The organism is Serratia myotis (assembly GCF_027474885.1).
Classification (GTDB): Bacteria; Pseudomonadota; Gammaproteobacteria; order Enterobacterales; family Enterobacteriaceae; genus Serratia; species Serratia proteamaculans.
The window spans coordinates 4,595,825-4,711,167 of sequence record NZ_CP099707.1 but is presented as its reverse complement, the minus strand read 5'-3'; the positions used below and the strand labels follow the sequence as shown (position 1 = coordinate 4,711,167).

104 protein-coding genes, 1 tRNA gene and 1 pseudogene (2 of these 106 running past the window's edge) are annotated in these 115,343 nt (G+C 55.5%); 61 read left to right on the top strand and 45 right to left on the bottom strand.

Annotation, left to right across the window (positions count from 1 at the left end):
- The 6 genes in view from NHG65_RS22190 to NHG65_RS22165 are tightly spaced (at most 46 nt apart) and all read left to right on the top strand, a layout consistent with a single transcriptional unit that may run on beyond the window.
- Positions 1-352: the 3' end of a DUF2169 family type VI secretion system accessory protein gene (locus NHG65_RS22190; protein WP_499182689.1), read on the top strand. It extends 2,183 nt beyond the left edge of the window; 352 of the gene's 2,535 nt are visible here — the last part of the coding sequence; its start codon lies beyond the left edge, outside the window; it ends in the stop codon at positions 350-352.
- A complete protein-coding gene (locus NHG65_RS22185) occupies positions 349-1,419 on the top strand; it encodes a pentapeptide repeat-containing protein (RefSeq protein ID WP_499182688.1) in 1,071 nt (356 codons plus the stop codon). Before NHG65_RS22190 ends, NHG65_RS22185 begins: the two co-directional genes overlap by 4 nt.
- Positions 1,420-1,428: 9 nt before the next feature.
- Positions 1,429-2,034 carry a DUF3540 domain-containing protein gene (locus tag NHG65_RS22180; RefSeq protein ID WP_207977501.1) on the top strand — a complete coding sequence of 202 codons (606 nt, stop codon included), beginning with the start codon at positions 1,429-1,431 and terminating at the stop codon, positions 2,032-2,034.
- A gap of 10 nt (positions 2,035-2,044) precedes the next feature.
- Entirely contained in the window at positions 2,045-2,437 is a 393-nt protein-coding gene (locus NHG65_RS22175) for a DUF4150 domain-containing protein (protein WP_499182687.1), read from the top strand.
- 46 nt (positions 2,438-2,483) lie between these two features.
- Entirely contained in the window at positions 2,484-4,793 is a 2,310-nt protein-coding gene (locus NHG65_RS22170; RefSeq protein WP_499182686.1) for a type VI secretion system Vgr family protein, read from the top strand.
- A gap of 11 nt (positions 4,794-4,804) precedes the next feature.
- Positions 4,805-5,134 (top strand): hypothetical protein, encoded by a 330-nt coding sequence (locus NHG65_RS22165; protein WP_099063344.1) that lies wholly within the window; start codon positions 4,805-4,807, stop codon positions 5,132-5,134.
- Between the two features lie 59 nt (positions 5,135-5,193).
- On the opposite strand, the gene NHG65_RS22160 is transcribed toward NHG65_RS22165, so the two are convergent.
- The 4 genes from NHG65_RS22160 to NHG65_RS22145 all read right to left on the bottom strand — a co-directional run bounded on the left by NHG65_RS22160 (position 5,194) and on the right by NHG65_RS22145 (position 8,153).
- Complete coding sequence (locus NHG65_RS22160) at positions 5,194-6,102, bottom strand: alpha/beta hydrolase (RefSeq protein ID WP_499182685.1); 909 nt, start codon at positions 6,100-6,102, stop codon at positions 5,194-5,196.
- 152 nt (positions 6,103-6,254) lie between these two features.
- On the bottom strand, positions 6,255-6,746 hold the full coding sequence (locus NHG65_RS22155; protein WP_499182684.1) for a fimbrial protein: 492 nt from the start codon (positions 6,744-6,746) through the stop codon (positions 6,255-6,257).
- Between the two features lie 16 nt (positions 6,747-6,762).
- Positions 6,763-7,626 carry a fimbrial protein gene (locus NHG65_RS22150; RefSeq protein WP_232519075.1) on the bottom strand — a complete coding sequence of 288 codons (864 nt, stop codon included), beginning with the start codon at positions 7,624-7,626 and terminating at the stop codon, positions 6,763-6,765.
- A 233-nt stretch (positions 7,627-7,859) separates the two neighbouring features.
- Positions 7,860-8,153 (bottom strand): hypothetical protein, encoded by a 294-nt coding sequence (locus tag NHG65_RS22145; protein WP_099063348.1) that lies wholly within the window; start codon positions 8,151-8,153, stop codon positions 7,860-7,862.
- A gap of 660 nt (positions 8,154-8,813) precedes the next feature.
- On the opposite strand from NHG65_RS22145, the gene NHG65_RS22140 reads away from it, so the two are divergent.
- The 10 genes from NHG65_RS22140 (at position 8,814) to NHG65_RS22095 (ending at position 18,989) form a co-directional block, all read left to right on the top strand.
- A complete protein-coding gene (locus NHG65_RS22140) occupies positions 8,814-9,335 on the top strand; it encodes a fimbrial protein (RefSeq protein WP_174354653.1) in 522 nt (173 codons plus the stop codon).
- Between the two features lie 78 nt (positions 9,336-9,413).
- Positions 9,414-9,959 carry a fimbrial protein gene (locus tag NHG65_RS22135; RefSeq protein ID WP_499182683.1) on the top strand — a complete coding sequence of 182 codons (546 nt, stop codon included), beginning with the start codon at positions 9,414-9,416 and terminating at the stop codon, positions 9,957-9,959.
- Positions 9,960-10,005: 46 nt separating this feature from the next.
- The gene (locus tag NHG65_RS22130; protein WP_413502765.1) at positions 10,006-12,576 is read left to right on the top strand and encodes an outer membrane usher protein; all 2,571 of its coding nucleotides are present in this window, start codon (positions 10,006-10,008) and stop codon (positions 12,574-12,576) included.
- An 85-nt stretch (positions 12,577-12,661) separates the two neighbouring features.
- On the top strand, positions 12,662-13,429 hold the full coding sequence (locus tag NHG65_RS22125) for a fimbria/pilus periplasmic chaperone (RefSeq protein WP_232519076.1): 768 nt from the start codon (positions 12,662-12,664) through the stop codon (positions 13,427-13,429).
- Positions 13,430-13,516: 87 nt separating this feature from the next.
- A complete protein-coding gene (locus tag NHG65_RS22120; RefSeq protein ID WP_099063352.1) occupies positions 13,517-14,155 on the top strand; it encodes a fimbrial protein in 639 nt (212 codons plus the stop codon).
- A 59-nt stretch (positions 14,156-14,214) separates the two neighbouring features.
- Positions 14,215-14,769: a fimbrial protein gene (locus NHG65_RS22115; protein ID WP_499182682.1), complete on the top strand. Its 555-nt coding sequence runs from the start codon at positions 14,215-14,217 to the stop codon at positions 14,767-14,769.
- 42 nt (positions 14,770-14,811) lie between these two features.
- Positions 14,812-16,539, top strand: a complete 1,728-nt coding sequence (locus NHG65_RS22110; RefSeq protein WP_499182681.1) for a PglL family O-oligosaccharyltransferase — start codon at positions 14,812-14,814, stop codon at positions 16,537-16,539.
- Between the two features lie 58 nt (positions 16,540-16,597).
- The gene (locus tag NHG65_RS22105; protein ID WP_099063355.1) at positions 16,598-17,020 is read left to right on the top strand and encodes a YuaE family lipoprotein; all 423 of its coding nucleotides are present in this window, start codon (positions 16,598-16,600) and stop codon (positions 17,018-17,020) included.
- Positions 17,020-18,330: an FKBP-type peptidyl-prolyl cis-trans isomerase N-terminal domain-containing protein gene (locus tag NHG65_RS22100; protein ID WP_499183504.1), complete on the top strand. Its 1,311-nt coding sequence runs from the start codon at positions 17,020-17,022 to the stop codon at positions 18,328-18,330. The genes NHG65_RS22105 and NHG65_RS22100 overlap by 1 nt, the downstream gene beginning before the upstream one ends.
- Before the next feature lie 47 nt (positions 18,331-18,377).
- Positions 18,378-18,989: a response regulator transcription factor gene (locus tag NHG65_RS22095; protein WP_499182680.1), complete on the top strand. Its 612-nt coding sequence runs from the start codon at positions 18,378-18,380 to the stop codon at positions 18,987-18,989.
- Between the two features lie 230 nt (positions 18,990-19,219).
- Here NHG65_RS22095 and NHG65_RS22090 read toward each other — a convergent pair.
- Positions 19,220-19,295: transfer RNA gene (locus tag NHG65_RS22090), tRNA-Phe, on the bottom strand.
- Positions 19,296-19,999: 704 nt separating this feature from the next.
- Between NHG65_RS22090 and speF the strand changes: the two genes are divergently transcribed.
- Together speF and NHG65_RS22080 are read left to right on the top strand one after the other, a co-directional pair.
- A complete protein-coding gene (gene speF / locus NHG65_RS22085; protein WP_207977520.1) occupies positions 20,000-22,162 on the top strand; it encodes an ornithine decarboxylase SpeF in 2,163 nt (720 codons plus the stop codon).
- A gap of 104 nt (positions 22,163-22,266) precedes the next feature.
- Positions 22,267-23,382 (top strand): GGDEF domain-containing protein, encoded by a 1,116-nt coding sequence (locus tag NHG65_RS22080; protein WP_261428059.1) that lies wholly within the window; start codon positions 22,267-22,269, stop codon positions 23,380-23,382.
- A gap of 44 nt (positions 23,383-23,426) precedes the next feature.
- On the opposite strand, the gene mltC is transcribed toward NHG65_RS22080, so the two are convergent.
- Genes mltC through mutY form a run of 3 tightly spaced genes read right to left on the bottom strand, consistent with a single transcriptional unit; the run spans position 23,427 to position 25,976 of the window.
- Positions 23,427-24,503: a membrane-bound lytic murein transglycosylase MltC gene (gene mltC, locus NHG65_RS22075; protein WP_099063360.1), complete on the bottom strand. Its 1,077-nt coding sequence runs from the start codon at positions 24,501-24,503 to the stop codon at positions 23,427-23,429.
- Between the two features lie 55 nt (positions 24,504-24,558).
- Positions 24,559-24,831 carry an oxidative damage protection protein gene (locus NHG65_RS22070; RefSeq protein ID WP_020828614.1) on the bottom strand — a complete coding sequence of 91 codons (273 nt, stop codon included), beginning with the start codon at positions 24,829-24,831 and terminating at the stop codon, positions 24,559-24,561.
- Entirely contained in the window at positions 24,828-25,976 is a 1,149-nt protein-coding gene (mutY, locus tag NHG65_RS22065; RefSeq protein WP_099063361.1) for an A/G-specific adenine glycosylase, read from the bottom strand. Before mutY ends, NHG65_RS22070 begins: the two co-directional genes overlap by 4 nt.
- Positions 25,977-26,108: 132 nt before the next feature.
- On the opposite strand from mutY, the gene trmB reads away from it, so the two are divergent.
- From trmB to NHG65_RS22040, 5 genes are all read left to right on the top strand, one after another.
- Positions 26,109-26,828 (top strand): tRNA (guanosine(46)-N7)-methyltransferase TrmB, encoded by a 720-nt coding sequence (gene trmB, locus NHG65_RS22060; protein ID WP_085118934.1) that lies wholly within the window; start codon positions 26,109-26,111, stop codon positions 26,826-26,828.
- On the top strand, positions 26,828-27,154 hold the full coding sequence (locus NHG65_RS22055; RefSeq protein ID WP_020828611.1) for a YggL family protein: 327 nt from the start codon (positions 26,828-26,830) through the stop codon (positions 27,152-27,154). Before trmB ends, NHG65_RS22055 begins: the two co-directional genes overlap by 1 nt.
- 96 nt (positions 27,155-27,250) lie before the next feature.
- Positions 27,251-28,174, top strand: coding sequence for a glutaminase B (gene glsB, locus NHG65_RS22050; RefSeq protein WP_099063405.1), 924 nt, complete (start codon positions 27,251-27,253; stop codon positions 28,172-28,174).
- A 30-nt stretch (positions 28,175-28,204) separates the two neighbouring features.
- Positions 28,205-28,921 carry a YggN family protein gene (locus NHG65_RS22045; protein WP_099063362.1) on the top strand — a complete coding sequence of 239 codons (717 nt, stop codon included), beginning with the start codon at positions 28,205-28,207 and terminating at the stop codon, positions 28,919-28,921.
- A gap of 31 nt (positions 28,922-28,952) precedes the next feature.
- On the top strand, positions 28,953-29,201 hold the full coding sequence (locus NHG65_RS22040; protein WP_219016946.1) for a DUF2442 domain-containing protein: 249 nt from the start codon (positions 28,953-28,955) through the stop codon (positions 29,199-29,201).
- A gap of 50 nt (positions 29,202-29,251) precedes the next feature.
- Here the strand turns inward: NHG65_RS22040 and hemW are convergent, their stop codons facing one another.
- Genes hemW through NHG65_RS22010 form a run of 6 tightly spaced genes read right to left on the bottom strand, consistent with a single transcriptional unit; the run spans position 29,252 to position 33,417 of the window.
- Positions 29,252-30,391, bottom strand: coding sequence for a radical SAM family heme chaperone HemW (hemW, locus tag NHG65_RS22035; protein WP_413477317.1), 1,140 nt, complete (start codon positions 30,389-30,391; stop codon positions 29,252-29,254).
- Complete coding sequence (locus NHG65_RS22030; RefSeq protein ID WP_099063365.1) at positions 30,384-30,977, bottom strand: XTP/dITP diphosphatase; 594 nt, start codon at positions 30,975-30,977, stop codon at positions 30,384-30,386. The genes hemW and NHG65_RS22030 overlap by 8 nt, the downstream gene beginning before the upstream one ends.
- 17 nt (positions 30,978-30,994) lie before the next feature.
- Positions 30,995-31,285: a DUF167 family protein YggU gene (gene yggU / locus NHG65_RS22025; RefSeq protein ID WP_020828604.1), complete on the bottom strand. Its 291-nt coding sequence runs from the start codon at positions 31,283-31,285 to the stop codon at positions 30,995-30,997.
- Positions 31,282-31,836: a YggT family protein gene (locus NHG65_RS22020; protein ID WP_085118923.1), complete on the bottom strand. Its 555-nt coding sequence runs from the start codon at positions 31,834-31,836 to the stop codon at positions 31,282-31,284. Before NHG65_RS22020 ends, yggU begins: the two co-directional genes overlap by 4 nt.
- 31 nt (positions 31,837-31,867) lie before the next feature.
- Entirely contained in the window at positions 31,868-32,689 is an 822-nt protein-coding gene (proC, locus tag NHG65_RS22015) for a pyrroline-5-carboxylate reductase (RefSeq protein ID WP_499182679.1), read from the bottom strand.
- 20 nt (positions 32,690-32,709) lie between these two features.
- Positions 32,710-33,417 (bottom strand): YggS family pyridoxal phosphate-dependent enzyme, encoded by a 708-nt coding sequence (locus NHG65_RS22010; RefSeq protein ID WP_099063367.1) that lies wholly within the window; start codon positions 33,415-33,417, stop codon positions 32,710-32,712.
- Positions 33,418-33,437: 20 nt separating this feature from the next.
- Between NHG65_RS22010 and NHG65_RS22005 the strand changes: the two genes are divergently transcribed.
- The 5 genes from NHG65_RS22005 (at position 33,438) to NHG65_RS21985 (ending at position 41,611) form a co-directional block, all read left to right on the top strand.
- Positions 33,438-34,430 carry a type IV pilus twitching motility protein PilT gene (locus NHG65_RS22005; protein ID WP_207977531.1) on the top strand — a complete coding sequence of 331 codons (993 nt, stop codon included), beginning with the start codon at positions 33,438-33,440 and terminating at the stop codon, positions 34,428-34,430.
- Positions 34,431-34,586: 156 nt separating this feature from the next.
- The gene (locus tag NHG65_RS22000) at positions 34,587-35,219 is read left to right on the top strand and encodes a response regulator (protein WP_499182678.1); all 633 of its coding nucleotides are present in this window, start codon (positions 34,587-34,589) and stop codon (positions 35,217-35,219) included.
- Positions 35,209-38,787 carry an ATP-binding protein gene (locus tag NHG65_RS21995; RefSeq protein WP_499182677.1) on the top strand — a complete coding sequence of 1,193 codons (3,579 nt, stop codon included), beginning with the start codon at positions 35,209-35,211 and terminating at the stop codon, positions 38,785-38,787. The genes NHG65_RS22000 and NHG65_RS21995 overlap by 11 nt, the downstream gene beginning before the upstream one ends.
- 123 nt (positions 38,788-38,910) lie before the next feature.
- Positions 38,911-39,354, top strand: a complete 444-nt coding sequence (locus NHG65_RS21990) for a DUF1090 domain-containing protein (RefSeq protein WP_261416312.1) — start codon at positions 38,911-38,913, stop codon at positions 39,352-39,354.
- 73 nt (positions 39,355-39,427) lie between these two features.
- Positions 39,428-41,611: a fimbria/pilus outer membrane usher protein gene (locus NHG65_RS21985; RefSeq protein WP_499182676.1), complete on the top strand. Its 2,184-nt coding sequence runs from the start codon at positions 39,428-39,430 to the stop codon at positions 41,609-41,611.
- Here NHG65_RS21985 and ruvX read toward each other — a convergent pair.
- From ruvX to NHG65_RS21955, 6 genes are all read right to left on the bottom strand, one after another.
- Positions 41,574-41,996 (bottom strand): Holliday junction resolvase RuvX, encoded by a 423-nt coding sequence (gene ruvX / locus NHG65_RS21980; RefSeq protein WP_499182675.1) that lies wholly within the window; start codon positions 41,994-41,996, stop codon positions 41,574-41,576. The two genes, NHG65_RS21985 and ruvX, sit on opposite strands and share 38 nt — an antisense overlap.
- On the bottom strand, positions 41,996-42,559 hold the full coding sequence (locus NHG65_RS21975) for a YqgE/AlgH family protein (RefSeq protein WP_099063374.1): 564 nt from the start codon (positions 42,557-42,559) through the stop codon (positions 41,996-41,998). Before NHG65_RS21975 ends, ruvX begins: the two co-directional genes overlap by 1 nt.
- 146 nt (positions 42,560-42,705) lie before the next feature.
- Positions 42,706-43,656, bottom strand: coding sequence for a glutathione synthase (gshB, locus tag NHG65_RS21970; RefSeq protein ID WP_099063375.1), 951 nt, complete (start codon positions 43,654-43,656; stop codon positions 42,706-42,708).
- A gap of 10 nt (positions 43,657-43,666) precedes the next feature.
- A complete protein-coding gene (rsmE, locus tag NHG65_RS21965) occupies positions 43,667-44,398 on the bottom strand; it encodes a 16S rRNA (uracil(1498)-N(3))-methyltransferase (protein WP_413502855.1) in 732 nt (243 codons plus the stop codon).
- A gap of 186 nt (positions 44,399-44,584) precedes the next feature.
- Positions 44,585-45,280: a deoxyribonuclease I gene (gene endA / locus NHG65_RS21960; RefSeq protein ID WP_413502856.1), complete on the bottom strand. Its 696-nt coding sequence runs from the start codon at positions 45,278-45,280 to the stop codon at positions 44,585-44,587.
- Positions 45,281-45,381: 101 nt separating this feature from the next.
- Complete coding sequence (locus NHG65_RS21955; RefSeq protein ID WP_099063378.1) at positions 45,382-45,894, bottom strand: SprT family zinc-dependent metalloprotease; 513 nt, start codon at positions 45,892-45,894, stop codon at positions 45,382-45,384.
- Positions 45,895-46,265: 371 nt separating this feature from the next.
- Here NHG65_RS21955 and fumA point away from each other — a divergent pair, with 371 nt between their 5' ends.
- Positions 46,266-47,912, top strand: coding sequence for a class I fumarate hydratase FumA (fumA, locus tag NHG65_RS21950; protein WP_261258788.1), 1,647 nt, complete (start codon positions 46,266-46,268; stop codon positions 47,910-47,912).
- A gap of 169 nt (positions 47,913-48,081) precedes the next feature.
- Positions 48,082-48,948 (top strand): helix-turn-helix domain-containing protein, encoded by an 867-nt coding sequence (locus tag NHG65_RS21945; RefSeq protein ID WP_207977545.1) that lies wholly within the window; start codon positions 48,082-48,084, stop codon positions 48,946-48,948.
- On the opposite strand, the gene NHG65_RS21940 is transcribed toward NHG65_RS21945, so the two are convergent.
- Complete coding sequence (locus NHG65_RS21940; RefSeq protein WP_099063381.1) at positions 48,872-49,924, bottom strand: XdhC family protein; 1,053 nt, start codon at positions 49,922-49,924, stop codon at positions 48,872-48,874. The genes NHG65_RS21945 and NHG65_RS21940 overlap by 77 nt on opposite strands.
- Positions 49,925-49,931: 7 nt before the next feature.
- Positions 49,932-50,516: a nucleotidyltransferase family protein gene (locus NHG65_RS21935; RefSeq protein WP_207977547.1), complete on the bottom strand. Its 585-nt coding sequence runs from the start codon at positions 50,514-50,516 to the stop codon at positions 49,932-49,934.
- Positions 50,517-50,720: 204 nt separating this feature from the next.
- On the opposite strand from NHG65_RS21935, the gene NHG65_RS21930 reads away from it, so the two are divergent.
- From NHG65_RS21930 to NHG65_RS21920, 3 genes are read left to right on the top strand one after another with little or no spacing between them, the layout of a single operon-like run.
- A complete protein-coding gene (locus tag NHG65_RS21930) occupies positions 50,721-53,510 on the top strand; it encodes a xanthine dehydrogenase family protein molybdopterin-binding subunit (RefSeq protein ID WP_413502858.1) in 2,790 nt (929 codons plus the stop codon).
- A complete protein-coding gene (locus NHG65_RS21925) occupies positions 53,507-54,061 on the top strand; it encodes a (2Fe-2S)-binding protein (RefSeq protein WP_085118899.1) in 555 nt (184 codons plus the stop codon). The genes NHG65_RS21930 and NHG65_RS21925 overlap by 4 nt, the downstream gene beginning before the upstream one ends.
- Complete coding sequence (locus tag NHG65_RS21920; protein ID WP_413502859.1) at positions 54,058-55,293, top strand: c-type cytochrome; 1,236 nt, start codon at positions 54,058-54,060, stop codon at positions 55,291-55,293. Before NHG65_RS21925 ends, NHG65_RS21920 begins: the two co-directional genes overlap by 4 nt.
- A 43-nt stretch (positions 55,294-55,336) precedes the next feature.
- Here the strand turns inward: NHG65_RS21920 and NHG65_RS21915 are convergent, their stop codons facing one another.
- The 3 genes from NHG65_RS21915 to NHG65_RS21905 form a co-directional block, all read right to left on the bottom strand.
- Positions 55,337-56,287: a glycoside hydrolase family 43 protein gene (locus NHG65_RS21915; RefSeq protein WP_262262238.1), complete on the bottom strand. Its 951-nt coding sequence runs from the start codon at positions 56,285-56,287 to the stop codon at positions 55,337-55,339.
- Between the two features lie 10 nt (positions 56,288-56,297).
- Positions 56,298-57,698 (bottom strand): glycoside-pentoside-hexuronide (GPH):cation symporter, encoded by a 1,401-nt coding sequence (locus NHG65_RS21910; protein ID WP_176979607.1) that lies wholly within the window; start codon positions 57,696-57,698, stop codon positions 56,298-56,300.
- 192 nt (positions 57,699-57,890) lie between these two features.
- Positions 57,891-59,273, bottom strand: coding sequence for an amino acid permease (locus tag NHG65_RS21905; protein WP_207977555.1), 1,383 nt, complete (start codon positions 59,271-59,273; stop codon positions 57,891-57,893).
- 633 nt (positions 59,274-59,906) lie between these two features.
- Between NHG65_RS21905 and pdhR the strand changes: the two genes are divergently transcribed.
- From pdhR to yacL, 6 genes are all read left to right on the top strand, one after another.
- Entirely contained in the window at positions 59,907-60,671 is a 765-nt protein-coding gene (pdhR, locus tag NHG65_RS21900; protein WP_012146714.1) for a pyruvate dehydrogenase complex transcriptional repressor PdhR, read from the top strand.
- A gap of 170 nt (positions 60,672-60,841) precedes the next feature.
- A complete protein-coding gene (aceE, locus tag NHG65_RS21895) occupies positions 60,842-63,505 on the top strand; it encodes a pyruvate dehydrogenase (acetyl-transferring), homodimeric type (RefSeq protein ID WP_099063388.1) in 2,664 nt (887 codons plus the stop codon).
- A gap of 13 nt (positions 63,506-63,518) precedes the next feature.
- Positions 63,519-65,402, top strand: coding sequence for a pyruvate dehydrogenase complex dihydrolipoyllysine-residue acetyltransferase (aceF, locus tag NHG65_RS21890; RefSeq protein ID WP_499182674.1), 1,884 nt, complete (start codon positions 63,519-63,521; stop codon positions 65,400-65,402).
- 234 nt (positions 65,403-65,636) lie between these two features.
- A complete protein-coding gene (gene lpdA, locus NHG65_RS21885) occupies positions 65,637-67,061 on the top strand; it encodes a dihydrolipoyl dehydrogenase (RefSeq protein ID WP_012146711.1) in 1,425 nt (474 codons plus the stop codon).
- A gap of 679 nt (positions 67,062-67,740) precedes the next feature.
- A complete protein-coding gene (gene acnB, locus NHG65_RS21880; RefSeq protein ID WP_099063391.1) occupies positions 67,741-70,338 on the top strand; it encodes a bifunctional aconitate hydratase 2/2-methylisocitrate dehydratase in 2,598 nt (865 codons plus the stop codon).
- Positions 70,339-70,477: 139 nt separating this feature from the next.
- The gene (gene yacL, locus NHG65_RS21875; protein WP_099063392.1) at positions 70,478-70,840 is read left to right on the top strand and encodes a protein YacL; all 363 of its coding nucleotides are present in this window, start codon (positions 70,478-70,480) and stop codon (positions 70,838-70,840) included.
- Positions 70,841-70,890: 50 nt separating this feature from the next.
- On the opposite strand, the gene NHG65_RS21870 is transcribed toward yacL, so the two are convergent.
- From NHG65_RS21870 to NHG65_RS21830, 9 genes are all read right to left on the bottom strand, one after another.
- On the bottom strand, positions 70,891-72,174 hold the full coding sequence (locus tag NHG65_RS21870; protein ID WP_219016932.1) for a YhfT family protein: 1,284 nt from the start codon (positions 72,172-72,174) through the stop codon (positions 70,891-70,893).
- A 78-nt stretch (positions 72,175-72,252) separates the two neighbouring features.
- Entirely contained in the window at positions 72,253-72,615 is a 363-nt protein-coding gene (locus NHG65_RS21865) for a DUF2620 domain-containing protein (protein ID WP_099063394.1), read from the bottom strand.
- 15 nt (positions 72,616-72,630) lie between these two features.
- Positions 72,631-73,887, bottom strand: coding sequence for a phosphopentomutase (locus tag NHG65_RS21860; protein ID WP_099063395.1), 1,257 nt, complete (start codon positions 73,885-73,887; stop codon positions 72,631-72,633).
- Entirely contained in the window at positions 73,880-75,046 is a 1,167-nt protein-coding gene (locus NHG65_RS21855; RefSeq protein WP_099063396.1) for a YhfX family PLP-dependent enzyme, read from the bottom strand. The genes NHG65_RS21860 and NHG65_RS21855 overlap by 8 nt, the downstream gene beginning before the upstream one ends.
- A gap of 60 nt (positions 75,047-75,106) precedes the next feature.
- The gene (locus tag NHG65_RS21850) at positions 75,107-75,475 is read right to left on the bottom strand and encodes a PRD domain-containing protein (protein WP_099063397.1); all 369 of its coding nucleotides are present in this window, start codon (positions 75,473-75,475) and stop codon (positions 75,107-75,109) included.
- A gap of 15 nt (positions 75,476-75,490) precedes the next feature.
- Positions 75,491-76,390 (bottom strand): GntR family transcriptional regulator YhfZ, encoded by a 900-nt coding sequence (gene yhfZ / locus NHG65_RS21845; RefSeq protein ID WP_099063398.1) that lies wholly within the window; start codon positions 76,388-76,390, stop codon positions 75,491-75,493.
- Between the two features lie 189 nt (positions 76,391-76,579).
- Complete coding sequence (speD, locus tag NHG65_RS21840; RefSeq protein ID WP_099065289.1) at positions 76,580-77,374, bottom strand: adenosylmethionine decarboxylase; 795 nt, start codon at positions 77,372-77,374, stop codon at positions 76,580-76,582.
- 27 nt (positions 77,375-77,401) lie between these two features.
- Positions 77,402-78,265, bottom strand: a complete 864-nt coding sequence (gene speE / locus NHG65_RS21835) for a polyamine aminopropyltransferase (RefSeq protein ID WP_099065295.1) — start codon at positions 78,263-78,265, stop codon at positions 77,402-77,404.
- Between the two features lie 109 nt (positions 78,266-78,374).
- Positions 78,375-78,722: a YacC family pilotin-like protein gene (locus tag NHG65_RS21830; RefSeq protein ID WP_099065294.1), complete on the bottom strand. Its 348-nt coding sequence runs from the start codon at positions 78,720-78,722 to the stop codon at positions 78,375-78,377.
- A 236-nt stretch (positions 78,723-78,958) separates the two neighbouring features.
- On the opposite strand from NHG65_RS21830, the gene cueO reads away from it, so the two are divergent.
- A complete protein-coding gene (gene cueO, locus NHG65_RS21825) occupies positions 78,959-80,578 on the top strand; it encodes a multicopper oxidase CueO (protein ID WP_262262228.1) in 1,620 nt (539 codons plus the stop codon).
- Positions 80,579-80,676: 98 nt separating this feature from the next.
- A complete protein-coding gene (gene hpt / locus NHG65_RS21820) occupies positions 80,677-81,213 on the top strand; it encodes a hypoxanthine phosphoribosyltransferase (protein WP_012146700.1) in 537 nt (178 codons plus the stop codon).
- 37 nt (positions 81,214-81,250) lie between these two features.
- Here hpt and can read toward each other — a convergent pair whose 3' ends face one another.
- Positions 81,251-81,907, bottom strand: a complete 657-nt coding sequence (gene can / locus NHG65_RS21815) for a carbonate dehydratase (protein WP_061807929.1) — start codon at positions 81,905-81,907, stop codon at positions 81,251-81,253.
- Between the two features lie 236 nt (positions 81,908-82,143).
- On the opposite strand from can, the gene NHG65_RS21810 reads away from it, so the two are divergent.
- The 3 genes from NHG65_RS21810 to NHG65_RS21800 all read left to right on the top strand — a co-directional run bounded on the left by NHG65_RS21810 (position 82,144) and on the right by NHG65_RS21800 (position 85,337).
- A complete protein-coding gene (locus NHG65_RS21810) occupies positions 82,144-83,067 on the top strand; it encodes an ABC transporter ATP-binding protein (RefSeq protein WP_085118881.1) in 924 nt (307 codons plus the stop codon).
- Positions 83,064-83,834, top strand: a complete 771-nt coding sequence (locus NHG65_RS21805) for an ABC transporter permease (protein ID WP_099065287.1) — start codon at positions 83,064-83,066, stop codon at positions 83,832-83,834. The genes NHG65_RS21810 and NHG65_RS21805 overlap by 4 nt, the downstream gene beginning before the upstream one ends.
- A 222-nt stretch (positions 83,835-84,056) precedes the next feature.
- On the top strand, positions 84,057-85,337 hold the full coding sequence (locus tag NHG65_RS21800; RefSeq protein ID WP_099065286.1) for a polysaccharide deacetylase family protein: 1,281 nt from the start codon (positions 84,057-84,059) through the stop codon (positions 85,335-85,337).
- Positions 85,338-85,375: 38 nt separating this feature from the next.
- Here NHG65_RS21800 and panD read toward each other — a convergent pair whose 3' ends face one another.
- Entirely contained in the window at positions 85,376-85,756 is a 381-nt protein-coding gene (panD, locus tag NHG65_RS21795) for an aspartate 1-decarboxylase (protein ID WP_024484346.1), read from the bottom strand.
- Positions 85,757-85,863: 107 nt separating this feature from the next.
- On the opposite strand from panD, the gene NHG65_RS21790 reads away from it, so the two are divergent.
- Entirely contained in the window at positions 85,864-86,982 is a 1,119-nt protein-coding gene (locus NHG65_RS21790) for an RNA-guided endonuclease InsQ/TnpB family protein (protein ID WP_219016990.1), read from the top strand.
- A gap of 198 nt (positions 86,983-87,180) precedes the next feature.
- On the opposite strand, the gene panC is transcribed toward NHG65_RS21790, so the two are convergent.
- Together panC and panB are read right to left on the bottom strand one after the other, a co-directional pair.
- The gene (gene panC, locus NHG65_RS21785) at positions 87,181-88,035 is read right to left on the bottom strand and encodes a pantoate--beta-alanine ligase (RefSeq protein WP_099065285.1); all 855 of its coding nucleotides are present in this window, start codon (positions 88,033-88,035) and stop codon (positions 87,181-87,183) included.
- 24 nt (positions 88,036-88,059) lie between these two features.
- Positions 88,060-88,854: a 3-methyl-2-oxobutanoate hydroxymethyltransferase gene (gene panB, locus NHG65_RS21780; protein WP_129936150.1), complete on the bottom strand. Its 795-nt coding sequence runs from the start codon at positions 88,852-88,854 to the stop codon at positions 88,060-88,062.
- Positions 88,855-89,023: 169 nt separating this feature from the next.
- On the opposite strand from panB, the gene qseB reads away from it, so the two are divergent.
- Complete coding sequence (gene qseB, locus NHG65_RS21775) at positions 89,024-89,686, top strand: quorum sensing response regulator transcription factor QseB (protein WP_207977560.1); 663 nt, start codon at positions 89,024-89,026, stop codon at positions 89,684-89,686.
- Positions 89,683-91,041, top strand: coding sequence for a quorum sensing histidine kinase QseC (qseC, locus tag NHG65_RS21770; RefSeq protein ID WP_219016926.1), 1,359 nt, complete (start codon positions 89,683-89,685; stop codon positions 91,039-91,041). Before qseB ends, qseC begins: the two co-directional genes overlap by 4 nt.
- A 22-nt stretch (positions 91,042-91,063) precedes the next feature.
- Here qseC and folK read toward each other — a convergent pair whose 3' ends face one another.
- The 6 genes from folK to thpR all read right to left on the bottom strand — a co-directional run bounded on the left by folK (position 91,064) and on the right by thpR (position 96,044).
- The gene (gene folK, locus NHG65_RS21765; RefSeq protein ID WP_099065281.1) at positions 91,064-91,564 is read right to left on the bottom strand and encodes a 2-amino-4-hydroxy-6-hydroxymethyldihydropteridine diphosphokinase; all 501 of its coding nucleotides are present in this window, start codon (positions 91,562-91,564) and stop codon (positions 91,064-91,066) included.
- Positions 91,564-93,114 (bottom strand): polynucleotide adenylyltransferase PcnB, encoded by a 1,551-nt coding sequence (gene pcnB / locus NHG65_RS21760; RefSeq protein ID WP_099065280.1) that lies wholly within the window; start codon positions 93,112-93,114, stop codon positions 91,564-91,566. The genes folK and pcnB overlap by 1 nt, the downstream gene beginning before the upstream one ends.
- Before the next feature lie 61 nt (positions 93,115-93,175).
- Complete coding sequence (gene gluQRS / locus NHG65_RS21755; RefSeq protein ID WP_413502862.1) at positions 93,176-94,087, bottom strand: tRNA glutamyl-Q(34) synthetase GluQRS; 912 nt, start codon at positions 94,085-94,087, stop codon at positions 93,176-93,178.
- A 71-nt stretch (positions 94,088-94,158) separates the two neighbouring features.
- Positions 94,159-94,614, bottom strand: a complete 456-nt coding sequence (gene dksA / locus NHG65_RS21750; protein WP_085119044.1) for an RNA polymerase-binding protein DksA — start codon at positions 94,612-94,614, stop codon at positions 94,159-94,161.
- A gap of 183 nt (positions 94,615-94,797) precedes the next feature.
- Positions 94,798-95,505: a DNA/RNA nuclease SfsA gene (gene sfsA, locus NHG65_RS21745; RefSeq protein ID WP_099065278.1), complete on the bottom strand. Its 708-nt coding sequence runs from the start codon at positions 95,503-95,505 to the stop codon at positions 94,798-94,800.
- Positions 95,502-96,044, bottom strand: coding sequence for an RNA 2',3'-cyclic phosphodiesterase (thpR, locus tag NHG65_RS21740; protein WP_207977563.1), 543 nt, complete (start codon positions 96,042-96,044; stop codon positions 95,502-95,504). The genes sfsA and thpR overlap by 4 nt, the downstream gene beginning before the upstream one ends.
- Before the next feature lie 87 nt (positions 96,045-96,131).
- Between thpR and hrpB the strand changes: the two genes are divergently transcribed.
- The 8 genes and pseudogenes from hrpB (at position 96,132) to nadS (ending at position 108,239) form a co-directional block, all read left to right on the top strand.
- The gene (gene hrpB, locus NHG65_RS21735) at positions 96,132-98,570 is read left to right on the top strand and encodes an ATP-dependent helicase HrpB (RefSeq protein WP_499182673.1); all 2,439 of its coding nucleotides are present in this window, start codon (positions 96,132-96,134) and stop codon (positions 98,568-98,570) included.
- 99 nt (positions 98,571-98,669) lie between these two features.
- Entirely contained in the window at positions 98,670-101,165 is a 2,496-nt protein-coding gene (gene mrcB / locus NHG65_RS21730) for a bifunctional glycosyl transferase/transpeptidase (RefSeq protein WP_499182672.1), read from the top strand.
- Positions 101,166-101,419: 254 nt separating this feature from the next.
- Positions 101,420-103,603: a ferrichrome porin FhuA gene (gene fhuA, locus NHG65_RS21725; RefSeq protein ID WP_499182671.1), complete on the top strand. Its 2,184-nt coding sequence runs from the start codon at positions 101,420-101,422 to the stop codon at positions 103,601-103,603.
- A 47-nt stretch (positions 103,604-103,650) separates the two neighbouring features.
- A complete protein-coding gene (fhuC, locus tag NHG65_RS21720) occupies positions 103,651-104,448 on the top strand; it encodes a Fe3+-hydroxamate ABC transporter ATP-binding protein FhuC (RefSeq protein ID WP_099065274.1) in 798 nt (265 codons plus the stop codon).
- Positions 104,448-105,356: a Fe(3+)-hydroxamate ABC transporter substrate-binding protein FhuD gene (gene fhuD, locus NHG65_RS21715; protein WP_499182670.1), complete on the top strand. Its 909-nt coding sequence runs from the start codon at positions 104,448-104,450 to the stop codon at positions 105,354-105,356. The genes fhuC and fhuD overlap by 1 nt, the downstream gene beginning before the upstream one ends.
- Entirely contained in the window at positions 105,353-107,341 is a 1,989-nt protein-coding gene (gene fhuB / locus NHG65_RS21710; RefSeq protein ID WP_499182669.1) for a Fe(3+)-hydroxamate ABC transporter permease FhuB, read from the top strand. Before fhuD ends, fhuB begins: the two co-directional genes overlap by 4 nt.
- A 279-nt stretch (positions 107,342-107,620) precedes the next feature.
- Positions 107,621-107,953 (top strand): annotated as a pseudogene (locus tag NHG65_RS21705) (type II toxin-antitoxin system RelE/ParE family toxin).
- A 1-nt stretch (position 107,954) separates the two neighbouring features.
- The gene (nadS, locus tag NHG65_RS21700; protein ID WP_261428037.1) at positions 107,955-108,239 is read left to right on the top strand and encodes a NadS family protein; all 285 of its coding nucleotides are present in this window, start codon (positions 107,955-107,957) and stop codon (positions 108,237-108,239) included.
- Between the two features lie 118 nt (positions 108,240-108,357).
- On the opposite strand, the gene metK is transcribed toward nadS, so the two are convergent.
- On the bottom strand, positions 108,358-109,512 hold the full coding sequence (metK, locus tag NHG65_RS21695; RefSeq protein WP_085119028.1) for a methionine adenosyltransferase: 1,155 nt from the start codon (positions 109,510-109,512) through the stop codon (positions 108,358-108,360).
- Between the two features lie 517 nt (positions 109,513-110,029).
- Between metK and yqgG the strand changes: the two genes are divergently transcribed.
- The 6 genes from yqgG to msrA form a co-directional block, all read left to right on the top strand.
- Positions 110,030-110,173 carry a small protein YqgG gene (gene yqgG / locus NHG65_RS21690; RefSeq protein WP_488175597.1) on the top strand — a complete coding sequence of 48 codons (144 nt, stop codon included), beginning with the start codon at positions 110,030-110,032 and terminating at the stop codon, positions 110,171-110,173.
- Between the two features lie 98 nt (positions 110,174-110,271).
- On the top strand, positions 110,272-110,415 hold the full coding sequence (locus tag NHG65_RS21685) for a virulence promoting factor (protein ID WP_112347340.1): 144 nt from the start codon (positions 110,272-110,274) through the stop codon (positions 110,413-110,415).
- Positions 110,408-112,384: a biosynthetic arginine decarboxylase gene (gene speA / locus NHG65_RS21680; protein WP_099065269.1), complete on the top strand. Its 1,977-nt coding sequence runs from the start codon at positions 110,408-110,410 to the stop codon at positions 112,382-112,384. Before NHG65_RS21685 ends, speA begins: the two co-directional genes overlap by 8 nt.
- Before the next feature lie 187 nt (positions 112,385-112,571).
- Positions 112,572-113,069 carry a peptide-methionine (R)-S-oxide reductase MsrB gene (gene msrB / locus NHG65_RS21675; protein ID WP_219016989.1) on the top strand — a complete coding sequence of 166 codons (498 nt, stop codon included), beginning with the start codon at positions 112,572-112,574 and terminating at the stop codon, positions 113,067-113,069.
- 13 nt (positions 113,070-113,082) lie between these two features.
- Positions 113,083-114,822 carry a cytochrome c biogenesis protein DipZ gene (locus NHG65_RS21670; RefSeq protein WP_283603849.1) on the top strand — a complete coding sequence of 580 codons (1,740 nt, stop codon included), beginning with the start codon at positions 113,083-113,085 and terminating at the stop codon, positions 114,820-114,822.
- Positions 114,823-114,838: 16 nt separating this feature from the next.
- Positions 114,839-115,343: the 5' portion of a peptide-methionine (S)-S-oxide reductase MsrA gene (gene msrA / locus NHG65_RS21665; protein WP_099065267.1), read on the top strand. 221 nt of this gene lie beyond the right edge of the window; 505 of the gene's 726 nt are visible here — the first part of the coding sequence; its start codon is at positions 114,839-114,841; the stop codon falls past the right edge of the window.

Sequence of the window (115,343 nt, the reverse complement as noted above, 5' to 3'; positions counted from 1 at the left end):
GCTGAAGGAGAGCAACCTGCGCCAGGCTTTACTGACGCAGGCCAACTTTAGGTTGGCCAAGCTGGAGAACAGCGATCTCAGCGAGGCGGATTGCCAGAGGGCGGATTTCACCCGCGCCAACCTGATGGGAAGCCTGTTGATCCGCACCGATTTCCGTCAGGTCAATTTCACCGGTGCTAACCTTATGGGGGCACTGTTGCAGAAAGCCCAACTGGGCGGCGCGGACTTTACCGGCGCCAACCTGTTCCGCGCCGATTTGTCACAATCTTTTATCAATATGGAGACACGGCTGGACAATGCCTATACCAGCCGGGTGAAAACGCTGCCGAAGCGTGATGAGGAACTGTTATGACGACGCTGAGCGCGGCAGAGCTACAGCAGAAAATTAAAAATGGCGAGATGATTAACGCGTGCAACCTGGATGGCCTGGATCTGCAAGGGTGCGACCTGTCCGGCGGTATCTTTCAGGATGTCTCACTGAATGGGGCGAACCTCCAGACGGCTAATTTACATGAGACGGTGTTCAATGAGTGTCCGTTGAATGGGGCAAGGCTGAGCGGTGCAAACATGCAGCAGAGCGTGTTTAACGACTGTGAGATGACGGCCATCAGCGCCAGCGACACGCAAATGACGCAGTGCATCTTTAATCATTGTGATCTTGGCAACAGCGATTTTTCCCACAGCAGATTTGACGCTACCCAATTTATGCGCAGCCCGCTTTCCGGCAGCAGCTTCAACCAGTCCACGCTGGAACGTACCACCTTCTTCGAAAGCTCGTTGGATGAAGCGCAACTGGAGCAGTGCCAGTGCCTGCTGACGACCTTTTTCAATCTCGACTTGCGCACTACCCGTCTGGGCAACAGCCAATTCGACCGGGCGGTGTTTTTCAACTGCGATCAACGCGGAAAAAACTATGCCCGGCAGCGCTTTAGTGGCTGTCAGTTTACTGATAATCAGCTCGATGCGGCGGATTTCAGCGGGGCGCAGCTGACGCAATGCAATTTCAAAGGCGCTTCGCTAAAAAATGCCCAACTCACGAAGGTGAACGCCAGCCAGGCGCTGTTTATGAGTGCGGATCTCACCGGCGCCGCTTGCCAGGGCAGTTTGTTTGATCAGGCGCTGTTCATCGGTGCCACGTTACACCAGGCCGATTTTAGTCACAGCCGCCTGTTCCAGAGCATTTTGCAGCAGGTGAAGGCTGAAGGCAGCCGCTTTGCCATGAGCGACCTGACTTACAGCGATTTCACCGGTGCCGATCTGAGCGGGGCCGATTTCCGCAGTGCCACATTTTCCCGTACCCGGTTTCACCGGGCGCGGCAGGAGGGGGCCCATTTTTCCGATCGTCGGGGCATCCTTGAATATGATGAAGAGTTACTGGCCGCTGAGGCCTGGAGCCTCCAGCATCAGAGCCGTCGTTAAGGAGAGAAGATGAACAATATCAATCACAGGCTGGCACAGGCAGTGGTACCGCCGTTACAGAGCGCGGGGATTGTTACCCACTGTTTTTCCAACGGTAGCCTGAGCGTGGAGAGTGAAGGGCGCGGTTGGCACTGTCAGCGTGCCGCCAGCTGCGTTATTGCCCCGCAGACCGGGGATCTGGTGCTCATCACCAGCGTGGATAATCAGGTGTGGCTACTGGCGGTGCTGGAACGTGCCAACCCGGAAATGGCCGAACTGAGCGTACCGGGCGATTTGCATATCCGCAGCCGCGGCGAAATCAGCCTCAGCAGTGAGGCGCTGCGCGTCAGCGCCAGGCAAGGCGACTGCCATATCAGCGAAATGCAGTACAGCGGCGACAAATTTTCCGCCTGGGTAAGTCTTTCGCGCATGGTGGGCAAGCATGCGGAGTCAGTCTGGCAAACCGTGACTCAGGTGAGCCATAACCTGCTGCGTACTACGCGTCAGACAGAGCAAGTGCGTGCCGGGCAACTGGACATGCAGGCCGAAGATTATGCGCGTCTGCATGCGCAAAATACCGTTATTACCTCGAAGGCAATCACCAAAGTGGATGCCGAACAGATCCATATGGGCTGAGGAGGCCGCGATGTTTGCCAACTGTCAACTGATGGGCACCGATTTGGCCTTTCCCGATGTCTGCTTGACGCCGATGCCGACGCCAACCCCGATACCTTATCCGGATATCGCTCTTGGGCCAACGGCGGTCCCCAATGCGCTGAATATTCTGTTTATGGGCATGCCTGCCCATAACATGGCAACGGTGACGCCGCTGACCAACGGGGATAACCCCGGCGTCGCTACCGGCGTGGCGTCAGGCACCGTGATGGGGCCGTCGCGTCATCTCACCGGCTCCTTTACCGTGCTGCTGAAAGGCACGCCGGCGACTCGCCTGACCAGCGTCAGCCTGCAGAATTCAACCAATGCCGTGGGGATACGCGCGGTACCCAGTCAATTCAAAGTCCTGATGCTGGCTCCATGAGTGGCAGAGCGGCATAACGCTGTCTTAGTTATAGGGGTAAGAAGCTATGTTTGACCGTATCACGGCAACAACGCCTGCGGGCGAGGGAACGCTGAAGTTCTGGAAACTTAACGGTGAGGAAGTCGTTTCTCGTTCATTTGAATTGAACGTGACGTTACTCAGCACCCATGCCCGCCTCGACCGCAGGGCCATGCTGGGTCAGCCGATTACCCTGACTATCCCTACTCAGGGGCTGCTCGCCGCACCACGCTATCTCAACGGTAAAATCACCCGGGTCAACGTGCATAGCGCGGATGTAAATGGTGAACGTTATGTGGTTTACACGCTGACCATGGAGTCGGACCTGTGGCCGCTGAAACGGGATCGCAACCAGCGAATATTCCAGAACCAGCGCGTGCCGGATATCATCAAAACGGTACTTGATGAGTACGGCGTGCAGATGGAGAACCAGCTCACCGGTAATTACCGCAATTGGGAATATTGCGTGCAGTACCAGGAGAGCAGCTACGACTTTATTTCGCGCCTGATGGAGCTTGAGGGGATCTATTTCTTTTTCCGCCATGAGGCGGATAAACATACGATGGTACTGTACGACGCCCCTCAGCAGCATCAGCCGTTTAGCGGCTATGAAGCCATTCCTTACCACGCCACGCCTTCCGGTGGCAGCACCGGCGAAGAGGGGATCGGCCAGTGGGCGATATCCGAGCGGGTGACGCCGGGGATCTACAGCATCGACGACTACGACTTCCGCAAGCCCAACGCATGGCTGTTCCAGGCACGACAGAACCCAACCTCACCTTCACCGGGCCAGATTGACTACTACGACTGGCCGGGGCACTTCGTGGAACACAGCCACGGCGAAACCTACGCCCGCGTGCGTCAGGAGGAGTGGCAGGCGGAGCATCAGCGCATCGACGCAACGGCTACCGCGCTGGGTATTGTGCCGGGTTGTACCTTTGCCCTGCTCAATCCGCCATTTGCCAGCGACGGCGGAGAGTATCTGGTACTGAGCGCGCGTTACGATCTTGAAGAGAACAGCTACGCCAGCGGGGGGGAAGAGGCGGTACATCGCACTGATTTTGTGGTGATCCCGGTTAGCACGCCATTCCGCTCCGCACAGCGTACCCCGTGGCCGCGTACCCATGGCCCGCAAACAGCACGGGTAGTGGGGCCACAAGGGGAATCAATCTGGACCGATAAATACGGCCGGGTGAAGGTGAAGTTCCACTGGGATCGTCTGGCGAAAGGGGATGAAAGCAGTTCCTGCTGGGTACGAGTTTCCAGCGCCTGGGCGGGACAGGGCTTCGGCGGTGTGCAAATCCCACGAGTGGGGGATGAGGTGGTGATTGATTTTATCAATGGCGATCCGGACCGCCCGATGGTCACCGGCCGAGTGTATAACGAAGCCTGTATGCCACCGTGGACGCTGCCCGCCGGCGCTACCATGATGGGCTTTATGACGCGCTCTAAAGACGGCCACAGTGATAATTCCAGCCATCTGTTCTTTGAAGATAAAGCGGGCTCGGAGATGGTGCAGCTGCATGCCGAAAAAGATATGAATATTTCGGTAGAGAACGATAAAACGGTGGCCGTAGACGGTAACCGCACCACGACCATCCAAAAAGACCAGAAGGATGAGGTGTTCGGCAACGCTATCTTCCAATTCCACGGCACACGTACCACGACGGTCGACAAACCGGAAACCAAAACCTTTAAAGACGGCGAAAAGGTCACGATCACCAATGGCCGGACGTCGGATATTACCAGCGGCGGGGAAACGCTAACCATTAAAGGAAAGCGGAGCGTCGACACCGATGGCATAGAAGATCAACATGTTACCGGTAAGGTGACCCGCACCTATGACGACGGCATGGACTCCTTCCTGAAGGGGGATCGCTATGACAAAGTCACGGGGAAACGCCATAATATCGTCACCCAGGACGTCACGGACGAGATCTTGGGGGGACGGGTACAGACCATCACCAAGGATGCCAAGACGGACATCCTGGGAAGCTGGACGCAGACGGTACAAGGGGGGGTATCCATCACCTCACCGAAAATGATCACCATCGACAGTGCGGAAAAGGTGAGCATCAAGACGCCACATGCTTTTGAATACAAAGATCATAAAGAGTCTGCCTCCATGTTTTCTTTTGATTTCACGGCGCTGAAAGTGGTTACCGAAGGGTCTTCTTTCAGCGTTACCGGGGCCACTAAGGTTGGGATGACCAATATGAAATTTGATAAGACGCTTTTTGATCTTGCGACCAGCGAGGGGCGAGCATCCTTTGCTGGTGCGTTGGCGCAGTATGGCCAAATGATGGCCTCGGTTTACGGTATGACAATGTTTATGTGAGGGACGCGTCAATGAAGTTTGCGATTATTATTTCCGTAATTATCATTGTGGGCAGCATTGCCTATATTGCCTATCTTTTTAACCGCGACCATAAAATTCGGGAGCAGGGGCGAGATATTCAGGCTCTGGTGGAGGAAGTCCATTACATCAGTTCAAATGAGAACGGGACCACCAACATAAAATACCGCCTTTCATGGCATGAAGGTGATGTGACCAAACAGGTTGAAGGCAAGGAGACTATTCCTGCCTTCTATTCATCGAAGGTCCAGCAAGGCTGTGAGGTTGAGATCAAGTATCTGGACGATGACCATATTATGTTTGTTTTCGACAAAAGCAGATAACAGGGCTCTGCCGTAAACAGCAACCCGGGTTTAGGGTCAGATTAACGGCATCCAGTTATTCAGTTGTCTGTTGCGATCTCATTCAATGCCGGCTCGATGGCGGCACTGAACATACCCCCGTGATCCAGACCCGGCCATTCACGAAAATCCACGGCAAGCCCGTTTAGCGTCGCCAGCCGTTCGGCCAGGCGCTGAGCCGCGTCGGTGGGTAGCGGTTGCTGCTTGATATTGGGCGGTGCACTGCGCATTTTCTCGGCACCGCCGGTCCACAGCCACAGATGGGCGGAGATGGCCGGATGCTGATCAATAACCCGTTGAGCTTCCTGCAGGATAAAGCCATTGCCCCACCACAGGGAAGGTTCGACGGCGACATAATTTTGGAATGCGGCGGGTTGGGTTAACAGGGTGTGCAGAACGAACAGGCCACCATAAGAGTGCCCCCACAGTGTTTGCTGTTGCGGATCGACAGTAACCCTGGCCGCCACTGCCGGTTTAACCTGGCCTTCGATCAGTTTCAGGAAGGCATCAGCCCCGCCATTGGCCCGCATCTCGCCGGTCTGCCGGGGAGCCGGCGTGTAATCGTAGCTGCGACCGTTGGCATCAATACGTAAATCGTTGTCGTAACTGAGCAGCACCAATACCGCCGGCTGTTTTTGCGCCGCAAGCTGAGCCAGTAATTTGGCATTCAACTCCATCAGCACCGCATTGCCATCCAGAAAGTAGACCACCGGATAGCCGGTTGGCGGCGGGGCAATGCGCGGTTGCGCTATACGGATGCGGTAATGGCGTTGGCCATCGGCTGAATTAAACCGCAAATCGCTGAACTGGTAATCAGGTGATTGGCTATCGGCGACGGTTACGCCAATTTTACGCTCCAGATCGGGCCTGGCCTGTGCCAGCATAGGCGAGCCCACGCCAAGAACCAGCGTAAGAACAAGGGTAAGACAGCGACGATAAGAAGATGGCATGCAGAGCCTATTCACCTGAAAAACGTCGATATTAACATCTCATCGGCAATTAGGTGGCATGACTATCGGGATCGGAAGGCGAGTTTTTGTTCCTGGGGGCAGGGGGCACTCGTTGAATGCCACCCTGTAAATATTCCCCCGTGGTTAAAAGCTTAAAAGTAGTCGACCAACATCGTGGCACCACTGGTAAAGTCGCCGTCCTTCAAGGCAAGCGCGGAGCTTTTAACCGGTACGGCGTCCAGGGTTGGGGGATTGGTGTAATCAATGCTCAACGGCGTATTGATATTGAATGCCTTACCATCCGCCAGCAGTTTTATGCCCAATCCGTTAATGTTGCTGTTTAACACATTGGCATCAAAAGCCGCCCCACTGCCCATAATTTTCATCTTGAGTTGTCTGGTGTTGTCCAGAAACTCGCAGTTGATGCTGTAGTCCACTCGTTGCATATAGCGAGTGCCGTCAATTCTGTTCACCCCGACCTTACCGAAGTCGACATCGATAGTCCGCCCCTCGTTGATCACACAAGGGGGAGGGGCTACCACGGTCGCCGTGATGTTTACCCTGGTACCCTGATCTGCGGCCGATGCCGCGAAGCTGATAATCGACAGGGCTAAAATAAGGCGATAAAGGTGCCTTTTTTTCATGGTGATCATATCTGCCTCAAGGTGCGCTGAAAATAAGCGTGGCTGAACCTGATAATGGCCCGGTGGCAATACTGTTATAAGGGACATTGTTTTTCACCGGAACAAAGGTGATGGTGTCGCTTCCCATGCCATTAACGATGCGCGTTCTAAAGCTGTTGTTGGGTTTCACCACCGCATTTTTATAAACCATGGCAACACCGACGTTTGGGTTGCTGGTTTTAATAAAATCGCTAGAAAATCCGGTGGCGTCGCTGACCATACGAATCAGAATATCTTGGGTGGCGCTTTGGTCATCACATTGATAAGTCAGAGCCTTGTCCTGTTTTATTTGTGCGTCGCTGACGTTTTGCGTCAGGTAATCCTGCCTGATTTGATCAAAAGCGACGTTAATTTGTTGCCCATTGTTGATGGTGCAACTGGTCGTCACAAAATAGGCGTCGTTGTCGGCAATCAACCGCCAGCGATAAGGGCCGCATTGTGGACAGCCTGATTGGTCGTTCGTCTGACGAAAGTTGATTTGACCGATGACGTCACCTTTATTGACCTTGATATCTGGCGTAGGGAAACGGTTCAATACGATAAACACCCTGATAGCGACACTGCTGGTCTGCAGGCCAGTCAAATTCAATACGCTGATATTAGAAGACACCGGGGAGTTATAATCCGCCCCATTAATAGTCATACCGCTGCCAATGGCCCCAAAAATGCCGGTATTCATTGTCAGTGCCGGAGCATCGGTTTTTAAGTAATCCCACCAGCTGGCAACGTCGTTTTTACAGGTTACCTGACTCACGTTAACAATTTCATTTTTCCCGTAAGACAGCTGCGGGCCGATTCGCACCCTGACATCAACCGGTGTGTTGGAGCCTCCCGGAGGGATTATTCCGCCATCTGAGGTTCTGCAGGTAAATGCGTTGGCATTGCCGACCAGTAAAAAGAAGGAGGCGGCCAAACAGCAACGTAATAATAAAACGGATGTCTTTCTCACTATAATATTCCAATAATCGATGGCTAACGATTTTGCTAAACGCTTGATGTTCTATAGATGAAAATAGCCCGCCCGCTACGGAATGTTTTATTTTTCATTTTTATAAACATAAGGTTAGCGGCGATTTAAACCGTGACACCATGGCCGGAGAAAATGGCCGCCGGGTACCATCTAAGGGAGTTTTTTATCGAGCCAGAGGAGACCACAACTTCACCTTTAGCGACCATTTCCAGCAGTAGGTTTCTGGCCCGATAAACCCCGACATCGATGATGTCTGCCAGTTGCCTGGTTGACAGCCATTCGTGCTGAGGCGGTACCCCTTTGAAAGGGCTGGGTTGAGGGGACTGCGTTAATAATGCTTGTAGCAGCGCTTGCTGCAGCTGCCGGACTTCCTTTTGTTTCGGGGATAACGCTTCCATAGCACTTCCTCTGTATTTCTATTGCTGTTTACTTTGAAAAAACAAACTTTCTCTATTCGTAGACCTGCTTTAATTCCTATAGAAAGCAAACGCCTATCTGTTTTTTTAGGCTGAAAAATAGATTGCTTGCTATCCATTTTTCGCCGGGCGGTATAACGGGGTGATGTCATACTTAAACCCAATAATTTGGTTTATTATATTCATAAAAAGCCAGTTTGCGATCTCATTGGTTGGCAGATTATAAAAAACAGGATTTTATTCCAAGAAAGAATATTTTACGATCTATGAGGCTAAAAATAACAATAAATTAACCTGATACAGGGAATAAATGGCGAATATTAAAGGTGCTCAAGAAAATCCTTTGTTTAATGGGAGGCTTTTGCAAGAATATTAATCGCCAACCAAGAGAGGGAGTTTAGGGTGTTGCGGTTTTAATATTCAATGCGTTTGCTTATTTGTTATATTTTAATTCATTGGTTTTTTTAAACCCCATCACCTGGCTAGAGCCGGTGATTATATTGCTGTTCGCCCCTGAGTACGGTGGCTTAATTACTCTCAAGATGCTAAAGAATTAGAGCGTTAAATTTGCGCGTGTTCGGCACGTGGATGCTCTGTTCTTTATTGGGATATGCATTTTTTCTTATAAGGAATATAGGTTCTATGAAACTTAACAAAATCATGATGGCTGCAGTGATTGCATTTGGCGCAACTTCTTTTGCACACGCAGCCGATCAGGGACACGGTAAAGTTACTTTCACGGGTTCAATCATTGATGCGCCATGCTCGATTGCCCCTGAGTCCATTGACCAGACTGTAGACCTGGGTCAGGTTTCCAACGTGGCACTGAATGGCGGCGGTAAATCTAACCCTCGTCCATTCGAAATTAAGCTGGAGCAGTGCGATATCACTACTCTGAAAACGGTCAAGACCACTTTCAGCGGCGTAGCTTCTGCAACCAACAAAGATCTGTTGGGTATCGCAGGGACGGCCAGCGGCGCGGGTGTAGCCATTTCTTATGGTGGTCAGCCAATCAAGTTGGGTGAAGCAACAACGGCTCAAACTCTGAACGCGGGCAACAACACCCTGCACTTTGCTGCTTATCTCCAGGGTGAAGGGGCTTCTGCCGCTGTCGTCCCAGGTGATTTTACTTCTGTAGCCGATTTCACCCTGGCTTATCAGTAAGTAACTCCGCAGGTTTAATAAACCAGGCATGTGAGTCATCGCATGCCTGGTTTATCCCCCTGTCAAAGGAATGTCGCGATGTTTTCACAAGGGAATCAGGCCGGTTTAATACTGTTGATATTACTGTCTGGATTGGCCGCCGGATCCAGTTATGCATCCCAAACCCTGCAGGGATGGGGCCGGGTCAATATGCACGGCGCTATTATTGATACCGCCTGCGCCATTGCGGCCGGCAGTCGGGACCAAACCATAGATATGGAAACTATTCCTTTAGGACAAATCATCCGTGATGGTCAGGGGATGACTAAACCTTTCAGTATCGAATTGGTGAACTGCATCCTGGAACGACCGGGGAATAAATCAGACTGGAAATTTTTTCAGGTTACTTTTGACGGTTCTGCAGAAGGAAAACTGTTTGGCGTACAAGGCGATGCCCGCGGTGTTGCACTGAAAATTAATGACAGCAACGGGAATGCTGTTATTCCTGGCGAGCCATTGCCCATGGAAGAAATAATTCCTGGAAATAGAACGCTGAATTACTCCATGACGCTGATAGCCAATCATCAGCCGTTGAAAGCGGGAGCGTATTTTTCCACAGTGCGTTTTAAGCTGGATTATTTTTGAATTATCTCGTGCTGACGGTTAATTCGTTTTTGAAAGGACTTTTATTATGCTTTCACCGGCAGGGAAGTTATTTCGTCTTCAGGTACTGGGACTCTGTGTAGCGCTTTCGCTGGGCAACCCAGTCGCGTTGGTTTACGCCGCCGCCGAAATCCAGTTCAACACGGATGTATTAGATATTAACGATCGTAAGAATATCGATCTGAGTCAGTTTACGCGTAGCGGCTACATTATGCCGGGCGTCTATACCATGGTGGTGCACGTCAATAAAAACGATCTGCCGGAGCAGACGGTGACCTTTTTAGCCCCACCCAAGGATCCTAAAGGCAGCGAAGCCTGCCTGTCGCCGGCATTGGTCAAGCAATTAGGGTTCAAAGAAAAACTGCAAAACTCCCTGAGCTGGACGCATGACGGCCAATGTCTTGATCTGCAGCGTCTGGCGGGAATGGAAGCGCGTGGCGATCTGAGCACTTCATCCCTGTATCTCAATATTCCTCAGGCCTATCTCGAATACAGCTCAGAAAGCTGGGACCCCCCTTCACGTTGGGATGAAGGTATTCCGGGCTTGCTGTTCGATTACAACGTCAACGCCCAAACGCAAAAGAATCTGAAAGGGGGCGGCAGCAGCTACAACCTGAGCGGTAATGGCACCAGCGGAGCCAATCTGGGTGCCTGGCGCCTGCGTGCTGACTGGCAAGCCAATCTCAACCACCAGACAGGGGCTGATCAGCCGACCGATAAACAGTTCGATTGGAGCCGCTATTACGCTTACCGGGCTATTCCGGCTCTGCGCTCCCGGCTGACGATGGGCGAAGACTATTTGAATTCCGATATCTTCGACAGCCTGCGTTTCTCCGGCGCCAGCCTGCGCTCGGATGACAGCATGCTGCCGCCTAACCTGCGCGGTTATGCGCCTGAAGTGAGCGGCGTGGCAAAAACCAACGCCAAGGTGGTGGTCAGTCAGCAGGGGCGGGTGCTGTATGAAACCCAGGTTGCTGCCGGGCCATTCCGTATTCAGGACATCAACGATGCGGTGTCTGGCGAGCTTGATGTGCGCGTTGAAGAGCAGGATGGCAGCGTGCAGGAGTTCAAGATGAACACCGCCAGCATTCCTTACCTGACACGTCCAGGCACCGTTCGCTACAAGCTGGCAGCGGGCAAACCGTCCGAATGGGGCCACCACCTGCGCGGGCCATTGTTTGGTACCGGGGAGTTTTCATGGGGTATCAGTAATGGTTGGTCACTGTATGGCGGCGCCATCAGCGGCGGTGACTACAACGCACTCTCGGTGGGGTTGGGGCGTGATCTGTTGGCGCTTGGCGCGTTGTCGTTCGATGCCACGCAGTCACGCGCAAAATTGCCGGAAGACGGCGTAATGACCGGCGGTTCCTACCGTTTGAGTTATTCGAAAAACTTTGACGACTATGACAGCCAGGTCACCTTCGCGGGTTATCGCTTCTCCCAGGAAGATTTTATGAGCATGGGTGAATACCTCGATTCGCGTTATGAGGGCGGACGCAGCGGCAAGAGCAAGGAGATGTACACCATCACCTTCAACAAACAGTTCCGTGAACTGGGGTTGAGCACTTATCTCAACTACAGCCACCAAACCTACTGGGATCGCGCTGCCAACGATCGCTACAACCTGATGGTATCGCGTTATTTCGATATCGGTACCTTCAAGAATGTCAGCGCGTCGCTGTCTGCTTATCGCAACCGTTACAACGAGCGTAACGACGACGGGATGTACCTGTCCTTGTCGATCCCCTGGGGCAACACGGGGACGCTTAGCTACAACATGACGGTCAATCGTGATGATAACGCGCACCGCGTGGGTTACTACGACCGGATTGATGAACACAACAACTATCAGATCACTGCGGGTGCCGCTCGCAGCGGCGCGACAACCAGTGGCTATTACAGCCATGAAGGCGATATGGCCCAGATTAACGCCAACGCCAGCTACCAGTCTGGCCGTTACAGCGCCATTGGCTTGGGGGCACAAGGTGGGGTGACCTTGGCACAGGAAGGCGTGGTGCTGCACCGGATCAATACGCCGGGCGGAACCCGATTGTTGCTTGATACCGACGGCGTTGCCGATGTGCCAGTACGGGGTTACGGCAGCACGGTGCTGACCAACCGATATGGCAAGGCGGTGGTAACCGATGTGAACAGCTACTACCGCAACAAGGCCAGCATCGATCTCAACCGCCTTGGGGATAACGTTGAGGCGACCCGTTCGGTGGTGCAAGCAACCTTGACGGAAGGGGCGATTGGTTATCGCAAGTTTGATGTGATTGCCGGTGAGAAAGCGATGGCGATCATCAAACTGGCCGGCGGCAGTGAGCCGCCGTTTGGCGCGACGGTAATGAACCGACGCAAGCAGGACACGGGGATCGTCAATGACGGTGGCAGTGTCTACTTGTCGGGGATTAATCCGGGTGAAGTGATGACGGTGCATTGGAACAGCGGTCCGCAATGCGAGATCCAGCTACCGACATTGCTGCCTGATGAGGTGTTGATGAACACGTTGTTGCTGCCTTGTCACCCTTTGGGCACCCGTAAACCGCCTTCGTCACCTGAAGGCATTAAGGCTGCGCAGGTTACGCCTGTTACCTGACCACATTCAGGGTGAGGCCCGCCTCACCGTTTAACCGCCGGTCAGCCAGCTGCACTGAGGCTGGCTGATAATTGCGAAGAAAATGATGAATCAGATGATGACCAAACAAAAAATCTCACTTTTGAGCACGTTCGCCACCGTTGCCGTTCTGTCAGCCGGCACGGTTGTCATGCCCGCTGATGCGGCCATTGCCCTGGATCGCACTCGTGTGATCTTTGACGGTGATCTTAAGACCATGAGCCTCAACATCAGCAACCAGAACAAGCAATTGCCTTATCTGGCGCAGGGCTGGATTGAGGATGAACAGGGCAACAAGATCCAAAGTCCGTTCACCGTGCTGCCACCGGTACAGCGACTGGAACCCGGTAAACCGAGCCAGGTGAAAATCCAGGCCTTGCCTGCCGCGCGCCAGCTGCCGCAGGACCGGGAAACGCTTTATTACTTCAACCTGCGTGAAATACCGCCGCGTAGCGATAAGCCAAACACCTTGCAGATAGCGTTACAGACACGCATCAAGATGTTTTATCGGCCGGGCTCAATAGCACCGCAAAAGAATCAGGCCCCCTGGCAGGAAAAACTGACGTTGACCCGACAGGGTGACAAGTACGCGGTGAATAACCCGACGCCTTATTACGTCACGATTGTTGAGGCCAATGCCCGTAAGGATGGAAAGGGGATCGCCGCTTTTGAGCCAATGATGGTGGCGCCGAAAGCCAGCGCATCGTTGAACCTGTCTACCGCGGTGTTAGGGGACAGCCCGGTGCTGACTTACATCAACGATTACGGCGGCCGACCGCAACTGACGTTCCGCTGCACCGGCAGTACCTGTCAGGTTGTGCCTGCCAAAAAATAACCGAAAAAACGCGGTGACTACGGCAAGCAAGGAAGAAACGGTTTTAAAGACAGCGGAGTGAAATAAACCATGCAAGGAAAGAGCCCAATGTTGTCAGGAAAGGCCTATGACCGCTACCAACGCCGCACTATTGGCCTGACGGTACTCGCCGCGCTGATGATCCCGCTGACTGCGGGAATGATTTTAATGCTGATACCCCAGGCGGGTGCAGTGGATAACTGGGACGTGGAGGGGGCCAACGGCACTTTGCACGTCTATGGATCGCTGACCGAGAGCGCCTGCAGTCTGGAGATGGCTACCGCCCGACAGGAAGTATGGCTCGGCGAAACCGGAACGGCGCAGTTTCAGCATCCTGGCGATCGCGGCACGCCGGTGGCGTTTGAACTGAGATTGAAAGACTGCCTGCGGGCACCGGCGAGCAACCGGGATGCCTGGACCGGCGCTTTAGCCTGGAGCGGCAGTCAGCCCGCGGTGTCGCTGGCCTTTATGGCACCTGCCGACAGTAACGCGCCGCGCCTGATCAAGGTCGCTGGCGTAACGGGATTGGGGTTGCAGTTGGCGGATGCAACCGGGTTGCCGGTACGGCTCGGAGCCCGTAACAAACCCGTCCTGCTGACGCCGGGACAAAACACCCTGACGTACACCGTGACGCCAGTGCGCACTCCGGCAACGCTGGGGGCTGGAGCCTATCGCGCGGTGATCGATTTTCGCCTGTATTACGACTAAACGTTTGAAAACTGTGTGGCTAAAGGGCAAGCGCAACACCGATAAAAGGGAGTGTCATCATGGACGTGAAAGAAAGGTACTGGCGCAGAGCCGTTAGGCTGGGGGTTGCAGGGGCGATGTTGGCGGGGGTTATCGGCCAACCGGCGGCCGCAGAAGAAAATATGCGTTTTCACGGCACCCTGGTGGCGGAACCCTGCGTGATCCCGCCGGGTGAAGAGGAAATACAGCTCGATTTCGGCACCATTGTCGACAAATACCTGTATCTGAATACTCGCACCCATAGCCAACCTTTTGCTCTGCATCTGGCCGAATGCGATCTCAGCCTGGGCAATACGGTTTCGATCACCTTTAGCGGTACGGAAAACGCCAAGCTGCCCGGCTTGTTGGCGCTGGACGGCGGCAGTAGTGCATCGGGGGTGGGGATCGGGCTGGAAACTCAAGAGGGCAAAGCGTTGCCGCTCAACAGTGCCAGCGAAAAATTCCGGCTGTCCGCGGGGAGCAACATGATCAACCTGCAGGCCTATGTGAAGGGGGAGCCTGAGGCGATCCAAAACAAGTCCATCGGGCGCGGGACATTCAGTGCGGTAACGACGTTTACCCTGGAATACGAATAGCGATACCGGCGGGTTTTCATTGGCTTTTAGGGTGTGGTTGACGTGTTGCGAAGAAATAAAGGATTAGTCGCCTGTTTCATCGGCTTGCCAATAGTGTCGTGGTGTTACTTCCCCAATATGGGCGGTGTTGGGTTGAGCCTGCCTTTTAATCCGCTGGTTTATGCCGTCATGGCCGTGATGGTGCTGTTGATTTGGTGTGGCAAGCCACGTCGTCGCGGCATCGTTTTCACGCCGACCGCCAGGTGTTTCACGATGGGCGTGGTTCTGTTAGCTGTGCCGCTGGCCTATGGGCCGGCGGCGGGGTTTTCCTCCGCGGCATGGCGTGTTGCGGCTCTGCTGGCCGGCTGGATTTTTTATTGCAGTGGGTTGCAGGTGCGCCTGCCTTTTCGTTTGCGCCAGCCGTTGCTGGTGCTGCTGCTGGCCATCGTTGCCGGTCAGGCCGTTATTGCTGTATTGCAGCTGTTTTTGCCAGCCTGGAGCTGGGTGCCGCTGCGAGGGGCCAGGGTTTACGGCATCTTTCAGCAACCGAACGTGTTAGGCAGTTTTATCGCCACCGGGCTGGCTTTGACGTTGATGCAGTGGTTGTTGCCGGGCTTTGCCCTGGTTGCTTCACGTCGGGAGGGCGTTCGCCGAGTCGCTCTTTCCTTGCTGTTGCTGCTGTTCTCTGCGGTGCTGGTCTGGATACAGTCGCGCGCAGCCTGGCTGGCAACCCTGCTGGTGGTGCTGGGTTTTTGGGGGTGTTTCCGCCATCACTTTGCCCGCGGATTACTGAGCGCATCTCTGCTGATATTGCTGGGTACGGCGCTGGGCGGCGTTGTCATGCTGTGGCCGGAGAGCGCAGGTGGCGTGCGTTACATCTCCCACGAAATGTCCAATCAGGCCCGTTTGGCGATGCTGCAGGACACGCTGAAGATGATCGCTGCGCATCCTTTGTCCGGCTGGGGATACGGCAGTTTTGAGTACGCTTTTCAGCATTTCCGCATCGAACAGGTGCCACCCACACGGGTGCTGGAAATTGCGCGTCATCCGCACAATGAGATCCTGTACTGGTGGGTGGAAGGGGGCTTGGTCGCGTTGCTGGGCATCAGCTTGCTGATCCTGGGCGGCGGACGATTGCTTTTACAGGTGTTCAGGCATGACCGCCGTGCTTTTTCGACCGGGGCCGCTAATGCCGGTGAGACCAGCGCGCTATGCCTGGCTCTGTTGCCCATGTTGGTACATACCCAACTTGAATACCCTTTCTATCTGTCGGCCATGCACTGGATGGTTTTTTTACTGTTGCTGGCGATGGCAGACCGTCTTTCTTGCCGGAAAGTTGGCGTCATTATTCTCCCCGCGAGGGGACGGTTGCCGCTGCGCTGTGGCATTGGCGGTCTGTGCATGGCGACGCTTGTGATGATGGTGGCGATTTTCCGCGGGGGTCTTTCGCTGACGCAGGCCGAGCGCAATGGGCTGCGCGATATTCAGATCCTGGACTCGATGTCGCCGATTGCGCGATGGGGGCTGCAGGATCGAGTCAATTTTGATGCACAGACGCATCGCTTACTGACCTACAACACCCGGCGAGACGACAGTGAACTTTCGCGCTATGCCGTCTGGGCTCGTCATTATCTGACGAGGCGAGTTGACGCCAATGTGTACGCCAGTTTGATTGCCATATTGCGTTATCAGCAGCAAACGGCCGAGGCCGAAAAGTATGGTTTTGACGCTGCGTTGTTGTTTCCCGCCGACCCGCGTTTTCGCCGGTCAACGGCAACAACGGGCGAGTAGTCACGGCTGGCTATGGCCGTGCTGGACAGGAATACATCTAAAAAAGGAAGCCGGAAAGATGATGGTGAAGCATATAAATCTTAGTGTCCGAGTGGGGATCTTGTGTCTGGTGGTGATGGGAGCCACGGCATGCCAAAACCCGAAGTCGACTAAACCCCTGGCCGCCGGAAAGACCAGCGCCACCAGTGAGATATCGGAGGAAAGCTTACGTAAACAGCGTGAGGCTGAGCGGCTACAGCAGTGCCAGGAGCAACTGGGCGCACTGCGTAATATCAATGCCAAACAGTTTCAACAGTATAAGCAGGCTTTCGACAGTTTGATGAGTGGCGCTTCGCAGTACGCCGGGGTGCGAACCAAGGTTAATGGCGATACCCAGGAGACCGTGGATGCGCTGTATCGCTATAAAGTGAATTTCCTGTGTGCCGGGGTGAATCAGGCGGTGCTGACGGGCCTGGCCGAACGCGGGGAGTTGGTTAAATGATGCGGGTGTCCCGGCTGGCTTTTTTGGGGTTTGCGGCACTCATGGTCGTGAGTCAGGCACAGGCAGATGAGGGCGTGCCCGCTCTGCTGCAATTTGCCGAACAATACCAACGTCAGAATGTTAAGCCGGAGACGCCAGCGAGCGATAAAGCGCGCAATAGCGAGAAAACGGCTGCGCCGAAAAAGAAAGACGACAGTCCCCGCCAGATAACCAGGCAGGCAGAACACCCGAAAGCCGCTGCTTCGACCGCCTTTACGCTACGCCGGTCGCTGGTGGAGAGTGAACAACAACTGACCCGCCAACAGGCAGAGCTGGATGCGCTACGCCAGGAAATTACCGCGTTGCGTGCCGAGAAACCGCCCGTTAGTGCTTCACCGGTGCCGCCCGACATCTCGCTCTTGCAGCAGTGGTTGGCGGGGCTGAGTCAGGCCTGGCGGGGTTCGCCGGATGCGCAACGAACGGCCTCTTTACTGCAGCAAGCCCAACGGGATACGCAGCAGGCCAGAGAAGCGCAGGTACGGGCCGAGAGTCAATTAGCTGGCCTGACGGCGAAATTGTCCGCTACAGAACAAACCAATCAGGACTATGAGCAGAAGCTGGCGGGGCAGCAGCAACGGCTGGTGCAAGCGCAGATCGAGGCGACGGAATTAGGCAAACGCCAACGGTGGGAAGTTACGGCTGAGCAGTTAAAGGATGAAAGGAATCGCCTGTCCTACGCGGCCGGCAGTGCGCTTGGGCGGGATATTGATGGGTTAATGGCTGAACGCCAGAGCTGGGGCGTGCCGGTAGACCGCAATAGCCTGCTGGCCGGCGTGCTGGATGCGGTTTCCGGTCATTTACTGTTACCCCCCGCAGAGCTTGCCAGGCTGATGGAGAAGGCGGATAGCGCCGCCGGCGCCGCACGAGAAAAACGGGTCAAGGCCCAGGTGCAACAGGATCAGGATTATCTGGCCCGTTTCAGTAAACAAAAGGGTGTTAAACAATCGGCGATGGGCTTTTGGTATCGGGTGGATTACGCCGGTGACCACGAGTTGGCGAAGGATGCGGTGATTGATGTGGTGGTCAAGGAAAGGCTGACCGATGGCACCGTCATCCAGGATATGGAGCTCAGCGGTAAAGTCCTCTCGCAACCGCTCTCTGCATATCCGCCTTTATTCCGGGAAGCGATCGGTCATCTTCGCAATCACGGTTCGCTGACCATGGTGGTGCCACCGGAATTTGCCTATGGTGAGGCGGGCTATCCGCCGAAAGTACCGCCGAATGCCACCATGGTTTACGAGTTGCGTATCGACAATAGCCAGACACCCTAAGGGCGAATACAGCAGTGGTTTGGCTTAATAAAGGCAGGAGAGCCGGCATGAGTTCCATAATGACAATAGCCTTATTTGATAAGAACACTTTTTTCATCAAGGGATTACAGGATGTTTTAGTACAGCATTTCAATTCGTGCGGTGTGTTGGTGCGTATCGTGGATATTGAGCAGGCCAATGAGGCAGACTTGGTGTTTCGCTATTTCTCCCCGGGCAATTTGAGCTGTTTTTGTCAATATGCGTTACCGTCCGCGGGGCGGAAACCCCTGTATTTTGCACTGCGTCAACCGGATAAGCGGCACTCTGCGGCTGCCAGCGCCAGGTGCGTGCTTGAGTCTGGGGTTATTCATCATGATATGCCTGTTTCAGCGGTACTACAGGTGGTTATCGCTGGACTGGAGCGACAAAGGTTGTGGCCATTGGACAACCGTAGCCATAAACGCGCTTGCGCCTGTCAAAGGATCCTGACGCTGCGAGAACAAGAGATCATGAGATGTATGAAGTGGGAGTTGGGCGTCACACAAATTGCCCACATGCTGGAGATCAGCGTGAAAACGGTCAGTAATCACAAGATGAGCGTGATGCGAAAAATGGGGTTCCGGCGCAATGCCGAGCTTTATGGCTGGCTGCGAAACAGTGCCCGACCTCTGGCCGAATAATCGAACTTGTTCGATGTAGAGTCCTATCCCTGAAATGCAAAAACCCAGCCATAGGCTGGGTTCTTTAAATAGGGTGCCCGAACTCGGACAACCGGCGTTTATGCCGTGTTGAACAACGCTTTAGCGTTGGCCCGTAGGGTGAGGCCTTTGGCCGAATAATCGAACGTGTTCGATGTAGAGTCCTATCCCTGAAATGCAAAAACCCAGCCATAGGCTGGGTTCTTTAAATATGGTGCCCGGACTCGGAATCGAACCAAGGACACGGGGATTTTCAATCCCCTGCTCTACCGACTGAGCTATCCGGGCAACGGGGCGCATTTAACCCTATTGGCCGGAAATCGTCAATCGCTTTCTGTCACAAAGCCGATCGGTTGCTCTATTTTCATGCAATGGCAGGTGGGGCAGACGAGAGCCAGTTGTGTTGCCTGGTAATAAATATGCAAAAAATCCGTCTATTTATACCGTTTTGATTTTTCTGGTATTTATTTTTAATTGATATTTAACAATGAGTTATGAGTTATCCTTTCATCATTAAATCAGCATAATTGTTACTTGAACCTCATAAAAAAACATGCAATCATTGCGCAAATTTTAGCAAGCTACGTCCCCTAACGGCGTTGGTGCTCATTTAAGTCAGAGGGTTGCAGGCATGACTGGTTTTGTTACTCAAGCGTCACTGCGCACCAGACATCAAATGATGCCGTCACTCCGTCGTTACCTTTCCCGAACACAGTCCGTCAAAAACACCCAGCCTGCCATGCGGTAAGGCTATCTGATGCTCGCTGTTAGGCATTATTAAAAATAGAGCTGCGGCTCTGCTTTTACTGATGTCTATCGGACGCTGCCGATACCAGTCCCCGATAGTTACCTGATAATCTTAGGAGAGTCAGCCGGTCACGTTTGCGCTTTATGCTGCAACGCCGGGCATCAATTTGCCGGGATAACCTTTGTTATCTCATCACCGTGCCCCATGGCACACCCTCATCCTTAACCGTTTGAGAGTTAGCACAATGAAAGAATTGAAAATAGCCACCAGCGCCAGTTTGGTAGCCACCATTGAAACGCTGCGCCAAATCGTTCGCGTAGAGCAAACGGACTATACCGATGTGGCCGCGTTAGTGGTGTCGGTCGACGACGTTAACGCAGGTATCCTGGCGCAGCTCAAAGCGACCGGGTTCGAGATCCCGACCTTTGTGGCGGTGGCGGGGGACGAGCATCTCTCCCCGGACTACCTGCCCTTGATCAGCGGCGTTTTTGCACTGGAAGGGGCCAGCAAGGCGTTCTATATGGCGCAGCTGGAAGCCGCCGCCGATGCCTACGAGCAGGCGCTGCTGCCGCCGTTTTTCAAAACGCTGAAAACCTATGTGGAAATGGAAAACTCAACCTTTGCCTGCCCGGGCCACCAGGGTGGGGAGTTCTTCCGCAAGCATCCGGCCGGCAGGAAGTTTTTTGAGTTCTACGGTGAAACGCTTTTTCGTTCTGACATGTGCAACGCCGACGTTAAGCTGGGCGATTTGTTGATCCACGAAGGCTCGGCCAAGGATGCGCAAAAGCACGCGGCACGGGTATTCAACGCCGATAAAACCTATTTCGTGCTCAACGGTACCTCGGCCGCCAATAAGGTGGTGACCAACGCGCTGCTGACCCGTGGTGACCTGGTGTTGTTCGATCGCAACAACCATAAGTCCAACCACCACGGTGCGCTGATCCAGGCCGGGGCGACCCCGGTGTATCTGGAAACCGCGCGTAACCCGTTTGGTTTTATCGGCGGCATTGATTCGCGCTGCTTTGATGAGCGTTACCTGCGCGAACAAATCCGTGAAGTGGCACCGGAGAGAGCCGATGCGGCCCGTCCGTTCCGCCTGGCGATCATTCAGCTGGGTACTTACGACGGCACCATCTATAACGCCCGCCAGGTGATCGACACCATCGGCCACCTGTGTGACTACATCTTGTTTGACTCGGCCTGGGTGGGTTACGAAGGGTTTATCCCGATGCTGAAAGAGTGCTCGCCGCTGTTGCTGGAACTGGATGAACTGGATCCGGGTATCTTTGTTACCCAGTCGGTACACAAGCAGCAGGCCGGTTTCTCGCAGACCTCGCAGATCCACAAGAAAGACGATCACATCAAGGGCCAGAAGCGCCACTGCAACCACAAGCACCTCAACAATGCTTTCATGCTGCATGCCTCGACCAGCCCGTTCTACCCGCTGTTTGCCGCGCTGGACGTTAACGCCAAGATGCATGCCGGGGCCGCCGGTCGCCGCATGTGGATGGACTGCGTGAAGCTGGGTATCGAGACGCGCAAGCAACTGCTGGAACGCTGCTCGCAGCTCAGGCCGTTTGTTCCGCTGCAGGTGGCAGGGAAAAACTGGCAGGATTACGACACCGATCTGATCGCCAACGACGCGCGCTTCTTCGATTTTGTGCCGGAGGAGAAATGGCACGGCTTTGAAGGCTACGCGCAAGGCCAGTATCTGGTCGATCCGTGCAAGCTGCTGCTGACCACCCCGGGCATAGACGCGGCCACCGGCCAGTACACCGAGTTTGGCGTGCCGGCCACCATTCTGGCCAACTTCCTGCGTGAGAACGGCATCGTGCCGGAGAAATGCGACCTTAACTCGATCCTGTTCCTGCTGACCCCAGCGGAAAACCCGGCCAAGATGGAACAGTTGGTGGAGATGCTGGTGCAGTTCGAGCGCTATGTGGAAGAAGACGCGCCGTTGAGCGTAGTGCTGCCAACGGTGTATCGCAAGAATGAGCAACGCTATCGTGGCTATACCCTGCGCCAGCTTTGCCAGGAAATGCACGATCTGTACGTCAGCTTTGACGTCAAACAGCTGCAGAAAGAGATGTTCCGTCAGCGCCATTTCCCGCAGGTGATGATGAACCCACAGGACGCCAACGTGGAGTTTATTCGCGATAACGTCGAACTGGTGCCGATTGGTCAGGCGGAAGGGCGCATTGCGGCAGAAGGTGCATTGCCATACCCACCAGGCGTGCTGTGCGTGGTGCCGGGGGAAGTGTGGGGCGGGGCGGTGCAGCGTTACTTCCTGGCGCTGGAGGACGGGATCAACCGGCTGCCGGGGTTCTCACCGGAGCTGCAGGGCGTGTATATCGAGAAAAAAGATCACGGCTGGAAGCGCATCTTCGGCTATATGATCAAGCAATAGATTTGAGCGGCCCACAGGGGCCGCCTTTAAATCATCCCGACCCAGGATGACAAAGCTGTGTGGTGGCACTACCTTTTAGGTAAAAGCCACGGGGCCGGAATAAGATGATGAAAGAAGAGGGTAATCTCGAGTGGGTCGGCCGAGAGAAAAGACGTTCAACGCTGCGGAATTTTAACTGGTTCTTATTGGTTAATGTGCTGCTGGCGCTCTATCTGCTGCTTCAGCGTGCTCAAACCTTCGGTGAGCGCTCGTTGAGCTCTCTGTTACGTGGTGCGCCGGCGATCTGCGGTGTGGTATTGCTGTCGGCCCTGTCTTTTGTCGCGATCCGTCAGTTGGCTGCCAGGGGGAAGTTGGCGTCCTGGCGTGGTGCGGTGGTTTGCACTGCGTTGTTGGCACTGTGCTGGTGCGGCGTTTTTCACCATCTGATCGTCAGCGACAGTATTAATCTGCTTTACCCGTTAACACTCGGCCTGCTGTTTTCTTCTCTGATCGCCTTTTATCTGTCTCCACGGCTGTTTTTCCTGTTCAGTATTCCGGTGCTGCTGGTGGCGATTGCCGAAAATATTTTTATCCACAGCGCTTTTTCGCTGGTGAACCTGATCTCCTATGCGCTGATGCTGTTTCTGATTTATTCGGCACAGAGCCGGCTGGAGCAATGGTTCCAACTGGCGATTGAGCGCGAGCAGGAAAACAAACGGCTGATTGAGCGCCTGAGCAAGCTGGCACACCGAGATCCGCTGACCGGCATCGCCAACCGGCGCTACTTCGACACCTACTTTGATGCGGTTCTGCTGCGGGAATCGACCCTGCAGGCGCCGTTTTCCCTGATCCTGCTGGACGTCGATTTTTTCAAAAAGTACAACGACCACTATGGTCATCAGCAGGGGGATGAGTGCCTGATCCGCCTGGCGGCCTGTCTGGAGAGCGCTACCCGGCGTTCGCAGGATCTGGTAGCCCGCTATGGCGGTGAGGAATTTATTATCCTGCTGCCAAAATCTGAAGCGCGTGAAGCGGCACAGGTGGCGAAGAGGATAGAAGGGTTGCTCGCCGGTCTGGCGATGCCGCATGCGGATTCTGAAGTGGCGCAATGGGTGACGGTAAGTCAGGGGGTTGCGCAATGGCAACCGGGACAGAACCGTGAACAACTGCTGGCAGCTGCCGATCAGGCTCTGTACCGCGCCAAGGAACAGGGGCGTAATGGCTACAGCATTGCTTCGTGATGCTGGTGGTCAGGGCGACGGAAGAGACCGCCCTGACAGGGTGATTAACGGCGTCGATAACTCTTCTGCGCGTTGTTCACCTTCACCAGATAGCGGCGCGATTCACCGGCCGGATGCTTGGTGGTCAACGTCTGGTAGACGTCGCCCGGCTGCATGCCGTTGATAATGCCGACCGCCCGGGTTCGGTCACTGGAGAACACTCGCAGCACGCTGCCCGCCCCGCCGTTATAGGCGGTGATCACCGCGTAGCGACGTGAGGTTGGGTTCTGAATACCCCCCAAATAGTTGTTCTGCAAAATGGCCAGATAGGCGGTGCCGGTGTCGATATTGTTCTCCGGATCGAACAGGTAACTGCGGCTTGGCTTGCCCCATTTCCCGCGCATCTGGAACACGTCTTTACCGGCGGTGTGCTGTACCACCTGCATCAGGCCCAGCGCATCCGAACCGCTCACCGCATACGGGTTAAAGCTCGATTCGGTCTGCATGATCGCCAGGATCAGCGACTCTTCCACCCCGTACTTCTCCGACGCCTTGCGGACCATCGGCAGGTATTTATGCGCACGTTGGTCCAGGTGGTTCGGCACCAGTTGAATGGTGACCGAGTAAATCACGTGCAGACCGGAGGTGCGCTTTTGCAGTTTGCTCTGCACCAGATAGTCGGCAAAGTGCGCCGCACGCCATTCCCAGCGGATCGGCGCGCCTTTGTTATCCAGCACCTGGCCGTACAGGAACGGCTCTTTACTGATCTGGATATCGTTGACGTCGGAATAGAGATCGATAGAACCCGGATCGTCACCCATCAGCAAGGTGCTGATAATCGCCTGACGCAGGTGGGCGGCAGGATCGGTGGTGGCGATGGTTTCAATGGTGATGGCACCAGAATCAAAGTTGATATGGCTACGGGTTTGATACTGGTCGGTGTATTTAACGTAATCTTTTGGCCCGGCGATCAGAACTTCGTTCAGACCCCAGATATTCTCGATGTTGTGGGCGAATTGGCCCATCAGGATCTCAAAGCCGTTGGTGTCTTTGACCAGGGCTTCGTTGACTTCGGTACTTTTTTTGCCGGAACAGGAAATCAGTAAAGGCGCTATTACTAGCAAAGCTAAAATTTTCTTCATCTTAAAGCCGTATACGAGAAGTATTGAAGAGGGCCAGCGCCTGGCCCCAACAGCGTTATTCGCTCGGTGGCGTATAGCCTTCGATGTGCACGTCGTGCCCTTCGAACAGGAACTTGATCATTTCCGCTTCCAGCAGTTTGCGGTCATCCACGTTCATCATGTTCAGTTTTTTCTCGTTGATCAGCATGGTTTGTTTTTTCATCCATTCTGCCCAGGCTTCCTTCGAGATCTCGTTATAGATGCGTTTGCCGACTTCCCCTGGATAAAGCTGGAAATCCTGCCCTTCAGCGTCGCGCTGCAGGAAGGTACAAAAAATGGTTCTGCTCATGCTAATTCCTCATCAATGGCGCTATCGCCAAATAAACCCTGCTGGCGTGGGGACTGTTTTGCCAACTGTTGCAACAGGCGGTCAACCGGCGCTGCCAGCCCGACAGAGGGCGGCTGCGCTAAGTTATACCAGAGACCGACGCCCTCATCCATGCTGGCGCCTGCCTCGTTCATTTCCAGCCAGACAGGCACGATATCCAGATGGAAATGACTGAAAGTATGACGAAATGCGGTCAACTGCTGCTGGCGATTGTTTTTCAGACCGCGTTGTTGCAGCCAGAGTTCCATCTCTTCGCGCTCGCTAAACTGCGGGAAGCAGAATAACCCGCCCCACAAGCCGACGGCTGGCCGCTGTTCCAGCCAGGCTCGCTCGCCCTGTTGCAGTAATAAAAAGTAAGCGGTTTTTTCCGGCAGCGTCTGCTTGGGCTTTTTACCGGGGTATTTCGCCCAGCTGTGATGGGCGTAGGCGATGCAGCCGAGGTTGAGTGGACACAGCTCGCACTTGGGTTTGGAACGGGTGCAGACCATCGCCCCCAGATCCATCATCGCCTGATTGAACTGGCCGACGCCCTGTGCCGGGGTGACGTCTTCACTGATCTGCCACAGCCGGTTTTCGACGTCTTTTTTACCTGGCCAGCCTTCGACCGCATAGCAGCGGGCCAACACGCGTTTCACGTTGCCGTCGAGGATGGGGTAATGCTGGCCGAGCGCCAATGACAGTACCGCCCCCGCCGTTGAGCGGCCAATACCGGGCAGGGCATGGATTTCTTCAAAGGTTGTCGGGAACTCGCCGCCGTGCTGTGCGACAATGGTCTGCGCCGCCTTGTGCAGGTTGCGGGCACGGGCGTAGTAGCCCAGGCCGGTCCACAGGTGCAGCACTTCGTCCAGTGGCGCTTCTGCCAGCGCCCGCACGTTGGGAAAACGTGCCATAAAGCGCTGAAAATACGGGATCACGGTGGCAACCTGCGTTTGTTGCAACATGACCTCAGAGAGCCATACTTGATAGGCGGTCTTATCAAGCTGCCACGGCAGGGTTTTACGGCCATAACGCTGGTACCAGTCAAGCACCACCTGTGCGAACTGTTGTGCTTGCATCATAATAAGCAGCTTCGATATCCGGCAGAAAATGAAGCGCGATTGCAGCATAGAGTCATGATGCTGTAAACCGGAACTTTCCGACGTCGCACGGCAGGTACATTAGATGAACACTTGCTAAACCAATGTATCTTTGCATAATGCGCGTTTCCCTAATTAGCAGCCAAACAGACAGAAAGCACTATGATTAATGACGTCATCTCCCCAGAATTTGATGAGAACGGCCGTGCGATGCGCCGTATCCGCAGTTTTGTCCGCCGCCAGGGGCGGTTGACCAAAGGCCAGCAGCACGCGCTGGACAACTATTGGCCGGTGATGGGCGTGGAGTATCAGGCTGAACCTGTCGATATCACCGCACTGTTTGGGCGCGATGCGCCGACCGTGCTGGAGATCGGTTTTGGCATGGGCGCCTCGCTGGTGACCATGGCGGGCCATAACCCGCAGCAGAATTTCTTGGGGATTGAAGTACATTCGCCGGGCGTGGGTGCCTGTCTGGCCGACGCTACCGAAGCGGAACTGAGCAACCTGCGCGTGATGTGTCACGACGCGGTTGAGGTGTTGGAGAATATGATCCCGGACGGGTCGCTGGACATGGTGCAGCTGTTCTTCCCCGATCCGTGGCACAAAGCTCGCCACAATAAACGTCGCATCGTACAGACGCCGTTTGTTGAACTGGTGCAGCGCAAATTGAAAGTCGGCGGCGTATTCCATATGGCCACCGACTGGCAGCCTTACGCAGAACATATGTTAGAGGTTATGAACGGGATCTCAGGCTATCGTAATCTTTCCAGCGATAATGATTACGTGCCTCGTCCGGATTCACGCCCACTGACAAAATTTGAATTACGCGGCCAGCGTCTGGGACATGGCGTTTGGGATTTGATGTTTGAGAGGAAAGAATAATGGCTAAGAACCGCAGTCGTCGTTTACGTAAAAAGTTACACATTGAAGAGTTTCAGGAGCTGGGTTTCTCCGTAGCATGGCGTTTTGCCGAAGGCACCGCGGTTGAAGATATCGACAGCACGCTGGACGCTTTCATCGACGAAGTGATCGAGCCGAACGGTATGGCGTTTGACGGCAGTGGCTATCTGCAATGGGAAGGTTTGATCTGCCTGCAGACTATCGGTCATTGCACCGACGAACAGCGCGAACTGGTCAAAAAATGGCTGGAAGCGCGTAAACTGACCGACGTTAAGGTCAGCGATCTGTTCGATATCTGGTGGGACTGATTTCCCCAGCACGATCGGCGCGGCCCGGAGCCGCGCCAGCTTATTGATTTTAAGGTGCCTTAACGGCACCTTTGTTTTGTCCGGAGTGTGAGCGCGGTGGTAACGACATTGGATAACGCGTTGCTGGAAGAGATCCTGCAACAGGTGCGCCCGCTGATTGGCCAGGGCAAGGTGGCGGACTATATACCGGCACTGGCGGAAGTGGCGGCCGATCGTCTGGCGATCGCCGTTTGTACCGTCGACGGCGAAATGTTCCAGGCCGGGAACGCCACCGAGCGCTTCTCTATTCAGTCGATCTCCAAGGTGCTGAGCCTGACGCTGGCACTGGCCCGTTATCAGGAGCACGAGATCTGGCAACGGGTCGGCAAGGAGCCTTCCGGTCTGCCGTTCAACTCGTTGCTGCAGTTGGAGATGGAGCAGGGCAAACCGCGCAATCCGTTTATCAACCCCGGTGCGCTGGTGGTGTGTGACATGCTGCAAACGCGGCTCAGCGCTCCCAAGCAACGCATGCTGGAAGTGGTGCGCCAACTGGCCGGTGAAGAAGACCTGGCCTATGACTCGCGGGTTGCCCGTTCCGAGTTTGAACACTCCGATCGCAATGCGGCGATAGCCTATCTGATGAAGTCGTTCGGCAACTTTGAAAACGACGTGCTCACCGTGCTGCAAACCTATTTCCACTACTGCGCGTTGCGGATGAGCTGCCAGGAGCTGGCACGTAGCTTTGTTTATCTGGCCAATCACGGGCGTGATCTTAGCGGGCGCGAAGTGATCAGCCCGCTGCAGGCGCGCCAGATTAATGCGCTGATGATGACCAGTGGTATGTACGACGGCGCGGGAGAATTTGCCTACCGCGTAGGTATGCCGGGCAAGTCGGGTGTCGGCGGCGGCATTGTCGCCATCGTCCCCGATGAGCTGTCGATCGCCGTCTGGTCGCCGGAGCTGGATGCCTCCGGTAACTCACTGGCGGGAACTGCGGCGCTGGAACTGTTGTCTCAACGGATTAGCCGTTCGATTTTTTAATCCCACCACGGAAGGGAGTCAGGAGAAAATATGTTAAAGAAAACCGGGTTAGCCTTACTGCTGTTGACTGCTTCACAGGCGCATGCCGAGTATCAGTGCAGCGTTAAACCCCAGGACGACGTGATTATCAGCCCGCAGAACGTGCAGGTGACAGGCGCCAGCGGCAACCTGCAGATTTCAGCGGATGGCGATGTGACCCGCAACGGCCAGGCGTTGAGCCTGAATGACAGCCAGCGTCAAAAGGCCTTCAGCTACCAGAGCGCATTGCGTAAAGAGCTGCCGTGGATTGACAATGGTGCACAACAACACCTGGAAAAAGCGCGTGTGGCACTGGATAAGGTGATCGTTAAAGAGCTGGGCAGCGACAGCAACGTGCGCAACCGCCTGACTACGCTCAATGGCCAGCTCAAGCAGCAGATGAACCGTATTATTGAACACCGCAGCGACGGCCTGACCTTCCATCACAAGGCGATTGATCAGGTTGAGCAGGATGGCCGTAATCTGGTGCAGCAGAGCATGGGCGGCGTATTGCAGGACAGTCTGAATGAGATGGGCGTCAAGCAGGCGGCCAACAGCGGCGGCAATCCGCTGCAGGCGATCATGGGCAATCTGGGTGGCCTGCAGAAGGCGATTCAGAACGAATGGAACAACCAGGAGCAGGACTTCCAGAACTTTGGTCACGATGTCTGTAACCGCGTTACCGGCCTGGAAACCCAACGTAAAGACCTGCTTAATGCTTTGAAGTAACGATGGTTAGCGGAGTTTTTGGAGGCCTGGAATGAGTATTTCAGCTAAAAACGTAAGCTTTGATCAGGCTACGATGTGGGTTGAGTTGAGCGATGCCAGAATTATCGGTGTGCCACTCGCATGGTTCCCCCGGTTGCTCAAAGCTACGGACGAAGAACGTGCCCGTTATGAGCTGAGTGCCCGTGGTATCCATTGGGAGGCGTTGGATGAAGATATTTCCGTTGAAGGTTTGCTAAAGGGACGGGGTGATATCACTCATTGCCCACACCATGCAGCCTGACGTTCCTGATTGTTGTTTTAGAAAAAGCGCTGAAAATTCAGCGCTTTTTGCTATTCGTCTGCCAGAAACAGTTCCAGCAGCGAGTTAAGGAACAGTTTGCCTTTCTCGGTGATCTGCCAATATTCCGGCGTTTCTTCCAGATAGCCTTTCGCCAGTGCTTCGTCTAGCTGTGCACGGATAGTGCTTTCATCCAGCCCGGTGTAGTTGACGAACTCGGCACGCGGCGCCGCCTCCAGCAGGCGAAAGCGGTTCATAAAGAACTCGAACGGCCGATCTGCTGCCGTCACCTCATGCTGCTTGTCCATATACTTGCCCTGCATAAAACCGCGCGGATGCTTGGTTTTCGCGGTGCGCAGAATGCGGCCGTTGTTGAATGTCAGTTTGCCGTGTGCGCCACAGCCAATCCCCAGATAGTCGCCAAAACGCCAGTAGTTGAGGTTGTGTTGGCACTGGTAACCCGGCTTGGCATAGGCCGAGGTTTCATATTGCTGATAGCCGGCAGCGCTCAGTAACTCATGGCCCCGTTCGAAAATATCCCACAGCGCGTCGTCGTCCGGCAGGACCGGCGGACGTGAACTGAACAGGGTATTGGGTTCGATGGTCAGCTGATACCACGACAGGTGCGGCGGATTAAGGGCAATCGCCTGGCGCAAATCGTCCAGCGCCTCTTCCAGCGACTGGTCCGGCAGGCCATGCATCAGATCGAGGTTAAAACTGCGCAGGCCAAGACCGGTGGCCAGGTGTGCGGCACGTTTGGCCTCTTCCGGGCCGTGTATGCGCCCCAGGCGAGTTAACTTCTCGGCGCTGAAGCTCTGCACTCCGATAGAGATGCGGTTCACTCCGGCGCGCTGGTAGCCGCTGAAGCGATCGGCCTCCACGGTACCGGGATTGGCCTCCATGGTGATCTCGGCACCGTCAACCACGTGGATGCGTGCTCGCACGCCGTCCAGCAGCGATTGCATCGCCTCGGCACTCAGCAGGCTGGGGGTGCCGCCGCCGATAAAAATAGTACTGATTTCACGGCCGGCTACCAGCGGCAGATCGGCATCCAGATCCGCCAGCAGGTGATCGACATATTCCTGATGCGGGACTTCGCCCTTCAACGCATGCGAGTTGAAGTCGCAGTACGGGCATTTCTGCACGCACCACGGGATATGAATGTACAAACTTAATGGAGGCAACTTAAGCATTGCGCATCGCTTCCAGCATCAGTTTCAGTGCTTTACCACGGTGTGACACTGCGCGTTTCTCGTCGCGACTCAGCTCGGCGGCGGTGCGACCCAGTTCCGGGACGTAGAAGATCGGATCGTAACCGAAACCGCCTTCACCTGCCGCGGCGTGGGTGATTTCACCGGCCCAGCTGCCGTGGAACACCAGTGGCGTTGGGTCTTCTGCGTGGCGCATATACACCAGCACGCAGTGGAACTGCGCACCGCGGCTGCCCTGCGGCACGTCTTTCAGCGCCACCAGCAGTTTGTCGAGGTTTTGCTGGTCGGAGGCGTCAACGCCTGCGTAACGCGCAGAATAGATGCCCGGTGCGCCGCCCAATGCGTCTACCGCCAGGCCCGAGTCGTCGGCAATCGCCGGCAGGCCGGTGATTTGCGCCGCGTGACGGGCTTTCAGGATGGCGTTTTCAATAAACGTCAGGCCGGTTTCCTCAGCGGACTCCACGCCCAGCTCGGTTTGTGCGACCACATTCAGCCCGAAATCGGCCAGCAGGTCGGCGAGTTCGCGCACTTTGCCCGGGTTACCGGTGGCAAGAACGACTTTTTGCATGATGACTACCTTGAAATTTATTCGATTAGCGCCGCGACCACGGCGGGGATCTGTTGCGGATTAACGATGCGTAACTGTTTATGCCGCCCCAGTTCGCCTTTCTCGATGGTGACGTTGCTTTTCGCCACCTTGAACTGCTTGGCGAGAAACTTGATCAGATGAGCGTTGGCCTGGCCGTCTACCGGCGGGGCGGTAATGGCGACTTTAAGTTCGTCGCCATGCAAACCGACAATCTGGTCGCGGCTGGCTTTCGGCTGAATATATAGCCTGATCGCCAGCCCGTCCAGCACCGGGGTCACTGCACTCACAGCAGGAACCAGATCTCACCGAACAGATCCATGCCCAGGTAGTTGATCAGATACAGGATCAGGATCACCACCATCGCTGAAAAATCAATGCCGCCCATTGCCGGTAAGATACGGCGGATCGGGGACATCAAAGGTTCGGTCAGTTGATACATCAACTGATCAATCGGGCTGCGGCCCTGGCTGATCCAGCTCATCAGCGCGCGGATAATCATCACCCAGAAGATCAGGTAACCGGCCGACTTCACCAGCGAGATCAACCCAAACAACAGATTATACGGACTGAGTGACATCGCACCGCCCTGAATCAGCAGCAGCAGCGGATACTTGATGGTCATCAGCAGGAACGCCAGCAGCAGCGATGCGCTGTCGATCGGCCCGAGGGACGGAATGACACGGCGCAGCGGGCCGATCACCGGTTGGGTGATCTTCACGATAAACTGTGCGAATGGGTTGTAAAAGTCAGCGCGCGTCCACTGCATCCAGATGCGCAGCAGCAGTACCATGACGTACAGATCAACAACGGTTTTGACCAAAAAAGTCAGCGTTAGCATGTAGTAGCCCTTCTCCTTAACTCTCGATTATTTAAAATGATTTTTCCATTTCCTGCGCACGGGAAACTGCCGCCTGCATGGCTTTGGCCACGGTTGCCGGCAGCTGTTGTTCGTTGAAGACCCGCAGCGCTTCGGCGGTGGTGCCGCCTTTAGAGGTCACTTGCTCACGCAGGGTCGACAATGGCGTATTCGGGTTGGCTTCCACCAGCGCGGCAGCGCCGGAGGCCGCCTGCTGCACCAGATTACGGGCGGTCTGGCTGTCGAAGCCCATACGTTCGGCTTCTTGCTGCATGGCTTCCATAAACAGGAAGAAATAAGCCGGTGCGCTACCGGCAGCGGCGATGACGCCGTTAATGCCGTTTTCGTCATCTACCCAGCACACCTTGCCGACTGACGCCATCAAATCGCTGCTGTAGTCGCGGTCCTGTTGACTGACCTGTTGCGGTGCATACAGGCCGCTCATGCCTTTACCTACCAGTGAGGGGGTATTGGGCATGATGCGCACGATGTTCAGGTGGTCGCCCAGCAGTTGGTAAAAACGGCTGACCTGGATACCGGCGGCGATCGACAGAACCAGCTTGCCGCTGAAATCGACCCGTTCACGCAACGGCTGACAGACATCGGCCATCATCTGCGGTTTTACCGCCAGCACCACGACATCAGCCGCTTGAGCACAGGCCAGGTTGTCACTGCTACTGATGATGCCGTAGTCCGCCGCCAGTGCATCACGGTTTTTAGCCGAAGGTGCACAGACGCTAATGGATTTGGCCGGATAACCGCCTGCTACCAGGCCGGCGATGATAGCGCGTGCCATGTTACCGGCACCAATAAAGGTAATCTTACGATGCTGCATCAAAATCCCTCGTTAATGTGTCAGGCCTGTGAATAATCACGGGCGCCAAAAATGGCGGTGCCGATGCGCACCAGGGTGCTGCCTGCGGCAATCGCTGCCGTCATGTCGTCGGTCATGCCCATCGACAGTGTGTCCACCTGCGGATATTGCTGTTGCAGAGCCAGGAAGGCGTCGCGCATCTGACCGAACACCGCCAACTGGCTCTGGTAATTCTCTTGCGGAGCCGGAATGGCCATCAGCCCGCGCAGCCTGACGTTTGGCAGCGCGGCAACCGCCTCTGCCAGCGCCGGCAATTCAGCCAGTACAATGCCAGATTTACTCTGTTCATCGCTGATGTTTATTTGGATCAGAACGTTAAGCGGTGGCATCTCTGCCGGGCGCTGGTCGCTCAAACGCAGGGCAATACGCAGCCGATCAACGGTATGGCACCAGGCGAAGTTCTCTGCCACCAGTCGGCTCTTGTTGGATTGCAAAGGGCCGATAAAGTGCCAATCCAATGTTGCGCCTTCCGGCAGCGCGGCGAAATGCTGAACCTTATCCACGCCTTCCTGAACATAGTTCTCGCCGAAGGCGCGCTGGCCTGCCGCGATGGCTTCTGCGATCGCCGCCACAGGTTTGGTTTTGCTTACGGCAAGCAGCGTAACTTCTTCTGGAGCGCGATCGCAGCCTTGAGCGGCCGCGGCAATGCGGTTTCTGACATCCTGCAGATTCTGTTGGATAGTGCTCATTATTGACCCAGGAGATTGATATGGATATCGATGAATTCGTGGCCCTTAGTGTAAAGCATAATGCTTCCGATCTGCACCTTTGTACCGGACATCGGCCGATGTTGCGCATTGATGGTGAACTGCAGCCGCTGGCAGGGGCAGAAATCCTGACCGCAGCGAGAATGCAGCTGTTGTGCAACACCCTGCTGCAACCGTTGCAGCGGCAGCAGTTACAGCAGTTGGGGCAGCTGGATCTGGCGCTTTCACTGGCGGGTGAGATCCGTCTGCGTGCCAATTTCTTTCTGCAAAGCCAGGGAGTCTCGATTGCTTTGCGGTTGATTGCCGGCCATTGCCCAACCTTGGCCGCGTTGGCCGCGCCAGACATTATTCCGGCTCTGGTTCGGCGCGAAGATGGCCTGATCCTGGTGACCGGTGCGACTGGCAGCGGAAAATCCACCACCCTGGCGGCGATGATTGACGATATCAATCAGCACCAGCGGCGCCATATCCTTACGCTGGAAGACCCGATCGAATTTATCCACTGCAGCCGGCAGTGTTTGATCCAGCAACGCGAGCTGGGTCGCGACAGCCATAGCTTTGACGATGCGCTGCGGGCTGCTCTGCGTGAGGATCCGGATGTGATCCTGCTGGGGGAGTTGCGCGATACCACCACGATCCGTCTGGCACTGACCGCGGCGGAAACCGGCCATCTGGTGCTGGCCACATTGCATACCCGCAGTGCGCCGCAGGCGGTGGATCGGCTGGTGGATGTTTTTCCGGCGGAAGAAAAACCTTATGTGCGTGCCCAATTGGCCGGCAGCTTACAGGCGGTGATTGCACAAAAATTGTTGAGTCGGCCCGGCGGTGGCAGGGTAGCAATTTTTGAGGTACTGACGGCAACGGCGGCGGTCAGCAGCATGATCCGCGAGGGCAAAACCCATCAATTGGCTAACGTGCTGCAAACCGGCGGGCAGTCCGGTATGCAGACCTTTGAACAGGGGCTGCAGCAGCGGGTTGCGCAAGGAATATTATAATGCCACAATCGCTAAAATAGCCGTTGTGAGATGATAAAACCCATCGGTCATTCTGTAATAACCCATTAAAAATATTAACTCATGCCCTTCATTAACTATTTAATGAAGCGTTTGAGCGTATTTCCTGAATGCTGTCTTTTGGATAAGGATATCCTTATGAACACCTGGTTGATTATTGACGATCATCCGGCAATTTGCTTTGCGGTTAAGACAATTCTTGCTCCATTAGGAAATAACTTAATTATAACCGCCACCAATGGAATGGCGGCATTGGCAAAAATAAAACAGGTTCAGCCCCAGTTGGTCATTCTGGACATTATGCTGAACAAAATGGACGGTTTGCAGATCCTGCAACACATTCGTCAAATAGATAGTTCAATGAAAGTGGTGGTCTATAGCAGCCTGCCGGCGGAGATCTATGCCGAGCGTGTCTGGCGTGCCGGTGCCTGCGGTTTTTTCAGTAAAGAGCTGGATGTTGGCCAACTGGCGCCGCTGTGCCAACTGGTGTTGCAAGGCTATCTTTGTTTTCCTCAGGGAACCTTTAGCTCATTGCTGAATACACCAGCGAAAAATGAAGATGTCATGACGCGCCTTTCCGATCGTGAATTGACCGTGCTGCGTTATTTGAGCGAAGGATTAAGCAATAAAGAGATTGCCGATCGCTTGCTGTTAAGTAATAAAACCATCAGTACTTACAAGGCACGTCTGATGGATAAACTAAAGGTCCATCGCGTCGAGGATTTGGCGAGTTTTCTTCATCATAAAAATAGTCGCATTGATGATGAATAAATTATTTTTAATATTGCTGTTGTTTTGCAGCAGCGTCATCGCAGAGGTTACCCCGACCTTTCGGGAAATAAACCTGGATAGCCGCAGCCAGGTTCAATTGCCCGAGCCGGGGCTCAAAGGCAGCGACTGGCAATGGTTGCGCCAAAAACGCATGCTGATCTACGGCACGGCAGCGCCCAATTATCCTCCTTATGACATCACCACCGGGTTGCATGACTATGGGGGGATTAATGCCGATTATCTGGGCATCATCGGCTACAACCTCAATATCCAGGTACGAGTCCGCTACTACGAAAGCTATGAGTTGCTGCTACAGGCCCTGGCCAGAGGGGAAGTGGACCTTATCGCTAATGCCAGCGACGAGGATAAGCAGAAACATGGCCTGTTGCTCAGTCATCCTTATCTGGTCGCCAGTCCGGCACTGGTCGAGAGAACCGACAGCCTGCTGCACAGTAAACCGATCCGGCGGGTCGGCATTGAAAGTTTGTACCGCAACCGTAAAGCTTTGATCCGGCGCTTTCCGGCTGGCAGCACTCAAATCTACGACTCCTCGCGACGTGCACTGGAGGCCCTTTCTTTTAATAATCTCGATGCGTTTATCGGTGACGCTATCTCCGCCCGCTATCTGATCAATCAGGCAAACCTGAATAATCTGCGTCTACAACTGTTGCCGCAGGAAGATGCCAACGGTTTTGCTTTTGCCGTAGCGAGTAGCAATGGCCGTCTGCAAAGGATATTGAACCGGGTATTGGAGACGATCCCCGACAGTGCGGTGGTGGCGATCCAGAGTCGCTGGAGCGGCGGGGCGCCGATGGCGTCTGCCGGAAAGCACCTGCTGTTTACCTCGCTGGAGCGCAAATGGATTGAAGATAATCCCAGGGTTCGAGTGGTGGTTAACGATGATTTTGCGCCGCTGAATTTCTTCGATGAACAGGGTTATTTTCATGGACTGACGGCGGATGTGCTTGAGGCGATCTCTACCCGCACCGGGTTGAGGTTCGATGTCATTCGGGCCACATCATTGCAGCAGTCGCTGGAGGAGATGAAAAGCGGCAAAGCCGACGTGGTCGCCGGCGTTACTCTGGATGCGGTGTGGCCCAACGGGCTGTTAACCACCCGTTCCTATCTGTTTAATTCCTGGGTACTGGTGGGGCATGAGGCACAAAAAGCCGATTTGCAGCCGCAGCGTATTGCATTGGTCCGGGGTCATCCGCTTGATGCGTTCTTGCGACAGCACTACCCGCAGAGCCGCATCATCCCAGTAGCGACGCCTTACGCCGGGATTGAGGCCTTGACCGACGGGCGTGCCGATGTACTGGTGTTGCCGATGATCAGCGCAGATTTTCTGCTTTCCCATGGTTCTCAACCCGGTTTGCAGATCCTTCGTGGGCTGGATTCAGAACCGGCGCGTTTTGTCATGGGCGTTTCCGGCAGTGAATATCCGCTGGCGACCATTCTGGATAAGGCATTACTGAGTATTCCGCCGGAGGATATTCATGCCATGACCCGTAACTGGTACAACAATGCTTATCTAATGAACAGCGAGAGCGTTGAAGGGGCTTCCATGGCCCGGTATTACCGCCCGGCGTTACTGGCACTGGCTGCAATATTGCTGTGTTTTCTGGCGATATTTATTTTTTATCGTCGGCAATATCAGCACCGCCTGGAAGCCTTGCGTAATGAGATGGCCCTGCATCAGCAAATGTTGCTGGATGCCGTGCCGATACCCATTTATCTCACCGATTTAAAAGAAAAAATAATCTTGGCCAATGCACGCTTTTATCAAGCGCTGGGTCTGGCTCCGCCGGAGGCTGTAGGCAATAGCCTGGAAAGCTTTCAGCTCAGTCTGTCTGGCGCTGAAGATATTGCTCTGAGTTCAAATGAACAGGATCCCCATGCGTTGTTACTCACCCGACAGCTGACCTTTGGCGGGCAGCCCCATCTTTTGCAGCAGTGGAGCACCTTGCTGATGGCGCAGCAGGGGCAGTGTGACAGCAAGGTGGGCGGCTGGTTTGACATCACCGAGCGCGAGCAGCTGATTGTGCAATTGCAGCAAGCCAAGGAACGGGCCGATAGTGCCAACCGGGCGAAAACCACCTTTCTTGCCACCATGAGCCATGAGATCCGTACCCCACTGAATGCCATTATTGGCATGCTGGAACTGGTGTTGCGGCAGCGGCAACGCGGCGGGGAAGCAGATGTCGATTTATTGAATATCGCCCAGGGTTCGGCCCATTCACTGTTGGCGCTGATTGGCGACATTCTGGATATCTCGCGTATTGAGTCCGAACGTTTGGTGCTGCACCCGGAGCGCGCTGATTTAAGGCAGTTGATTGAGTCGGTGGCCATCCTGTTTGACGGAGTCGCTCGCCAGAAGGGGCTGGGCTTTAAGTTGGATATTGATGCCGAGATTGCCGGTGATGTGATGATCGACCCGGTGCGATTTAAACAGGTGATCTCAAACCTGGTCAGCAATGCAATTAAGTTCACCGGGCAGGGCACGGTCACCCTCAGTGCGCTGGTGGATGCCGTCGACGATGAGCGTCTGGAGATGCGAATCAGGGTTATCGATACCGGCAAGGGCATTGGTACCGCAACCCAGTCCGCACTGTTCCAGCCGTTCTCTCAGGGGAAAAATATGGCAGGCAGCCATGGTGCCGGGCTGGGGCTTTATATTTGCCGCACCCTGATCGCCATGATGAGAGGCAGCATTGCCCTGGTCAGTGAACCGGAAATCGGTACCGAGGTGACGGTTTCACTGTCGATACCGCGCCTGCTGGCAATAGTGCCGCCGCCAGCGGCATCCCCGGTGGAAGCTCCCGAACGGGCTGGCTTACGGATCCTGGTGGTGGAAGATCACCGTGCCGGACGCTTGTTGCTGACGCAGCAGTTGCGCTTCCTTGGTCATCATCCGATCCCGGTTGAAGACGGCATACAGGCCCTGAAGGCGCTGGAGCAGCAAAGGGTCGATTTGGTGATTACCGATTGCCATATGCCAAATATGGACGGCTATGAATTCACCCGTCGGCTACGAGTGAAAGAGCGCGAACAGGGCTTACCGGCGGTGGCGCTCTGGGGGCTGACGGCGGATGCCCAGGGCAGCGCCCGGGAAGCCTGCCTGCAGGCCGGGATGAATGATTGTCTGTTCAAGCCGGTGAATCTGCAAATTCTTACCGAAAAACTTCGCACCTTGTCAGTTGAACCCGGTGATACGGGCAGCGACCTGCGGATTTTTGATCCCGCAGCCTTACCCGCAGAATTGCGTGTTACTGGGGTATTCAATGAGTTTGTTGCAACGCTGATCGAAAGCCTGGACGAAGACTGTGCGGAGTTAAACGCACTGCGGGATCACCGGTCGCCAGATAACGGCCAGCTCGCTGAAGTCGCCCATAAGCTGTTGGGTGCCGCCCGTTTAGTGCATGCCGATCTGCTGGCGGAGGCTTGTCGACGTCTGGCGGCGAGCGGTGATATCGATGATATGGATGCCGTGGTGCAGGCGGTTACCGATTTGATCGGGGTACTGCAACAGAGTCTTTCGTTGGCCGATACACGGACTACAGAGGGGTAGTCCGTTCCTACAGAGCAATGAAGCCTTCTGTCGATATTAACGTCATCTGCATAAATCTATTATCTGTCCGACAAGATGGAGGGGGACATCCCCACTTATTTATCGTTGAAAAGGGACATGATAATGAAAAAAATGACTAAATTAATCGCACTGCCACTGGTTCTGGCGTTGGGTGCAGGTTTTGCTTCAGTGGCTACTGCGGCAGGTAACGATTGCAATGCCAAGCGTGGCGCAATTGAAAACCAGATCAGAGAAGCGCAGAAATACGGCAACAGCAACAAAGTGGCTGGGCTGCAGAAAGCCTTGAACGAGTTGCAAGCCAATTGTACCGACAGTGGTCTGGCCGCCAAGAGCCAGAAAAAAATCGACAAGCTGGAGCGCAAGCTGGTTGAGAAGCAAAATAACGTGAATCAGGTACAGGCTGATTTAGGTGAAGCACAGGCACGAGGCGATGCCAAGAAAGTCGCTAAGTATCAGAAAAAGCTTCAGGAAAAACAGTCCGACGTGAATGAAATCACCGCTGACCTGCGTCAGGCTCGTGCTGAGCTGGCCGCCCTGCAAGGCTAAGCTTTTTGGCTCAAGACCAAAGGCGCGTAAAGCGCCTTTTTTTATTGGGTTAAAAAGCCGGTATTAACATTCCATGCTCTTCTCTCTGCGCATTTCGCTGCTGCTGACGGCACTGGTGGCTCCTGCCTGTCTGGCAGAGAGCAACAAAATTTATGTCATTGTGAATAATACCTACCATGGGCGTATCGGGTTCGATCAGACCCCCAGTGGAGAGGTTTGCATTACTGCCCCCCTGCTCAGGGAATGGGGAATGCGCTATCCGGACGTCGCCGCCATGTATTTCTCGGTCGAGGGCTGCGTGATGCCGGCGGCTTTGGCCCAGCGTAATATCAAAAAGTTTTTTGACCCCGATGCGCAGTTGTTAACCCTGGTGATCCCGGAGCCACTTATCACCAATAAGGAAAATGGCGTGGTCACCAGCCGTTGGGATGACGGCATTAACGCCGCCTTTGTCGATTATCGGCTCAATTACAGTCACTACCAGGGTGAAAAATACCGTAATACCGATCGTCGTCGTCGGATGAATGCGGATATTAACAGTGGCGTTAATCTTGGTGCCTGGCGTTTGCGTTACGAGCCGGTTTATCAGGAAGAAACCTGGGGTAAACCCGCATGGTATACCGAGCGGGCGTTTGCTTTTCGCGATATCCGGGCCTGGCGCTCTCAGTTGACCCTGGGCGATAACAACACGCCCTCTACGTTGTTCAAAAGTGTGAAGTATCGAGGTATCAGCCTGGTGTCGGACGACAGGATGTTACCGGATGGCCTGCGCGCTTTCTCACCCTGGCTACGCGGCTATGCGCGTAGCAACGCGCAGGTGAAGATCCGTCAGAACGGCGTGGTGATTTATCAGACTTTTGTTTCGCCCGGTACTTTTATTCTGAAGGATGTTTATCCACCGGCCCCTGATGGTGATATTGAAGTGATCATCAAGGAAAGTGACGGTACCGAAACCGAACGAAGGATCCCGTATTCATCGATGCCCAATCTGGTGCACCGTTACCATTGGAAGTACGACGCCACCGTGGGGAAATATCAGCCTTACCACGGTGTTGAACAAGCGCAGCCGGTATTTGGCGAAATGTCGCTCAGCAGCGGCCTGGCCTATAAGATGACGCTGTACGGCGGTTTTCTCACCTCAGATCTTTATCGCAGTGCCGCCGTGGGCGTGGGCAAAAGTCTGGATCAGTGGGGGGCCTTGTCAATTGACTACAGCCATTCATCTGCGCTTGAGCCGCGGCGGCAACAGCCGGATAACGGCGGCATGGCCCGCTTGCGTTATGCCAAGGCGATACCTCAGTGGGAGTCCTCGTTTAGCCTGTTGGCGCAGTATTATCCCCCCGGACAAAGTTATCGCACTTTCAATGAGGCGATAGCCCAGCAGAAGACCTATTGGTGGGATTGGGAGGACGGTATTTTTACCGGTGATTTTGACGCTGAAAAAAAATACCGCCTCGAGGCAAGCTATAACCAATTCATTACGGATTCGGACAGTGCCTATTTGACGCTGGTAAAAGAGACCCTGCGCGGGCAGGAGAAAGGCGAGACCAGTCTTGAGTTGGGGGTGAGCAGCAGTTGGGGTGAGCTGGACGTTTCCCTGCATGCTGAATATAACCAACGGTCTTACGGTAAAGATCAGGCCCAGGTCGGCCTGTCGTTCTCCATCCCCATGAGCGCGATATTGTTGCCGCGGGTGAGGCTTAACTACGACCATACGCTGGTGAAGAATGGCGAAGATAGCCGCCGCCTGGGGATCAGCGGCACGGCACTGAAGGATTACAGCCTCAACTATGCGGCCAGCGCTACGCAGAGCCAGAAAAAAGGTGGCAGTCAGGATCTCAGTGCCGGTTACCAATACAATGCCGGTCAACTGCGAGTAGGGTATTCGCGTGGCCTGGGTTATCAGCAGCAGAATGCCGAACTTTCAGGCAGCCTGATTGCATCCCAACAGGGGGTGACGCTCGGGCAAACTTTGGGCGAAACCATGGCGCTGGTCAGCGTGCCTGACTCGCCCGGCATCGGCGTGGATAACCAATATGGCGTGACCACCGACTGGCGCGGCTATGCGATTGTGGGGTCATTGACTTCGTATCGGGTCAATCGGCTGTCGTTGGATACTTACGGGCTGCGGGAGGGCTGGACGTTACCGGAGGACGAGATTGAAGTGGTACCGACGGCGGGTGCCATCATGTTCAGCCGGTTTGCACCGGCTGAAAAAGTTAGCCCAGCTGCCGCTCAAACCAGCTTTCCAGAATAACCACTGCCGAGGCCGAGTCTACGCTGCCCTTGTCCAGCGCGCGGAAACCGCCACGATCGAACAGGTTGGCGCGGGCTTCGACGGTGCTGAGACGCTCATCATGCAGTGCGATCTGGACGCCAAAGCGGCCGTGCAGGCGGTTGGCGAACTTGCGAGCTTGATCGGTCACCAACTGTTCGGTGCCGTCCATGTTCAGCGGCAGGCCGACCACCACCAGATCCGGCTGCCATTCTTTCAGCAGTTTCTCGATCTTTTGCCAGTCCGGTGAACCGTCCTGAGCTTTGAAGGCCGCCAGCGCGCGGGCGCTGCCCGTGAGTTCCTGCCCGATGGCGGCACCAATGCTTTTGGTGCCGAAGTCGAAGGCGATAATGGTGCGGTTAGTCATCAGGCATGTCCTGCGTGGTTGGCAATGCTGCAGATGTCGATACCCAGACGGTTGGCAGCCGCGCGCCAGCGGTTGGCGATCGGCGTATGGAACAGAATGTCGGTGTCGGCTTCAATGGTCAGCCAGGCATTTTCCAGCACTTCCTGTTCCAACTGGCCTTTTTCCCAACCGGCATAGCCGAGCGCGACCAGCACGTCATCCGGTTGCTCCGGGGTGCCCAGCGTTTCCAGCACGTCTTTCGAGGTGGTGATCATGGTATCCGGCGAGATCTGAATGCTGGAGCCAAAGCCTTTGCGCGGCGTATGCAGAATAAAACCGCGATCGTCCGCCAGCGGGCCGCCGGCAAATACCGGTTTGTCCAGGCTGATGGCCGGATCGCGCGCCTGCGCTATGATCTTCAGTTTGCTCAACACTGTTTCCACCGTGAACTGTTCCACCGGTTTATTGATCACCAGGCCCATGGCGCCGTCTTCATTGTGCTCGCAGACATAAATCACCGAGCGTTTGAAGCGAGGATCCTGAAGTGATGGCATAGCGATAAGAAAATGGTGCTGTAAATTCATGGTGTTATTTTAGACAGTTGATGGGTGATAAGTTAAACAGCCGCCAGTATGCGGCCATCCCCGTCGCCTTTCAAGTTGCAGCGTGAGCCGAGAGCCTCGATCCAGGAAGCCAGGATTGCGGGCGACATCGCCGCCCGCACTGCGGATTACTTCGCTGCCAGACGCTTTTCGATCGCGTCCATCAACATGCCGGTGATCGACACCGGGAAGGCCGCTTCGATTTCGCGCGCGCAGGTTGGGCTGGTGACGTTGATTTCGGTCAGTCGATCGCCAATCACGTCCAGGCCAACGAAGATCAGCCCTTTTTCTTTCAGCGTCGGGGCTACCGCACGTGCAATTTTCCAGTCGCTTTCGCTCAGCGGACGCGCCTCACCCCGGCCACCGGCCGCCAGGTTACCGCGGGTTTCGCCCTGCGCCGGAATACGTGCCAGGCAGTAAGGCACTGGCTCACCGTCCACCACCAGAATGCGTTTATCGCCTTCCTTGATCGCCGGAATGAAGTTCTGCGCCATGCAGAAACGGCTGCCGTGTTCGGTCAGGGTTTCGATAATCACCGACAGATTTGGATCATCCTGTTTCACGCGGAAGATTGACGCGCCGCCCATGCCGTCCAGCGGCTTGAGGATGATGTCGCCATGCTGCTGGTGGAATTTGCGGATGTGCGCTGCGCTGCGGCTGACCAGGGTGTCCGGCGTCAGTTCCGGGAACCAGGCGGTGAACAGCTTTTCGTTGCAGTCACGCAGGCTCTGCGGCTTGTTGACCACCAGCGTGCCCTTGACCTCTGCGCGCTCGAGAATATAGGTCGCGTAGATGTATTCGGTATCGAATGGCGGATCTTTACGCATCAGGATCACGTCCAGATCATGCAGCGCCAGATCCTGCTCGCTACCAAAGCTGAACCAGCTCTCTTTATCTTCTTTCACGTTCAGCAGGCGGGTACGGGCACGGCCGTCACCGGCGTGCAGATAGAGATCGTCCATCTCCATATAGTGCAGTTCCCAGCCACGGCGCTGCGCTTCGAGCAGCATGGCGAAGCTGGTGTCTTTCTTGATATTGATGGAGGCGATAGGGTCCATCACGATGCCGAGCTTAATCATCTTTTCTCCTTTAACCCAGATCGCCGAAACGTACCTGCAAAGCGGTAATCGCGGTGAGCGCTGTGGTTTCTGTACGCAGAACGCGTGGCCCAAGCAGGATATCAGTAAATCCGTGGCCTGTGGTCATCGCAATTTCGTCGGCGGATAAACCGCCTTCCGGCCCAATCAGCAAGCGGACATGTTCCACCGGCAGCGGCAGGGTATTGATGCTGTGGCTGGCGCGTGGATGCAGGTTGAGCTTCAGGCTGCCATCCTGCTCGGCACACCAGGCTTCCAGTTGCATTGCCTCGCGGATTTCCGGGATACGGTTGCGGCCACACTGTTCGCAGGCGGCGATGGCAATCTTCTGCCACTGTTGAATTTTTTTCGCCAGGCGTTCGCCGTCCAACCTTACGCCGCAGCGCTCGGAAAACAGCGGGGTGATGACGTTAACCCCCAGTTCGATGGATTTCTGAATGGTGAATTCCATCTTTTCACCGCGAGAAATCACCTGGCCCAGATGCAGATTGAGCGGTGATTCACGGTCTTCCCGTTGCCCGGCGCTGAGCTGCACCTGCACGCTTTTCTTGTCGACATGGGTGATCTCGGCGTCGAACACCTGATTGCTGCCGTCGAATAACTGCAGCGCCTGGCCAGCATTCATGCGCAGTACACGCCCGATATGGTTGGCGGCGTCTTCGCTTAAGAAGATTTCCGCATTGTCGATCAACGGCTGCGGGTGATAAATACGGGGTATACGCATTGAATATTCGATCCTGACTCATGTGCAGTCATCAGTGCTGCAGCTTGAAAAAAAAGAGTATATACCCAAAGTAATTGAAGCTGCAGCAAGGCGGCAAGTGAGTGCATCCCGATGAGCTTACTTAAGTAAGTGATTCGGGGGCGCTCACGCAGTCAACACCGCTGCAGTTTTAAGTACGAAGGGGATTTAGCCCTTTCGTTGCTGGCAAGCCTGCTGAATATAAGGATTATGGTTGCCCTGTACCTTAGCGATGCGTGCTTCGCGCAGACATTCCCACTGGTTGACCGGATACTGGCGGTTCCACACCTCGAAAAGCTGGGTCTGCTGGCGTGAAAGCCGCAGTTGGTAGCGGTCGCGCATATAGAAGTAGGTGCGGGCGATCGCGCCACGGGCGCGGACCGGCGGTTCGGCCTGCTTATTTTTGAAGTCCACTTTCATCGGGCACAGGCCGTACTGGCCTTCGCCGCCTTTCCACTGGCTGTACATAAAGTTATTACGATCGCCATTCACTTCACCTATCGCCGGCTGCAGGTTGTGCAAATCGGTTTCGATTTGGCGGTAGCCGGCATCTTTATTGCAGTTTTTGCGGCCGCCCTGTTGCCAGCACTGCAATTGGTGGCCGAACTGCCAGGCCGGAACCACGTGTTCCCATTCGATACGTTGCGCGCGTTGGGCATTTTTACGCGCCTGATAGCCACAACTGTTCAGATTGGGAATGCCTTTCTTGCCCTGCCAGTCGATCCGGCAGCCGCAGTAGAAGGAGCCGGGCGCGTCCTGATTGATTTTGGCCGCTGCCGCCTTGGCCTGAGAAAAGTTATTGATGCCGTGCGCCTGTGCGGCACCGGCAGAGAGAACCACCAAAAATAAAATTTTGCGAAGCATATTCCAAAACAGCTCAAAATTGGAAAAGCAGGCAGGGTAGCGGAAGTTGACAGTCGTAGCAAACGACGATACTGGCTTGTTTTAACGTATAAATCGTTTCGCTAAATGGGTTCACCGGCAAAAAATTTCAGCTTGTCGCCACACTGGCGGCAGCGATATTCACTTTCTCCGCGCATCACCCGATTGTGGCGGCGCACGGTGAGCTGGTGCCGTTGGCAACTGCAGCGGTAGGGGTAGGTTTTGCTTTGCACCGAGGCAATCTCAAACTGGTGGGTGCGGCTGGCGGGCACCTGCAATACGCTTTCCATCATCCAGCGCCATTCGCGGCCGTGCGGCGGTACGCGGCCAAACTGACGGAATACCAGCAGGTGCGCCAGTTCATGCGGCACCACCTCATCGATAAACGGCTGTTGGTTTTCCATCAGCAGCACCGGATTCAGCCGGATTTCCCAGGCTTGTAGCCAGGCGGTGCCCGCGCTGGTGCCACGTTGCTGGTAAACGACTTTGGGCTCGGGGAACTCGACGGAAAAGTGCTGACGGGCCAGCTGCAGTTTTTCTCGCAGACAGCGCATCGCCGCCTGTTGCAGCGCAATGGGGATTCTTACTTTGTTCATTGCGGCTAGCTTAAGCAATGGCGAACCGGCTGGCAATAAGACGCAAAACTAATTTGCTGACCGTCCGCCAGACAGGTTTTTCACCGCATTGATAACCCGATCGATGCTGATGGATTGTAATCATTGTGTTAACTGCGGGATAATAAAGGGTACATGCTGAGACTGTACCTGTAGGGGATGAATATATTCGTCCCGATTAACACGGGCGCAGTATACAGCGCCCCTACAAACCAGCAGGGTATTATGCGATTTAGCGCAATAACCGACTGATTAAAAATACGTAAGGTGTGGGGAGTTTTCTGACGCGGCCTGCCCCGAGCTGGCTGAGTAAGTGTGAATTTAACGCAGCTGATGTTGCAAGTGAGAGATCAATGTCGAATAAACCGTTCCATTATCAAGATCCGTTCCCGCTGAAGAAAGATGACACCGAATACTATCTGTTGAGCCGCGATCACGTTTCCGTGAGCGAGTTTGAAGGCCAGGAAGTGCTGAAAGTGGCCCCCGAAGCGTTAACCCTCCTTGCTCAGCACGCGTTCCATGACGCCTCATTCATGCTGCGTCCGGCACACCAGCAGCAGGTGGCCGATATCCTCAAGGATCCGGACGCCAGCGAAAACGACAAGTACGTTGCGCTGCAATTTTTACGTAACTCAGAAATCGCCGCCAAGGGTATTTTACCGACCTGCCAGGATACCGGTACCGCCATCATCGTCGGCAAAAAGGGCCAGCGCGTCTGGACCGGTGGCGGTGACGAAGCGGCATTGTCACGTGGGGTGTACAACACCTTTATCGAAGACAACCTGCGCTATTCGCAAAACGCCGCGCTGGATATGTACAACGAGGTCAACACCGGCAGCAACTTGCCTGCGCAGATCGATCTCTACAGCGTTGACGGTGAAGAATACAAATTCCTGTGCATCGCCAAAGGCGGTGGTTCAGCCAATAAAACCTATCTCTACCAGGAAACCAAGGCGCTGCTGTCCCCGGGCAAGCTGAAGGATTATCTGGTCGAGAAAATGCGCACGCTGGGTACCGCAGCCTGTCCGCCTTACCACGTGGCGTTTGTTATCGGCGGGACCTCGGCCGAAGCGACGTTGAAAACCGTCAAGCTGGCCTCGACCAAGTACTACGATGGCCTGCCAACCGAAGGTAACGAACACGGCCAGGCATTCCGCGACGTAGCGCTGGAAGATGAGTTACTGAAAGAGGCGCAGAATCTGGGTCTGGGCGCGCAGTTTGGCGGCAAATACTTTGCGCACGACATCCGCGTGGTGCGCCTGCCGCGCCATGGCGCATCCTGCCCGGTGGGCATGGGGGTTTCCTGTTCCGCTGACCGTAACATCAAGGGCAAGATTAACCGTGACGGTATCTGGCTGGAGAAGCTGGAGCACAATCCGGGCAAGTTTATTCCGCAGGAACTGCGTCAGGCTGGGGAAGGCGAGGCCGTCAAGATTGACCTCAACCGCCCAATGGCCGAGATCCTCAAGCAGCTGTCACAATTCCCGGTGTCCACCCGCCTGTCGCTGAGCGGTACCATCATCGTGGGGCGTGACATCGCGCACGCCAAGCTGAAAGAGCGTCTGGACAACGGTGAAGGTCTGCCGCAGTACGTCAAGGATCACCCGATTTATTACGCCGGTCCGGCCAAAACGCCGGACGGTTACGCTTCGGGTTCACTGGGGCCAACCACCGCCGGGCGTATGGACTCTTATGTTGATCTGCTGCAGTCCCATGGCGGCAGCATGATCATGCTGGCCAAGGGTAACCGTAGCCAGCAGGTGACTGACGCCTGCCACAAACACGGTGGCTTCTACCTCGGCAGCATTGGCGGCCCGGCAGCGGTGCTGGCGCAGCAGAGCATCAAGAGCCTGACCTGCGTCGAATACCCGGAGCTGGGGATGGAAGCGATCTGGAAAATTGAAGTGGAAGATTTCCCGGCGTTTATTCTGGTGGATGATAAAGGCAATGACTTCTTCCAGAAGATCCAGGCCGGCCAGTGTTCTCGCTGCGTGAAGTAACTCTCGCAAAGACTTGTCGCCCGTTATCGGGCGGCAAGTTCCCGCCTTGATCAAACCCAGTGTAAAGTCCTGTAGCCCGCTGGACGCCGCGTTTTAACCTGTATACCCTACGTGCGGAGCAGTAACACACGTATAAAGGCATATTTGGCACAGAAGGCTCGGCAAATACATGGAAACGCAGGAAAATCATATCAGGGAACTGCTGGTCTGGATTGAAGACAACCTGACCAACCCGCTATCATTGGATATCGTTTCTGCCAAATCAGGCTACTCGAAATGGTATCTGCAACGAATGTTCAAAACGCAGACCGGCCTGTCGCTGGCTTCCTATATTCGGGCCCGCCGCTTGTATCTCGCCGCTTTTGCTCTGCGCTTTACGCAAAAAACCATTCTTGATATTTCCATTGAATATCAGTTTGATAACCAACAAACCTTTTCCCGTTGCTTCAAAAAGCACTTTGCCGAATCCCCCAGCGTTTATCGCCACGCCCGCAAGCAGGACTTCAGCCATCTGGTTCGTTCGCTGTCAGCCAACCACCCTGGTGACATTCAGGTTGACCGAATCAATGTGGCCAAAGGTCAGTATGCGATCAAAGGGAAAGGTTACGCTTACCATCTCGATATTACTGATTTGGATAAGTCGCATCTGCACATCCGCAGCAAAATCAGAGAGAGATTCTATCACTCGGTGGCCAGCCGACCGGCGTTGACCTATTCGCTTACCCAGCTGATTCCTGATGGGGAACAGGTCCGGGTGGAATATGCCCTCGGCGTTGCGGCGGATTGCACGGTCAGTGATGATGCCGGCCTTGAACTATGGCAGGAAATTCACGGCGATTTTTGCCGTTTTTGTTACTCCGGCAAACCGGTGGCCTTGCACGACCATGTGATACAGATTTACACCCAGGTATTGCCGGAATTGGGCCTGGCCCGCAGGGAAGGACCAGACCTGACGATGTTCAACTATTCACTGAACGAGCGGGAGGAGCTGCATCTTGAGCTCCAGCATCTGGTGCCTGTAACTCCCCTTGGTTGACCGATCGAGCGGCGCTAGTGCGGTTTTTCTGTTGCACGATATCCGCCATCACCGCCAACGCGATCTCCGCCGGGGTTTTACTGCCGAGCGGCAGGCCTATCGGGGCATGAATACGTTCCAGCTCTTGCGGGCTGAATTCGGCAATCTGTTGCAGACGCTGGCGCCGCCGTGCGCTATTGCGCAATGATCCCATGGCACCGATGTAAAATGCCGGGGTGTGGATCGCCTCCATCAGCGTCAGATCGTCCATGCGCGGATCGTGGGTCAGCGCCACAATCGCAGTATTGGCGTGGCAGCCGCCGTCTTCAATAAACTTGGCCGGGAACTGACGCAACAGCGTCACGTTGGATTTAAGCTGTTCGGCGAAATTATCCAGCGCCTCCGGCCGGTTCTCACACACCAACACTTCAAACCCCAATGAACTGGCGAAATCGGCGCAGTACAACGCCACGCTGGACAGCCCGGCGATCAGCAAACGTGGTGCCGCAGCGATATGCAGAGTGACTTGCGGCCCACGACGCTCCACCTGGGTAGCGCTGGCGAAGTCGGTCAACGTCAGGCTGGAACAGGCATCGGGCAGGGTCAGGCGTTTGACCAGCGCATGGTGTCCGTTCAGCGCACCGGCAATTTGGGTCAGATAGGCAATGCTGTCATCACCGGTTGGCAGGGATTCAATCAGCACCTCGAGCACGCCACCGCAGGGCAGCGCCACGTTCGGTTCCAGGCCTCCTTCACCGTAACGGATCACCTGGCTGGCCGCCTGATACTCTCCGGCCGCCACGCGCCGCAGAAAATCTTCTTCTACACAGCCGCCCGACAACGAACCGCAATAATGCCCGTCCTGGGTGGCCACCAGCAATGCCCCTGGCGATCGCGGCGAGGAGCCATAGGTATTCAGTACGGTGCACAGCCACACCGGTTGTTGCTTCAGCCAGCTTATCGCCTGGTTGACCACGGTGATATCGAGATGTTGCATAGGTGATTTACTCGCTGGCCGGTAGCTGTGACGGAAGATCAATATCCTGCACCACCGTGGGTTGATCAAGAGAAAGCAGGTACACCGACTGCCCTTTAAGCAGTTCACGCGCGCCATTATCACCACGCAATTGGCCAAGTTGTTTGCGCAAAAGGGCGGAAAATCCGACCGGGTGGCCCGGCTGCTGCAGGAAACTGGGGCGGACGATGGCGTGTTGCGATAAGGCGGCGGCCACCTGCTGGAAAACGCCTGGCGTGACGAAGGGCATATCCGCTAAATGTATCAACCAGCCTTGCCAGTGTGGCGTAGCCTTCACCCCGGCGGCGATGGAATCCCCCAGACCCGCGCTGGCCAGCAGCGTGACCGGCACCTGATAGAGGGCGCAAACCTGTTGTACCTGAAGGTTATCCGGCCGGGTGACGACCCATACCGGCAGGCCCGAAGCCAGCGCCTGACACAGCGTCTGTTCAAACAGCGAGCGTCGTCGGCCGGACTGATCCGTAAACTCGGCATTCAATTTATTGCCTTCGCCACCGGCCTGAGAGAAGCGTTCCCCACGTCCGGCGGCGGCGATCACTATGCCTGTCGTCATCTTACCCGCCCGAATTTGCGCAACTTATTATTACCTTACTAAAAATATGTGTTTTTGAGATGTGTTTTTCTTGAAAACAGCATGTTAATCATCACATAATTTTGGTTATAAGCATATGCTTATGACGTCTACGGCAAGGTCGTCAGCGTTTGCGCAACACCACCGCTGAACACAAAAATAAAATAAAGAAACAAAGGACTTCTTATGAGCAATTTTAACCCGTCGCGACGCCGCTTTATCAAAGGCGCCGTGATAGCGGGGGTATCCGTATACCTCGCGCCTCTGTACAGCCGTGCCTACGCCGCGCTGTTTGAGCAAAAAATCCTCCAGTCGCCGAACTGGGATGCCCATGAAAAGCGTATTCGCTTTCGCATCGATGGCCGTGCCAAGGTGATGGGGCAGAAGGTGTTCGCCCGCGACATTCGCGCGGTCGATATGCCGCACTGGCCGCAACAACAGGCGCATGCGTTTATTTTACGTGTCACCAAGGCTGATCGGCTGTTCGAGGGCCTCGATCTCTCGTTACTGGGGGACGACCTGCAGCCAGACAGGCTGGTGACGGCAGAGGATTTGGCGCGCGACGGCCTGGCCTTCCCGGCGTTCTACGGCGACGACATGCTGCTGCCGGTGGGCAAAACCCCGGCCTATCTGGGGCAGGCGGTGGCGATCCTGATTTACCACGACTTCGCCCGTTTCCGCTTCGCCAAAGACAAGCTGAAATTCCGTGAAGAAACCCTCAAGTACGGGGCGGAAACCGGCCCGCTGGAGCGGGATCCCTGGGGCACCTTCCGTTATGTGCGGGTGGGTGGCGACAAGCCGTTCGACGACGATCGCTTCTCCAGCCTGAAAGATACGCCGATTTTCCCGGTATCGATGAAGAAACACCTGCCGGTCTGGCCGGAAGGCCGTGAAGGCGGCAAGCTGGATCAGGAAGGGATGTATTACGCCGGGATGATCGCCAATGAGCTGCAAACGCCGCCGGAAGACTGGCTGGTGATGTCGCGCCGTTATACCACGCAGTCGGTCGATACCTCGGCGCTGGAGCCGGATAACGCCAACGGCTGGTACGATGCGGCAACGCAGACCCTGCATCTGGTGGTACCGACCCAGTCACCGCAGGAAGTGGCCGACGAAATGCCACGCATGCTGGCCAAGCACAATCCGCCGGTGAAACAGCTGATCCTGCACCCGTGCTACACCGTCGGTTACGGTTCGAAAGATCACTATAACTTCCCGTACTACGGCGCGGTGGCGGCGATGTACGGTGACGGGCACCCGGTACGCCTGGCCAATGACCGTTTCGAACAGTTCCAGACGGCGCTGAAGCGCCACGCGTTCGACATGAATTACCGCATTGCGGTCAACCGTCAAACCGGCGTCTTGCAGTCATTCCACGGCGAGATGACGGCAGACGGCGGCGGTCGTAGCAACTTTACACCGTCGGTGGTGATGGTGGCGGCGACGGCGGCACAGTCGATTTACTACTTCCCAAAAAGCGATTTGTCTTCGGTAGGGTTGGCTTCACGCGCCATCGATGCCGGATCGGCACGCGGCTACGGCACGCTGCAAAGCATGGCCGCCACCGAGATGATGGTGGATGAACTGGCGGCCGAGCTGAAGATCGACCCGATCGAATTCCGTTTGCGCAACGTACTGAAATCCGGCATGAAAAACACGCAGGGCGCTATTCCGGCCGGGGCTATTCGTGCCGATGAAGTGCTGGAGAAGGCGGCGAAGCATGAAATGTGGCTGCAACGTGCCCAGCGTAAGGCGGAGTTTGAGAGCCAGCACCCGGGCAAACGCTATGGCGTCGGCTTTGGCTGCGTACAAAAAGACTTCGGTACTGGGGCTGAGACCTCGTTCGCCCGCGTCGAGCTGGGAGAGGACGGGCGCATTATGCTGCATCACAGTGGCGCAGAGATGGGAACCGGCATGTCGACCTCGCAGTCGGTGTTGTGCGCGCAGTGGCTGGGTAAACCGGCGGATGAGGCGCACTTCTCGGTGACCGACTGGTCGGTATTGCCGATGGTCACCAGCGGCGATCCTTACATCATGTCGCAGGCCGATCAGGACAAGTTGCAAACCAACCCGGCCTGGACGCCAAGCTATTGTTCACCTTCCAGCGCCAGCAACTCGGCGTTTTATTTCTCCCACAGTACGCGTGAAGCGGCGCGGCTGATCTTCGATCACGGCCTGTGGCCGGCGGCGATGGCCATTTGGCAATCCGGCATCGGTGGCGGCCAGGCGGCGCCATTGGTGGTGCGCAGAGAAGACGCACGCTGGGTGGAAGGCGGGCTGACCGCGGCCGGGCTGGAAGTGCTGACCCTGGAGCGTCTGGCGAAACAGGCCTACCTGATGGGCGGCATCACCGGTGCCGCGGTACACGTGTTCAACCGCTGGCAGTGGGCGGAAGCGGACTTCACCCTGAGCGGTAATAGCGAACGTCTGCCGATTGACGGGCTGGCGGTGCGCAACGCCAATGGCGAGTTCAAAACGCTGCCGCGCAACCAGGCCTATTACCCACCGACTCAACGCAATAACGCGGCGGTGACCTATTACAGCGCCGTCGGTACCCTGGCGGAAGTGGCGGTGGATATCGCTACCGGCCAGGTAGAACTGCTGAACCACCATTCGATCATGGAGTGCGGCAACCTGATTGTACCGGAACTGGTTTCCGGCCAATTGCAGGGCGGCCTGGCGATGGGGATTGGCCATGCGCTGCACGAATATTTACCGCTGTACGAAGATGGGCCCGGAAACGGTACCTGGAACTTTAACCGTTACCACCTGCCGCGTGCCAGCGATGTGGCGGTCTGGAAACAGACCGATGACATCCTGCCCGCGCTGTCGGAAACCGATCCACCCAAAGGCATGGCCGAAGTGGTGATGATCCCGGTGGTTGCTGCGCTGGTTAACGCCATCGCCGATGCCACTGGCCACCGTTTCCGTGATTTGCCCGTTCGTGCAGAAAATATTCGTGAGGTATTACAATGAGCATTAAAACCCAGCCGATTTCCCTGACCATCAACGACAAGCAGTACGGCCCGATCGAAGTGCCGGAAGGGCTGATGATGATCGACTTCCTGCACGAATATCTTGACCTGACCGGCTCACGCCTTGGCTGCGGGCAGGGGATCTGCCACGCCTGCGTGGCGATTGTCGATCACCCGAGCGGTACCAGTGAGGAAGTGCGTACCTGTATCACCGGCGCACATTTCTTCAGCGGCAAGAAAGTGCGTACCGTCGAAGGCCATGCCAAGGTGGATGAACAGGGCGAAGTGGTTGAGCTTTCGCCAATCCAGCAGGCTTTTCTGGAGCATTACAGCTTCCAGTGTGGCTACTGCACGCCGGGCTTTGTTAACGCCGCCACCATTTTTGTGGAAAAACTCAAGCGTGAGCCGATTGCCCGTGATCAGCTGGAAAGCGCTATCGAACAGGCGCTGGACAGTCATATCTGCCGCTGCACCGGCTACGTGCGTTACTACGAAGCGGTACGCGATGTGGTGCTGAAAACCCCAGGTCTGGTGAAGGAGACGGCGCAATGAAAAAACGTCTCGCACTGTTGATCCTGCTGGTGGTGATTATCGTCATCGCGGTGCTGTGGTGGCGTGAAAACCGCCAATACGACGGCCCGGTGCAAAAGGTGACCGCCAGCACGGAACAGGTGGCCCGGGGCCGCTATCTGGCTCAGGCCGCCGACTGTGCCGCCTGCCATACCGCCAGTGGTGGCGCGCCAATGGCCGGCGGCTATCCGCTGGATACGCCGTTCGGTACCATCTACGGCAGTAATCTGACGCCTTCGGCCGATCAGGGGATTGGCCGCTGGACCAAAGACGACTTCTTCCTGGCGCTGACAAAGGGCGTGGCACCGGGCGGCCGTCATCTGTATCCGGCGATGCCTTATACCTCGTATAAAGGGATGACGCGTCAGGATGCCGATGACATCTATGCCTATTTGATGACCCGTCCGGCGATAGACGTTGCCATTCCGGAAAACGCCATGCCGTTCCCGTTTAACCAGCGCATGGCGCTGATTGGCTGGAATCTGCTGTTCCGCAGTCAGGATCCGTTGCCGGCCAGTTCGCAGGGTGATTCGGCGCAGTGGCAACGCGGCCGTTATCTGGCGGATACGCTGGGCCACTGTGGGGAATGCCACACACCACGCGGCATGCTGGGCCAAATGGAACTGGGTAAACCGATGCAGGGCGGCGATCTGGGGCGCTTTATGGCACCGGACATCACCCCGAACGGGCTGGCGAAACGCGGCTGGACGCCGGACGATCTGAACCGCTTCCTCTCGACCGGTTTGGCGCCGCAAGGCTCTGCCTTCAGCGAGATGCATATGGTGGTGGATCTCAGTACCCGTCATCTGACGCCGGAAGATCACCAGGCGCTGGCGACCTATCTGATGGGCGAACAGCCACCGGCGGCTGTGCCGGTTAAAATCGGCCAGGGCAGTGATGCCGGGCGCATCAGCTATCTGGATCAGTGCTCGGGTTGTCATGCGCGTGAAGGCGAGGGCAAACCGCACGTGGCGGTAGCGATGCGTGATAACGCCACGCTGCGCCAGCCGGATGCTAAAAACCTGATTGTCTCGGTGCTGGACGGTTTACCGGCGCAGCAATTCCCTAACGGTGAAAGCATGCAGAGCATGCCGGCCTTTGGTGAGCGACTGGACGATGCGCAGGTGGCGGAACTGGTGAACTATCTGCGGGTGACCTGGGGTGGCTTGCCGGCGGATGTGACGGCCGAACAGGTGAAAGCCTTGCGTAAGTAAGGTTCAATGACAAAAATGGCTCGGCATGCCGAGCCATTTTTAATTAACGATTATCTGCCGGGGGTTCACCCAGTACCGGCATGCCTTCTTCATCCCACTCCAGTGATTTAATCCGTGTATGACGATTCGGGTCATAGAGCGGATCCCCCTCGATCTCCGTGTAATTACGAGCATGGTAAACCAACAGATCTTGCCCCTGTTCATCAAGGGTAAAACTATTGTGCCCAGGCCCGAACTGGCGGTTTTTAACACTGGTCCGAAATAGGGGCTGCCCGAGCTTATGCCATTGAGTGGCATCGGTAATGTCGCTGTCGATATCGGCCCACAGCAGACCGAGGCAATAATTCTCGTCGGTCGCGCTGGCGGAGTAGCTGATAAATATCTTTTGGCCATGGGTGATCACCGCCGGCCCTTCATTGACCGAGAAACCGACGGTTTCCCAGGGGAGTTCCGGTTGGCTGAGCATCACCGGCTGGCCCTTGAGCGTCCAGGGATTTGCCATTTCTGCCAGATAAAGGTTGGAGTTACCGTGGATCGCCGGATCCTTTTGCGCCCACAGATAATAATGTTTGCCGCGATGCTCGAAGTGGGTGGCGTCGAGGGAAAAACTGTCGATATGCGTGTAAATTCGCCCTTTTTCCACCCAGTCTCCGGTCAGCGGGTTGGCTGCGCTGCATTCCAGTGCAAACATTCGGTGCTGGAACAGGCCGTCAGCAATCTCCGGGCTGTGGGCTGCGGCGAAGTACAAATACCATTTACCGTTAATAAAGTGCAGTTCCGGCGCCCAGATTAAATGGCTCATCGGCCCCTGCTGCGGTTTTTGCCACACCACCGTCGGGCTGGCTTGCGACAATTCGTTGATACTACGCGCACGCCGAAGCTCTAACCGGTCATATTCCGGCACCGAGGCGGTGAAATAGTAATAGCCATCGCTGTGGCGTAAAACAAACGGATCTGCCCGCTGTTCAATCAAGGGGTTAGGGTAGTCGCGCATCTCAGGTTCCTTACGGGTGTCGGGTTTCGAGTTGCTGTTCCGGGTAGTCGGTAAGCTCGCGGTAATTTATGCGTCGCTTTTCCAGATCGAGCTGAATCTGACGCATCAGTTGGCGGTCAACCTTCAACAGACGCACCACGCCGGCCGTGATCAGATATCCGATACCGGGGATCACCGTGAACAACAGGACGATGCTGTTCAGCGCGCCGGCGCTTTGGCTGACCGCATCCGCCTGATAGCCGGAGAGCGACATCAGGAAACCCACCATGGCGCCGGCCACCGCCAGTCCGACTTTAAGGAAGAACAGATTACCGGAAAAGCTGATGCCTGTGATGCGCTTGCCCGTTTTCCATTCGCCGTAATCGTCCACGTCGGCCATTAACGACCAGTGCAGCGGTGAAGGGATCTGATGCAGGATATTCAGCAGGAAATAGGCAGCCACGATCAGCGAAGTGACCTGAGGATTGAGGAAATAAAAACCACAGGAAAACGCCGCCAGCAAAATATTGGTCCAGAAGAACACTTTCAGTTTGCAGAAGCGATCGGTCAGGGGTTTGGCCAACGCGCTGCCAATCATCATGCCGACTACACCCAGCGCGATAAACAGGCTGGCAAAGGAAGTCGATTGTTGCATGACGTAGGTGACGTAATACATGGTGGCGGCCATACGGATAAAACCGGGGCAGACGTTACAGAACGTCAACAGCAGAATGCGCACCCACTGATCGTTTTTCCATACGTCTCTCAGATCGGATTTTAGAGCGTCATGGGTGGGTACTGCCGGGCGTATGCGTTCTTTGACCGTGGCAAAGCAGAACAGAAACATGAACAGGGCGACCAGCGCCAGCACACCCATTGCCATCTGATAGCCACGCGCTTTGTCTGCGCCGCCAAACCATTCGGCCATCGGTAACAGCGTCAGGGACAGGATCAGGGTAGCGATACCGACCAGGATAAAACGGTAGGACTGACAGGAGACCCGTTCCTGTGGATCCGAGGTAATCACACCGCCCAGAGAACAGTAGGGGATATTAATCGCCGTGTAGGTCAGCGACATTAAAAAGTAAGTCGCGAAGGCGTAGACCACTTTGCTGTTGTAGCTCCATTCCGGCGTTGTAAACATCAGTACGCTGAATAATACATACGGCAGGGAGATCCACAGCAACCAGGGGCGAAAGCGTCCCCAACGGCTTTGGGTGCGATCGGCTATCGCTCCCATAATCGGGTCGGTGACGGCATCCAGCACGCGAACCGACAGCAGCAGCACGCCGACCAGAGCAGGCGTCAGACCGTAGATGTCAGTATAGAAATAGTTGAGAAACAGCATAATCGCTCCGCCGATCATGTTGCAGCCGGCATCTCCCATGCCGTAGCCAATCTTTTCTTTTATTGAAAGGGCATTGCTCTTCATGGACATTTTCTCCGAACTGGCAGGATCTGACTGAGTGGCAACGATTATTGTCCCGGTTGGCGGCGAGTTATCAGAAGTGAATGGTTGTAGAGATGGACAAATCCACCGTGGCGGAGAAACTGTGAGCCAGTTTGCAAAATCGAAAGGCAATAAAAAGGCCCGCAAATGCAGGCCTTGTTGTTTTTTAGTGAGTTACCCGCGGCCAGATGCGCTTACTGCGCGCTGGCTACGTTGTTTAACGGCATAGCCGATGCCTAAAATGGCGACCCAAACCGGGATCAGCAGCACCGAGATTTGGATCCCCGGCGTCAGGTACATGATCACCAGAATCGCGGCCATAAACACCAGGCACAGGTAGTTACTGAACGGATACCAGAAGGCCTTGAACTTCGGCTCAACGCCTTCGCGGTTCTTGGCCGCGCGGAATTTCAGGTGCGCCAGGCTGATCATCGCCCAGTTGATCACCAGTGCCGATACCACCAACGCCATCAGCAGTTCGAAGGCACGACCGGGGATCAGGTAGTTAATCAGTACGCAGAACGCCGTGGCCGTGGCGGAGACGGCGATAGCAATCACCGGTACGCCGCGCCCGTCGACCTTCAGCAGGCTTTTCGGCCCGTTGCCCTGTTTCGCCAGGCCGTACAGCATGCGGCTGTTGCAGTAGACACAGCTGTTGTAGACCGACAGCGCGGCGGTCAATACCACCACGTTCAGTACCGTTGCGACCAGGTTGCTGTTCAGTGCGTGGAAGATCAGCACGAACGGGCTGCCGCCTTCAACCACTTTGCCCCATGGGTACAGCGACAGCAGAATGGTCAGCGAGCCGATATAGAACAGCAGGATACGGTAGATCACCTGATTGGTGGCTTTAGGAATGCTTTTCTGCGGGTTGTCGGCTTCGGCAGCGGTAATGCCCACCAACTCCAGCCCACCGAACGAGAACATGATCACCGCCATCGCCATCACCAGCCCCATGATGCCGTTCGGGAAGAACCCGCCCTGCGCCCACAGATTGGTCACGGTGGCTTCCGGGCCGCCCATGCCGCTGAACAGCAGGTAGGCGCCGAACACGATCATGCCGATAATCGCCACCACTTTGATGATGGCGAACCAGAATTCCATCTCGCCATACACCTTCACGTTCGCCAGGTTGATGGCGTTAATCGCCAGGAAGAACACCGCCGCAGATACCCAGGTCGGGATTTCCGGCCACCAGTACTGCACATAGATGCCTACCGCGGTCAGTTCCGCCATGGCAACCAGGACGTACAGTACCCAGTAGTTCCAGCCGGAAGCGAAGCCGGCGAAGTTACCCCAGTATTTATAGGCGAAGTGGCTAAAGGAACCGGCCACCGGCTCTTCGACCACCATTTCACCCAGTTGGCGCATGATCAGAAATGCGATAAAGCCGCCAATGGCATAACCGAGAATGACCGAAGGGCCGGCCATCTTTATTGTTTGCGCGATCCCGAGGAATAGCCCGGTACCAATAGCGCCCCCTAGTGCAATAAGCTGAATATGGCGGTTTTTAAGGCCGCGCTTCAGCTGGTCGCCATCATGCTGTTGACCATCCATCAATGAAACCCTCTGTCGTTGCAGAATTACTCACATGCTGTAAAGCAGTGGTTACGATGTGTGTTTTGTTTTATTTACGGCGTTATATCTATAAATTCCACGGAGCCGCTACCGTTTGGCAAAGAATAATGTTATGCGCGCCAGTTTGCACCTGCTTTATGTGGTGAGTGATTAAGATTTCAGCAGTTTAGGAAACAAAATGCGGGTTGTGTGACGACAGGGGGGATTCAATGCATGAAATAAGCATTAACTCACATAATGCGCAAAAATAATCTCGAGATAGCTTATCGCCGGTGGCGAAATATTAACCGGCTGAACGCACCTTTTGCGATGTAAATAGGTATTCGTTAAAGCTTAATAAACATGCAATAGAATTCTACATTAGAGACTTCAGTCTGCCTGACGGCAGGTTTCGCAAAAGTTAAATCAAAAACCTACCTCGTAAATGGTATTACCAAGCATGCGTTAGCGGTTTGCAGCAGCTCTGGTATTGAGGTGTTAAAATGTGCGGGTAACCTGATTTCGATCAAGGCCCATATGGACAGGAGGTGAATACTTTGTTACTTTACCGTCACGTTTTTGAAATTGGTATTACCAATTGACTCCGCGCCATTCGCAGAGAAGAAATCACCCATGGCCTACAGCAAAATCCGCCAACCCAAGTTGTCAGACGTTATCGAGCAGCAGCTCGAACACCTGATCCTCGAGGGAACACTGCGCCCAGGCGAGAAACTGCCACCGGAGCGTGAACTGGCGAAACAATTTGATGTTTCCCGTCCTTCTCTGAGAGAGGCCATCCAGCGCCTGGAAGCCAAAGGGCTGCTCCTGCGCCGTCAGGGCGGTGGCACCTTTGTACAAACTAATCTGTGGCAGAGCTTTAGCGATCCGCTGGCTGAACTGCTGGCCGACCATCCTGAATCACAATTCGATCTGTTGGAAACCCGTCATGCCCTCGAAGGCATTGCTGCCTATTATGCGGCGTTGCGCGGTACCGACGAAGATCTGGCGCGCATCCGCGATTGCCACATGTTGATTCAGCAGGCCCAGGATAGCGGCGATCTCGACGCCGAAGCCGACGCGGTCATGCAATATCAAATCGCCGTGACCGAAGCTGCCCACAACGTTGTGTTACTGCACCTGCTGCGCTGTATGGGGCCGATGCTGGAACAGAACGTGCGTCAGAACTTTGAATTGCTCTACTCGCGCCGTGAGATGTTGGCAAAAGTGAGCAGCCACCGCGCCGGAATTTTTGAGGCGATTGTGGCACGTGAGCCCGAGAAGGCCCGCGAAGCCTCGCACCGCCATTTGGCGTTTATCGAGGAAATCTTGCTGGATCTCAGTCGGGAGCATACCCGACGCGAGAGATCGCTGCGGCGTCTCCAGCAACGCAAGGATTAAGAACGGTTCTCTTCAGGGCACACCAGCCTGCGGGGTTTACGTTCGAAATGCTTAATTAAGCATTTAAGTAAGCGGCAACTAAACTGATGGGCCTGTCTTCGTGTGTTTTGTTTCAGAACACAGGAAGACAGGCTCCAAAACAAACCATTAGACAGATAAGGAATACCACCATGTCAGAACGTTTAAACAATGACGTGGATCCGATCGAAACCCGCGACTGGCTGCAGGCGATCGAATCGGTCATCCGTGAAGAGGGTGTTGAGCGAGCTCAGTTTCTGATTGATCAGGTTCTGGGTGAAGCCCGTAAAGGCGGTGTTAGCGTTGCAGCCGGTGCTGCGGCTCACAACTACGTCAACACCATCGCGGTGGAAGACGAACCTGCTTACCCTGGTAACCTGGATCTTGAGCGTCGTATCCGTTCAGCTATTCGCTGGAATGCGGTGATGACCGTTCTTCGTGCTTCCAAAAAAGATCTGGATCTGGGCGGCCACATGGCTTCCTTCCAGTCTTCTGCGACCTTCTATGAAGTCTGCTTCAACCACTTCTTCCGTGCACGCACCGAGCAAGACGGCGGCGATCTGGTTTACTTCCAGGGCCACATCTCTCCAGGCGTTTACGCACGTGCCTTCCTTGAAGGCCGCTTGACCGAAGACCAAATGAATAACTTCCGTCAGGAAGTTCACGGCAAAGGCCTGTCCTCTTACCCGCATCCTAAGTTGATGCCGGAATTCTGGCAGTTCCCTACCGTTTCTATGGGCCTGGGCCCAATCAGCGCCATCTATCAAGCGAAGTTCCTGAAATATCTGGAACACCGTGGCCTGAAGAACACCTCTGCCCAAACCGTTTACGCCTTCCTGGGCGATGGCGAGATGGATGAGCCGGAATCCAAGGGCGCGATCACCATCGCTACCCGTGAGAAGCTGGACAACCTGGTATTCGTCATCAACTGTAACCTGCAGCGTCTGGACGGCCCGGTCACCGGTAACGGCAAGATCATCAATGAGCTGGAAGGCATCTTCGCGGGCGCTGGCTGGCAGGTACTGAAAGTGATCTGGGGTGGTCGTTGGGATGAACTGCTGCGTAAAGATACCAGCGGCAAGCTGATCCAACTGATGAACGAAACCCTGGACGGCGACTACCAGACCTTCAAGTCCAAAGACGGCGCTTACGTCCGTGAGCACTTCTTCGGCCGCTTCCCGGAAACCGCTGCGCTGGTCAAAGATATGACCGACGAAGAGATCTGGGCACTGAACCGTGGTGGTCACGATCCGAAGAAAGTCTTTGCTGCACTGAAAAAAGCGCAGGACACCCAAGGCAAACCAACCGTTATCCTGGCCCATACCATCAAAGGTTACGGCATGGGTGAAACTGCGGAAGGTAAAAACATTGCTCATCAGGTGAAGAAAATGAACATGGAAGGGGTTCACCACTTCCGCGATCGTTTCAACGTGCCAGTTGCCGATGCCGACATCGAAAAACTGCCGTACATCACCTTCGAGAAAGAGTCCGAAGAGTACAAATATCTGCACGAACGTCGTCAGGCGCTGAAAGGCTATGTGCCTACCCGTATGCCGAAGTTCACCGAGAAGCTGGAAATGCCGGCTCTGGCAGACTTCAGCTCCTTGCTGGAAGAGCAGAACAAAGAAATTTCTACCACCATCGCCTTTGTGCGTGCCCTGAACGTGATGCTGAAGAACAAGTCGATCAAAGATCGCCTGGTGCCAATCATCGCCGACGAAGCGCGTACCTTCGGGATGGAAGGTCTGTTCCGTCAGATCGGTATCTACAGCCCGAACGGCCAGCAGTACACCCCGCAGGACCGTGAGCAGGTTGCTTACTACAAAGAAGACGAGAAAGGCCAGATCCTGCAGGAAGGCATCAACGAACTGGGCGCAGCCTCTTCATGGTTGGCCGCAGCGACTTCCTACAGCACCAACGATCTGCCAATGATCCCGTTCTACATCTACTATTCGATGTTCGGTTTCCAGCGTATCGGTGACCTGTGCTGGGCAGCAGGCGACCAACAGGCGCGCGGCTTCCTGGTAGGCGGTACTTCAGGTCGTACCACCCTGAACGGTGAAGGTCTGCAGCACGAAGACGGCCACAGCCACATCCAGTCTCTGACTATTCCTAACTGTATCTCTTACGATCCAGCTTACGCGTACGAAGTGGCAGTGATCATGCACGACGGTCTGGTGCGCATGTACGGTGACGCGCAAGAAAACGTCTACTACTACATCACCACGCTGAACGAAAACTACCACATGCCGGCCATGCCGCAGGGCGCAGAAGAAGGTATCCGTAAAGGTATCTACAAGCTGGACACTCTGGCAGGCAGCAAAGGCAAGGTTCAGTTGCTGGGTTCAGGTTCTATCCTGCGTCACGTTCGTGAAGCGGCGAAGATCCTGGCAGATGATTACGGCGTGGGTTCCGACATCTACAGCGTGACTTCCTTCACTGAACTGGCGCGTGATGGCCAGGATTGTGAGCGTTGGAACATGCTGCACCCAACCGAAACTCCGCGCGTACCTTACATCGCTCAGGTGATGAACGAAGCGCCGGCGGTTGCGTCTACCGACTACATGAAGCTGTTCGCAGAACAGGTTCGTACTTACGTTCCAGCCAGCGACTATCGCGTTCTGGGCACTGACGGCTTCGGTCGTTCAGACAGCCGCGAAAACCTGCGCCACCACTTTGAAGTTGATGCTTCTTACGTTGTGGTTGCTGCACTGGGTGAACTGGCTAAACGCGGTGAAATCGAAGCTTCTGTGGTAGCTGATGCGATTAAGAAATTCGACATCAACCCAGAAAAAGTTAACCCGCGTCTGGCATAAGAGGTACAGAAGAATGTCTATCGAAATTAAAGTACCGGACATCGGTGCAGACGAAGTGGAAATCACCGAAATTCTGGTGAAAGTGGGCGATAAAGTTGAAGTTGAACAATCGCTGATCACCGTTGAAGGTGATAAAGCTTCCATGGAAGTCCCATCCCCGCAGGCGGGTGTGGTTAAAGAAATCAAGGTTTCCGTCGGTGACAAAACCGAGACCGGCAAACTGCTGATGATCTTTGAAGCAGAAGGGGCGGCTCAGGCCGCACCAGCCGCCAAGGCTGAAGAAAAACCGGCCGCAGCACCTGCTGCTGCACCGGCTACCGCTGCGGCCAAAGACGTTGCGGTACCGGACATCGGTGCTGACGAAGTTGAAGTGACCGAGATCCTGGTGAAAGTGGGCGACAAGGTGGAAGCCGAGCAGTCCCTGATCACCGTTGAAGGCGACAAGGCTTCAATGGAAGTCCCGGCACCGTTCGCGGGCACCGTGAAAGAGATCAAAATCGCCACCGGCGACAAAGTCACCACCGGTTCTATGATCATGGTGTTCGAAGTGGCTGGCGCTGCTTCTGCTGCTGCTCCGGCTGCGGCACAAGCTCCGGCTGCCCCAGCGGCACCGGCGGCTTCTGCGGCCAAAGACGTTGCAGTACCGGACATCGGCGGCGACGAAGTAGAAGTGACCGAAGTGATGGTGAAAGTGGGCGACAAAGTTGCCGCTGAGCAGTCACTGATCACCGTTGAAGGTGACAAGGCTTCTATGGAAGTGCCGGCACCGTTCGCAGGTACCGTGAAAGAAATCAAAATCAGCGCCGGCGACAAAGTGAAAACCGGCTCCCTGATCATGGTGTTCGAAGTGGAAGGCGCAGCGCCAGCCGCTGCTCCTGCCCAGAAGGCAGAAGCTGCACCGGCTCCGACTGCAAGTTCTGCACCGGCCCAACAGGCTGCACCAGCTGCCAAAGGCGAGTTCGCTGAGAACGACGCTTACGTGCACGCTACCCCGGTCATCCGCCGTCTGGCGCGTGAATTCGGCGTAAACCTGGCGAAAGTGAAAGGCACCGGTCGTAAAGGCCGCATCCTGCGCGAAGACGTTCAGACTTACGTGAAAGACGCAGTCAAACGTGCAGAAGCGGCTCCGGCTGCTGCTGCCGGTGGCGGTCTGCCAGGCATGCTGCCATGGCCGAAAGTGGACTTCAGCAAGTTCGGTGAGATCGAAGAAGTTGAACTGGGCCGCATCCAGAAAATCTCGGGTGCCAACCTGAGCCGTAACTGGGTGATGATCCCGCACGTCACTCACTTCGACAAAACCGATATCACCGATCTGGAAGCTTTCCGCAAGCAACAGAACGAAGAAGCTGCCAAGCGTAAGCTGGATGTGAAGTTCACCCCGGTGGTGTTCATCATGAAAGCTGTCGCTGCCGCACTGGAGCAGATGCCGCGCTTCAATAGCTCTCTGTCCGAAGATGGCCAGAAGCTGACGCTGAAGAAATACATCAACGTGGGTGTTGCGGTTGATACGCCAAACGGTCTGGTGGTTCCGGTGTTCAAGGATGTGAACAAGAAGAGCATCACTGAACTGTCCCGTGAACTGATGGCTATCTCCAAAAAAGCGCGTGACGGCAAGCTGACCGCAGGCGAAATGCAGGGCGGGTGTTTCACCATCTCTAGCCTGGGCGGTATCGGGACGACCCATTTCGCACCGATTGTGAATGCACCGGAAGTGGCCATTCTGGGCGTCTCCAAGTCTGCTATGGAGCCGGTCTGGAACGGTAAAGAGTTCGTGCCACGTCTGATGATGCCAATGTCGCTCTCCTTCGACCACCGTGTGATTGACGGTGCGGATGGTGCGCGCTTTATTACCATCATCAACAACATGCTGGCTGACATCCGCCGTATGGTGATGTAATGAAAAAGGGGCGCAGTTATGCTGCGCCCTTATCACTTCATTAGCAGTTTTGTCGGTTTTTGCATGACTCGACAAAATTGTTGAGACACGGGTCACTCGAACACGCTTTGCAGATTATTAACAATTCTGTAAACTGCTGGCGGTGTAAGCGTCCCGGTGGATGAAGGGCGTTATGAGATCGATTAGTAATAAAAATGACGTCAGACCCGCCGGACAATCAATTAAGAGGTCATGATGAGTACTGAAATTAAAACTCAGGTCGTGGTACTTGGGGCGGGCCCGGCAGGTTATTCTGCTGCCTTTCGTTGCGCTGACTTAGGTCTTGAAACCGTTCTGGTTGAACGTTATTCCACTCTGGGCGGTGTTTGCCTGAACGTGGGATGTATCCCTTCCAAAGCCCTGTTGCACGTTGCCAAAGTCATCGAAGAAGCCAAAGCCCTGGCCGAACACGGCATCGTTTTCGGCGAGCCGAAAACTGACATCGACAAAGTGCGCGTCTGGAAAGAAAAAGTCATCAATCAGCTGACCGGCGGTCTGGCTGGTATGGCTAAAGGCCGTAAAGTTAAAGTGGTTAACGGCCTGGGCAAGTTCACTGGCGCTAACACCCTGGTTGTTGAAGGCGAAAATGGCCCAACGACCATCAACTTCGACAATGCCATCATTGCCGCAGGTTCCCGTCCGATCCAACTGCCATTCATTCCTCATGAAGATCCACGCGTGTGGGACTCAACCGATGCACTGGAACTGAAAACTGTCCCAGAGCGTCTGCTGGTCATGGGCGGCGGTATCATCGGCCTGGAAATGGGCACCGTATACCATGCGTTGGGTTCACAGATCGACGTGGTCGAAATGTTTGACCAGGTGATCCCGGCCGCTGACAAAGACGTGGTGAAAGTCTTCACCAAACGCATCAGCAAGCAGTTCAACCTGATGCTGGAAACCAAAGTGACCGCGGTAGAAGCCAAAGAAGACGGCATCTACGTCACTATGGAAGGCAAGAAAGCACCAGCAGAACCACAGCGTTACGACGCGGTGCTGGTGGCTATCGGTCGTGTGCCGAATGGCAAACTGCTGGAAGCGGGTAAAGCCGGTGTTGAAGTTGACGAGCGTGGCTTCATCAACGTCGACAAGCAACTGCGCACCAACGTGCCGCACATCTTCGCTATCGGCGACATCGTCGGTCAACCGATGCTGGCGCACAAAGGCGTGCATGAAGGCCACGTTGCTGCAGAAGTTATCGCCGGCATGAAGCACTACTTCGACCCGAAAGTGATCCCATCGATCGCGTACACTGAGCCGGAAGTTGCCTGGGTGGGTCTGACCGAGAAAGAAGCGAAAGAGAAAGGCATCAGCTACGAAACTTCCACCTTCCCGTGGGCAGCTTCTGGCCGTGCTATCGCTTCCGATTGTGCAGACGGCATGACCAAACTGATCTTCGACAAAGAAACTCACCGTATCATCGGTGGCGCAATTGTCGGCACCAACGGCGGCGAGCTGCTGGGTGAGATCGGTCTGGCTATCGAGATGGGTTGCGACGCAGAAGACATCGCGCTGACTATCCATGCTCACCCAACCCTGCACGAATCTGTAGGTTTGGCGGCTGAGATTTACGAAGGTAGCATCACCGATCTGCCTAACCCGAAAGCCAAGAAGAAGTAATTCTGCTGGTTTGAAAGGTTGATAAGCGGCTCCTGAAAAGGGGCCGTTTTTTATGGGCGACGTTCAGTAAAAGGCCGCTCAAACCGGCAGAACAGACCCATCGAGAGAGTACCTAAAAATAGCAGTGATAACATTGTTTAGTTGATTTTTTGAACGATATTGCGCACAATGTCTTGGCTCGGTAGCGCTTGTATCGTTCTTTAACGATGTAAGAAACCTGTGAGGTGCCTGCTAACACCGAACGGAACAAAAGAACCGCCTTTATGGCGGTTTTTTTGTGTCTCCGGCTCCCAACTTTTGATCTTCACACCCAATAGCCATTGTAAATGCATGGCTATTATGTTGTGCTCGTCAGGCTGAATTTTGTTGTAGACGGACCCAACCTGCAGCCCCGGCTGACCTGTGTCGCAGCCGATTACACTGTACTCAACGATTCAGCAAAGATTTAATGTTGCTTTTATGTGAACGAATTAACAACCAATTCAAATCCTGATATGCTGGCTGAGCGGAACCGGGCACTGTACTTACAGTCCAGGACATCGACAGCAGTGCCCCGTCAGGATCAATGGCATCAACACCGTGCGCTAAACCCGGTTTGAAAATATATACCCTACGGCTTTAAAGACGACGGGTATAAACGCCAGGCACAATAAATGACAATGAGAGCGAGGAGAATGTCGTGCTAGAAGAATACCGTAAGCACGTAGCCGAGCGTGCTGCAGAGGGCATCGTCCCTAAGCCGTTAGACGCCACCCAAATGGCAGCGCTGGTTGAATCATTAAAAAATCCGCCAAAAGGCGAAGACGAATTCCTGTTAGACCTGCTGATAAACCGTGTACCCCCGGGCGTCGATGAAGCCGCCTATGTTAAAGCCGGTTTCCTGGCTGCCATCGCCAAAGGCGAAGCAACATCCCCCCTGATTACCCCTGAAAAAGCCATAGAACTGTTGGGCACCATGCAGGGCGGCTATAACATTCATCCGCTGATTGACGCGCTGGATAACGAAAAATTGGCTGCGATTGCAGCTAAAGCGCTGTCCCATACGCTGCTGATGTTTGATAACTTCTACGACGTGGAAGAGAAAGCCAAAGCGGGTAATCCACACGCCAAAAAAATCATGCAGTCCTGGGCCGATGCCGAGTGGTATCTGTCACGTCCGCAGTTGGCGGAAAAAATCACCGTTACCGTGTTCAAAGTCACCGGCGAAACCAATACCGATGATCTGTCACCGGCACCGGATGCCTGGTCGCGTCCGGATATCCCGTTGCACGCCCTGGCGATGCTGAAAAACGAACGTGAAGGCATAGTGCCGGATCAGCCGGGTAGCGTTGGTCCGATCAAGCAAATCGAACTGCTGAACAAAAAAGGCTTCCCGCTGGCCTACGTCGGTGACGTGGTCGGTACCGGCTCTTCCCGTAAGTCTGCCACCAACTCGGTGCTGTGGTTTATGGGCGATGACATCCCGCACGTGCCTAACAAACGCGGCGGCGGTGTAGTGCTGGGCGGTAAAATTGCGCCAATCTTCTTCAACACCATGGAAGATGCCGGCGCACTGCCGATTGAAGTGGACGTTAATGACCTGAACATGGGCGACGTAATCGACATTTACCCGTACAAGGGTGAAGTACGTAACCATGAAACTGGCGATCTGATTGCCAACTTCGAACTGAAAACTGACGTGCTGCTCGATGAAGTGCGCGCTGGTGGCCGTATCCCGCTGATCATCGGCCGTGGCCTGACCACCAAAGCGCGTGAAGCGCTGGGCCTGCCGCACAGCGACGTGTTCCGCATTGCCAAAGAAGTGGCTGCCAGCAGCAAAGGCTTCTCACTGGCGCAGAAAATGGTTGGCCGCGCCTGTGGCGTTGCCGGCGTGCGTCCGGGGGAATACTGTGAGCCGAAGATGACTTCCGTCGGTTCTCAGGACACCACCGGTCCGATGACCCGTGACGAGCTGAAAGACCTGGCTTGCCTGGGCTTCTCCGCCGATCTGGTCATGCAGTCGTTCTGTCACACCGCCGCGTACCCGAAACCGGTTGATGTGACCACTCACCATACGCTGCCGGACTTTATCATGAACCGTGGTGGCGTATCGCTGCGTCCAGGCGACGGCGTTATCCACTCCTGGCTGAACCGCATGCTGTTGCCGGATACCGTAGGTACCGGTGGTGACTCCCACACCCGTTTCCCGATTGGTATTTCCTTCCCGGCGGGTTCTGGTCTGGTCGCCTTTGCTGCCGCCACCGGCGTGATGCCGCTGGATATGCCTGAGTCGGTGCTGGTGCGCTTCAAAGGCAAAATGCAGCCGGGTATCACCCTGCGTGACCTGGTGCATGCCATCCCTTACTACGCCATCCAGCAGGGCCTGCTGACCGTAGAGAAGAAGGGCAAGAAGAACATCTTCTCCGGCCGTATTCTGGAAATCGAAGGCTTGCCGGAACTGAAGGTTGAGCAGGCATTCGAACTGACTGACGCCTCTGCCGAACGTTCCGCAGCCGGTTGTACCATCAAGCTGGATAAGGCGCCGATCGAGGAGTATCTGAACTCTAACATCGTGCTGCTGAAGTGGATGATCTCCGAAGGCTACGGCGACCGTCGTACGCTGGAGCGTCGTGTCCAGGGCATGCAGAAATGGCTGGCAGATCCGCAATTGCTGGAAGGCGATGCAGATGCAGAATACGCGGCGGTGATCGACATCGATCTGGCGGAGATCACTCAGCCAATCCTGTGTGCGCCAAACGATCCGGATGACGCGCGTCTGCTGTCTGATGTGGCCAACAGCAAGATCGATGAAGTGTTCATCGGCTCCTGCATGACCAACATCGGCCACTTCCGTGCTGCCGGCAAGCTGTTGGATCAGCACAAGGGGCAGTTGCCGACTCGTCTGTGGGTGGCACCGCCAACCAAGATGGATGCGGCTCAGTTGACCGAAGAGGGCTACTACAGCGTGTTCGGCAAGAGCGGTGCACGCATCGAGATCCCGGGCTGTTCACTGTGCATGGGTAACCAGGCGCGAGTGGCCGACGGTGCGACGGTGGTTTCCACCTCTACCCGTAACTTCCCGAACCGTTTGGGGACGGGTGCCAACGTCTATCTGGCATCTGCAGAACTGGCGGCTGTGGCTTCATTGCTGGGCCGTCTGCCAACGCCGGACGAGTACCAGACGTACATGGCACAGGTCGATAAGTCTGCGGCGGATACCTACCGCTATCTGAACTTTGACCAGTTGGGCCAGTACACTGAAAAAGCCGACGGCGTGATCTTCCAAACCGCTGTTTAAGTCGCTATATTGCGCAACTGTTTAACGGGAGGCCTTGGCCTCCCGTTTTATTTTTCTCAGTTGCCAACTTTGCGAGCGCTCACTGAGTTAGTCATGAATTAATGTTTACACTAAGAGAAAGGGCTCAGGAGGGCGTGCTATGGATTACGAATTTCTGCGTGACGTGACCGGACAGGTGATCGTCAGATTTTCGATGGGGCATGAGGTGATTGGCCACTGGATCAACGAAGAACTCAAAGGCGATTTTAACCTGTTGGATCGGATCGAAGCCGGTGCGGCCGAGGTCAAGGGCAGTGAGCGTCAATGGCAGTTGGAAGGCCGTGAATACACGCTGCTGATGGACGGTGAAGAAGTAATGATCCGCGCCAATCTGCTGGAGTTTGAAGGCGACGAAATGGAGGAGGGGATGAATTATTATGACGAAGAAAGCCTCTCATTCTGCGGCGTTGAGGATTTCCTGCAGGTACTTAAGGCCTATCGTTCTTTTATGCTGAAATACTAAATTATGCCAACAGGGGCAGTGGCTGCCCCTGTGTATTTAACCAGCAGTAGCTAAGCTACGACGTGCAGTCCCAACACGGCGAAAATATTAGCCAACACCCCCACGACGATCGCGGCAATTGGGCCGGCGGCCAGCTTCATAACCGGTCGCCCGCTAATTTCGTTAAGAATATACAGGCTGACGACCACAAACATGCCGGTGCCTGCCCAAATCTGATTACCCGCATTCACGCCCCCGACGAGCAAGGCAATCTCCAGGATCTGCGTCATTGAAGTCCGAATGTTGTCTCCGGACATCTTCAATGCCGGGAAGCGGTTCATCGCTTTGCCTATCTTGCTCAGGCTGGTGATTTCCACACCCATGGCACTGGCTCCCAATATGCCTGCAACGATCGGGTTTGGTGCGAGATAACCCAGCCCCAGGAACCAGTCACACCAACCGTTGGTGCCGTAAACGCCACTGATCATGGCGGTGGTGATAATCAATGGCATAAAGGCGATGGCCTGCACGATAGCGACAATCGCAGCGGAGGTCATATTGCCTTTCCCTACCAAAGCGGCGGCGATAGGTTCGCCTGCGATCCAGTGGTAGTTAGCCGTGATAGCAATCAGTGCCGCCATTGGCAGCAAATAAAGGGCATTTTTGCGAATGCGTTTGATGTTGTCATCAAACAGGCTGTGTTCCAATTCTTCACTACGACGCTTATCGCGGGAAGCGAAGAACAGCAGGCAAATCATGCCAACCAGCATCGCAATACCTTCCGGGCTGAGTGAAATCTCATTGCCTGCAATGGTCAGTGGGTTGATGCGCTCAATAATCACGCGTCCCATAAAGGAGGCTATGATGGTAATCAGCCCGGCTTTTTTGCCAAATTGATAACCTACGGCAATTGCAGGGAAGGCGACGAAAGCATAAATGATTGGGTCACCCACGGAAGCCAAAGCATCCAGGAAATTCACCGGCAGGTAAGCAAAGCCTTTGATCACTCCATCCAGTGCCACGGTGATCAACGCACCATAAAGGGTGCCAATGAGCACTGCCAGTTTGGTGTTGTTAAACGAGACGCCAATAATATCGGCAGTCAGCAGTACGATATGAATGACAATAACGCCTGTTGCCAGGGTTATTGGCATGGCAAAACCGGTTATGAAGCCGATGCTGATGGCAAATGAAATGCCTGCCAATTCTTTACGGCTCATATTGCCGTTCATAAACTCCGGCATAATTGGGCGCAAGCCATCGTGATAAACCGCGATACAGCGGTTCGCAAGAAAAGTCGCATAACCGCCCATCAATGCGAACAGAATGATTTTTATAATGTTGAATGATTCCATTTCGTCCCCTGAAGAAGCCGCTGGCTTCAGTAGCGCTATCATCCTTGCTGAGCCCGATGAACGGGCGCAGCGGATTAATTATTTTTTTAATAGTGCGGCGATAAAGGCTTTTATCGAGCTTTCGGCGCGATCGTTGGTAAAACCAAAAGCCTTTTTCCCATCGGCGAGCAATTGCGCGATCTTCTCTTGTGAAGGTTGCGTTATGGCGTTGGCGATGGTGGCACATTTGTCACGGCCAATCAGCGCATAGGCCATCGCCAACGCCCCGCCGGCCCCGCTTTGGCAGGCACCAAGGTAGTAATCGAAGCTGCCATTTTTAACCTTCATGGCGGCATCCATATCGGTAAATATTTCAGATGTGAATTGTTCTTCACCGAATTTTGCCAGGCATTCCTGAATCTCGTTTTTGTTTAGCTGTCCACCAATGGCTATTTTGATCATGATTTTCACCTGATGTTATTTATCTGAAGAACGACCGGCGGCGTTAAGCACGGTCAGAAATGAGCGACCGTTGTACGGTGCTTTGGTGTTGAAGAACTCACAAACTGTTGCCCCCACATCTGAAAGTGTGGTGCGAGTACCGAGCGGGCAAGGTGCTTGGCCTGTGCGGAAAATCAATAGGGGAACCTGTTCACGCGTGTGTTTACTGTGGCCGACGGTAGGATCGTTGCCGTGGTCAGCCATGACAACAAGACAATCGCTTTCATCCATCGCAGAGATGATTTTTGCCAGCGAGGCATCGACCAGTTGCAGGCGTTCGGCATAGCGCTCGACATCTTGTGCATGGCCGGCAAGATCGGTTTCCTGAATATTGGTGCAGATGAACGCTGGCTCAGGGCGCTGCAATTCTTCAAGGGTAATATCCAGAATGCTTTGAGAATCAACCAACTGTTGGTAATTGCGACCCTGTGGGTTTTCGACGATATCGGCCACTTTCCCTACCAGTACGGTTAAAATACCTCGCTGGTGCAGCTGTTGGGGCACCTGAACGCTGGCATCGACACCATAGCCCAGGTGAATCACCTGGAAGCCACGTTGATAAACTCCGGCTTTCGGACTGTTGATACCGACGAAGCGATTGTTTTTGACCTCCGCTGCCGCCAGGATCTGTTCACTGCTTTGCAACAACCCACCGTAGGCGATAACTCGGCCTACTTCGACATGCCCGCGTACCACCCGGCCAATTTTTTCAACCTGTTCGAAGCTGATGGCCGAAAGATTGGCACAGACATTAAACACCTGGCCTAAATCCGCCTCGAGGTTATCGCCAATGGCGACCGCGTCGTTGACCCAAAGCAGGCATAATTCGCTGTTTTGGACCGGGTAGCGTTCTACCTTAAAACCTTCGGTTTTTAGTGCCTGCTCCACCTTTTCAAGTACGGTCGAAAAGGGCATGCGTACCGGAGGAAGCGGGAGAGTGCCCATGATCTCCTGATGCCCCATGAAGGTATCTCCACCCTCGTGTTGCAGCAGAGCGACACCAAAAGCCGCTATCGGGCTCTCGTGCATGGCGCCGACTTGATGATAGGGAGCGGCGATATGCAGCGCATTGATCAAGCCGAGTTTTTCCAGCATCGGGAGTTGCAGATTGGGCAACCGTTGCAAAATATGACCGCAAGTGTTCGCACCAATGTCCTGTGGACGCACCTCGGGTACATCTCCCATGGCACCCACGCCAAAACTATCGATGACCAAAACCACAAACTTATCCATGATGGCTCCTTGTCAGGTTGTTACCGAGACTATCAAATACCCCCAACAGTTGAGGGTTACCCATTTGAATGCCGCTTATCAGCGCCACATCACTGCGCGTTACAAAAATCTGAGTGCGAAAACACATAATGACCGGGCTGCTGACGGGCCAGAGCCCTGTTAGCGGCAATGTATAATCGATACTGTCGCTATCTATTGGCAGCACGCGGCTGCGCTGCCATTGGCCATCGAGCACCAGCGCGTTTTGCAGGTGGCCGCGGCGATAGTAGCCACCGCCATAACAGAAGCTGGTGTTGTCCTGGCTATGCGAAATTTCAGAAAGATAAAGCATGGCTATTTTTTCCGGACCACCACCGTACTGATTTGCAGGCTGCGTGCCCGTCAGGGCATGACCGGGCTCGGTATGAGTTACCCCTGCAGCGGCCAATTTGGGCAGGGTTTCGATGCAGGTTGCCGAAGCGGCATTCATTTGCCGAACTTCAATGCCGTGCTGTTCCAGCAGGTTTTTCGCCTTGGCTAATGTGGCGAGGTTGGGGGTCGCCTCGGTACTTTGCCGTTGCTCGTTGAACAGCATGCAGGGGAAGTGCGTTACCCCAATAATTTCAACGCCCGCCAACCTGCTGATTTGATTAATCACGTCCGGCAGTTCAGCCAATAAGAACCCCGCCTCCTGGCCCGGATAGATCACATCACCGTTATCCTGGACTTTCAGCAGTAGCGGCTGCCTATGCTGTTGGCGTAGCGCGGCGATAGAGATTTCCCGTGCCTTTTCAATGCTATAAACGGTAATGACTTCTGGTCTTTGGGAAATGATTTCATCAATCATATTCGCCGGCGTTTGCACCAGATGACCAATGTGGGCTATCGGTAAGCCATGCTGCCAAAGTTGACGTGCTTCTTTAAAATCAACGGCGACAATGCCTTGATAACCCTTTTCCAACAACAGCTTGCATAACAGCGGATTGCGACCAAACTGTTTACTCATCAGATACAGCGAAAGGCCAAGTTTTTCTGCGCATTCCTGCAACAACCGGGCATTTTCCAATACCAGGTCGACATCGATAACGTAGCAATCCGGCCCGATATCACCGTTACGCCAAAAGTGAACGGCGGCATCAATCAGAGCAGAGTTTTGTTTTTCCAGCGCATTAAGAAACATAGGTCCCTCGATGTATGTTATTAATTCATTTTTTTGAATATTTAGGCTAAAACCAAAAACTCACTCCGTGCTGCAACCTGATTGAGCGAGATACAGGCCAAAAACGTTAGCCAGCAAGTAGCCGAGTTCAGACTGTGGAACCGTAAATGCAAACAGACTCAGTAAGTCGTTGTTAATTTCCCTGATGTTAGCAAAGACGTTCGATGCTTCGATCTCATTTAATAGCTCCGGATCGATAGCTGTGATTATTTCCCCATGGAGTGCGCGCGTCATGGCATTTGCCATATGGGTAATCATCATTTCTCCCTGGGCATGGCGGATATTGAGCTGCCAATGCTGCTCGAGTCTTTTAATTACCTCAAGCATGCCGATATAGACTTCTTTATCAATGACCTCGGCATCATGTAAAATCTGCAGACGTATTTCCATTTTATTGTTCCTGAGCTAGTAGCTGGGTTCCCGGATACCTTTTTTGACTTCCTGTTGATGCGCTAACAGTCGCTGCAGGTTAACCAGCGTGTTGACCAGATGAGGGATTACTCGGTCATCGTTACGCACCAGCAGAACGGCTTCGGAAGCTTTAATACTCACCGGATAATCATCGAGTGGCTCTTTGACCAAATTCAGACTGTCGAGATCTTCGGTCACGTTCCAGACTGTCGCATCTATTTCGCCTCGCTCAATCCGCATCAGGGATTCGTTGTAAGGCAGATTAATGCGCTCAATCTCCTGGCCGGCAAATACCATCTCAGTGAGCAGACGCTGATCGGGTGAACGCGGATCCAGGCCAATACGGTGAATGTTCTCTTTTTCGCCTTTACGATAAACCAACTGGTGTCCATCAACATAAGAGCCGGCACCCAACATCATAGCCGCAGTCACTTTGCCAGCACGCAAGTAGCTTTCCGCGGCAAGATGGGAGACGACCGCCATATCATAAACGCCATCGATCAGGCATTCGATACGGACATCCGCACCGCGCATGTGGGCGTAATAGAGCGGATATCCCTCGAACTGGGCTTTCAATGCGCTGGCCAGTCCTTCATACAGTCGGGTGTAAGGCAATGGCATGGCGCATACAATGTTGCCGATATCTGCCTGTTCCAGCAGGGCTGGGTAATTCATATTACTGAGCAAGGTGCCATTCCTGCCGCGACGATCCAGCGTAACGCAGGAGGTGGCCTCCAGGGTTTTCAAGGCGTGTTGCACAACGCCGACTGAGAGATTCAATTCAGTGGACAGTTCATCAATGGTTTTCAGTCGTGCTCCCACTGCCAGTCCGAACAGGTAGCGCGCCAGGCTGACTAACGCCAGACCTTCTTTTTTAATAAATGCTTTGCTCATCGTTTTTAATTTTCATTTTAATGAAGATTTAAATCTTCTATCTTCCGACTCAATCAGGCAATGACCAAAAAATGATAATGGGAGAGGGATCACACAATGGGGGATAGATGATCACGACTTATTGGTTTCAGCGCAAACAGAGAGGGTTATTCAGCGTAGGGCGCGGCGGTATACCGCGCCCGTTACACATTACAGATGCGGAATATTGCGGCCGTAATAGATTTCCTGCATCTCTTTCCACAGCAGATCGGTAATCTCTTTACGTTCGGCGGCACTCAGCGTATCCGGTTTGGCATTGAACAGGTAATGCTTCAGATCGAAATCCTTCAGCAACATCTTGGTGTGGAAGATGTTCTCCTGATAAACATTCACATCCATCATGTGGTACAGCGCCTTCATATCATCAGACATAAAGTTCTGGATCGAGTTGATCTCATGATCGATATAATGCTTCACGCCGTTCACGTCGCGGGTAAAGCCGCGCACGCGGTAATCCATGGTAACGATGTCGGATTCCAACTGGTGGATCAGGTAATTCAGCGCCTTAAGCGGTGAGATCACGCCGCAGGTCGATACTTCAATATCGGCGCGGAAGGTGCACAGGCCGCCTTCAGGATGGCTTTCCGGGTAGGTGTGGACGCAGATATGGCTCTTGTCCAGGTGCGCTACCACCGTTTTTGACAGTGGGCCAGGGTGCTCCGAGGTATCGACATCGTTCGGATCAACCGGTTCTTCACTGACCAGAATGGTGACGCTGGCGCCCTGAGGCTCATAGTCCTGGCGTGCGATGTTCAGAATATTAGCGCCAATGATCGAGCAGGTTTCGCTCAGGATCTCGGTCAGCCGATTGGCGTTGTATTGCTCGTCAATGTAGGCGATATAGCCAGCGCGATCGTCCGCGGTTTTGGCGTAACAAATATCGTAAATACAAAAACTCAGGCTCTTGGTCAGGTTGTTGAAGCCGTGCAGTTTTAGCTTATGCAATTTGGTTCACCTCCTTTATCTTCTCGCTTAACGTGTAACGTTCAGTGCGTCGAGCAAATACTGCGGCAGAGCAAAGCTCCCCGCGTGAATTGCCGGGTTGTAATAACGACAGCTTAAACCGCTTTGATGAAAGCGATGTTGCAGCGTTGCCAGATCGAGCTGGCGCAGCGCCGGATCCTGGCTCGCCCAGGCGAAGGTCATGATACCGCCGTAATAGGTCGGGATCGCCGCCTGGTAAAAGCTAACGTCGTTGAAGTACTGGCTCAGTTTGGTGTGGCTATTGACCGCTTCGTCTTGCTGCAGGAAGCACACGCCGTTCTGCGCAACAAAAATGCCGCCTTCGTTCAGGCTGCGTGCACAACCTTCGTAGAACGCTGAAGTGAACAGGCTTTCGCCAGGGCCGATAGGGTCGGTACAGTCGGAGATAATCACATCGAATTTTTCATCGGTCTGATTAACAAAGTTGACGCCGTCGTCGATCACCAGCTTGAAGCGTGGGTCGTCGTAAGCTCCGGCATTGTGGTTTGGCAGGTATTGGCGACAGAACTCGACCACGCCGGCGTCGATCTCGACCATGGTGATCTGCTCAACTCCCTGATGCCGGCTGACTTCACGCAGCATGGCGCCGTCACCGCCGCCGATGATCAGCACCTTCTTCGCCTGACCGTGGGCCAGCAGCGGTACGTGGGTCATCATTTCGTGATAAATGAACTCATCACGTTCGGTGGTTTGCACCACGCCGTCGAGCGCCATAACGCGCCCCAGAACCGGGTTTTCAAAAATCACCAGATCCTGATGCTCGGTCTTCTCACGATACAGTATCTTCTCTACCGAGAAGTACTGGCCGAAGTTGGCATGCAGCGTTTCATACCAAATTTCTTTCTGGGTCATGTGCGGGAACTCCGTAATAACAGCCATGAAAAATTGGCGCAACATCATAGCTAACTCTGCCTGGTGATGCACGGCTGAATTTCAAACAGAGATAGCGCAAGGCGGGGGATTAGTTGGCGTAAGCCAGCAGGCTAAGCGAGTCGCGTGCCAGGGATTTGCACTTGTTGGGGGTAGGGATGGCGATACCACTGAGATCGCGATAGCTGTCTTCACCCAGCGCCTTCATATTAAAGCTATTATAGTTGCTCAGATCCCAACGGTTTTGCTGGGCAAAATAAACGATGGCGCGTTTGATTTGGGCATTGGGCAAGTCGTTATAGCCGCAGTCATTTTTCAAATAAATAAAGACCGCCGTCAGATCGGCCAGATCTTCCGCCTCAGACTCATTCAGCGCCAGACTGGCGTTGGAGAACCCCAGCATGGTGAGCAACAGCACCAGTAACGTTGTTTTTTTCATCATGAAAATAGACCTGTTTATTGTCCACAGACGTTATCACACTTGCCTGTAAAGGCACCAAATTTTATTACCTGCAGGTAACATAACCGGCAGCAAAGGCTTGACCTTCCGCTTAGGGGAGGGTTTAGGCTGTGCGCAGATAAAGCTATACCCATAATCTTTCAAGGTGCAGGTTCATTGAATGAGCTGCACCTTGCGTCGCATTAAGTGCCGATCACTGAAAAAGGGAGTCAGCGATGTTACGCCGTGATTTTATCAAATTGACCGCTGCGCTGGGCGCGGCAAGTGCTTTACCCTTGTGGAGCCGGGGCGCGTGGGCAGCTGAACTGCCGGCGTTGCCGATCCCGCCGTTGCTGATGCCAGACGCGCAGGGGAACATCGCTTTGGCGCTGCAAACCGGTGAAATGAACTGGCTGCCGGGCAAGGCAACCCAAACCTGGGGGGTTAATGGTGCATTGTTGGGGCCGGCGGTACGGCTGCAGCGTGGCAAGCCGGTCACGGTGGATATCCGCAATGGCTTGCCGGAGGCCAGTACCGTCCACTGGCACGGTCTGGAAATCCCCGGCGACGTCGATGGCGGCCCACAGGCGCTGATTCAGCCAGGTACCACGCGCAGGGTGCAGTTCACGGTGGAACAGCCCGCAGCTACCTGCTGGTTCCATCCGCACACCCACGGCAAGACCGGTCAGCAGGTGATGATGGGCTTGGCAGGGCTGGTGCTGTTGGAAGATGAAGAGAGCAGCAAGCTGCCATTGCCGAAAACCTGGGGGCAGGATGATATTCCGGTGATCCTGCAGGACAAGCGGCTGGGCAAAGACGCACAGATTGAATACCAGCTGGACGTCATGAGCGCAGCGGTAGGCTGGTTCGGTGACCGCATGTTTACCAACGGTGCCCAGTATCCACGGCATGTGGCACCTCGCGGCTGGCTGCGCCTGCGTTTTCTCAACGGTTGCAATGCGCGTTCGTTGAATCTGGCAACCAGTGATAACCGTCCACTCTATGTGATCGCCAGTGATGGTGGTTTTCTGGCCGAACCGGTCAAGCTGACCGAGCTGTCGATGCTGATGGGCGAACGCTTCGAAGTGCTGGTGGATGCCTCCGATGGCAAACCCTTTGATATCGTCACGCTGCCGGTTAAACAGATGGGCATGACGCTGGCACCGTTCGACCAGCCGCTGCCGGTATTGCATATTCAGCCTTCGCTGGCGCAGGGTATCAAGACCATGCCGGACAGCCTGGTGAAACTGCCTGTATTACCGGCGGTGAGCGGGATCCAGGAGCGCTGGCTGCAACTGATGATGAACCCGCAGTTGGACAAGCTGGGCATGCAGGCCTTGATGGATCGCTACGGTCATCAGGCCATGGCCGGCATGAGCATGGATCACGGCAATATGGCTAAAGGCGGCGGTGAGATGGCCGACATGAAAGGCATGGACCACGGCGCGATGAAAGGCATGGATCACGGTAATATGAAGGGGATGGATCAGGGTGCCAAGCCGTTCGACTTCAGCCATGGCAATATGATCAACGGTAAAGCCTTCGACATGACCAAGCCGATGTTTGAAGCCAAGCGCGGAAAATATGAAAAATGGACCATTTCCGGTGAAGGCGACATGATGCTGCACCCGTTCCATATTCACGGCACCCAGTTCCGTATTCTGTCGGAAAATGGCAAGCCCCCGGCGGCCCACCGTAGCGGCTGGAAAGATACGGTGCTGGTCGAAGGTTGGCGCAGTGAAGTGCTGGTGCGTTTTGATCACCCAGCCAACAGCGATCATGCCTATATGGCCCACTGCCACCTGTTGGAACATGAAGATACCGGCATGATGCTGGGCTTTACCGTAACCGACTGATCCACCACTCTGGAACAACGGGCGGCGCACTCGCGTCGCCACTGGCTTCAGGCTATGCTAAACTCTGCGCCCTTCTTCCGGCAACTGACCTGAAAACTATGAAACACACTGTAGAAGTAATGATTTCCGAGCAGGAAGTTAAGACACGTATCGCCGAACTTGGCCGCCAGATCACCGAAGATTACCGCGATAGCGGCAGTGATATGGTGTTGGTCGGACTGCTGCGCGGCTCCTTTATGTTCATGGCCGATCTGTGTCGCACGATTGAAGTGCCGCATGAGGTCGACTTTATGACCGCTTCCAGCTACGGCAGCGGCATGTCTACCACCCGTGATGTGAAAATCCTCAAGGATTTGGATGAAGACATCCGTGGTAAAGACGTGCTGATCGTGGAAGACATCATTGATTCCGGCAATACACTGAATAAAGTGCGCGAAATTCTGGCGCTGCGCGGGCCGAAATCCCTGGCGATCTGTACCCTGCTGGACAAGCCTGAACGCCGTGAGGTTGAAGTGCCGGTGGAGTACGTGGGCTTCCCCATTCCGGACGAGTTTGTGGTGGGTTATGGTATCGACTACGCTCAGCGTTATCGCCATCTGCCGTACGTCGGCAAAGTGGTGCTGCTGGACGAGTAATAAGCTGCGGGCGCGGTTTACCGCGCCCGTGACAGAATTAAATGCCCTTATCCTGCTGCAATGTAGCCATGGCCTTGCGATAGCCCATCTCCAGGCTTTCGCGGCTGGTGGCCGCCACTTCAAGATCGCGCAAGCGTCCGTCCTGGATGCCATACACCCAACCGTGAATCATGACTTTCTGGCCACGTTTCCACGCTGATTGCATGATGGTGGAATGACCCAGGTTGTAGACCTGCTCAATCACGTTGATTTCACAGAGCACATCGAGGCGTTGTTCCGGCTCCAGTTCACCCAACAGTGAGCTGTGCTTGTACCACAGGTCACGAATGTGCAGCAGCCAGTTGTTGATCAGCCCCAGTTCCGGGTTCTCAACCGCGGCTTCCACACCGCCGCAGCCCAGGTGGCCGCAAATAATGATATGTTCAACTTCCAGCACGTCGACGGCGTACTGCACCACTGACAGACAGTTTAAATCGGTATGAATCACCAGGTTGGCCACGTTGCGGTGGACAAACAGTTCACCTGGCTCCAGTCCGGTCAGTCTTTCCGCGGGAACGCGGCTGTCTGAACAACCTATCCATAAAAAGCGGGGCTTTTGCGCCTGGGCTAAACGTTCAAAAAAGTCTGGGTCTTCCTTGCTGATGTTAGCTGACCAGGTATGGTTATTAGCGATAAGCTTTTCGATTTCTTTCATGGAGGTTATAGACCTGTAACGAACAGATTGCGTTGGGGTAATATAGGACAAGCATCACATTTTGGAAATCGGAACAGTTACGCAAGACGATATTCAGCCACTTTTTATACAGTATGGCGGGATGGAACCTGAATTTTCCGCACGGATTTGCCTCAGTGAAAACGCTGCTGATGATAAGATCACCTTCATTACAAGACGCAGCAGCATACTCATCGTCACAAGGTACTTTTTAACTTATGAATTATGCACTGGAAATAGCGCAGTTAACCAAGACTTACGCCGGTGGCGTCAAGGCGTTGCGCGGGATCGACCTGAACGTCGAGGCAGGGGATTTCTACGCTTTGCTGGGGCCTAACGGCGCCGGGAAATCCACCACCATCGGCATTATCAGCTCGCTAGTCAATAAGACGTCCGGCAGCGTGCGGGTGTTCGGCTACGACATCGATAAAGACATTGTTAATGCCAAACGCCAGCTTGGACTGGTGCCGCAGGAGTTCAACTTTAACCCGTTTGAAACCGTGATGCAGATTGTGGTCAATCAGGCGGGCTACTATGGCGTGACTCGCCGTGAAGCCCTGGTGCGGGCGGAAAAATACCTGACCCAGCTGGATCTGTGGGGCAAGCGCGATGAACGCGCCCGCATGTTATCCGGCGGGATGAAGCGCCGCCTGATGATCGCCCGCGCATTGATGCACCAGCCAAAATTGCTGATCCTCGATGAACCGACTGCCGGGGTAGATATCGAGCTGCGCCGCTCGATGTGGGGCTTCCTGAAAGAGCTCAACGCTCAGGGCACCACCATTATCCTCACCACCCACTATCTGGAAGAGGCAGAAATGCTGTGCCGCAATATCGGCATTATCCAGAACGGCGAACTGGTGGAAAATACCTCGATGAAAGGTCTGTTGGCCAAGCTGAAGTCTGAAACCTTCATCCTCGATCTGGCGGCAAAAAGCCCGTTACCGAAGCTGGACGGTTACCGCCACCGCCTGACGGACACTTCAACGCTGGAAGTGGAAGTGATGCGCGAGCAGGGCCTGAATGGTCTGTTTGCCCAGCTCAGCACCCAGGGCGTTCAGGTACTGAGTATGCGTAACAAGGCTAACCGGCTGGAAGAGCTGTTTGTCACCCTGGTTAACGGTAATGGAGAAAAAGCATGATGCGTTTGTATTGGGTGGCCTTACAGAGCATCTGGGCCAAAGAGATCAACCGTTTTGCCCGCATCTGGATCCAGACGTTGGTACCGCCGGTGATCACCATGACGCTGTATTTCATCATCTTCGGCAACCTGATAGGTTCACGCATCGGTGAGATGCACGGTTTTGATTACATGCAGTTTATCGTCCCTGGTCTGATCATGATGGCGGTGATCACCAACTCATATGCCAACGTGGCCTCCTCGTTCTTCAGCGCCAAATTCCAACGTAATATTGAAGAACTGCTGGTGGCGCCGGTACCGACGCACGTGGTGATCGCCGGTTACGTCGGCGGTGGTGTCGCGCGCGGCGTTTGTGTCGGCGTGCTGGTCACCGTGATCTCGCTGTTCTTCGTGCCGCTACAGGTGCATGCCTGGTGGGTGATTGTGGCCACGCTGCTGCTGACGGCGATTTTGTTCTCGCTGGCGGGCCTGATCAATGCGGTGTTTGCCACCACCTTTGACGATATCAGCCTGATCCCGACCTTCGTGCTGACGCCGCTGACCTATCTGGGTGGGGTGTTTTACTCGCTGACGCTGCTGCCGCCGTTCTGGCAGGCGGTGTCCAAACTGAACCCGATCGTCTACATGATCAGCGGATTCCGCTACGGCTTCCTGGGCATCAGCGACGTGCCGTTGGCGCTGACCATGACGGTGCTGGTGGCGTTTATTGCGGTGTTCTACCTGTTGTCCTGGTACCTGATTGAGCGCGGTCGCGGTCTGCGTACCTGATTAACCTGTGTCCCCGGGCATCGCGTGCGGGGACGCTTTTATTGACCTGAAGCAAGCACCCTGTAAATCAATAAAATTGCTCAAATAACCCCTTTCTCCCGGCTGTTCAAATCGTGCTATGCTGGCGCTCCACATTTTCTCCATTTTGTTATATGCCCTATGAATTTCAAGTTGCGGCTTGAAAGGTGACGGGTATTACGCACTCGTAAGCAGAACATAACCATGCGGTCTACACACAAGATAGCGGCTGGGTTACTCGGCATCCTGATGTCACTTGTCGCCCCGGCAAGCCTGGCAAATTTGCTGTCGGAAGACAGTGCTGTTAAATCCGAATATATGGAAGCGCAACGCGATAGCGAAGTCTATTCGCTGATTGGCGAGCATGTCATCCCGGTTGGTGAAGTGAAGCAGGGGCAACTGATCCAGGTGTTCCCGGCGGATGCGGAATATTACGAGTTCAAATTCGGCCACGGCACGGGGTTTATTGATAAAGACGACGTGCGCGATCTCAAAAAATCACGCAAGGTGAAGGATGATCTGGGGGAGCTGAATAAACCGCTGACCAACCAGAATCTGATCACTCACAAGGCGATCAACGTTTATACCGATGCGGATAACAGCAGCGATGTGTTTGGCGTGCTGGAAGAAAACCTGCGCTACCCGATCATCGGTAAGCTGAAAGACCGGCTCAACAACACCTGGTACGAGATCAACATTGGCGATCGCCTGGGCTATGTCAGTGAGCTGGACTGCGAGATTGACACCGGCATACCGATACTGACCTACCATCACCTGCTGAAAAACGAAGAGAACAAGCGCTTCCGCCATACCTCGACCACCACGTCGGACGTGGCGTTCAGTAACCAGATGACCTATCTGAAGCAGGCGGGCTATGACACCATTTCCCTGTATCAGTTGGAAGCCTACCTGAAAAACCAGATCAACCTGCCGGGCAGGGCGGTAGTACTGACGTTTGATGACGGGCTGAAATCGGTCTATCGCTATGCTTACCCAGTCTTGAAGAATTACGGCTTCCGCGCTACGGCGTTTATCATTTCTTCTCGCATTAAACGTCACCCGCAAAAGTGGAACCCAGACTCGCTGCAGTTTATGAGTATTTCCGAACTGAAGCAGATTCAGGACGTCTTCGACGTGCAGTCACATACCCATTTCCTGCATCGCACCGACGGTAATCGTCAGCCGATCCTGCTGAGCCGCTCGCTGCACAATATTGAATTCGATTTTGAGCACTCACGCCGTGCGCTGTCGCAGTTTAATCCGCATGTGCTGTATGTGTCCTACCCGTTTGGCGGCTACAACCAGCGGGCGATACAGGCCGCGAAAGATGCCGGGTTCCATATGGCCGTGACCACGGTGCAGGGCAAAGTGAAACCGGGGGATAACCCCTATACGCTGAAACGGCTGTATATTTTGCGCACCGACTCGATTCAGACCATGGCGGACAGAATAGCCAACAAGCCAGGAACGCTGGTGGTGCAATAGCAAGAAAGGAACGGGCGCAGACAGCGCCCGTTTTATTTTTAGGCGACCTGTACCGGCACGGCTTTCGCCTTGCGTTGCAGGTGGTTGTCACCTTCGAAATAGGCCACTTTAGGATGGTGCTGGCGGGCATCGGCATCGCTCATCTGTACATAGGAGCAGATGATCAGTTTGTCGCCCACGCAGGCGCAACGTGCTGCCGCGCCGTTGACCGAAATAATGCGCGAACCGCGTTCGGCGGCGATGGCATAGGTCGAGAAACGCTGACCGTTATCAACGTTATAAATATCGATAGCTTCATATTCCAGAATGCCTGCGGCTTCCAGGAAGTCCTGGTCGATGGCGCAGGAGCCCTCATAGTGCAAGTCAGCCTGAGTCACTTTCACCCGATGCAGCTTGCCTTGCAGCATAGTACGTATCATCAGAATGCCTCCGGGAAACCTCGGCCTTCAGGCCGGGGAGGAAAGGTGACGATTTTCGCGCTGATTTCTTTTTGTACTTTCACGATGACTCCTGTAAATATCTAATGATGAAACGTGCCTATAAATATCGGTTCTATCCCACTCCCGAGCAGGTTGAGCTTTTGGCTCAAACATTCGGCTGTGTCCGTTTTGTCTACAATGCCGTGCTGCACTGGCGCGGTGAAGCTTTTCGGCAGCGTCAGGAAAAAATTGGCTATTCCGCCGCTTCGGCTCACTTAACTGAGCTGAAGAAAAACGCGGAGTATGCCTGGCTAAACGACGTGTCCTGCGTCCCTTTGCAGCAGGCGTTGCGCCATCAACAGACGGCGTTTAATCACTTCTTTTCAGGCCGCGCCAGCTATCCTGCATTTAAATCCAAACGTCACAAACAGGCTGCAGAGTTTACTAAAAGCGCCTTTAAATATGTTGATAACCAACTCTATATCGCCAAAAGCAAAATGCCTCTGGCGATACGCTGGTCACGTTTACTGCCGTCAGCGCCATCGACGGTAACTATCACCAGAGATGCGGCTGGTCGGTACTTTGTTTCCTGCCTGTGCGAATTTGAGCCTGCATCACTGCCTGTCAGTCCGAAAATGGTTGGCATTGATGTAGGTTTAAACGATTTGTTCGTCACTGACAGCGGATTAAAAACTGGCAATCCGCGCCATACTGCTAAGTACGCGGCACGGCTGGCGGTACTGCAGCGCCGATTAAGCAAAAAGCGCAAGGGTTCGAAAAATCGCACCAAAGCTCGCTTAAAGGTCGCCCGTCTGCATACGAAAATCGCCGATTGCCGTCTGGATAACTTGCATAAACTGTCCCGCACACTAATAAACGAAAACCAAGTGGTGTGCGTTGAATCGCTGAAAGTGAAGAACATGCTCCGCAACCCCAGGCTGGCAAAGTCTATTGCCGATGCCAGCTGGTCTGAGTTTGTCAGGCAGCTTCAGTACAAAGGAAAGTGGGCTGGCCGTAGCGTGGTGGCTATTGACCCCTACTTTCCTTCTTCCAAACGTTGCTCGTGTTGTGGTTTTACCCTGAAACATCTTTCGCTTAATGTCCGTAGCTGGGTTTGCCCTGAGTGCAACATCAGCCATGACCGCGACATTAATGCTGCCCGTAATATCAAAGCTGCCGGGCTGGCAGTGTTAGCCCACGGAGAGTTTGTAAAACCCGCAGCGTAAATTGCGCTGAAGGTCGAGCTCGGTGAAGTGGGAATCCTCGCGCTTTAGGGCGGGGAGCAGTCAAAACTTTACCTAGCTGAATATCAGCCTTCACAGGCGATTGGGGTTGAACATCCATCCGGCGTCATCGTCACCGATAAGCCTGCCATTGTCTACTGCCAGGCGGGGCGTAATGGTGACGATTGCACAAAAAATGACTTACAGCGTCAGGTCAACCTGTTGATTGTCGATCAACCGCGCCTTGCCCAGCCAGGCGGCCATCAACACCACCGCACGGCGACTTTCAACGCCGAGTGGCTGCAGGCTGTCGGCGTCACGAATAAACAGCTCATCCGGCGTGAAACCAGCGTTGCGCAGGTGTTCGGCGGTTTGTTCCAGCAACTCGTCAACGTGGCGTTCGCCGTTGCTGAGCTGTTCAGCCAGCGCATTCATGATCTTGCTGAGCTGCGGGGCGATTTTACGCTCTTCAGCGGTCAGGTAACCGTTGCGTGAGCTGAGTGCCAGGCCATCTTTGGCGCGAACAGTAGGTACGCCGACGATATCGATGTCATAGCCCATGTCCGCCACCATCTTGCGGATCAACGCCAGTTGCTGGTAATCCTTCTCGCCAAAACAGGCCAGATCCGGCTGTACCAGATTGAACAACTTGCTGACAATGGTGGCGACGCCGCGGAAGTGGCCCGGACGGCTGGCACCTTCCAGCATGCTGGAGATACCCGGCACATCGACGTAGGTTTGCTGTTCCAGCCCCTGCGGATAGACATCGGCCGGGGCCGGTGCAAACACCAGTTCAACGCCGCGACGGGTCAGCTTTTCGCTGTCCTCCTGCAGGGTGCGTGGGTAACGCGCCAGATCTTCTGGACGTTCGAATTGCATCGGGTTGACGAAGATACTGACCACCACGATATCGGCGCGCGCACGGGCTTCATCGATCAGTGTCATATGGCCTTCGTGCAGGTTGCCCATGGTTGGCACCAGCGCGATGCGTTTCCCATCCTGACGCCAGCGGCGGATCTGCTGACGCAACAGCGGCAGGGTTTCGATAATTACCATTGCATAACTCCTAACGCGGTCACTTTAGTTGAAAGAGTGCTCTTCAGCGGGGTAAATTCCTTGCTCCACGTCCTGAATATAGTGTTGCACCGCCGAGCGGATATCGCCGCTTTGCGCCAGGAAGTTTTTAGCGAATTTCGGCGTGTGACCGCCGGTGATACCGAATGCGTCGTGCATCACCAGGATCTGTCCATCGGTGGCGTTACCGGCGCCAATGCCGATCACCGGGATGGTCAGGGCTTCGGTGACCTTGCGTGCCAGTTCGGTCGGTACGCACTCCAGCACCAGCAGTTGGATACCGGCCAGCTCCAGATTTTTTGCATCTTCCAGCAGCTGCTTGGCGGCGAGCTCATCACGGCCCTGCACCTTGTAGCCACCGAAGACGTTGACCGACTGCGGTGTCAGGCCGAGGTGGCCGCATACCGGCACGGCGCGTTCGGTGAGCGTTTTCACCGTTTCACACAGCCAACTGCCGCCTTCCAGCTTCACCATATTGGCACCGGCCTGCATCAGTTCGGCGGCATTGGCACAGGCCAACTGTGGGGTGGCGTAACTCATAAAGGGCAGGTCGGCCAGCAGCAGACAGGCCGGTGCGCCACGGCGCACGGCACGGGTATGATAGGCAATGTCGGCAACGGTGACCGGCAGCGTGGAGTCGTGGCCCTGCAGCGTCATGCCCAGCGAATCGCCCACCAGCAGCACTTTAACGCCTTGCTCTTCAAACAGTTTGGCAAAGCTGGCATCGTAGGCGGTGAGGGAAGCAAACTTGCGCTGTTCCTGCTTCCACTGGTGCAAATGGGTCACGGTGGTGGGTTTCATCACGTCGTCTCCTGAATAGGGTCGTGCGGCGTGCGCAGGGCCCTGGCTGCAAAAAAGTGCTGTCATTCTACTGTAACCCTAACGGGGTGGGTAGCGCAGATCATAATGCTTAAGCGGTTCTTAAGAACCTTGTGGTGTAATGGCCGGCAATGGCTAAAAAAGGACGCACATGCGAATACTGCTGATAGAAGATGACAAGTTAATCGGCGACGGAATCAAGGCCGGGCTGACCAAGCTCGGCTTTAATCTGGACTGGTTTACCGATGGGCTGGTCGGCAAAAATGCGCTGGAAAGCGCGCCCTACGATGCGGTGATCCTCGATCTGAGCCTGCCGGGCCTTGATGGCCTGGACTTGTTGCGTCAGTGGCGACAGGCCGGTCATGACGTGCCGGTGCTGATCCTGACCGCGCGCGACGCGCTGGAGCAACGGGTCAACGGCCTGCAAAGCGGTGCCGATGATTATCTGTGCAAGCCTTTTGCCCTGGCGGAGGTGGCGGCGCGGCTGCAGGCGTTGATCCGTCGTCGCCATGGCCAACTGATGCCACAACTGGTGCATGGCAATGTGGTGTTTGATAGCGCCACCCGCAGCGTGAGCTGCAACGGCGAGCCGGTCACGCTGACGCCACGCGAACTGGCGGTGCTGGAACTGTTCCTGCATAACAAGGGGCGGGTGCTGGCGCGGCCGCTGATCCAGGAAAAACTGTACAACTGGGACGATGACGTCAGCAGCAACGCGGTGGAGGTCCATATCCATCATTTGCGGCGCAAACTGGGTAACGGGTTCATCCGCACCCTTCACGGCGTGGGTTACACGCTGGGGGATGACGCGTGAAACATCTTAGTCTGCGGCTACGGCTGATCCTGATTTTCAGCCTGCTGGCGCTGTTGACCTGGTGCTCTGCCAGCCTGGTGGCGTGGATGATGACGCGCAACACCATCAACGAAGTGTTTGATACTCAACAGATGCTGTTTGCCAAACGGCTGGCGACCGTCAACCTGGGCGATCTGCTGGCCGATGAGAGCGTACGCAGCCTGCCGAAAACCAAAAAGCTGGTGCATCACGGCAAGCGTGGCGAGCAGGATGATGACGCGCTGGCGTTCGCCATCTTCGATCGCGATGGCAAGATGCTGCTCAACGACGGGGAAAATGGCGCGGATTTCCGCTTTGACGGCGATCGCGAAGGTTTCACCGATGGCGAACGCAAAGGCGATGACGACAGTTGGCGCTTACTGTGGCTGACCAGCCCGGATGGCCGCTATCGCATCGTGGTAGGGCAAGAGTGGGATTATCGCCGGGATATGGCGCTGGGTATGGTGACCGGGCAACTGGTGCCGTGGCTGGTGACGCTGCCGATCCTGATGTTGCTGATTGCGCTGATGGTCGGGCGTGAGCTGCGGCCACTGCGAAGTGTTGCAGCAGGATTGCGCCAGCGCGCACCGGACGATGCCACGCCGTTGGACGCGCGTCAGGTACCGACCGAAGTCCGGCCGCTGGTCGATGCGCTTAACGCACTGTTTACTCGCATCAATGCGTTGCTGGTGCGTGAACGGCGCTTTACGTCTGATGCCGCCCATGAGCTGCGCAGTCCGTTGGCGGCGCTGCGGGTGCAGACAGAGGTGGTGCAGTTGGCCGGTGATGACGAGCCGATGCGTGAGCATGCGTTGGGCAATCTGACGGTGGGTATCGATCGTGCCACCCGGCTGGTGGATCAACTGCTGACGCTATCGCGGCTGGATTCCCTGTCTGACCTGGCTGAGCTGGAAGCGGTCGACTGGGGCCAACTGGTGCCGATGACGCTGGCAGAGCAGGATCGCCATGCTCATGCTGCCGGCGTCACCCTGCGGTACGAACAACAGGGCTCGCCACCGCCGCTACAGGGGCAAACGCTGCTGCTGTCGCTGCTGGTGCGCAATCTGCTGGATAATGCGGTGCGCTATACCCCGGCGGGCGGCATCGTCACTGTGAGGCTGACAGAGCGCCTGCTGACGGTCGAAGATAATGGTCCGGGTGTAACGCTGGAACATCTGGCGCGGTTGGGGGAACGTTTTTATCGTCCGCCAGGCCAGGAGCAAACCGGCAGCGGGTTGGGGTTGTCGATTGTGCAGCGTATTGCCGGCTTACACGGACTGCGCGTTAGCTTTGCCAACCGGCCAGAAGGGGGATTTGTTGCTCAGGTGATGCTGTAGGGCGTGGCATGCTGCGTCTGACTCAGGCTTTGTGCTTGGGTTTGTGCCAGAGTTCCATACCATTTTGCGGCACGCGTTTCAGGCAACTGGCCAGTGATTCGCCATCGGGGAAGATTAACTCGGGGGCGATTTCTGCCAACGGATAGAGCATGAACTCACGCTCTTTCAGGCCGTAGTGCGGCACCGTCAGGCGGTCGGTATGAATGACCTGCTCGCCATACAGCATGATATCCAGATCCAGAGTCCGTGGGCCCCAGCGCTCATCTTTGCGCACGCGGCCCTGATTGCGTTCTATCGCTTGGGTGTGATCGAGCAACTGTTCTGCGGGTAGCAAGGTATCCAGTGCCACCACCGCATTGAGATAGTCCGGCTGGTTCTGCGGGCCCAGCGGCTTGGTGCGGTAAAACGAAGAACAAACGATCAACCGGCTGCGTGGGAGATGCTCCAACGCTTCCAGTGCGGCTTTCACCTGTTGTAGCGGGTGCGCCAGGTTGCTACCCAGCGCGATATAAACGCGGATCATTATTCTCCTTCTTTACGCGGCGTCCGGCGGCGAGGGCGGCGTTGACGCGCGCGGCGCGGTGCCGGATCGTCACCCAAAGTACTCAACATGGTTTTCTGGCGTGCCGGTGTGGCTTCCTGGAACTCGCCCCACCATTCGGCCAGACGCAGCATTTCCTGGTTTTCTTCCACTTCGGCACGCAGCGCCAGCAGATCGTAAGCGGCGCGGAATTTCGGGTGTTCCATCAGCTTGTGCGCGCGCTTGCCCTGACGACGGGACAGGCGAAGCTGCAACTGCCAGATATCGCGAACCAGCGTGGTGATGCGTTTCGGGATGGCCAGCGAACGACACTGCTCGTCCAACACGTCATTCATCGCCAGCGCGAAGGCGTCGTAGTACGCCAGTCCGCTCTCCTGCGCCAGTTTCTGCGCATGTTCCAGCAGCGGGTACCAAAGCATAGCAGCAAACAGGAACGCCGGGTTGACGCGCATGTCGTTTTGCAGGCGGTAGTCGGTGTTCTTCAGCACCTGCGCCAGAATACGCTCCATCGGCGTGTCCTGGGTCGGCGTGAAGTGACGTGAAATCTGTGGGAACAGCGGCTGGAACAACTGATATTCACACAGCTTCAGATAGGTCGGATAACCGTAGCCTGCCTGCAGCAGCTTGAGAGACTCTTCAAACAGACGTGCCGGCGGGATCTCATGCAGCAAGGATGCCAGGCGCGGGATCGGCTCGGCGGTTTCGTCACTGATGGTCATGTCCAGCTTGGCGGCAAAGCGCACTGCGCGCAGCATGCGCACCGGATCTTCACGATAACGGGTTTCCGGATCGCCAATCAGGCGGATCACGCCCTGTTTGAGATCGCGCAGGCCGTTGACGTAATCACGCAGAGTGAAGTCCGCTACGCCGTAATACAGGCTGTTGATGGTGAAGTCGCGGCGCTGGGCATCTTCTTCGATCGAACCGAAGATGTTGTCGCGCAGCAGCATGCCGTTTTGGGCCTGCTGGGAAGAATTTTTGTCAGATTCCGGCGTTTGCTGCTCGTGGTGACCACGGAAGGTGGCAACCTCGATAATTTCCGGCCCGAACATCACGTGTGCCAGGCGGAAGCGGCGGCCAACCAAACGGCAGTTGCGGAACAGCTTGCGCACTTGCTCCGGCGTTGCGTTGGTGGTGATGTCGAAATCTTTCGGTTTTTTGCCCAGCAACAGGTCACGTACGCCGCCACCGACCAGATAGGCCTCGAAGCCGGATTTATTCAGGCGATACAGCACCTTCAGCGCATTCTCACTGATGTCTTTACGTGAGATGGAATGCTGGTCGCGTGGGATCACGGTCATTGAACCGTTGCTCTCTGCGGCAGGAAAAGGTGAGCGTTTACGCGGTGCCGGTCGGCGGGCAGGGCTTTCTCTGCCGCGATCGGCGGAACGTTGCTGCGGCGCGGCCGGCGGTGCCACCACCACGCTTTCTTCGCGGACTACGTTTTTATCGCTGACCGGCGCATCATCGCGCGGCTGCTTGTCATCGCGGATTAGCACCTTACGGCAGAAATTGGCTACTCGGGTAAAAATGGTACACCTCGATAGTGTCTGATAAAAATGGCGCTAACAAAAAATAGCGGCTAATCATAGCTCACCATGGCTCTTTTGAGAATGCCGATGTGTTTTCGTCCAGGGAAATAGCCTCCCGGCGCGGCACATCATCCAGCTTCCAGTGTGCGATTGCCCAGCTCAATAATAACGACAGGTCAAGATCTTGCCAGCTTTCCGGCAGCGGTTGGCGCAGAAATTTTAGCGCGGCCACCAGTATTGGGCGTGGATCGCCGTCGGGCAGAGCGGGTGCATGGTTTTGCTTCGACAGTTTGATACCGTTGGCGCCCAGCGCCAGCGGCAGATGCACATAGGCGGGCACCGGCGCCTGTAACTGATGGTACAGCGCTATCTGGCGCACCGTCGGTTCGATCAGATCGGCACCACGAACGATTTCGGTAATGCCCTGGAAATGGTCGTCCACCACCACCGCCAGGTTATAGGCGAACAGCCCATCACGTCGGCGAATGATAAAGTCTTCCTGTGCCAGCGCCCGGTCGGCCTGCAACTCGCCCTGCAGGCGGTCATGAAAGGCGTAAACCGGAGAGGACTGACGCAAGCGAATGGCGGCACCTTGCGGGCCAAGATTCAAAGGGCGACAGTGGCCGTCATACAGGCCGCCTATCTGCTGAATACGGCTGCGGGTACAGTTGCAGAAATAGCTGAGCCCCTGCTGATGCAGTTGATCCAGAGCGGCGCGGTAGGCTTCATGACGTTGGGATTGATAGATAACCTGGCCGTCCCAGAGGAGACCATAGTGTTCCAGAGCGGATAAGATACGATCGGCCGCACCGGCGACTTCACGCGGGGGATCGATATCTTCAATGCGAACCAGCCACTGCCCGTGTTGGGCACGAGCCTGGAGGTAGCTCCCCAGAGCGGCAATCAGCGAGCCGAAATGCAGATCCCCGGAAGGCGATGGGGCAAAGCGCCCCACATAATGTCTTTCTTGCATATCAGAGGGGAAACTTTCCCTTTTCTCTGTGCGGCGCACGCAGAACGCACGCCGCAGCGGTAACAACTGTATTAGCCGGCCATCTGCTTTTCGCGGATTTCGGCCAGAGTCTTGCAGTCGATGCACAAATCGGCAGTCGGACGCGCTTCAAGGCGACGAATGCCAATCTCCACGCCACAAGAGTCGCAGTAGCCGAAATCTTCGTCTTCTACTTTCTTCAGCGTTTTCTCGATCTTTTTGATCAGTTTGCGTTCACGATCGCGGTTACGCAGTTCAAGACTGAACTCTTCTTCCTGAGTGGCACGGTCGGCCGGATCAGGGAAGTTAGCTGCCTCTTCCTGCATATGAGTTACCGTACGATCAACTTCATCCCTGAGCTGGTTACGCCATGCTTCAAGAATGCGCTTGAAATGCGACAACTGGGCGTCGTTCATGTACTCTTCGCCCGGCTTCTCTTGGTACGGCTCCACCCCAGCGATGGCGAGAATGCTCAAGGACGAGGTTTTACGGGTTTGCCCTTCTTGCATGTTGCTTCTCCTACATACACACGCACTATCGAATCCCCAATGTGGGGGAAAAACAGGCCGCTATAAATAACAGATGGGAGGTAGGTTGGCAATTATTCCTGTCGCCTGCTTGACAATGGTGTGAAGGAAGGCGTATTTGGCGACGCGTTAACCGGTTGTCGAATTATTTGTACCCGGCCAGCGCTAATCGATAAAAAACGGTAACTTATCGCAGAGAGATATACCGTCAGGTGATAATTTAGCCCCATAACAAACCACTTCTACACCCAACTGCTGAACCTGTGCCAACAGTGTCGCATAACGCTCATCTATATGATGTGCCGGTGCGACCTGCTCAATACCGCTATGTAACACAGCAAAGAACAATACCGCCCGTTGCCCGCTTTCAACCACGCTTAGCAACTCACGTAAGTGCTTCTGTCCTCTGAGCGTTACTGCATCAGGGAAGTAACCACGTTGTTGTTGCAATAATGTGACTGACTTAACTTCAATATAGCAGTTAGCTCGGTTTTCTGCCTGTAATAACAAATCGATACGACTGTTCTCACTGCCGTATTTTACTTCGCTGCTGATTTTACTGTAACCGGATAATTCATTGATTAGATTCTGTTCGATTGCCTCACGTACCAACCCATTGGCACGCAAGGTGTTCACGCAGATCCAGTCCCCCTGTTGGGTATGGGTCAGTTCCCAACTGTGGGCGTATTTGCGCTTGGGATTATCCGAAGTGGAGTACCAAACGGTGTCGCCGGGCGTGGCACAGCCGGTCATGGCACCGGTATTGGCGCAGTGCAGGGTGAAGGTTTCCCCTTCCGGGGTGATGACGTCCGCCAGAAAGCGTTTGTAACGTTTAATCAGCGTGGCGTGGCGCAGCGGTGGCGTAAAAATCATCGGGTGTCCTGATGGGTTAAAGACCATTGCTCAAGCATTTGATAACGCGTACGGCCGTTTTCAAACACTGACTGGTACAGGGCGAATTCGTCGGCGCTGAAGTTCCAGCCCGGGGTGGCGGGCGGCACGGCGACCGGTTGCGTCGCCGATCGCAGCAGAGTGATATGCGGATGAAACGGCATCGGGCTCTGATAACAGCCGCTGCGAGCCGCCTGCGATCGTAACAGCTCCGCCAACTGCAACAGCCCACGCGGGGCACGTCGGGTGCCGAGCCAAACCACGCCGGGACGCGGCCAGTGGCCGAGGTCATCCAGCAGCATGCTGAAACCGGGCTGGCTAATACGGCCCGCCAACTTTTTCAGCGCGCTCTCTTTTTGCGCCGAGACGTCGCCGAGAAAGGCCAGCGTCAGGTGCAAATTGGCTGCTGCGACCGGCCGACCGACTTCCGGCGCGAAGGCTTCGGCACGCCAGCGGATCACCTGTTGCTGCAGTGCATCAGGCAAGGTCAGGGCGAAAAACAGGCGGCGCGAACTGGACATGGGGCCCCGGCAAGTGGCAAGTGAATGAAACGCAGACTCTAATGCTACAATGTGCGCCGTCCAATGTTAACCACTACGGAGAGTTCTGTGTCTTCACTGCCCGTCAGCGCGGTTCTTGATGAATTGCTCACTGCGCTGCAATCCGCCCCGCAGGTGCTGCTGCATGCGCCGACCGGTGCCGGTAAATCGACCTGGCTGCCGCTGCAGATCCTGGCTAAAGCCGGGCTGCCGGGCCGCATCATCATGCTCGAACCGCGGCGGTTGGCGGCGAAAAACGTGGCGTATCGGCTGGCGCAGCAGTTAGGCGAAGAACCTGGCCAGACCGTGGGGTACCGCATGCGCGCCGAAAGCAAAACGGGGCCAAATACCCGGCTGGAAGTGGTGACCGAAGGCATTCTCACCCGCATGCTGCAGCAGGATGCCGAGTTACAGGGCGTCTCGTTGGTGATCCTCGATGAATTCCATGAGCGTAGCTTGCAGGCCGATCTGGCATTGGCGCTGCTGCTGGATGTGCAGCAGGGGCTGCGTGACGATCTCAAACTGCTGATCATGTCGGCGACGCTGGATAACGCCCGCCTGTCGCAGTTGCTGCCACAGGCACCGGCGGTGGTGTCCGCCGGGCGTAGCTTCCCGGTCGATCGCCAGTATCAACCCCTGGCCAGCCATCAGCGGCTGGAGGACGGCGTGGCCGCGGCGGTTAAGCGCCTGCTGTCGGAACAGACGGGATCGCTGCTGCTGTTTCTGCCGGGCGTTGCAGAAATCAACCGGGTGCTGGAGCGCTTGAACGGCGAAGTGGCTGCCGATACCGAACTGTGCCCGCTGTACGGTGCCTTGCCGTTGGCGCAGCAGCAGAAAGCGATTCAACCGGCCCCGGCCGGGCGGCGTAAAGTGGTGCTGGCGACCAACATCGCCGAAACCAGTCTGACCATCGAAGGCATTCGGTTGGTGGTCGACAGCGGCCTGGAGCGGGTGGCGCGTTATGACGTGCGTAATGGCCTGACGCGGCTGGTGACACAGCGTATCAGTCAGGCGTCAATGATCCAGCGCGCCGGTCGTGCCGGGCGTCTGGAGCCGGGTATCTGCTGGCATCTGTTTGCCAAAGAGCAGGCAGAGCGGGCGGCAGAGCACGCCGAACCGGAAATTCTGCAAAGTGACCTCGCCGGTTTCTGGCTGGAGTTGCTGCAATGGGGCTGCCATGACGTCGGGCAACTGACCTGGCTCGATCGGCCACCGGAAACGGCGTTGGCGGCAGCCCGGCGGCTGTTGCAACGGCTGGGTGCCACCGATGACGGCGATAAACTCACCTCGCGCGGTCGGCAGATGGCCAAATTGGGCTGTGAGCCACGGCTGGCAGCGATGCTGACCCACGGCGCAGAGCGCGGGGCTGATGGGCTGGCGACGGCCGCCGCGCTGGCGGCGTTACTGGAAGAGCCACCGCGCGGCGGACAAATGGATATCGGCTACTGGCTGAGCCGCCCACAGCCGAACTGGCAACGCCGGGCGACTCAGCTTGCCCGCCGCCTGCAGGTGAAAAGCGGGCAGGTTGACGTTGAGATGGCCCCGCGCCTGCTGGCGTTGGCATTTACTGACCGTATCGCCCAACGGCGTGGGCAGGATGGCCGTTACCTGTTGGCTAACGGCATGGGGGCGGCGATGAATCAGGATGAGGCGTTATCGCGAGCGCCCTGGCTGATTGTCCCCAGCCTGCTGCAGGGGCATAACAGCCCCGATGCCCGTATTCTGCTGGCACTGCCGGTGGAGATTGAAGCGCTGGCAGCGCAGTTACCGGCGATCGTTTCCCAGCAAACCGCCGTGGAATGGGATGAAGAAAAAGGCACGCTGCGCGCCTGGAAGCGCCAGCAGATTGGTCGTTTGACGCTGCGTGCCCAGCCGCTGGCCAAGCCGGGGGCCGAAGAGCTGCAACAGGCGCTGCTTAACTGGGTGCGTGCCCAGGGTGTGGTGGTGCTTAACTGGGATACCGCTGCCGAACAGTTGCGCCTGCGTTTGCAGTGCGCACAGAACTGGCTGCCGGAGGCTGACTGGCCACCGGTCGACGATGACTCGTTACTGGCATCGCTGGAGCAGTGGCTGCTGCCGTCGCTGAGTGGCGTGCGTGACATGCGTGGGCTGAAACAGGTGAATATCGCCGAGGCCCTGGCGCGGTTGTTGAACTGGCAGCAAAAGCAGCGGCTGGATAATGCGCTACCCACTCATTACACTGTGCCGACCGGCAGCCGATTGCCGATTCGCTATGATGCCGGCAAACCGCCGGCGCTGGCGGTGCGTTTACAAGAAGTGTTCGGTGAACAGCGCAGCCCGATGCTGGCCGAGGGTCGCATCCCGGTGGTGCTTGAGTTACTCTCACCGGCGCACCGGCCGTTGCAAATCACCGGCGATCTGGCAGCGTTCTGGCAGGGCGCTTATCGGGAAGTGCAAAAAGAGATGAAAGGGCGTTACCCGAAGCACGTGTGGCCGGACGATCCGGCGAATACCGCCCCCACGCGGCGCACGAAAAAATATCAGTAAACGAATTCAGATGTTTCTTCTGTTCAGCGGCCTGACGGCGCGACAGATTAAGCGACTTATAATGGCCGGCAGTGCCGCCAAGTCTGGAGAGCAACAGCAATGGCTGGGGATGACCGCGAGCCCATAGGGCGCAAAGGGAAACAACCAAAACGCACCGCGTCGCGCAAGCCGCCGCGCCGTCGTCGAGATGACGATTACGATGATTACGAAGAAGACGAGTACCAGGATGACGATGATGATTATGAAGACGAGGAAGAACGCATGCCACGTAAGGTAAAAGCGACTCCGCCGCGTAAAAAACGCCGCTGGCTCGGCCTGCTGATCAAATTGATCCTGGTGGTTGCCGTCCTGTTGGCGATCTACGGCGTATACCTGGATTCGCAGATCCGCAGCCGCATTGACGGCAAGGTCTGGCAGTTGCCGGCGGCGGTTTATGGCCGTATGGTCAATCTGGAACCGGGCATGCCGTACAGCAAAAAGGAAATGGTCGATCTGCTGGAGGGCATGCAATACCGTCAGGTTAGCCGCATGACGCGCCCGGGCGAATTTACCGTGCAGGCCAACAGCATTGAGATGCTGCGCCGTCCGTTTGATTTCCCGGACGGTAAAGAAGGGCAGATCCACGCCCGTCTGGATTTCCAGAACAACCGTCTGGCGAAAATCGAGAACATGGAGAACCAGCGCAGTTTCGGCTTCTTCCGCCTCGATCCGCGCCTGATCACCATGTTGCAGTCACCGAATGGCGAACAGCGTCTGTTCGTACCGCGTGCCGGCTTCCCGGACCTGCTGGTGGATACGCTGATCGCCACCGAAGACCGTCACTTCTATGAACATGACGGTATCAGCCCCTATTCCATCGGCCGTGCAGTACTGGCTAACCTGACCGCCGGCCGTGCGGTACAGGGCGGCAGTACCCTGACGCAGCAGTTGGTGAAAAACCTGTTCCTGACCAATGAACGCTCGCTGTGGCGTAAGGCCAACGAAGCTTACATGGCGTTGCTGGTGGATTACCGTTACAGCAAGGATCGCATCCTTGAGCTGTACCTGAACGAGGTGTATCTCGGCCAGAGCGGCAACGATCAGATCCGTGGTTTCCCGCTGGCCAGCCTGTATTACTTCGGCCGCCCGGTGGATGAACTGAGTCTGGATCAGCAGGCGCTGCTGGTAGGCATGGTCAAAGGGGCGTCGCTGTATAACCCTTGGCGTAACCCGAAACTGGCGCTGGAGCGCCGTAACCTGGTGCTCAAACTGTTGCAGAACCAGGGTGTTATCGATGCCGAACTGTATAACATGCTCAGCGCACGACCGCTGGGTGTGCAGCCGAAAGGCGGGGTGATCACCCCGCAGCCGGCGTTTATGCAGATGGTGCGTCAGGAGCTGCAAGCCAAGCTGGGCGATAAGGTTAACGACCTGTCCGGGGTGAAAATCTTCACCACGCTGGATCCGGTTTCGCAGGACGCAGCGGAAAAAGCGGTTGAAGACGGTATTCCGGCACTGAAGGCGGCTCGCCACGTTCAGGATCTGGAAGCGGCGATGGTGATTGTCGATCGCTTCAGCGGTGAAGTCCGCGCCATGGTTGGCGGTGCCAACCCGCAGTTCGCCGGGTTTAACCGTGCGATGCAGGCGCGCCGTTTGGTCGGTTCATTGGCCAAGCCGCCAACCTACCTGACTGCGCTGTCCGAGCCGGATAAATACCGCCTGAATACCTGGCTGGCAGACCAGCCATTAACGCTGAAACTGCAAAACGGCACCGTCTGGCAGCCAAACAACTATGACCGTAAGTTCCGTGGTCAGGTGATGTTGGTGGACGGACTGGCCTTCTCGCTCAACGTTCCTACGGTGAATCTGGGCATGGCGGTGGGGCTGGATCAAATCAGCGCCACACTGCAACGCCTGGGCATTCCGAAAGCGGAAATCAATCCGGTACCTTCTATGCTGCTCGGCGCGATTGGCCTGACGCCGATGGAAGTGGCGCAGGAATACCAGACCATCGCCGGTGGCGGTAACCGCGCGACGTTGTCAGCGGTGCGCTCAGTGATCGCCGAAGACGGTTCGGTGCTGTACCAGAGCTTCCCACAGGCGGAACGCGTGGTGCCGGCACAGGCCGCCTACCTGACGCTGTACGCCATGCAGCAGGGCGTAGCACGCGGGACCTCCCGTTCACTGTCGGTGAAATTCCCCAACTACAACCTGGCGGCGAAAACCGGGACCACCAACGATCTGCGCGACAGCTGGTTTGCCGGCATCGACGGTAAAGAAGTGGCTATCGCCTGGGTTGGCCGTGATAACAACGGTCCGGCCAAGCTGACCGGTGCCAACGGTGCGCTGACCCTGTATCGCCGTTATCTGGAGAACCAGACGCCGCTGCCGCTGATGTTGCAGCCGCCGGAAGGGATCAACCAGATAGCTATCGATTCTGGCGGTAACTTTGTCTGTGGCGGTGGTGGGCGCTCCATCCCGGTGTGGACCGACAACCCGCAAGGTCTGTGTCAGGCAAGCCAGGCAGCTCAGCAACAGCAACAACAGCAGGCTGCGGGTGAGCAGAAAGATGCTGACGGCGTCGCCGGTTGGATCAAGGACATGTTCGGTAAGTAAGCGGCTAATCATGTAAAGCGCTTAGGTGAAAAGTTTTTCTTTGTTATTAAGCCCGTAACTTTCTGTTGCGGGCTTTTTTGTTTCTCTGCGCAGTTTATTTCCATCTGGTTAATGGGGCTAACCGATTAATCGCACACCAATTTACCTGCTGAATTCGACTTGCAGTTTAATTTAGCTTCTGCATAAAATGCCGCGATTATAATAATTATTATCGTTTACATTCGTTATCAAATAATTCATCAGAGAAACCACCTATGTCGACCAAGCGTCTTTCATCTTCTGCGGCCAAGCAGGGCCGCATTCACGTCAGTGGGGTGGCGATGACTATCGCTGCCGCACTTGGCACGCTGGCAACGCCGGCATTCTCCGCCGACGTCAAGGAAGACACGATTACCGTAGTAGGTAGCAGCCAATCACAGCAGGAAAGCGCCTGGGGGCCGGTCGGCACCTATGCGGCCAAGCACAGCGCCACCGGCACCAAAACAGATACCCCTTTGGTAAAAACGCCGCAGTCGGTGTCCGTGGTGACGCGCGAAGAAATGGATATGCGCCAGTCGGAGACGGTGAAAAGTGCGCTGGCTTATACGCCGGGCGTGATGGTGGGTAACCGTGGGGCCTCTACCGCTTACGATGCGGTGAACATTCGCGGATTCAGTTCGGTCGGTACCAATATGTACCTCGACGGCCTGAAGCTGCAGGACGACAACTACTCCATTTACCAGATTGACCCTTACTTCCTGGAGCGCGCCGAAGTGCTGCGCGGTCCTTCTTCGGTGCTCTATGGCAAGAGCAACCCGGGTGGGGTTGTCGCTCTGGTCAGCAAACGTCCCACGACCGAAAGCCTGCGTGAAGTTCAGTTCAAAATGGGCACCGACAATCTGTTCCAGACTGGCTTCGACTTTGGCGGCGCCCTGGATGATGACGGTGTTTATTCTTACCGTTTGACCGGCCTGGCGCGTGATGAAGACCAGCAGCAGGTGGGCGAAAAGAGCAAGCGTTACGCTGTCGCACCCTCTTTCAGCTGGCGGCCGGATGATCGTACCTCCCTGACTTTCCTCAGTAGTTTCCAGGATGACCCAAGCGTGGGCTTCTATGGCTGGCTACCGAAAGAGGGCACGGTGCAAAATGGCATCAACGGCAAGCTACCGACCAGTTTTAACGACGGTGAGCCGGGCTATAACAACATCTCGCGCAAGCAACAGATGATCGGTTATGCCTTCGAGCATGGTTTTGACGACGTGTGGACGGTGCGCCAAAACCTGCGTTACTCCAAGATGGATGTCGATTACCGCTCGATCTATGGTCAGGGCATCAGTCCGACGAATCCGGCTGAGTTAACGCGTGGGGTGATGAATTCGAAAGAGCATTTGTCGAGTTTTGCGGTGGACACCCAGGCCCAGGCAAAATTTGCCACCGGGCTGGTTGATCACACCTTGCTGATGGGCGTGGACTACATGCGCATGCGTAATGACGTGGTTTATCAGTATGGCAGCGCTTCCAGCCTGAATGTGGTGGCACCGGAGTACGGCAATCAAAGCTATACCATTACCGGCGGCGCCAGCCAGGTCAATCGTCAGGAGCAAACCGGGCTTTACGTACAGGATCAGGCCGAGTGGAATCAATGGGTGCTGACCATGGGGGGACGCTATGACTGGAGCGATACCAACAGCACCAATCGCTTGACCGAGAACTCGGTATCCCGGCAGAAGGACAATGAATTCACCGGCCGGGCTGGCTTGAATTATGTCTTTGAAAACGGTATTGCGCCTTATGTCAGTTACAGTGAATCCTTTGAGCCAATGTCAGGCACGGATGTCAGCGGCAACACCTTCGCTGCCTCCAAAGGGAAGCAGTATGAAGCCGGCGTGAAGTATGCACCGAAGGATCGCCCTATCACTGCCAGCATGGCGATCTACCAGTTGACCAAAACCAACAACAAGGTGGCGGACCCGAATAATAAATTCGCCAGCATTCAGGGCGGCGAGATCCGTTCCCGTGGTGTTGAATTTGAAGCCAAAGCTGCGCTGTCGGCCAACCTTAACCTGCTGGGCTCTTATACCTACACGGATGCCGAGTACTCCAAGGACACCACACAGCAGGGCAATACCCCGGCCGCCATTCCAAAACACATGGCCTCACTGTGGGCGGATTACACCTTCCATGAAACCGCCATCAGCGGTTTGACTCTGGGGTCTGGCGTTCGCTATGTCGGCTCCAGCTATGGGGATGAGGCCAATACCTTTAAAGTGAAGGATTACACGGTGGTTGATGCCGCGATAAAATACGATCTGGCGCGTTTCAATCTGCCGGGCTCCTCGATTGGTATCAATGTGAACAACCTGTTTGATAAAGAATACGTCTCCAGCTGCTTTGCCACCTATGGCTGCTATTGGGGCGCAGAACGTCAGGTGGTCGCCACCGCAACCTTCCGCTTCTAATCGGATAACCGGGGCGGCGTCTTGTCGCCCCGGACAAAGTAGGACCTATGCCGGATAAACATCTCAATCACGACGCCACCTTTACCCTGAATAACGCCAGCTTTGCCGTTCCCGGCCGCGTCCTGCTGCAGCCCTTGTCGCTGACCTTTCCTGTCGGCAAAGTTTGTGGGCTGATCGGCCATAACGGCTCCGGCAAATCCACGCTGCTAAAGATCCTTGGCCGTCATCAAAGCCCTACCAGCGGCAGTGTATTGCTCAACCAGCAACCGCTGAGCCAGTGGGACAGCAAAGCCTTTGCACGTCAGGTTGCCTATCTACCCCAGCAACTGCCGGCCGCAGAAGGCATGACGGTGCGTGAACTGGTGGCGATTGGCCGCTACCCGTGGCACGGTGCGCTGGGCCGTTTTGGCGCTAACGATCGCCAGCAGGTGGAAGAGGCGATTGCGCTGGTGGGCCTGAAGCCCTTCGCCAACCGCCTGGTGGACAGTTTGTCCGGTGGTGAACGTCAACGCGCCTGGCTGGCGATGATGGTGGCGCAGGACAGCCGCTGTCTGCTGTTGGACGAACCCACTTCGGCGCTGGATATCGCCCATCAGGTTGAGGTGCTGGCGTTGATCCAGCAACTTAGCCATCAACGCGGCCTGACGGTGATTGCCGTGCTGCACGACATCAATATGGCGGCGCGCTACTGCGACCATCTGGTGGCGTTGCGCGGCGGCGAAATGATTGCACAGGGCACGCCACTGGATCTGATGCAGGGCGAGGTACTGGAACAAATTTACGGTATTCCTATGGGAACGCTGCCACATCCAAGCGGCGGTGCGCCGGTGAGTTTTGTCTACTGATGGCTGACTCCTCTCATATTCATCATGATGCCGTACGCCGTCGCCTGTTAGCGGCCATGGCGCTTTCGCCCTTGCTGTTTTCCCTGCCGGGACAAGCCGCTGCAACGCCGCCGGACCTTTCGCGCATCGTGGCGCTGGAATGGTTGCCGATTGAGCTGCTGCTGGCGCTGGGAGTTACGCCGTTAGCGGTTGCTGATATCCATAATTACAACCTGTGGGTGGAAGAGCCGAAACTGCCTGCTTCAGTGATTGATGTCGGCCAGCGTACCGAACCTAACCTCGAGCTGTTGCAACAGCTTCAGCCCTCGCTGATGCTGCTGTCGAAGGGCTATGGCCCGACGCCGCAAAAGCTGGCACCGATTGCTCCCAGCATGAGTTTTAGCTTCAACGACGGCAGTGGCAAGCCGCTGACGGTCGCCAGGCAGTCATTGCAGGCGTTGGCGCAGCGGTTGGGGCTGGAAACCCGGGCGGTGCAACATCTGGCGCAGTTTGATCGCTTTATTCAGGATGCGCGTCAGCGTCTGCATTCCTATACCCGGCAACCGCTACTGATGTTTTCGCTGATGGATACCCGCCATGCGCTGATCATTGGTCAGAACAGTTTGTTCCAGGAAGTGATGGATCAGCTTGGAATAAAAAATGCCTGGGAAGGGGAAACCAACTTCTGGGGTACGGCGGTTGTGGGCATAGAGCGTCTGACGGCGGTGAAAAGCGCACGGGCGATTTATCTCGACCACGGTAATCAAGAGATGTTGAAAAAGGTCAGTTCCACCCCGCTATGGCAGGCATTGCCGTTCGTCCGGCAGGATCAATTGCGCCAGGTACCGGCGGTGTGGTTCTACGGGGCGACGCTGTCTTCGATGCGATTTTGTCATCTGCTGGAGCAGGCGCAGGAGAGTTATTCATGAGCGCACGCATCCGTGCATTCCCGCTGACCCTGGTACTGCTGCTGTTGGCGACGGCCGGCGGCCTGACGATCTGCAACCTGTTGCAACAACTGCCGTGGGCAGGGTGGGGGCAGGCGTTGACTACGCCGAATATCGACGATGTACGCCAAATGCTGTTCCATTACAGTCTGTTGCCAAGGCTGTCGGTCTCCCTGTTGGCCGGAGCCGGGTTAGGGCTGGTCGGCGTGCTGTTCCAGCAGGTCTTGCGCAACCCGCTGGCGGAACCGGCGACGCTCGGGGTTTCCGCCGGGGCACAGCTCGGGCTGACTATCGCCACGCTGTGGATGCTGCCAGGCGGTGAGCTGACCCGCCAGTTGGCCGCCATGGTCGGGGCGGTGGTGGTCGGCGGGCTGGTGTTCGGCGTGGCCTGGGGCAAACGCATGTCGCCGGTGACGCTGATCCTGGCCGGATTGGTGCTGGGGCTATACTGCGGTGCGGTCAACAGCCTGCTGGCGTTGTTCAATTACGATCAACTGCAGGGCGTGTTCCTGTGGAGTACCGGCGCACTGAATCAGCAAGACTGGAGCACGGTGCAGTTTATCCTGCCGCGCCTGCTGGTGGCCGGGGTGTTGGCGGTGTTGCTGCTTCGCCCACTGACGCTGCTGGGGTTGGATGACGGCGTAGCACGTAATTTGGGGCTGGGCCTGTCGATGGCGCGTTTCTGCGCATTGGCGCTGGCGATTATCTTCAGTGCCATGCTGGTGAATGCCGTTGGCGTAATCGGTTTTATCGGCCTGTTTGCCCCCCTGATGGCAAAAATGCTGGGCGCACGCCGGTTGGCGCACCGCATGATGTTAGCCCCGTTGCTGGGGGCGCTGCTGTTGTGGTTAACCGATCAGGTGATGATCTGGCTGACGCAGGTATGGCGCGAAGTCCCGACCGGTGCGGCCACCGCGCTGTTTGGTGCACCGCTACTGCTATGGCTGTTGCCGCGGCTGCGCAGTGCCTCTACGCCACCACCGATGAATCTGGGCGATAGGGTGCCGGCTGAACGTGGTCATCTGTTGGTGTGGGTGGCGTTGGCGGGGGCCGTGTTATTCGCTGGTCTGACTGTGGCGCTGATGTTGGGGCAAAACGCTGCCGGTTGGCACTGGAGTCATGGTGCCGAGCTGGAGTCGCTGATGCCGTGGCGCTGGCCACGGGTGTTGTCGGCGCTGGCCGCGGGGATGATGCTGGCGGTAGCAGGCACCTTAATCCAGAAGTTGACCGGTAACCCGATGGCCAGCCCGGAAGTGCTGGGCATCAGCTCGGGGGCCGCCTTCGGCGTGGTGATGATGCTGTTGATAGTCCCGGGAGATGCTTTTGTCTGGCTGCTGCCGGCCGGGAGCCTGGGGGCTGCCGGTACCCTGCTGGTGATCATGGTTGCTGCCGGGCGCGGGGGGTTCTCCACCGAGCGCATGCTGTTGGCCGGTATTGCGCTCAGCACGGCGTTTACCACCACCATTTTCCTGCTGTTGGCCAGTGGCGACCCGCGCACCGGTGGGCTGCTGACCTGGATTTCCGGCTCTACCTATGCGGTGACGCCGGAGCAGGCGGTGCGAACGGCGATCATTGCGGCAGTGTTGATTGTGCTGGCGCCGCTGTGTCGGCGTTGGCTTAGTATCCTGCCGCTCGGCAGTGCCACTGCCCGTTCGGTGGGCATAGCCCTGACGCCGGTGCGCTTGAGCATTCTGCTGCTGGCCGCCACGCTGACCGCCATGGCAACACTGACCGTGGGGCCGCTGAGCTTTATTGGTCTGATGGCACCGCACATGGCGCGTATGCTGGGCTTCCGCCGCGCGTTACCGCAGATGGTGATTGCCGCACTGTTGGGCGGGTTGCTGATGGTGTTCGCCGACTGGTGTGGACGCATGGTGATGTTCCCGTACCAAATTCCCGCCGGGCTGCTGGCGACCTTTATCGGCGCACCGTATTTCGTTTACCTGCTGCGTAAGCAAACCTCGTAACCGATATCGGAACTCCGGTTTCTGCCCTCAAAGGCTCAGCATTGCTGGGCCTTTGTCTTTTGTGTTTTCAGACTGTTGCAACGCTTTGCGTAAGGTTGTGCAGAAACGGGATTTAACGAGGAAAGGGCCGCTGAAACCTGAGGGAGATGAATATACTGGGTGCGGATGCTCTGGATCTCTGCCGAGAGCCAAGGAAAGGAGCCTATTACACTCAAGTTACTCTGGTGTACAGAGTACATCATCAGGTGTACTCTGTACCTCAACATGGAGAGGGTGCCGGTGAGTCATGCACTAGTATTTATTGAGACCCCGATGTTCACGCGGCAGATAAAGCAAATAGCCACGGACGACGAGCTGAAAGAACTCCAGAAAGAACTCATCGAATCGCCAGGCAAAGGCGATCTGATTCAAAAAACCGGTGGCCTGTGAAAAGTCAGGATGGCAACGGGTTCGCAGGGGAAAAGCGGGAGTGCCAGGGTGATTTACTTTCTGGCAACCGCAGAGGTTATCTATCTGGTGATGGCCTACCCGAAAAGTATTAAAGACAGCCTGACCGATACGGAAAAGTCACAGCTGAAGAAATTGACGAAATTGCTGAAAGATGAGGTATGACATGAGCTTTTTTGACGATATGAAAACGTCTCTTGAAGAAGCTGTCGCCATTAAGAAAGGGGTTAAGACGGCTGCCAATGTCACTCGTTATGATATCGCAGATGTGAAAGCGATCAGGGCGCAGCTTAATGTTTCTCAGAGTGAAATGGCCAAGGCACTAGGCACCAGCGTTGATACCATCAAAAGCTGGGAAACCAAAAGACGTAATCCAACAGGTCTGGCGGCAAAGGTGTTGGCGACCATCCAGGCTAACCCTGAATTCTTCCGCGAGCTTGCCGCACACTAGTGAGTCTGTGCGCGGATTGTTTCTGAAAGTGCCAGACAGGATTTACAACGTTTAAACATCCCATAAAAACAAAAACGGCGAGCACCAGGCTCGCCGTTTTCACATTCGATACACGGGCTTATTTCAGGCCAGCAGCATCGCGCAGCAGGGCTGCTTTGTCGGTCGCTTCCCAAGGGAAGTGCTCACGGCCGAAGTGGCCGTAGGCGGCAGTTTCGCGGTAGATCGGCTGCAGCAGGTCCATCATCTGGATCAGGCCGTATGGGCGCAGATCGAAGAACTCGCGCACCAGCAGCGTCAGCTGTTCGGTAGGGATTTTCTCGGTACCGAAGGTTTCTACCATGATAGACGTCGGTTCTGCCACGCCGATAGCGTAGGAAACCTGGATCTCACAGCGGTCAGCCAGACCGGCAGCAACGATGTTTTTCGCTACATAGCGTGCTGCGTAGGCTGCTGAACGGTCAACCTTGGACGGATCCTTACCTGAGAATGCACCGCCACCGTGACGAGCCATGCCGCCGTAGGTATCAACGATGATTTTACGCCCGGTCAGACCGCAGTCGCCCATTGGGCCACCGATAACGAAACGGCCGGTTGGGTTGATGTGGTATTTGGTGCTGGCGCTCAGCCATTCGGTAGGTAGAACCGGCTTGATGATCTCTTCCATCACCGCTTCTTGCAGGTCTTTCAGCGAGATATCTTCGGAGTGCTGGGTAGAGAGTACCACTGCGTCAATACCGACGATTTTGCCGTCGTCATACTGGAAAGTGACCTGGCTTTTCGCATCCGGACGCAACCACGGCAGAGTGCCGTTCTTACGCACTTCGGCCTGGCGCTGTACCAGACGGTGGGCGTAGGTCACCGGTGCAGGCATCAGCACTTCGGTTTCGTTGGTGGCATAGCCAAACATCAGGCCCTGGTCGCCGGCACCCTGTTCCAGCGGATCGGTACGGTCAACACCCTGATTGATATCCGGGGATTGCTTACCGATGGCGCTCAGTACGGCACAAGAATTGGCGTCAAAACCCATATCCGAGTGCACATAACCGATTTCGCGCACGGTTTTACGGGTGATCTCTTCGATATCTACCCAGGCGCTGGTGGTGATTTCACCGCCGACCAGTACCATGCCGGTTTTCACGTAGGTTTCACAAGCTACGCGTGCTTTAGGATCCTGCTCCAGGATGGCGTCGAGAACGGCATCGGAGATCTGGTCGGCGATTTTGTCAGGATGTCCTTCGGAGACGGATTCGGACGTGAAAAGGTGTTTAGCCATTGTATTCTTTACCTTGCATAAGACGGGTTAGAAATTACTGCACAGCGCTGGAGATCCGGCATCAAAGCGAAGGGTCTTCCGCTGATGGCGCGAGATGCATCCTGCAACGCCCCTCAGGCAAAGCCGTTAAGCAGTTTCTCTGTTAATCAGTATAGATGGATTAACATCTGGACGTCTATTTTAGGTCAGGCCTTAGCCGGATTGCCAGTATTTTTTTGCCATTTCGCTCTTTTGCGCAAAGCCGCCGACGCCATTTTCATCGCTTGAAACAGTTTCCGGCAAATTTTCATTTTGCATTTTCCCCGTGTTATCGGTATAAACTGCGCGCGCGGCTCATTTGGTGCACAGCGTGGGGCAAGAAGTTGTAAATTTCTGTGACGCCTCCGTGAGTGGCCGGATACTCAGCCGCAGACGCCGACCTTTGGCGTCGCCGCTTCATAGAACGGTCACGTTCTTACACTATTAATAGAGGCTCAGTCGTTCATTGAGGACGGCGTGCGTGGAGGTGGTTGGATTAATGATCCGTTGTCTACCGGTTGTTGGTTCTCAACAGCAGTGCCGTTCTGGCGCATATTCTTCTGCTATCTCCCGTCTTGTCTCTACACCACCTTTCAGGTGTGATAAACACCTGGGCGCTACTCAGGATCCTCGGGCCGGTTAACGGTCGTCTGAAGAACTGAACAAGGGTAGCCTGCAGCCTTCCTGTGGGATGTTTCTTGACCCGATTCACGAGGTTTGAACAGGGTGTCTTACAATTATATGAGTAATAAACCGATCGCTGACCGCGAACGGCAGTTTTATTCGCTGCCGCAAGGGCGGTTTGTTGGGTTGTTCTCGCGGGTTGTAGCTGCGATAGTGGCTGACTGTATCGTCAGTACGGGATGTGAGGCGAGTAATGTCTGATGATCTTTTGATTCACCGTCCGTCAGCAACGGGCGAATCTAAATCTTTGCGCTCCATGCAGGAGGTTGCCATGAATGACCGTGATGCCAGCAAGATGCTGCGCACTTATAACGTCGCCTACTGGGGCAACAATTATTATGACGTCAATGAACTGGGCCACATCAGCGTGTGCCCGGATCCGGACGTCCCGCAGGCACGTGTCGATCTGGCTGATTTGGTGAAGCAACGCCAAAAAGACGGTCTGCGTTTACCGGCACTGTTCTGCTTCCCGCAGATCCTGCAGCATCGCCTGCGTTCGATCAATGCCGCGTTCAAACGCGCGCGTGAGTCGTTCGGCTACGAAGGCGGCTATTTCCTGGTTTACCCCATCAAAGTAAACCAGCATCGTCGCGTGATCGAATCGCTGGTCAACTCCGGCGAACCGCTGGGGCTGGAAGCCGGCTCCAAAGCCGAACTGATGGCGGTACTGGCGCATGCCGGTATGACCCGCTCGGTGATCGTGTGTAACGGCTATAAAGACCGTGAATACATCCGCCTGGCGTTGATCGGCGAAAAGCTGGGGCACAAGGTGTACCTGGTGATCGAGAAGATGTCCGAGATCAACATGGTGCTGGAAGAGGCCGAACGTCTGAACGTGGTCCCGCGCCTCGGTGTGCGTGCGCGTCTGGCGTCACAAGGTTCCGGTAAATGGCAGTCGAGCGGCGGCGAAAAGTCCAAGTTCGGTCTGGCAGCCATTCAGGTGCTGAAGCTGGTGGAAACCCTGCGTGAAGCGGGTCGTCTCGACAGCCTGCAACTGCTGCACTTCCACCTGGGCTCGCAACTGGCCAACATTCGCGATATCGCCACCGGCGTGCGCGAATCTGCACGTTTCTACGTTGAACTGCACAAACTGGGCGTTAACATCCAGTGCTTCGACGTGGGCGGCGGTCTGGGCGTGGATTATGAAGGCACCCGTTCGCAGTCCGACTGTTCGGTGAACTATGGCCTGAATGAATACGCCAACAACGTGATTTGGGGCATCGGCGACGCCTGTAATGAACACGGTCTGCCGCACCCGACGGTGATCACCGAATCCGGCCGTGCGGTTACCGCACACCATACGGTGCTGGTGTCCAACGTGATCGGCGTTGAGCGCAACGAATTCAGTGAACCGCTACCTCCGGCAGAAGACGCGCCGCGCGCGTTGGAAAGCATGTGGGAAACCTGGCAGGAATTGAACGAGCCGGAGAACCGCCGTTCACTGCGCGAATGGCTGCATGACAGCCAGATGGACCTGCACGACGTTCACACCCAGTACGCTCACGGCATGCTGGATCTGACCCAGCGCGCCTGGGCCGAGCAGCTGTACCTCAACATCTGCAACAAGATCCAACAGCAGCTGGATCCAAGCAACCGTGCACACCGTCCGATCATTGACGAACTGCAAGAGCGTATGGCGGACAAGTTCTACGTCAACTTCTCGCTGTTCCAGTCGATGCCGGATGCCTGGGGTATTGATCAACTGTTCCCTGTATTGCCGCTGGAAGGGCTGGATAAGCCGCCGGAAGGCCGCGCGGTACTGCTGGACATCACCTGTGACTCCGATGGCACTATCGATCACTACATCGACGGTGACGGCGTAGCGACCACCATGCCAATGCCGCCGTACGATCCGGAAAACCCGCCGGCGCTGGGCTTCTTTATGGTAGGCGCCTATCAGGAAATCCTGGGCAACATGCACAACCTGTTCGGTGACACCGCCTCGGTTGACGTGTTTGTGTTCCCTGATGGCACGGTAGAAAGCGAACTGTCTGATGAAGGCGACACCGTTGCCGACATGCTGGAATACGTGCAGCTGGATCCTACCGCGCTGCTGGCCAAATTCCGCGATCAGGTGAAAGAAACCGATCTGGACAGTGAACTGCAGGCGCAGTTCCTGGAAGAGTTTGAAGCCGGTTTGTACGGCTATACTTATTTAGAAGATGAATAAGTAGTTCTGAAAGGCCGGGCATCTCTCTGATGTCCGGCCTTTTTTAATGGTTTTTCCCCGCAATTCCCTCAATACCTTTCTTCCCCCTATCAGTTATCACAAATTTGTTAACTCTCCGTGAGGATTCGGACAGGGTTTTCTCTGTAGCTTGTCACTATCGGTTGGATCGGTTTCCGGGGTGACGATGATGATCAACAGACGGCAATTTATTCTGGTTGGCGGCGGCCTGTCCGCTGCGTTCGCATTCGGGCTCTTGCCGAGAAAGGCGGCCTATGCGGCGGCCTCTGGGCAATTTGAAGTCAGCTACACTGATCAACAGTGGCATCAGCGACTGAGCGTCGCGCAGTATCATATTTTGCGGGAGCAGGGCACAGAAGCGCCCTATAGCAGCCCGCTGAATGATGAACATCGCGACGGCCTGTTTTCCTGCGCGGGTTGCCAGCTACCGCTGTTTTCCTCTCATACCAAATTTGACAGCCATACCGGTTGGCCAAGCTTCTACCAGCCGCTTGAACAGGCGGTCGCACAGCAGCAGGATCGAACATTTGGCATGGTGCGCGATGAGGTGCACTGTCGCCGCTGTGGCGGGCATCTGGGGCACGTGTTTGACGACGGTCCGCAACCTACCGGATTGCGTTACTGCATGAACGGGCTGGCGCTGCAGTTTGCAGTGCAAAAAGCCTAATGGGGAGAGCGATATGTTGATCCTGATACTGGCTTATCTCGGCGGCATTCTGACCATCGCCAGCCCGTGTATTCTGCCGGTGCTGCCGTTTATTTTTTCGCGTGCCGATCGTCCTTTCTTACGCTCCGGTTTGCCCTTGCTGGTGGGCATGGCGTTGACCTTTGCGCTGTTCGCCACGCTGGCCGCCGTTGGTGGCGGTTGGGTGGTCGCCGCCAATCAATACGGTCGTTGGCTGGCACTGGTGCTGATGGCGGTATTTGGGGTCACACTGCTGTTCCCGGCGGTTGCCGAACGTGTGATGCACCCACTGGTCTCGGCTGGCAATCGCCTGTCTGACAAGATTGCCGCAGACAAGCAGCACCAGGTTGGCCCCTCGCTGTTGCTGGGGGTCGCTACCGGGCTGCTTTGGGCACCTTGCGCCGGGCCGATCCTCGGTCTGGTGCTGACCGGTGCCGCGCTGCAGGGGGCGAATGTCGGTTCCACTTTCCTTTTGTTAGCCTATGCCGCCGGGGCGGCGACCTCACTGGCCTTGGCGTTATTGATCGGCGGCAAGGTCTTCAGCGCCATGAAACGTTCGCTGGGTGCCGGTGAATGGATCCGTCGCGGCTTGGGCGGTGCGATGCTGGTTGGGGTGGTGGCGATTGCTCTCGGTCTGGATACCAGCGTGCTGGCACGCATTTCAGCGGCCTCCACCGGCGGGATTGAACAACGTTTGTTGCAGACGTTCACCCCAGCAGCTGCCCCAGCGCGTCTGCCGGTGCAAACCGCTGTCGATTCAACGCCGGTTCTGGACGATTTTGGCGAAATGCCGGCGTTGTCAGGGGCGGTGCAATGGCTGAACTCTCCGCCGCTGACCGCTGAGTCTCTGCGCGGCAAAGTGGTGCTGGTGGATTTCTGGACCTATTCCTGCATCAACTGCCTGCGTACTTTGCCTTATGTGAAGGCCTGGGCAGAGAAATACCGCGATCAGGGGCTGGTGGTGATCGGCGTGCATGCTCCGGAGTTTGCCTTTGAGAGAGACATTGGCAACGTCACCAAAGAGGCTAAAAAGCTGGGGATCAATTACCCGATCGCCATCGATAACAACTACAGCATCTGGCGTGCGTTCAACAATCAGTATTGGCCTGCCCACTATTTTATAGATGCCACCGGGCATATCCGTTACCAGCATTTTGGCGAAGGTGATTATGCGCAGTCTGAGCGGGTGATCCAGGCGTTGCTGCGTCAGGCCGGGGCTAAAAATATCAGCACCGCCGTCAGCCAGGTCGCCGGGCAGGGCGTTGAACAGGCGGCCGGTAATCAGGCTGACATTTCGCCAGAGACCTATCTGGGCTATGCGCGGGCGCAAAACTTTGCCTCCGGCGAGGCTACCCAGGACGTGGTTGCCCGCTACGGCGTGCCTGCAAGTTTACCGCTCAACGATTGGGGGCTGGCGGGGAACTGGACCGTCGGTGGCGAAAACGTGACGCTCAATGCCCCTAAAGGGCGCCTCGTCTACCGCTTCCATGCCCGCGATTTGCATTTGGTATTAGGCCCGACAGCGGCGGGTAAGCCGGTGGCTTTCAAAGTGACGTTGGATGGCCAGGCGCCTGGCGAAATGCATGGCGCTGATGTCGCGCCGGATGGGCGTGGCGTGGTCACCGATCAACGCCTTTATCAACTGATACGACAAACCGATGGTGCGGGTGAACACACCTTCAGCATTGAATTCGAACAGGCGGGCGTCGCTGCTTACGCCTTCACTTTCGGTTAATCCCGTGGGGAATATGATGAAACTTTCAAACAGGCTCGGTAAGGGGTTGCGGTCTTATGCTTTCTCTGGTGTGGTCGCGCTGGTCGGTGTGGGGCTCTGGCAGGGGAGCGCATGGTCATTTGGCGGTGCGGAAACCGCGGTGGTGATCCCGGCACCTGCGGTTGATGAACCGGCAGTGACGTCGCACAGTGAGACCGCTATTTTTGCCGGCGGGTGTTTCTGGGGTGTGCAGGGGGTCTTTCAGCATGTGAAAGGCGTCACCAACGCGGTTTCAGGTTACACCGGTGGTGCAGCGCAAACCGCCGATTACCAGCAGGTTAGCGGGGGGGATACTGGCCATGCAGAATCGGTGAAAGTGACTTTTGATCCGACTCAGGTTTCTTATGGCAGCTTGTTGCAGATCTTTTTCTCGGTGGCTCATAATCCTACCGAGCTTAATCGACAAGGACCGGATAGTGGCACGCAGTATCGTTCGGCGATTTTCCCGCAGAGTGACTCACAACAACGGATCGCCAACGCCT

Excerpts from the sequence above, each read along its gene's own strand:
- NHG65_RS22115 (WP_499182682.1), top strand. The coding sequence starts at position 14,215 with ATGGACGTGAAAGAAAGGTACTGGCGCAGAGCCGTTAGGCTGGGGGTT.
- NHG65_RS21915 (WP_262262238.1), bottom strand. The coding sequence starts at position 56,287 with ATGCGCGACTACCCTAACCCCTTGATTGAACAGCGGGCAGATCCGTTT.
- NHG65_RS22095 (WP_499182680.1), top strand. The coding sequence starts at position 18,378 with ATGAGTTCCATAATGACAATAGCCTTATTTGATAAGAACACTTTTTTC.
- fumA (WP_261258788.1), top strand. The coding sequence starts at position 46,266 with ATGTCGAATAAACCGTTCCATTATCAAGATCCGTTCCCGCTGAAGAAA.
- dksA (WP_085119044.1), bottom strand. The coding sequence starts at position 94,614 with ATGCAAGAAGGGCAAACCCGTAAAACCTCGTCCTTGAGCATTCTCGCC.
- yacL (WP_099063392.1), top strand. The coding sequence starts at position 70,478 with ATGGATTACGAATTTCTGCGTGACGTGACCGGACAGGTGATCGTCAGA.
- NHG65_RS21855 (WP_099063396.1), bottom strand. The coding sequence starts at position 75,046 with ATGTTTCTTAATGCGCTGGAAAAACAAAACTCTGCTCTGATTGATGCC.
- NHG65_RS22160 (WP_499182685.1), bottom strand. The coding sequence starts at position 6,102 with ATGCCATCTTCTTATCGTCGCTGTCTTACCCTTGTTCTTACGCTGGTT.
- NHG65_RS22040 (WP_219016946.1), top strand. The coding sequence starts at position 28,953 with ATGAGTATTTCAGCTAAAAACGTAAGCTTTGATCAGGCTACGATGTGG.
- NHG65_RS21805 (WP_099065287.1), top strand. The coding sequence starts at position 83,064 with ATGATGCGTTTGTATTGGGTGGCCTTACAGAGCATCTGGGCCAAAGAG.
- NHG65_RS21670 (WP_283603849.1), top strand. The coding sequence starts at position 113,083 with ATGTTGATCCTGATACTGGCTTATCTCGGCGGCATTCTGACCATCGCC.
- NHG65_RS21865 (WP_099063394.1), bottom strand. The coding sequence starts at position 72,615 with ATGATCAAAATAGCCATTGGTGGACAGCTAAACAAAAACGAGATTCAG.
- sfsA (WP_099065278.1), bottom strand. The coding sequence starts at position 95,505 with ATGATTTTTACGCCACCGCTGCGCCACGCCACGCTGATTAAACGTTAC.
- NHG65_RS22175 (WP_499182687.1), top strand. The coding sequence starts at position 2,045 with ATGTTTGCCAACTGTCAACTGATGGGCACCGATTTGGCCTTTCCCGAT.
- NHG65_RS21850 (WP_099063397.1), bottom strand. The coding sequence starts at position 75,475 with ATGGAAATACGTCTGCAGATTTTACATGATGCCGAGGTCATTGATAAA.
- NHG65_RS22145 (WP_099063348.1), bottom strand. The coding sequence starts at position 8,153 with ATGGAAGCGTTATCCCCGAAACAAAAGGAAGTCCGGCAGCTGCAGCAA.
- NHG65_RS21945 (WP_207977545.1), top strand. The coding sequence starts at position 48,082 with ATGGAAACGCAGGAAAATCATATCAGGGAACTGCTGGTCTGGATTGAA.
- NHG65_RS22030 (WP_099063365.1), bottom strand. The coding sequence starts at position 30,977 with ATGCAAAAAGTCGTTCTTGCCACCGGTAACCCGGGCAAAGTGCGCGAA.
- NHG65_RS21995 (WP_499182677.1), top strand. The coding sequence starts at position 35,209 with ATGATGAATAAATTATTTTTAATATTGCTGTTGTTTTGCAGCAGCGTC.
- mltC (WP_099063360.1), bottom strand. The coding sequence starts at position 24,503 with ATGAAGAAAATTTTAGCTTTGCTAGTAATAGCGCCTTTACTGATTTCC.
- metK (WP_085119028.1), bottom strand. The coding sequence starts at position 109,512 with ATGGCTAAACACCTTTTCACGTCCGAATCCGTCTCCGAAGGACATCCT.
- NHG65_RS21790 (WP_219016990.1), top strand. The coding sequence starts at position 85,864 with ATGAAACGTGCCTATAAATATCGGTTCTATCCCACTCCCGAGCAGGTT.
- NHG65_RS21990 (WP_261416312.1), top strand. The coding sequence starts at position 38,911 with ATGAAAAAAATGACTAAATTAATCGCACTGCCACTGGTTCTGGCGTTG.
- NHG65_RS22125 (WP_232519076.1), top strand. The coding sequence starts at position 12,662 with ATGAATCAGATGATGACCAAACAAAAAATCTCACTTTTGAGCACGTTC.
- panD (WP_024484346.1), bottom strand. The coding sequence starts at position 85,756 with ATGATACGTACTATGCTGCAAGGCAAGCTGCATCGGGTGAAAGTGACT.
- pdhR (WP_012146714.1), top strand. The coding sequence starts at position 59,907 with ATGGCCTACAGCAAAATCCGCCAACCCAAGTTGTCAGACGTTATCGAG.
- NHG65_RS22155 (WP_499182684.1), bottom strand. The coding sequence starts at position 6,746 with ATGAAAAAAAGGCACCTTTATCGCCTTATTTTAGCCCTGTCGATTATC.
- NHG65_RS22045 (WP_099063362.1), top strand. The coding sequence starts at position 28,205 with ATGTTAAAGAAAACCGGGTTAGCCTTACTGCTGTTGACTGCTTCACAG.
- NHG65_RS22010 (WP_099063367.1), bottom strand. The coding sequence starts at position 33,417 with ATGAGCACTATCCAACAGAATCTGCAGGATGTCAGAAACCGCATTGCC.
- NHG65_RS21955 (WP_099063378.1), bottom strand. The coding sequence starts at position 45,894 with ATGAACAAAGTAAGAATCCCCATTGCGCTGCAACAGGCGGCGATGCGC.
- fhuD (WP_499182670.1), top strand. The coding sequence starts at position 104,448 with ATGGCTGACTCCTCTCATATTCATCATGATGCCGTACGCCGTCGCCTG.
- NHG65_RS21975 (WP_099063374.1), bottom strand. The coding sequence starts at position 42,559 with ATGAATTTACAGCACCATTTTCTTATCGCTATGCCATCACTTCAGGAT.
- hemW (WP_413477317.1), bottom strand. The coding sequence starts at position 30,391 with ATGCTTAAGTTGCCTCCATTAAGTTTGTACATTCATATCCCGTGGTGC.
- NHG65_RS22140 (WP_174354653.1), top strand. The coding sequence starts at position 8,814 with ATGAAACTTAACAAAATCATGATGGCTGCAGTGATTGCATTTGGCGCA.
- mutY (WP_099063361.1), bottom strand. The coding sequence starts at position 25,976 with ATGCTGCAATCGCGCTTCATTTTCTGCCGGATATCGAAGCTGCTTATT.
- panB (WP_129936150.1), bottom strand. The coding sequence starts at position 88,854 with ATGAAACCCACCACCGTGACCCATTTGCACCAGTGGAAGCAGGAACAG.
- ruvX (WP_499182675.1), bottom strand. The coding sequence starts at position 41,996 with ATGACTAACCGCACCATTATCGCCTTCGACTTCGGCACCAAAAGCATT.
- lpdA (WP_012146711.1), top strand. The coding sequence starts at position 65,637 with ATGAGTACTGAAATTAAAACTCAGGTCGTGGTACTTGGGGCGGGCCCG.
- gshB (WP_099063375.1), bottom strand. The coding sequence starts at position 43,656 with ATGATTAAGCTCGGCATCGTGATGGACCCTATCGCCTCCATCAATATC.
- NHG65_RS21830 (WP_099065294.1), bottom strand. The coding sequence starts at position 78,722 with ATGAAAAAAACAACGTTACTGGTGCTGTTGCTCACCATGCTGGGGTTC.
- NHG65_RS21800 (WP_099065286.1), top strand. The coding sequence starts at position 84,057 with ATGCGGTCTACACACAAGATAGCGGCTGGGTTACTCGGCATCCTGATG.
- NHG65_RS21935 (WP_207977547.1), bottom strand. The coding sequence starts at position 50,516 with ATGACGACAGGCATAGTGATCGCCGCCGCCGGACGTGGGGAACGCTTC.
- NHG65_RS22130 (WP_413502765.1), top strand. The coding sequence starts at position 10,006 with ATGCTTTCACCGGCAGGGAAGTTATTTCGTCTTCAGGTACTGGGACTC.
- thpR (WP_207977563.1), bottom strand. The coding sequence starts at position 96,044 with ATGTCCAGTTCGCGCCGCCTGTTTTTCGCCCTGACCTTGCCTGATGCA.
- NHG65_RS21940 (WP_099063381.1), bottom strand. The coding sequence starts at position 49,924 with ATGCAACATCTCGATATCACCGTGGTCAACCAGGCGATAAGCTGGCTG.
- aceE (WP_099063388.1), top strand. The coding sequence starts at position 60,842 with ATGTCAGAACGTTTAAACAATGACGTGGATCCGATCGAAACCCGCGAC.
- NHG65_RS22070 (WP_020828614.1), bottom strand. The coding sequence starts at position 24,831 with ATGAGCAGAACCATTTTTTGTACCTTCCTGCAGCGCGACGCTGAAGGG.
- yhfZ (WP_099063398.1), bottom strand. The coding sequence starts at position 76,390 with ATGAGCAAAGCATTTATTAAAAAAGAAGGTCTGGCGTTAGTCAGCCTG.
- cueO (WP_262262228.1), top strand. The coding sequence starts at position 78,959 with ATGTTACGCCGTGATTTTATCAAATTGACCGCTGCGCTGGGCGCGGCA.
- NHG65_RS21925 (WP_085118899.1), top strand. The coding sequence starts at position 53,507 with ATGAGCATTAAAACCCAGCCGATTTCCCTGACCATCAACGACAAGCAG.
- NHG65_RS21810 (WP_085118881.1), top strand. The coding sequence starts at position 82,144 with ATGAATTATGCACTGGAAATAGCGCAGTTAACCAAGACTTACGCCGGT.
- speA (WP_099065269.1), top strand. The coding sequence starts at position 110,408 with ATGTCTGATGATCTTTTGATTCACCGTCCGTCAGCAACGGGCGAATCT.
- NHG65_RS22055 (WP_020828611.1), top strand. The coding sequence starts at position 26,828 with ATGGCTAAGAACCGCAGTCGTCGTTTACGTAAAAAGTTACACATTGAA.
- qseB (WP_207977560.1), top strand. The coding sequence starts at position 89,024 with ATGCGAATACTGCTGATAGAAGATGACAAGTTAATCGGCGACGGAATC.
- speF (WP_207977520.1), top strand. The coding sequence starts at position 20,000 with ATGAAAGAATTGAAAATAGCCACCAGCGCCAGTTTGGTAGCCACCATT.
- NHG65_RS22185 (WP_499182688.1), top strand. The coding sequence starts at position 349 with ATGACGACGCTGAGCGCGGCAGAGCTACAGCAGAAAATTAAAAATGGC.
- fhuB (WP_499182669.1), top strand. The coding sequence starts at position 105,353 with ATGAGCGCACGCATCCGTGCATTCCCGCTGACCCTGGTACTGCTGCTG.
- NHG65_RS21870 (WP_219016932.1), bottom strand. The coding sequence starts at position 72,174 with ATGGAATCATTCAACATTATAAAAATCATTCTGTTCGCATTGATGGGC.
- fhuA (WP_499182671.1), top strand. The coding sequence starts at position 101,420 with ATGTCGACCAAGCGTCTTTCATCTTCTGCGGCCAAGCAGGGCCGCATT.
- folK (WP_099065281.1), bottom strand. The coding sequence starts at position 91,564 with ATGATCCGCGTTTATATCGCGCTGGGTAGCAACCTGGCGCACCCGCTA.
- NHG65_RS22100 (WP_499183504.1), top strand. The coding sequence starts at position 17,020 with ATGCGGGTGTCCCGGCTGGCTTTTTTGGGGTTTGCGGCACTCATGGTC.
- NHG65_RS21920 (WP_413502859.1), top strand. The coding sequence starts at position 54,058 with ATGAAAAAACGTCTCGCACTGTTGATCCTGCTGGTGGTGATTATCGTC.
- yqgG (WP_488175597.1), top strand. The coding sequence starts at position 110,030 with ATGATCCGTTGTCTACCGGTTGTTGGTTCTCAACAGCAGTGCCGTTCT.
- NHG65_RS21905 (WP_207977555.1), bottom strand. The coding sequence starts at position 59,273 with ATGGATGGTCAACAGCATGATGGCGACCAGCTGAAGCGCGGCCTTAAA.
- speE (WP_099065295.1), bottom strand. The coding sequence starts at position 78,265 with ATGACCCAGAAAGAAATTTGGTATGAAACGCTGCATGCCAACTTCGGC.
- NHG65_RS22120 (WP_099063352.1), top strand. The coding sequence starts at position 13,517 with ATGTTGTCAGGAAAGGCCTATGACCGCTACCAACGCCGCACTATTGGC.
- gluQRS (WP_413502862.1), bottom strand. The coding sequence starts at position 94,087 with ATGCAAGAAAGACATTATGTGGGGCGCTTTGCCCCATCGCCTTCCGGG.
- NHG65_RS21685 (WP_112347340.1), top strand. The coding sequence starts at position 110,272 with ATGAGTAATAAACCGATCGCTGACCGCGAACGGCAGTTTTATTCGCTG.
- mrcB (WP_499182672.1), top strand. The coding sequence starts at position 98,670 with ATGGCTGGGGATGACCGCGAGCCCATAGGGCGCAAAGGGAAACAACCA.
- endA (WP_413502856.1), bottom strand. The coding sequence starts at position 45,280 with ATGCTTCGCAAAATTTTATTTTTGGTGGTTCTCTCTGCCGGTGCCGCA.
- NHG65_RS21985 (WP_499182676.1), top strand. The coding sequence starts at position 39,428 with ATGCTCTTCTCTCTGCGCATTTCGCTGCTGCTGACGGCACTGGTGGCT.
- NHG65_RS22105 (WP_099063355.1), top strand. The coding sequence starts at position 16,598 with ATGATGGTGAAGCATATAAATCTTAGTGTCCGAGTGGGGATCTTGTGT.
- NHG65_RS22000 (WP_499182678.1), top strand. The coding sequence starts at position 34,587 with ATGAACACCTGGTTGATTATTGACGATCATCCGGCAATTTGCTTTGCG.
- nadS (WP_261428037.1), top strand. The coding sequence starts at position 107,955 with ATGAGCTTTTTTGACGATATGAAAACGTCTCTTGAAGAAGCTGTCGCC.
- NHG65_RS22170 (WP_499182686.1), top strand. The coding sequence starts at position 2,484 with ATGTTTGACCGTATCACGGCAACAACGCCTGCGGGCGAGGGAACGCTG.
- NHG65_RS22005 (WP_207977531.1), top strand. The coding sequence starts at position 33,438 with ATGGATATCGATGAATTCGTGGCCCTTAGTGTAAAGCATAATGCTTCC.
- panC (WP_099065285.1), bottom strand. The coding sequence starts at position 88,035 with ATGGTAATTATCGAAACCCTGCCGCTGTTGCGTCAGCAGATCCGCCGC.
- fhuC (WP_099065274.1), top strand. The coding sequence starts at position 103,651 with ATGCCGGATAAACATCTCAATCACGACGCCACCTTTACCCTGAATAAC.
- hpt (WP_012146700.1), top strand. The coding sequence starts at position 80,677 with ATGAAACACACTGTAGAAGTAATGATTTCCGAGCAGGAAGTTAAGACA.
- NHG65_RS22165 (WP_099063344.1), top strand. The coding sequence starts at position 4,805 with ATGAAGTTTGCGATTATTATTTCCGTAATTATCATTGTGGGCAGCATT.
- NHG65_RS22135 (WP_499182683.1), top strand. The coding sequence starts at position 9,414 with ATGTTTTCACAAGGGAATCAGGCCGGTTTAATACTGTTGATATTACTG.
- msrB (WP_219016989.1), top strand. The coding sequence starts at position 112,572 with ATGATCAACAGACGGCAATTTATTCTGGTTGGCGGCGGCCTGTCCGCT.
- trmB (WP_085118934.1), top strand. The coding sequence starts at position 26,109 with ATGATTAATGACGTCATCTCCCCAGAATTTGATGAGAACGGCCGTGCG.
- NHG65_RS21930 (WP_413502858.1), top strand. The coding sequence starts at position 50,721 with ATGAGCAATTTTAACCCGTCGCGACGCCGCTTTATCAAAGGCGCCGTG.
- NHG65_RS21910 (WP_176979607.1), bottom strand. The coding sequence starts at position 57,698 with ATGAAGAGCAATGCCCTTTCAATAAAAGAAAAGATTGGCTACGGCATG.
- can (WP_061807929.1), bottom strand. The coding sequence starts at position 81,907 with ATGAAAGAAATCGAAAAGCTTATCGCTAATAACCATACCTGGTCAGCT.
- aceF (WP_499182674.1), top strand. The coding sequence starts at position 63,519 with ATGTCTATCGAAATTAAAGTACCGGACATCGGTGCAGACGAAGTGGAA.
- rsmE (WP_413502855.1), bottom strand. The coding sequence starts at position 44,398 with ATGCGTATACCCCGTATTTATCACCCGCAGCCGTTGATCGACAATGCG.
- proC (WP_499182679.1), bottom strand. The coding sequence starts at position 32,689 with ATGCAGCATCGTAAGATTACCTTTATTGGTGCCGGTAACATGGCACGC.
- NHG65_RS22080 (WP_261428059.1), top strand. The coding sequence starts at position 22,267 with ATGATGAAAGAAGAGGGTAATCTCGAGTGGGTCGGCCGAGAGAAAAGA.
- NHG65_RS22020 (WP_085118923.1), bottom strand. The coding sequence starts at position 31,836 with ATGCTAACGCTGACTTTTTTGGTCAAAACCGTTGTTGATCTGTACGTC.
- NHG65_RS21860 (WP_099063395.1), bottom strand. The coding sequence starts at position 73,887 with ATGGATAAGTTTGTGGTTTTGGTCATCGATAGTTTTGGCGTGGGTGCC.
- NHG65_RS22180 (WP_207977501.1), top strand. The coding sequence starts at position 1,429 with ATGAACAATATCAATCACAGGCTGGCACAGGCAGTGGTACCGCCGTTA.